Source organism: Streptomyces sp. AA1529 (assembly GCF_000280905.1).
In the GTDB taxonomy this organism is placed as follows: domain Bacteria; phylum Actinomycetota; class Actinomycetes; order Streptomycetales; family Streptomycetaceae; genus Streptomyces.
Genome location: NZ_ALAP01000078.1, coordinates 228,027 through 341,044, shown reverse-complemented (window position 1 = coordinate 341,044; position 113,018 = coordinate 228,027). Strand labels below are relative to the sequence as shown.

Genomic DNA, 113,018 nt, shown 5'->3' with positions numbered 1-113,018 from the left:
TAGCCGTCGGCCAGGCCCTGCATCAGCGCGGAGGCGCCGAGCCGGTTGGCGCCGTGGTCGGAGAAGTTGGCCTCCCCGACGGCGAAGAGGCCCGGCACGGTGGTCATCAGGTCGTAGTCCACCCACAGCCCGCCCATCGTGTAGTGGATGGCCGGGTAGATGCGCATCGGGCGGGTGTAGGGGTCCTCGGCGGTGATCCGCGCGTACATCTCGAAGAGGTTGCCGTACTTCTCCTCGACGGCCTTCCGGCCCATTCTGGCGAGGGCGTCGGCGAAGTCGAGGTAGACGCCCTCCCGTCGCCCGCCACCGCCCTCGACCGAGGAGCCTTCGGCTCCGCCTCCGTGGCCGACGGGGCCCACGCCGCGGCCCTCGTCGCAGACGTTCTTCGCGGCGCGGGAGGCGATGTCGCGGGGGACGAGGTTGCCGAAGGAGGGGTAGAGCCGCTCCAGGTAGTAGTCCCGCTCGTCCTCGGGGATGTCCTGCGGGGCGCGGTCGTCGCCGGGTTCGGCGGGCACCCAGACGCGGCCGTCGTTGCGCAGCGACTCGCTCATCAGGGTGAGTTTGGACTGGTGGTCGCCGGAACGCGGGATGCAGGTGGGGTGGATCTGGGTGAAGCAGGGGTTGGCGAAGTGGGCGCCCCTGCGGTGCGCGCGCCACACGGCGGTCGCGTTGGAGTTCTTGGCGTTGGTGGACAGGTGGAAGACGTTGCCGTAGCCGCCGGTGGCCAGCACCACCGCGTCGGCGAAGTGGCTCTCGATCCGCCCGGTCAGCAGGTCGCGGGCGACGATGCCGCGGGCCCGGCCGTCGATGACGATCAGGTCCAGCATCTCGGTGCGCGGGTGCATCTCCACGGCGCCGGTGGCGATCTGCCGGGAGAGCGCCTGGTAGGCGCCGAGCAGCAGTTGCTGCCCGGTCTGGCCGCGGGCGTAGAAGGTGCGGGAGACCTGGACGCCGCCGAAGGAGCGGGTGTCCAGCAGCCCGCCGTACTCGCGTGCGAACGGCACGCCCTGGGCGACGCACTGGTCGATGATCTCGGTGGAGATCTCCGCCAGCCGGTGGACGTTCGACTCGCGGGAGCGGAAGTCGCCGCCCTTGACGGTGTCGTAGAAGAGCCGCTGCACCGAGTCGCCGTCGTTGCGGTAGTTCTTCGCCGCGTTGATGCCGCCCTGCGCGGCGACGGAGTGGGCGCGGCGCGGGGAGTCCTGGTAGCAGAACTGCACGACGCGGTAGCCCGCCTCGGCCAGGGTCGCTCCGGCCGAGCCGCCCGCCAGGCCGGTGCCGACGACGATGACGGTGTGCTTGCGGCGGTTGGCCGGGTTGACGAGCTTCGCCTCGAAGCGCCGCCGGTTCCACCGCTCGGCCACCGGTCCGTCGGGTGCCTTGGTGTCGACGGCCGGTTCGCCGGTCCGGTAGTCCTGGTAGGAGGTGCTGGGGCTGCTGGGGCTGCTCATGTCAGTTCACCACTCCGGTCATGACGCCGATGGGTACGGAGACGAATCCGGCGGTGATGGCCGCCGCGAGCACGGTCGCCCCGGCTCTGAGCAGGCGCCCGGTGCCGGGCCGGGTCACCCCGAGGGTCTGCGCCGCGCTCCAGAAGCCGTGCCGGATGTGCAGCCCGACGGCGAGCATGGCGACGAGGTAGATGACGTTCGCGTACCAGGTGCGGAACGCGGCCACGATGTTCTCGTACGGGTGGCCTTCCTGGCCGCGCGGGTTGACGGTGCCGGTCGTCAGGTCGAGCACGTGCCAGACGAGGAACAGGGCCAGGATGATCCCGCCCCAGCGCATGGTGCGGGTCGCGTAGCTGCTGCCGCGCCTGCGGTGCCGGTATCCGACCGGCCGGGCGGCGAGGTCGCGCCGGCTGAGCTGGTAGGCGCTCACGCCGTGCAGGACGACGGCCGCGAGCAGGACGGCCCGTGCGATCCACAGGAACCAGCCGTACCGCAGCAGCGGCTCACCCAGGGTGCGCAGCCAGTGTGCGTAGCCGTTCATGTCCTCGGGGCCGAAGAAGACCTTCAGGTTCGCGAACATGTGGACGAGCAGATAGGCCAGCATCAGCAGTCCGGTGACCGCCATGACCGCCTTCTTGCCGATCGTCGAGCCCCACAGGGTGCGCAGCCGGCCCCGCCGGGGGCCCGGCCCCGGCGGGGCGGCCGAGCCGGTCCGGGGCCGCTGCGGAGTGGGGGTGCGGATATCCGTCGCCATGACCATGCACGGTAGGGACGGCCTTCGCTATCAGTCCAAGACATAGAACAGCTGCGAACGATAGGTGTGGCCTATCGACGCGTCGTATGCTTGCCGTATGCAGCTCCAGCAGCTCCGCTACTTCACCGCCGTCGCCGACACCCGCCACTTCACCCGGGCCGCGCAGCAGGAGCACGTCGCCCAGCCCTCCCTCTCCCAGCAGATCCGCTCCCTGGAGCGGGAGCTGGGCGCCGAGCTCTTCCACCGGGCGCGCGGGCACATCTCGCTCACCGACGCGGGCGAGGCCCTGCTGCCGCTGGCCCGGCGGATCCTGGCCGACACCGAGACGGCCCGCCGCGAGGTGCAGGAAGTCGCGCAGCTCCGCCGCGGGCGGGTCCGGCTCGGGGCGCCGCCGAGCCTGTGCGCCGGACTCGTGCCGGACGTGCTGCGCGCCTTCCACGACCGCTACCCCGGTGTGGAGCTGATGGTCCACGAGGACGGCTCCCAGGACCTGGTGCGGGCACTGGCGGCGGGGGAGCTGGACCTGGCGCTGATCATCACCCCGCTGCCGGGCCAGGGGCCGGTGCTGGCCACGGCCGAGCTGCTGAGCGAGGAACTGGTCGTCGTCGCGGCCCCGGACGCGCCCCCGCTCCCGCGCCGTGACCGCATCCGCGTCGAGGACCTGCGCGGCCGTCCGCTGGCGATGTTCCGGCGCGGCTACGACCTGCGGGAGCTGACCGTGGCCGCCTGCCGGGACGCGGGCTTCGAACCCGTCTTCGGCGTGGAGGGCGGCGAGATGGACGCCGTGCTCGGCTTCGTCCGCGCGGGCCTCGGACTGGCCGTCGTCCCCCGGATGGTCGCGGCCCGCTCCGGCCTGCGGATCACCCGCTTCGCACCACCCGGGCTGCACCGCACCGTCGCGGTCGCGCACCGCGGCGACGTCTCCCCGACCCGCGCGGCCCGGGAGCTCCAGCGGATCCTGACCGAGCGGGTCGCCCTCGAAGACGGCGGCCCCGGTCCCGACAGCCGGTCCTCGACAGCCTCGCCGGGCAGGGCGCAGGAGGCGACGGCGGCGCCGGGGAAGCCGTCGCCGCCACGCTCGTCGCGCTCAGAGTGAGCGCCGGCGCCTCCAGGTCACCAGAGCCGCGACGAGGACGAACAGCCCGAGGGTAATCCCGGCAGTCGCGAGGAGGCCGGGCGTGGCCCAAGCCGGACCCGGCCACACGGACACCGTGACCTCGGCGCTGTCGTCGGCGGTCTCCGGGTCGTTGCTCGGGTGGTGGCTGTCGCCATCGGCGACGGTGACCCGCCCGCCACGCTGCGCCGACTCCTCGTCGATGCGGAGGGTGAAGGGGAAGGTCGTGGTGGCTCCCGCCTTCCCCGCGTCCGTTCTGCACACGTACCGGCGGGCGCTCGGCTGCCTCACGGACGCTTCGGCAAGGGGCGAGCCGTCGGCGGCGAGAGCCCGGCAGTCCTGGTCGATCACCTCCTCGTCCAGCTCGGGATCGTAGGGCGACGACACGACGGTGGTGCCCGCCGGAACCACGAACTCGACCTCGACCTCGGCCGGAAGCGACCCCGGGCCGTCGTTGCGTACGCCGACCCGCACCTCCGCCCGGCTGCCGACGGGCCCCCTCGCGGTGTCGGCGAGCGCGACCAGGTCGCTGGTGTTGCGCACGGCGAGCTGGAGGCGTGCCGCGCTCTCGCCCGTCGCGTGCGGTGCCCCCGCGTCCTCGCGGTCCTCCGGGCCGGCCCCGGGCAGGTAGCGGAGCGCCGGTCCCTGTCCGGACTCGTACTGCCCGGCGGTGTCCTCCGGCGAGACCTGGTCCGTGAGGGGAGCGGCCTCGAAGACGACGGTCGGGTAGGTGGCGTCGGCGGCGAGTGTGAAAGCCTCGGGAGCGGCGAGGCGGTAGGTCCCGCCGGGCGGGATGACGACATCGTCGGCGGGCAGCCGGCACCAGGCCGATGTGGTGCCGCGATAGAGGCAGTTGCGGTGCTCGCCCGCCATCCGGAGACCGTCGCGGGTGCCGATGTGGAGCGAGACCCCGCGAGCGGGGACGTCCCCGGTGTTGCGCAGGTTCAGCGCGACGGCGACCCGTCCGCCCGGCTGCACGTCGTCCCGGTCCGCCCGGGTCTCGACGGTCAGCACCGGCTCACCGACGACGATGCGGGTGCTCGCCGTGACGCTCGGCAGGCCCGGCGAGGTCAGCCGGTACCGCAGCACCGCCGAGTCGCCCGCCTCGGCCCCGTCCGCGGGACTCACACGGAAGGACTGCCCGCTCCCGCCGTGCCGCCGGTCGACCGGTTCGCCATCGCAGTGGAACGTGGGCAGCCGGACCGGGCAGTTGTCCTGACCCGTCTTCAGGACGGCGACGCCCCTCAGATCCGCCGCGTCGACGGCCACTGTGTAGTGGCCCGTTCCGCGCTCCCCGAACAGCTCCCTGATGCCGAACCTCGACTCCGGGGTGCCCGCGGGATCGCGCGGGACGTAGAAGACGGAGGGCACATCGAACTCGGGACGGGGCCGGTCCGACGAGGCGGAGCAGCCGAGGAGCCCCGCCGACACGCCCAGAACGAGGACCACCGCCGTCACCGCCGCCCGGAAGGACCGGATCGGGCGCGAGGTGCCGCTGCCCGGTATTCGCTGCCACGTGGTGGTGACGCGCTTCGACGTGTGCACGGCGGTCACTCTGCCATGGCGCCGGAGCGAGCGGACGCTTGCTGCCGGAGGGTGGCACGGCCCGGCTCACGCCGGCGTCCGGGACGGCAGGCCGGGGGATACCCGGATCGTCCGACGGAGCCCGGGAACCCGTCCCGGGGCCGGCCGGACCGCCCTCGCGGATGTCTCCCCCCGGGTCCCGGACGATCCGGACGCAGGGGCTCAGCTCCCGGCCGTGGCCGCCTCGGCGATCCGCCGGCTCATCGGCGAGGGGTCCGCGCCCGGCTCGACCGGGGTGAACGTCCACACCAGCCGCCGCTGCTGGTCGCGGGTGGCGAACATCCCGGTCGCATAGCCGTGCTGCTCGCCGGTCTTGCCCCACAGCTCCACCCCCTCGACGGTGACCGTCTGCAGCCCGGTGCTGTAGCGCGCCGGACTCCCGTCGAGCATCCGCACCTGCTTCGGCGGCAGCGTGAACATCCTGCGCAACTGCCGCTGCGGCAGCAGCGCCCCGGAGAACAGCGCGGACAGGAAGCGGTGCAGATCGCCGGTGCTGGTCACGATCTCGCCGTCCGCGTGCGAGGCGGACATGTCGAACTCGGTGACGTCCGCGAGCGTGCCGTCCTCCCTCTCCAGGCCGCCGTGCATGTGCGGGCCGCGGATCCGCCGCGGGTACCCCTCCGCCGACGGGAAGGAGGTGTGTCCCAGCCGCAGCGGGCGCAGCAGCCGGTCGCGCAGCTCGATCCCGTACGGACGTCCCGTCACCTGCTCGATGACCAGCGCCGCCAGCACGTAGTTGACGCCGCGGTACTCCTGCCGGGTGCCCGGCCGGAACTTCAGCTCGCCGCCGGTGGCGCTCGCCACGATCCGCTGCGGGGTCCACCGGTCGAAGCGGTGCCGCAGCACGGCCTCCGCCGTGCTCATGTCGGGCAGTCCGACGTGGTCGGGCAGCCCGCTGGTGTGGTCGAGGAGCTGCGCCACCGTGACGGCCCCGAAGCGCTCCGGCAGCAGGTCGGGCAGGTGGTGCCGGACGGGCGCCGCCAGGCGCAGCCGCCCCTCGTCGGCGAGTTGCAGCGCCGCGGTCGCCACGAACGCCTTGGTGACGCTGCCCGCGCGCACCTTGTCGTTGAGCCCGACCGGTCGCCCGGTCGACGGGTCCGAGACCCCCGAGGTGCCGTACCACCGTCCGGCCGACCCGCTGACCCGCAACTGTGCCCCGGAGGCGCGCGGGTGCGCCAGATCGTCCAGGGCGGCCCGCAGCGCGCGGGCGTCGGGCGGCGGGAGCCTCCGGCCCCCGCCCGCGTCCGGGCGGCCGGCCTCGGGGGTGTCCGCGGCGGCCACCGGCACCGGGGTACCGACGGCGGCCAGCGCCGTACCGGAGGCCACCCCGGCGAGCAGATTCCGGCGGGCGGGGCGGCCGGCGGGCCGGCGGAGGGGGCGGACGGCGGGGTGGGTGCGGCTGCGGGAGAGCGGCGAGAAGGTCATGACTCCACCCTCGCGGCGCCGGCCACGCGCTCCATCCGGGAACACCCTGAGCCGTCCCGGTACCCGCCCCCGCCCCGCCTTGGGGGCGGCGCCCGGCGCGGACCGGGGGCGCACACCGGTGCGCTGCCGGTTCCGGCTCCGGGATCGCGCCCCACGCGGGCGGAGGCGCGGCGGGCCGGCCGGAGCATGTCCCGGTGCCGGGTCCCCGGCGCGGGCACCCGCTACGTGCCGAGGCCGGCCTCGGCGAGGCGGGCGAGCGCCTCCTTGTCGCCGTCCAGTTCCACGTCCGCCTGCTCGGTGCGGCCGGAGACGAACAGCAGCAGCTCCGAGGGGGCGCCGACGGCGGTCACGACCGGGGTGCCGCGCCGGGCGACCGCCGTCTGGCCGTCGGGGCGGCGCAGCACCAGGCCGACCGGAGCCTTGCGCCCGTACATCCGGGCGGCCGTCTCCAGCCGGCGCCACAGCGCGTCCTCGAGGACGGGGTCCAGCTCGCGCCGCGCCCAGTCGGGCTGTGCACGGCGTACGTCCTCCCCGTGGATGAAGAACTCGACCGTGTTGGCCGCCTCGTCCACCTGCTTCAGCGCGAAGGGCGACATCCGGGGCGGCCCGGTGCGGATGAGGTGGATCAGCTCGTCGTACGGTTTGGCGGTGAACTCGGCCTGCACCCGCTCCAGTCGGGGCGCGAGCTGTTTGATCAGCAGGCCGCCGGCCGCGTCTCCGCGGCGTTCGCGCACGACGACGTGCGCGGCCAGGTCCCGGGTGCGCCACCCTTCGCACAGAGTGGGCGCGTCGGGTCCGTTGGCCTCCAAGAGGTCGGCGAGCAGCAGACGTTCACGCTTGGCATGGGTCGACATACCGCAAGCGTACGGCGCGCGGGGCGCGGACGGGGGAGCTGTCGGTGCCCGGGCGTGTGCGCGGCGTGTCCGACACCGTGCCGCGTGCCGCCGCACCGGATGCGCGGCGGCGGCCCCGCGCAGCGCGGTACGCGGAGGGCGGGACGGGTGCGGGACAATGGAGCCATGTCCCAGGAGAGCTCCCTCGACCCCGCCGTCGCCGCCAGGCTCAAGCGCAACCCGGACGGGCTGCTGCCCGCCGTCGCCCAGCAGTACGACACCGGGGAGGTGCTGATGCTGGGATGGATGGACGACGAGGCCCTGCACCGCACCCTCACCACCGGACGCGCCACCTACTGGAGCCGCAGCCGCGGCGAGTACTGGGTGAAGGGCGACACCTCCGGGCATGTGCAGCGGGTCAAGTCCGTGGCGCTGGACTGCGACGCGGACACCGTGCTCGTGCGGGTCGACCAGACCGGGGCCGCCTGCCACACCGGCAGCCGCACCTGCTTCGACGCGGACGTGCTGCTGGCCCGGGAGCCGTGACGCCGACGGCCCGCCGTCGCACGACGGGTGGCGCCGGCGCCGGGCCGTCCCACGTCCGGTGACCTGGACGCCGTGCCGCCGCCGGACCAGTAGGGTGAGGCGCCATGACGGCGCCTGACCTCGCAACCTTCCGGACGCTCGCCGAGAACCGGCGGGTCATCCCGGTGACCCGCCGCCTGCTGGCGGACGGCGACACCCCCATCGCCCTGTACCGCAAGCTCGCCGCGGAACGCCCCGGCACCTTCCTGCTGGAGTCCGCGGAGAACGGCCGCACCTGGTCGCGGTACTCCTTCGTCGGGGTGCGCAGCCACGCGGCGCTGACCGTGCGCGACGGCGAGGCGCACTGGCAGGGCACCCCACCGGTCGGCGTCCCCACCGACGGCGACCCGCTCGTCGCCCTCCGCGAGACCGTCGAGGCCCTGCACACCCCGCGCGACCTGCACCGGGGCGGCGAGCTGCCGCCGTTCACCGGCGGCATGGTCGGCTACCTCGGCTACGACATCGTCCAGCGGCTGGAGAAGGTCGGCCACCACCCCGGCACCGCGGACGACCTCGGGCTGCCGGAGCTGACGATGCTGCTCACCTCCGACCTGGCCGTCCTCGACCACCGCGACGGCACGGTGCTGCTGATCGCCAACGCGATCAACCACAACGACCTGGACACCGGTGTCGACGAGGCGCACGCGGACGCCGTGCGGCGGCTGGACGCGATGGCCGCCGATCTCGCGCGCCCCGCCCCCGTCGACCCGGTGGCGCTGCCCGCCTCCGAACTCCCGCCCGTCGAGGCCCGGTCGGGCGGGGCGACCTACCGGGGCTGGGTCGAGGACATCAAGGAGCGGATCCGCGGCGGGGAGGCGTTCCAGGTGGTGCCCTCGCAGCGGTTCGAGGCCCGCTGCGAGGCGAGCGCCCTGGACGTCTACCGGGCGCTGCGGGCCACCAACCCGAGCCCGTACATGTACCTGCTGCGCTTCGAGGGCTTCGACGTCGTCGGCTCCAGCCCCGAGGCGCTGGTCAAGGTCGAGGACGGCCGCGCGATGATGCACCCCATCGCCGGGACCCGGCCGCGGGGCGCCACCCCCGGCGAGGACACCGCGCTGGCCGAGGAACTGCTGGCCGACCCCAAGGAGCGGGCCGAGCACCTGATGCTGGTGGACCTGGGCCGCAACGACCTGGGGCGGGTCTGCGAACCGGGCAGCGTCGAGGTGGTCGACTTCATGTCGATCGAGCGCTACAGCCACGTGATGCACATCGTCTCGACCGTCACCGGGCAACTGGCCCGGGACCGTACCGCGTTCGACGCGCTCACCTCCTGCTTCCCGGCCGGGACGCTGTCCGGGGCGCCCAAGCCGCGCGCCCTGCAGATCATCGAGGAGCTGGAGCCCACCAGGCGCGGTGTCTACGGCGGATGTGTCGGATATCTCGACTTCGCGGGCGACTCCGACACCGCCATCGCCATCCGCACCGCACTGCTGCGGGACGGGACCGCGTATGTCCAGGCGGGCGCCGGAGTCGTCGCCGACTCCGACCCCGAGGCCGAGGACACCGAGTGCGCCAACAAGGCCGCGGCCGTGCTGAGGGCGGTCCGGACGGCCGAACGCCTCGGGGGTAGCGTGGAGGCGTGACTTCTTCGACCCCCGCGCCGGACCCGGACGGCACCGAGGGGGGCCCGCACCCCGGCCGGCCGGAAGCGGAGCCCGCCCCGGACGCCGGGCGCCCGGGCACGTCGCGCTCCCGTGCGGCCCGCACCGCGCTGGCGGTGGCCCTGCTGTGCGGCGCGGTGGGCGCGGCCCTCGCGCTGATCTCCGCAGGCCAGACCTGGAGCACGTCCACGGCCGAGTTCGCCCGGGGCCAGGTGCCGGTCAGCGCCGAGGGCGGCGACGTCACCGGCCTGCCCAGCGCGCTGGCGCTGGTCGGCCTCGCCGCGCTCGTCGCCGTCTTCGCCGTACGCCGGACCAGCCGCCGGATCGTCTCCGGGCTGCTGGCGCTGTGCGGCGCCGCCGTGCTGGCCTCGGCGCTGCTGGGAGCCGACGACACCGGCGCGCTCTCCGCCGAGGCCGCCAAGACCAGCGGCCTGACCGACAGCGGCATCGGCGCCGTCGATGTCAGCGCCTGGCCGTATGTGTCGGCGGTGGGCGGCGCGCTGCTGCTGGTCGCCGGGCTGCTGGCGCTGCGGTACGGCGCGGGCTGGCCCTCGATGTCCGGCAGCGCCCGCTACGAGCGCACGCCGCTGCGGCAGCGCGCCGCGCGCAGTACCCGGCGCGTCGATCCCGACCGGCCCGAGGACCTGTGGAAGGCCCTGGACCGCGGCGAGGACCCCACGCACGGCACCGCCTGAGCCGCGGCCCCGCGGCGTCCGCGCCCGTGCCCGGCACCTCCGCGCGGCCCGCCGCGGCCCGTACGGGCGACCCCCGTGCCCCCGCGCGGGCGCGGAAGGGGGAGAATGGGCGGTGAACGGGCCGGGTGGCCCCACCTCATGTTGTGACTCAAGGAGCATTCATGGCGCACAGCCACGGACACACCCCGGCCGCCTGGACCGGCTCGATCACCGCCTTCGTCGGCTTCTGCGTCGCCTCCGTCTTCACGGTGCTGGCGCAGCCCGTCGGTGTGATCGCAGGGCTGGTCGTCATCGGGGCGGGTGCTGTGATCGGCGGCATCATGCGGGCGGCGGGGATGGGGCAGTCGAAGTCCCCCGGTCTGACGGCCGAGCAGGCGCGGGCCCACAAGCTGGCGCACGACCGGGCGCACCGGCCGGTCGCCGACAAGGCGCACTCCTGAACGACCGGCAGGACGCCGCGACCGCGCGGCACCGCCTCACCGCAGCGGTGCCGCGACTGGCCGTGCCCCTCGGCAGTCTCGCCGCGGTGGGCGCGGCCTTCGCCGTTGTGGCCGTCGTCGACCCCAACGAGCCCGGCCACTATCCGGCCTGCCCCTTCCTGACCGTCGCCGGCCTGTACTGCCCCGGCTGCGGCGGGCTGCGCAGCGCGCACGCCGTCACCCAGGGGGACCTGGGCACCGCGCTGGGCTCCAACGTCCTCGCCGTGCTGCTCTTCGCGGCCTTCGCGCTGGGCTGGCTGCACTGGGCCGCCGGCGCGGTCCGGGGCCGCCGCTACTCCTTCCCGGTGCGGCTGCGGGCCTGGCACTGGTGGGCCCTCGGGGCGCTGGCGGTCGCCTTCACGGTTGTCCGGAATACGCCCCTCGGAGTCGGCCTGGCTCCCTGAGCAGCCGCGTCCGCACGGCCACCGGGGCGGTGATTTGTCCGCTATATGGGACTGTGATCAACCGGATGCGGGACCTCCGTGCCGGGGCGGATACCATCACAGTGGCCCACCCGACCATCCCCTGCCCCGCCTCCGAGGAGCGCCCCGGAAGCAGTTTCCGCCGCCGGCCCGGTGCCGACCCGTATCCAGCCCGAACCCAGCCAGCAAGGAGGCCGCTCGGTGAGTGTGCTCGACGAGATCATCGAAGGCGTGCGGGAAGACCTCGCCGAGCGGCAGGCGCGCGTCAGCCTCGAGGAGCTCAAGGAGCGCGTCGCCCGGGCACCCCAGGCCAGGGACGGGCTCGCGGCACTCAAGGGCGACAGCACCGCCGGGGTGCGGGTGATCTGCGAGGTGAAGCGCTCCAGCCCGTCCAAGGGCGCGCTGGCGGCCATCGCCGACCCGGCCGGGCTCGCCGCCGACTACGAGGCGGGCGGCGCCGCCGTCATCTCCGTCCTCACCGAGCGCCGCCGGTTCGGCGGCTCGCTCGCCGACCTGGAGGCCGTCCGGGCCCGCGTCGACATCCCCGTCCTGCGCAAGGACTTCGTCTTCTCCTCCTACCAGCTGTGGGAGGCCCGTGCGCACGGCGCCGACCTGGTGCTGCTGATCGTCGCCGCGCTGGAGCAGGAGGCCCTGGTCTCGCTGATCGAGCGCGCCGAGTCCATCGGTCTCACCCCGCTGGTCGAGGTGCACGACGAGGACGAGGCGGAGCGGGCGCTGGCTGCCGGGGCGAAGATCGTCGGCGTCAACGCGCGGAACCTGAAGACCCTCGAGGTGGACCGCGGCAACTTCACCCGGATCGCCCCCGAGATCCCCGACCACGTCGTCAGGATCGCCGAGTCCGGTGTCCGCGGACCGCACGATCTGATCGCCTACGCGAACGAGGGCGCCGACGCCGTTCTGGTGGGGGAGTCGCTGGTGACGGGCAAGGATCCGCGCACCGCGGTCTCCGACCTCGTGGCCGCGGGCGCGCACCCCGCGCTCCGCCACGGCGGGAGGGACTGACACGCGATGACGGCTGTGGTCTCCCTGTGCTCCCTCGCGCTGGCGCGCGGGTGCCGTCCGCGCGGGTGCCGGGCGCCCGCGCGCCGGGTGCGCGGCCGGTCCGTCCGGTACCACATCGGATGCGAGCCGGGCGTGATCCGCGGCCGCCGATGGCGCTGACCCGCCCCTGCCCGTACGCACCCCGCTGAGGGGAGCGCCCCTGCCCGCCCGCCGCCGCGCGGGCGCACCTCCGGCTGCCGGCCGGAGCCCGGGCGAGGGGCCGGGGCCCGGAGCCGTCACATCAGCCCACTCGCAAGGAGCAGCGTTCGGTATGCCGTCCGACTACTTCATTCCCGATCCCGAGGGTCAGAGCCCCAGCGCCGCCGGTTACTTCGGCGCGTTCGGCGGCAAGTTCATCCCCGAGGCCCTGGTCGCCGCCGTCGACGAGGTGGCCGCGGAGTACGAGAAGGCGAAGGCGGACCCCGCCTTCGCCGCCGAACTCGACGGCCTGCTGGTCGACTACACCGGCCGGCCCAGCGCGCTGACCGAGGTCAAGCGGTTCGCCGAGCACGCGGGCGGTGCCCGGGTCCTCCTCAAGCGCGAGGACCTCAACCACACCGGCTCGCACAAGATCAACAACGTGCTGGGGCAGGCCCTGCTCACCAAGCGGATGGGCAAACCCCGGGTCATCGCCGAGACCGGCGCGGGCCAGCACGGCGTGGCCACGGCCACCGCATGCGCCCTCTTCGGGCTCGAATGCACCATCTACATGGGCGAGATCGACACCGAGCGGCAGGCCCTGAACGTCGCCCGGATGCGGATGCTCGGGGCCGAGGTCGTCCCCGTCACCTCGGGCAGCCGCACCCTCAAGGACGCCATCAACGAGGCGTTCCGCGACTGGGTCGCCAACGTCGAGAGGACCCACTACCTCTTCGGCACGGTCGCCGGACCGCACCCCTTCCCGCAGATCGTGCGCGACTTCCACCGCGTGATCGGCGTCGAGGCGCGGCGGCAGGTGCTGGAGCGCACCGGACGGCTGCCGGACGCCGTCGCCGCCTGCGTGGGCGGCGGCTCCAACGCGATCGGGCTCTTCCACGCCTTCCTGCCGGACACCGGTGTGCGGCTGGTCGGCTTCGAGGCGGCGGGGCACGGTGTCGAGTCCGGCGAGCACGCGGCCACGCTGACCGCGGGCGAGCCCGGCATCCTGCACGGCTCGCGCTCCTACGTCCTGCAGGACGACGAGGGGCAGATCACCGAGCCCTACTCGATCTCGGCCGGGCTCGACTACCCGGGAATCGGCCCCGAGCACGCCCACCTCAAGGACAGTGGCCGGGGCGAGTACCGGCCGGTCACCGACGACCAGGCGATGCGGGCGCTGCGGCTGCTCTCCGAGACCGAGGGCATCATCCCGGCCATCGAGAGCGCGCACGCGCTGGCGGGCGCCCTGGACCTGGGCAGGGAGCTGGGCCCCGAGGGGATCGTTCTGGTGAACCTCTCGGGCCGCGGCGACAAGGACATGGACACGGCCGCGCGGTACTTCGGCCTGCTGGACGGCGCGGAAGGGGAGCGGGCATGAGCGGGCACACCGAGGAGACGGGAACCACCGCGAACTCCGGCGGCGCGGGCGGCAACGTCCGGCTGCTGGACGAGACGCTCGCACGGGCCCGGGCCGAGAACCGGGCCGCGCTCGTCGGCTACCTGCCGGCCGGCTTCCCCACCGTCGACGGCGGCATCGCCGCCTGCACGGCGCTGCTGGAGAGCGGCTGCGACGTGGTCGAGGTGGGGCTGCCGCACAGCGATCCGGTGATGGACGGGCCCGTCATCCAGACCGCGGACACCATCGCGCTGGAGGGCGGGCTGCGGATCGCGGACGTGCTGCGCACGGTCCACGAGGCGCACGCGGCGACCGGGAAGCCGGTGCTGGTCATGACGTACTGGAACCCCGTCGACCGGTACGGCGCCGAGCGTTTCGCCGAGGAGCTGGCGGCGGCGGGCGGGGCCGGCTGCATCCTGCCCGACCTGCCGGTAGAGGAGTCCGAGGGCTGGCGGAAGGCGGCCGAGCACGCCGGGCTCGGCACGGTCTTCGTCGTCGCGCCCAGCAGCCAGGACGCGCGCCTCGCCCGGATCACCGCGGCGGGCAGCGGCTTCGTCTACGCCGCCTCGCTGATGGGAGTCACCGGGACGCGGGAATCGGTGGGCGAGGAGGCCCGCGAACTGGTCGAGCGGGTCCGCTCCACCACCGACCTGCCCGTCTGTGTCGGCCTCGGGGTGTCCAACCCCGCGCAGGCGGCCGAGGTCGCCGAGTTCGCCGACGGGGTCATCGTGGGCTCCGCATTCGTCAAGCGGCTGCTGGAGGCCGACACCCCGGAGGCCGGGCTGGACGAGGTGCGGCAGCTCGCCGCGGCCCTCGCGGAGGGCGTCCGGCGCTGAGGCGCGGGCCCGGGCGCGGGCCGCCTCCGGCGGCGGTGCCGGAGGCCACGCCTCCCGGGGCTTCCGGCTCCGGGAGGCGGCTCCCGGCAGGCTCCCGGTCACCGGCCCCGGTCCCGGCCCGGCGGTCCGCCCGCCTCCCGGAGGCGGGCGGAGCCGGGGAACCGCCGGGGGCATGCCGGCATGCTGTCCCCGCGCCGCCGAACGGCTCTTTCGGGTGAAAAAGGGCGCAGCGCGTCCGTCGGTGAGCGGCCCCTCTCGTTGGGTCGGGCGTGATGAGCCAGAACAGCAATGACGGCGGCAAGCGCTCGGCCCGCGAACGCCTGCGGGCCGAGCGGGAGCGGGACAGGGCAGCCGAGCGCCGGTGGCGCTCGCTCAAGGTGGGTGCGGTGGTCGCCGGGGTGCTGGCCGTCGCCGCCGGGGTCGGGATCACCGTCGCGGCCCGGGGCGGCGACGACCAGGGCTCGCAGTCGGCGAAGCCCGTCACCGTGGGGCAGCGCAGCGCACCGGCCCGGCTCACGGTCTACGAGGACTTCCGCTGTCCGGCGTGCGCCCAGTTCGAGAACTCCTTCCGGGACACGATCAAGAGCCTGGAGCGGGCGGGCAGGCTCCGGACCGAGTACCACCTGGTGACCCTCATCGACGGCAACATGGGCGGCCGGGGCTCGCACGAGGCGGCCAACGCGGTGGCCTGCGCCCGCGACAAGGGGAAGTTCGGCCCGTACCACGATGTGCTCTACCGCAATCAGCCCCGCGAGCAGGAGGACGCCTTCGCCAGCACCGAACGGCTGATCCGGCTGGCCGGCAAGGTGGAGGGGCTGGTCGACCCCGAGTTCCGCTCGTGTGTGACCGACGGCCGGCACGACGACTGGGTGAAGCGCTCCGACGAGGACTTCCGCAAGTCCGGTCACCAGGGCACCCCCACCGTCCTGCTGAACGGCAAGGACGTCTTCAGCGACCAGTCCGACCCACTGACCCCGGACGGGCTGCGGAAACTGGTGGAGCGGAAGAGCTAGCCCCCGTCCCTCGGCGGCCGGTGGCGGCCGCGGGTGCGGCCCTCGCCGTGCCCGCGGGGTCCGGCAGGGCCCCGCGGTGTTATCCAGCCGTTGTGCCGGCTGATTGTCCGGCGTGCGGCCGGGCACGGTACCGTCAGGGGCGCCATGGAGACCCTTGCCTTTATCCCCAGTCCGTCGGCCGGTGAGATTCACCTCGGGCCGCTCCCGCTGCGCGGCTACGCGCTCTGCATCATCCTCGGCGTCTTCGCCGCGGTCTGGCTCGGCGGGCGCCGGTGGGTCGCTCGGGGCGGGCAGCCGGGCACGGTCGCCGACATCGCCGTCTGGGCGGTTCCCTTCGGCCTCCTCGGCGGCCGGCTGTACCACGTCATCACCGACTACCAGCTCTACTTCGGCGAGGGCCGCAACCCCGTCGACGCCTTCCGCATCTGGGACGGCGGGCTGGGCATCTGGGGCGCCATCGCGCTGGGTGCGCTCGGCGCCTGGATCGGCTGCCGCCGCCGCGGCATCCCGCTGCCCGCGTACGCGGACGCCGTGGCGCCGGGGATCGTGCTGGCGCAGGCGCTGGGCCGCTGGGGCAACTGGTTCAACCAGGAGCTGTACGGCCGGCCGACCGATCTGCCGTGGGCCCTGGAGATCGACCCGGCGCACCGGCCGGTCGACACGCCCGATCTGGCGACCTATCACCCCACCTTCCTGTACGAGTCGCTGTGGTGCATCGGGGTCGCCCTGCTGGTGATCTGGGCGGACCGCCGCTTCAAGCTGGGGCACGGCCGGGCGTTCGCGGTCTACGTGGCCGGCTACACGGCGGGGCGCTTCTGGACCGAGTACCTGCGGATCGACGACGCGCACCACGTGTTCGGGATGCGGCTGAACAACTGGACGGCGATCCTCGTCTTCCTGCTGGCCGTCCTCTACATCGTCGTCTCCGCGAAGAAGCGGCCCGGCCGCGAGGAGGTCGTCGAGCCGCAGCCGGACGAGCCGGACGGGGGCGCGGACCCGGAGGCGGAGTCGTCCGACGAGCACCCGGCGGACGAGGAGCCGGCCCGGAAGCGGGGACCGGCCTCGTAGCCGAAGGCGGAGGCCGCGGCGGAACCGGACGCGAGGACGGCCGCGGACGGCGGCGGCCGGGACGCGGCGGCCGGTGCGGCGCCGGAGGGCGAGCCTGCCGAGGACGGGCCGTCCGAGGAGTCCTCGGAGTCCGAGAAGGGGGCCGGGGAGGCGCGGTCGGCGGCGGAGACCTCGCGGTCGTCCCGGAAGACGGCCGACGGACCGGCTTTCTGACCCACCCGCTCGCCGGGGCCTTGACGAGGCAGGGGGCGAGCCGCCTGTCCGAATTGGGCGACTATGTATGCAATTCTCGGTGAGTGCTGTGGTTGATCGTCGTCCACGTCGTGGCCGCGTGCTGTGCCGCGCCGCTGGTGCGGCGGCTCGGCCCGCGCGCGTTCCTGCTGCTCGCGGCGGCACCCGCCGCCGCGGCCGGGTGGGCGGCGGCCCACTGGGACCAGGTGGCGGACGGCGGCGCGCTCAGCGAGCACACCTCGTGGATCCCGGCGCTCGGGGTCGACCTCGCACTGCGGTGTGACGCGCTCGCCCTGGTGATGGTGCTGATCGCCGGGGGCATCGGCGCCCTGGTGATGCTCTACTGCGCGGCCTACTTCGCGCCCGGCACCCCGCAGCTGGGCTCCTTCGCCGGAGCACTCACCGCCTTCGCCGGGGCCATGCTCGGCCTGGTGCTGGCCGACGACCTGATCGTGCTGTACGTGCTGTGGGAACTCACCACGGTCTTCTCCTTCCTGCTCATCGGACACAGCTCCCAGTACCGCACCAACCGCCGCGCCGCCCTCCAGGCCCTGCTGGTCACCACGCTGGGCGGACTGGTGATGCTGGTCGGCTTCCTGATGCTGGGGCACGCCGCGCACACCTACCGGATCTCCCGCATGCTCGCCGACCCGCCCGCGGGCGGAGCACTGGTCGCGGGCGGCCTGGTGCTGGTGCTGGTGGGAGCGCTGTCCAAGTCCGCCGTCTGGCCGTTCAGCTTCTGGCTGCCCGGAGCGATGGCCGCGGCCACCCCCGTCTCCGCGTATCTGCACGCCGCCGCCATGGTCAAGGCCGGTGTCTATCTCATCGCGCGGCTCGCCCCCGGGTTCGCCGACGTGCCGCCCTGGCGGCCCATGGTGCTCGTGCTCGGCAGTGCGACCATGCTGCTCGGCGGCTGGCGGGCGCTGCGGGAGACGGACCTGAAGCTGCTGCTGGCCTTCGGCACCGTCAGCCAGCTCGGCTTCCTCACCGTCCTGGTCGGCGACGGCACCCGGGACGCCGCGCTGGCGGGCGCCGACGTGATCCTGGCGCACGCCCTGTTCAAGGCACCGCTCTTCCTCACCGTCGGCGCCATCGACCACCTCACCGGCACCCGCGACCTCACCAGGCTCTCCGGGGTCGGCCGCGCGCTGCCCGCACTGGCCGCCGTCGCGGCGCTCGCCGGGCTCTCGATGGCGGGGCTGCCGCCGCTCCTCGGGTTCGTCGGCAAGGAAGCGGCCGTCTCGGCACTGCTGGCGGCCGGGCCCGGCGAGGCATGGGCCCTGGCGGCCGTCCTCCTGGGCTCCGCACTCACCACCGCCTACACGCTGCGCTTCCTGTGGGGCGCCTTCGCGCGCAAGAGCGGCGCCCCGCCGCTGGCACCCGTCACCGTGGCGCCCGGCACCCGCGTGGCGCCGCTGCTGCTGGGCCCGCCCCTGCTGTGCGCGCTGGCCGGGCTCCTGCTCGGCCCCGGCTCCCAGTGGCTCGACCCGCTGCTGGCCCGGTACGCCGACACCTTCCCCAGCGGCGCCGCCCCCTACCACCTCGCCCTCTGGCACGGCTGGGGCCCCGCGCTGGGCCTCTCGGCGGTCTCCTGGGTGCTGGGTGCGGCGCTCTTCCTGGCCGGCCGGCCGCTGGCCGCACTGGGCGGCCGGCTCTCGCTGGTCGACGGCGACCAGGTGTTCGCCCGTTCCCTGTGGGGCCTGGAACGGCTCTCCCTCCAGGTCACCGGAGCCGTGCAGCGCGGCTCGCTGCCCGTCTACCTCGGCACCGCCCTGGTCGTCCTGTTCGGCTTCCAGACCGCGCGGCTGGTGGCGGGCGCGCCCTGGCCCGACGCGGACACGCTGCGCTGGTACGACTCGGTCCCGCAGCTCGTCGTCGCGATCGGCGTCGCCGGGGTCGCGGTGCTGTGCGTCCTGGCCCGGCAGCGGATGAAGGCGGCCGTCCTGGCCGGGGTCACCGGCTACGGCGCCGGACTCCTCTACGTGCTGCACGGCGCGCCCGACCTGGCGCTGACCCAGTTCGCCGTCGAGACGGTCTCGCTGACCGTCTTCGTCCTCGTCCTGCGCAGACTGCCCGCCCGCTTCCCCGACGGCAGCCGCAGATGGCGCACCCGCCGGGGCGTGCAACTCGTCCTCTCCGTCGCCGCCGGGGGACTCCTCGCCGCACTGCTGCACCTCTGCCTCGCGGCACGCACCGGCCCGCCCTCCGGACCCGGACTGTTCTCGGCGACGGCCCACGAAGGCGTCCGCAACGTGGTGGCCACCACCCTGGTGGACCTGCGTGCCTGGGACACCATGGGCGAGTCGGCCGTACTGGCCGCCGCCGCCGTCGGCGTCACCAGCCTCGTCTATCTGCGCCGCCGCGTCCGGGTGCCCGTCGCACAGCCCGTACCGGGCACCGAGGAGACCGGCGGCCCGCCGCCGACCGCGCCCGTCGCCGGACCCGGAGCGCCCACCGGGGCCGTCCCCGGCTCCGCGAGCATCGCCCTGGACCGCTCGGCGGAGGCGCCCGGCACCGGCGGGGAGACCGGAGCGCGCGCCGGGCGCCGGGACGCCTGGAAGCTGCCCGGCCGCCCCGGTGCCCGGCCGCACCGCGGCTCGCCCGTCGCGCCCCGCCGCACCTGGCTGGCGGCCAGCTCCACGCTCGCGCCCGAAGGCCGCTCGGTGATGTTCGAGGTGATGGCCCGGCTGGTCTTCCACCCCATCGTGGTGCTCTCCCTCTACCTGCTCTTCTCCGCCGAGAACCAGCCCGGCGGCGGCTTCACCGCAGGGCTGGTGGCCGGTCTCGCGCTGGCCGTGCGCTACCTGGCCGGGGGCCGCCTGGAACTGGCCGCCGCCGCCCCCGTGGACGCGGGCTTCCTGCTCGGCCTCGGACTGCTGATCATCACCGGCACCGGCCTGGCGGGCCTGTGGCTGGGCGGCAGCGTGCTGGCCTCCGGCAAGGTGACCGGCGACTTCTGGCTGGTCGGCCCCTTCCATGCGGCGAGCCCGGTGCTCTTCGACACCGGGGTCTACGTGCTGGTCCTCGGCGTCGTCCTGGACGTGCTGCGCAGCCTGGGCTCGGAGATCGACCGCCGCCTGGAGCGCGAGCGCGCCACCGGCCCGGCCGGTGGCGGGGAGGGCCGCCCATGACGACCGGGTCGATCGCCCTGGTGGGCTGCGGCGGCGTGCTGTTCGCCTGCGGTACGGCCCTGCTGCTGGCCCGGCCGCTGACCCGCATCGTGCTGGGCGCGGTCCTCATCGGCAACGGCATCAACCTGCTGGTGCTGGCCACCTCCGGACCGGACGGCGACGCCGCGCTGCTCTACCCGGGCACCTCGCCGCGGACCATGTCCGACCCGCTGCCCCAGGCGTTCATCCTGACCGCCATCGTCATCACCCTCGCGCTGACCGCGTTCCTGGCGACGATGGCCTACCGCGCCTGGCAGCACTCCGGCAACGACGACGTCCCCGACGACACCGAGGACATCCGCATCGTGCGCCGCGCCACCTACGCGGAGGAACGCGAACGGCTGCGCGCCGCCTACCACAAGCGGCGCCTGGAGTACCGGGCGCTGGCCCGCAGCGAGGAGGAGCGCGAGGCGCGGGAGCACAGCGCCTACGAGCGGCTGGGCACCGCCCGCGACCGCTACCGGGAACTGCGCCGGCGCGCCCGCGCCGACGCGCGCGCCTTCCGCGTCCGGCAGGCGCGCGCGGAGGAGACGGCGGACGAGATCGTAGGGGAGGACGACCCGTGGCAGACCATCCTGGGAGCCGACCGGTGAGCGGCCCGCACCCGGTGGGGCGGCGCCCCGCTCCAGGACCGGGTCCCGCGTCCGGTCCGCGCCCCGCACCCGGCGGGGGCCGCGCCGGGAGCGGGGGCGCACGGTGAGCGGGGGAGCCGGACCGGTCGGCGGGGCGGCCGCCGCCGGACTGCTGGTGCCGCTGCCGGTCATCCTGCCGCTGTGCGCGGCCGGGCTGAAGCTGGCCATCGGAGCCCGGCTGGAGCGGGTGCAGCGGTTCATCAGCGCCGCCGTGCTGCTCGCCGTCCTCGTCGTCGCACTGCTGCTGCTGGTGGCCGCCGACCGGCACGGTCCGCAGGTGATGTTCGCGGGCGGCTGGGCGCCGCCGGTCGGGATCGTGCTGGTCGCCGACCGGCTCGCGGCGCTGATGCTGGTGATCTCCTCGTCGGTGACGCTGGCCGTCCTGGTCTACTCCGTGGGCCAGGGCCTGGCCGACAACGACGAGGCGACCCCGCTGTCCGTCTTCCACCCCTCCTACCTGGTGCTGGTGGCCGGGGTCTCGGACACCTTCCTGGCCGGGGACCTGTTCAACCTCTACGTCGGCTTCGAGCTGATGCTGACGGCCAGCTATGTGCTGATGACGATCGGCGGCACCCTGGCGCGCATCCGCGCCGGCGCCACGTACGCGATCGTCTCGCTGCTGTCCTCCATGCTGTTCCTGGCCGCCGTCGCCATGGTGTACGCGGCGGCGGGCACCGTCACCATGGCCCAACTGCCCTCCCGGCTGGACGCCCTGCCCGAGAGCGTGGCCATGATCCTGCAGATCGCGCTGCTGGTCGTGTTCGCCATCAAGGCGGCCGTCTTCCCGCTGGCCGCGTGGCTGCCCGACTCCTATCCCACCGCCCCGGCGCCGGTCACCGCCGTGTTCGCGGGACTGCTCACCAAGGTCGGCATCTACGCCATACTGCGCACCCGCACGCTGCTCTTCCCCGGCGACGGCATCGGCGACGCCCTGATGGTCCTGGCCCTGCTCTCGCTGCTCGTCGGCATCCTGGGCGCGGTCGCGCAGACCGACCTCAAACGGCTGCTCTCCTTCACCCTGGTCAGCCACATGGGATACATGGTCTTCGGGATCGGGCTGGGCAGCCCCGCCGGGATCTCCGGCGCGGTGTTCTACGTCGCCCACCACATCACCGTCCAGACCACCCTCTTCCTCGTCGCCGGACTGATCGAGCGCCGCACCGGCACCACGGACCTGCAGAGCCTCGGCGGTCTCGCCCGCCTCTCCCCGCTGCTGGCCGTGCTGTTCTTCGTCCCCGCGCTGAACCTCGCCGGGATCCCGCCGCTCTCCGGGTTCCTCGGCAAGCTCGGCCTGCTGCGGGCCGGGGTGGACGACGGCGGGGCGCTGGCCTATCTGCTGGTGGCGGGCGGAACGGTCACCAGCCTCCTCACGCTGTACGCGCTGACCAAGGCGTGGAACGTGGCCTTCTGGCGCGCCGCGACACCGGAGATGTGCGCGGCCGGCACCGTGCTGGAGTCCCGGGAGGAGGACACCCCCGAAGAGGGCGCCGGGGACGCCGCCGGCTCCGGCGCGCCGACCGGTGGTGCGGGATCCGGCGCCGGACCGCCGCGGCGGCAGCCCGGTGCCGCCGGAGGGTGGCCGACCGGCGGCCTCTCGGTGCTGATGCGGCGCCGGGTGACCACCACCTTCGGCGGCCAGGAGATCACCACCACCAGCTCGCTCCCCGCCAGCATGGCCGGAGCCACCGCGGCCCTCGTCCTGTTCGGGCTCGCCTTCACCGTGCTCGCGGGTCCCCTGTTCGGACTCACCGGCCGCGCGGCGGACGAAATGCTCGCCCGCAGTCCCTACGTCGAGGCGGTGATGCGGGAATGACGGCCCCTCAGCGGCTGCCGGAAGCCAGCCGGATGCGCGCCACCCAGTGGCCCATGGTGTGCGGCCTCACCCTGCTGTGGCTGCTGCTGTGGGGCACCCCCACCCCGGCCAACATCGTGACCGGAGTGCTCGTCGCGCTCCTGGTGGTGCTCGTCTTCCCGCTGCCTCCGGTGGAGAAGCAGGCCCGCGCCCACCCGCTCGGCATCCTGCGCTTCGCCGTCCGGTTCGTGCTGGACATGGTCGTCTCCAGCTGGCGGATCAACCGCTACATGCTCGCCTTCGGCCGTCCGCGCTGCGCCGTGCTGGCGGTGAAGATGCGCTGCCCCGGCGACCTGATGCTGACCGTCACGGCCGTCGCGGTCACGGCCGTGCCCGGCAGCACCGTCCTGGAGGTCGACCGCCGCTCGGGAACCCTCTACCTGCACGTGCTCGGCGGCGAGAGCGAGGAGGAGCAGGCCCGGGCCCGGCGGGACGCGCTCCGCCTGGAGACCCGGGTCGTGGAGGCGTTCGGCACCCACGCCGACGTCGCCGCGATCCGCGCCTCCGAGGCCGCCGAGGAGGTGTTCGGCCGGTGGCGGTGACGGTGCGGCAGCTGTGCGCGGCGCTCCCGGCGGAACCGGCCCGGGTGCTGACCGCCGCCGTGCACGACGCCCCGGTCTTCGAGATCACCGCCTCGGTGATCGCCGGGCTGCTGTTGGCCGCCGGACTGCTGGTCACCTTGCGGCTGGTGCGGGGGCCCTCGACGCTGGACCGCGCCGTCGCGCTCGATGTGCTGGTGGCCGTCGTGATGGCCGGGATCGGCCTGCAGTCGGCGATCCGCGGCAACGCCTTCTACCTGCCCGTCCTGCTGGTTCTCTCCTTCCTCGGCTTCACCGGCTCGGTCGGGGTCGCACGCTTCATGGCGCTGCGGGACGAGGCCGGAACCGAGGACGTGGACGAGAGCGAGGGCACCGGTGAACCCCCGGCCGGCCCATCGGCCCCCGCACCCGGCGGCGGCCCCGAGGAGCCCGGCCCGCACCGGGGGACGCCGTGAGCGGCCGGACCCGGAAGGAGCGCCGATGAGCTGGACGGCCGTGGCGGACGTGGCGGGCGCCGTGTGCATGCTGGCGGGCGGGCTGCTCTGCCTGCTGGCCGGGATCGGCATGGTGCGGCTGCCGGACGTGCTGGCCCGGATGCACGCCGCGACCAAGCCGCAGTCCTTCGGCCTGCTGCTGGTCCTGCTCGGTGCCGGACTGTGGCTGCGCAGCCTCATCGACCTGTGCACCCTGCTGCTCGTCGGCCTCTTCCAGCTGCTGACCTCCCCGGTGGCCGCGCACATGGTGGGCCGGGCCGCCTACCGGACCGGGCGGCTGGACCGCGAGGACCTGGTCCGCGACGAGCTGGCGGCGGCACTGCGGGCGGCAGCCGACCAGGGCCCGGAGGAAAACCCCAGGTCAACGGGGTAAGTACGGCCTTCCTTGCTGGCAGCGGACGGCGCTTCGTGCCTACGCTTCGAACAGGAGGGCGCGCCGTGCGCCCGCTGTTCGAAGTGAAGGAGCCGTACCGGCCATGTCCCTCGCCGGAGTCACCGACCCGACCCACGTCGCGCACCGCGACAACCACACGCACCGCGATGTCAACGGCGGCTGGCTGCGGCCCGCCGTGTTCGGAGCGATGGACGGGCTGGTCTCCAACCTCGGTCTGATGGCCGGCGTCGCGGGCAGCGCCGCCTCCTCCCAGACCATCGTCATCGCGGGCCTCGCCGGACTGGCGGCCGGTGCCTTCTCCATGGCCGCCGGCGAGTACACCTCCGTCGCCTCGCAGCGCGAACTCGTCCAGGCCGAACTGGAGATCGAGCGGCGCGAGCTGCGGCGCAGTCCGCGCGCGGAGATCAAGGAACTGGCCGCGCTGTACGAGTCCCGCGGAGTCGACCCCGAGCTGGCCGGGAAGGTCGCCGAGCAACTGCACCGCGACCCGGAGCAGGCGCTGGAGATCCACGCCCGGGAGGAGCTGGGCGTCGACCCGGGCGACCTGCCCTCCCCGACCGTCGCCGCCGTCTCCTCCTTCTTCTCCTTCGCGGTGGGCGCCGTGCTTCCGGTGCTGCCCTACCTCTTCGGGATCACCATGCTGTGGCCCGCGGTGCTGTGCGCCCTGCTGGGGCTGTTCGTCTGCGGTGCGGTCGTCTCCCGGGTCACCGCCCGGAGCTGGTGGTTCAGCGGCCTGCGCCAGCTCGCCCTCGGCGCCGCGGCCGCGGCCGTCACCTACGGCCTGGGCGCCCTGTTCGGAGTCGCGGTCGGCTGACCCCGCGGGGCGCCGCGGGCGGGCGGGGCCCGAGCCCGGCGCCGTCCCCGCCGCCCCGGCGCACCGCGCGCCGTCTCCTGCCGCCCCGGCGCACCTGCGCCGGGGCGTAGCTGGGTCGGAACGCATCAGTGCGTCGAACGGTCACCGATCGTCGGGAACGGTCCCCACTGATCGGGAAACTGCCTAGGCTGTGCACGAAGTGACACCTGAGACCACCAAGTGCCACCGCCCGCAGGGGAGTTGCGACCTTGACCAGTCAGCCCCAGTACTACGACCCCGCACACGGCCCACCGGCCTCCGGCGCCCCTCCCGCAGAGCCCCGCGGCTGCCCCGCCGCCGCGGGCGGCCGGGCAGCACCCGGCGCCGTACCGCTCATGGGCCCCCGCTTCCACACCGACCTGGAAGCCGTCTACCGGGACATGCGCCGCGACCACGGGCCCGTCGTCCCCGTCACCCTCCCCGGCGACGTACCCGCCTGGCTCGTCATCGGCTACCGCGAACTCCACCACGTCACCGGCGACCCCGTGCTCTTCCCCCGGGACCAGGGTCTGTGGAACCAGTGGAAGAACCTCCCCGAGGACTGGCCGCTGCGCCCGATGATCGGCACCCCGCAGCCCTCGGTCTACTTCACCGTCGGCCAGGAACACCGCCGCCACCTGGCCATGGTCCAGCAGGCGCTGGAAGGCGTGAACCACGTCGAACTCCGCGGCACCACCGAGGAGATCGCCGACCGGCTCATCGACAGCTTCTGCGGCGTCGGCGAGTCCGAGATCGTCTCCGCCTACGCCAAACCGCTGCCCCTCCTCACCCTGGCCCGCATCCTGGGCTTCCCCGACTCCGACGGCCCGGAACTGATCCGCTCCCTCACCGACATGGCCGACGGCGGCCCCCACGCACTCGCCGGGTTCGAACACGCGCTCTCCCTCATGCGGCGGCTCGTCGCCCGCAAGCACGCGGCGCCCGGAGCCGACGTGCTCTCCGCCATGCTGGCCCACCCCGCGGAGTTCACCGACGAGGCATACGTCCTCAACCTCATGGCCGTCACCTCCGCCGGGTTCCTGCCCACCGCCGACTGGATCGGCAACTCGGTGCGCCTCATGCTCACCGACGACCGCTTCGCCGCCTCGCTCTCCGGAGGGCGCCACACCGTCCCCGAGGCCATGAACGAAGTCCTCTGGGAGGACACCCCCACCCAGATCCTCGCCGGCCGCTGGGCCGCGCGCGACACTCGGCTGGCGGGCCGCGCCGTCGCCCGCGGCGACCTGCTCCTGCTGGGACTCGCCGGCGCCAACCGCGACCCGGCGGCACACGCGCCGCACGGCGCGGACCGTCCACGCGAGCGCAACTTCGCCCACTTCGCCTTCAGCCACGGCGAATACCAGTGCCCCTTCCCGGCACAGGAGATCGCCGAAGTCATCGCCCGCACCGGCATCGAGGTGCTGCTCGACCGGCTGCCCGACCTCGACCTGGCGGTCGCGCCCCGCACCCTCGCCCGCCGCCCCTCGCCCTTCCTGCGCGGCATGACGGTGCTGCCCGTCCGCTTCGCGCCCACACCCCCGTACGGAGGACGCTGATGAACGGCGACGCACAGTCCCCGGCGAGCGAACCCCGGACCGCCGGTGCCGCCCCCGCGGGCTGCCCGGCGGCCGACGGGGGAGACGCCCCCGGCACCGCGGGGTGCCCGCTCACCATCGACCCGCTGGTCGGCAGCCTCGCCGCCGAGACCGAGGCGCTGCGGACCGCCGGACCACTCGCCCGGATCGACCTGATGGGCGCCGAGGTGTGGACGGTCACCACCCACGCCGAGGCCCGCCGGCTCCTCACCGACACCCGGCTGGTCAAGGACATCACCCGCTGGAACCTGTGGCGCGACGGCGAGATCGACGAGAACTGGCCGCTGATCGGCATGGTCGACGCGGGCCGCTCCATGTTCACCGTCGACGGGGCCGAACACCGGCGGCTGCGCGTCAAGACGGCGCAGGCCCTCACCCCGCGCCGGCTGGAGGAACTCCGCCCCGTCGTCGAACGCGTCACCGCCCGGCTGCTGGACGCGATGGCCTCCGACGCCGCCGAGGCGCCGGACGAGCCGATCGACCTGAAGTCCGCATTCGCACAGCCGCTGCCCATGTCGGTGGTCTGCTCGCTGATGGGCGTCGACCCCGCGCTGGAGCCGCGGCTGCACCACCTGTACGAGGCGTTCTTCTCCACCCTGACCCCGCAGCAGGAGCGGCTCGCCGTCCTGCGCGAGCTCGACGAGCTCTACCACGACATGGTCCGGCACAAGACCGCGTCCCCCGGCGACGACCTCACCAGCGCCCTCATCCTCGCCGACGAGGGCGGCGAGCCGCTCACCGCCGAAGAGGTACGGGGCAACCTGGAAGCCATGGTCGCCGCCGGGCACGAGACCACGGTGACCCTGATCCTGTGCGCCGTGCGGGCCCTGCTCACCCATCCGGACCAGCTGCGGCTGGTCCTCGACGGCCAGGTCGGCTGGGACGCCGTCATCGAGGAGACGCTGCGCTGGGAATCGCCCTCCACCCACCTGCTGCTGCGGTTCGCGACCTCGGACATCGAGGTCGGCACCGGCGGCGCCGTCATCCGGGAAGGCGAAGGCGTCGCCATGTCCTACCGGGCCATCGGCCGCGACCGGGCGCAGCACGGCCAGGACGCCGACCGCTTCGACGTGCGGCGTCCCGCACCCATCCGGCACCTCGCCTTCGGGCACGGGCCGCACATCTGCCCCGGCGCGGGGCTGTCGCGACTGGAGGCGTCCGTCGCGCTGCCCGCCCTCTTCGAGCGGTTCCCCGCGTTGTCCGCGGTCGCTGCCGCGGAGACGCGTCATCGGCCGGTGCTCACCCAGAATGAGCTGGAGTGTCTTCCGGTGCGGCTGGGTGTGGGCTGACGGTGCGTCCTTGCGGGGGCGCCGCCTCTTTTTTCTGCGGGCGGGGTGCGGTTCCCCCCGTCGGTTGTTCGCCGGGTGCGGCGCCGTTGTCGGGGGCTTCGCCCCCGAACCCCCTTGTCCTCGCCGGACGGGCGTCGGGGCGGCGCTTCCCCCAGACTTCGTCCGGGGGGACCCCCACCCGACGGCCCCCCGCCAGTGGGCTCTGCCCCCTGGGACCCCCGGCCGCAGTGGTGTGAGCCCTTGCGGACCTTGCTCCGGGTCTTTTCTCGGGCCCGTCGGGTGCGGGAGGAGTCCTGATGCCGTCCGTCACAGCCCAAGAGCGCTCCCGCAGTCACACGACCCGCTCGGCGGCAGCCGATGTGCTTCTGCGGAGCCAGGCCATCCGCGGAGGGGGAAACCCACCCGGCGATACGGCCCCAGCGAAGGGAGTCGTGTTACTCGGCGGTTTCATCTTGCGTGAGGCGGGGCAGTAGTCCGTAACGCCGCCGGCAATGACGCCTGCGTGCGAGAGAGAGCCGCTTGTCACTCGGGGTCACCTACCCCGAACCCCCTGTGCAGGTCTTTTCCGGCCCCATAAGGGCCATCCGCGTCGGCGCGCTGACACGGTCGCGCCCGGTGTTCGTATGGTGAGATGCGTCTTCCGCTTTCCGGGAAGTGCGCCACCATGTAACCTGCACGAAAATTTTTGCCACATGAGGGCCAACGTCGTCCCTCGGTACGTACCACATGCCACGAGACGACGGGAGTGCCGATGCGTGCTGTGCCGACAGCGGATTGGGCCGCCCACCACCCTGCCAAGCAGGGGATGTACGACCCCCGATACGAGCACGACGCCTGCGGCGTCGGCTTCGTGGCGACCCTGACCGGTGAGCCCAGCCACGAGCTGGTCGAACAGGCGCTGACCGTGCTCCGCAATCTCGAGCACCGGGGTGCCACCGGCTCGGACCCGGACACCGGTGACGGCGCCGGCATCCTGCTGCAGATCCCCGACGCCTTCCTCCGCGAGAGCGTCCCCTTCGCACTGCCCGAGCAGGGCTCCTACGCCGTGGGCATCGCCTTCCTGCCCGGTGCGGAGGAGGATGGCGAGGCGCAGGCCACCTCGGCGGCCGTCTCGCAGATCGAGACGCTCGCGGCCGAGGAGGGGCTGACCGTCCTCGGCTGGCGCGAGGTGCCGGTCGCACCCGAGCTGCTCGGCCCGGGCGCACGTGCCACCATGCCCACCTTCCGCCAGCTCTTCGTCGCCGCGCAGGGCGGGGCCGAAGGCGTCGCCCTGGACCGGCTCGCGTTCGTGCTGCGCAAGCGTGCCGAGCGCGAGGCGGGGGTCTACTTCCCCTCGCTCTCTGCGCGCACCCTGGTCTACAAGGGCATGCTGACCACCGGGCAGCTCGAACCCTTCTTCCCCGACCTGTCGGACCGCCGGTTCGGCACCGCCATCGCGCTGGTGCACTCCCGCTTCTCCACCAACACCTTCCCGAGCTGGCCGCTGGCCCACCCCTACCGGTTCGTCGCGCACAACGGCGAGATCAACACCGTGCAGGGCAACCGCAACTGGATGCGGGCCCGCGAGTCCCAGCTCCGTTCCGAGCTGTTCGGCTCCGTCCGCCGCGAGGACGGCGGGGACCAGGGGAGCCTGGAGCGGATCTTCCCCATCAACACCCCGGGCGCCTCCGACTCGGCCACCTTCGACGAGGTGCTGGAGCTGCTGCATCTGGGCGGCCGCTCGCTGCCGCACTCGGTGCTGATGATGGTCCCCGAGGCGTGGGAGAGTGCCGAGTCGCAGGACTCGATGGACCCCGCGCGGCGCGCCTTCTACCAGTACCACTCCGCCATGATGGAGCCCTGGGACGGCCCGGCCTGCGTCACCTTCACCGACGGCACCCAGGTCGGCGCCGTGCTGGACCGCAACGGGCTGCGTCCGGGCCGGTACTGGGTCACCGACGACGGCCTCGTCGTCCTCGCCTCCGAGGTCGGCGTCCTGGACATCGACCCGGGCAAGGTCGTGCGCAAGGGCCGCCTCCAGCCCGGCCGGATGTTCCTGGTCGACACCGCCGAGCGCCGCATCATCGAGGACGACGAGATCAAGGCCCAGCTCGCCGCCGAGCACCCCTACCAGGAGTGGCTGGACGCCGGGCTCATCGAACTCGCCGACCTGCCCGAGCGCGAGCACATCGTGCACACTCACGCCTCGGTCACCCGCCGCCAGCAGACCTTCGGCTACACCGAGGAGGAGCTGCGCGTCCTGCTCGCCCCGATGGCCCGCAGCGGCGCCGAGCCCATCGGTTCCATGGGCACCGACTCGCCGATCGCGGCGCTCTCGGACCGGCCCCGGCTGATCTTCGACTACTTCACCCAGCTGTTCGCGCAGGTCACCAACCCGCCGCTGGACGCCATCCGTGAGGAACTGGTCACCTCGCTGCACTCGCCGCTGGGCCCGCAGGGCAACCTGCTGGAGCCGTCGGCCGCCTCCTGCCGCAGTGTCACCCTGCCGTTCCCCGTCATCGACAACGACGAGCTGGCCAAGCTCATCCACATCAACGCCGACGGCGACCTGCCGGGCTTCAAGTCCGCCACGCTCTCCGGGCTCTACCGCGTCGCCGAAGGAGGGGACGGCCTCGCGGCCCGCATCGAGCAGATCTGCGCGGAGGCCGACACGGCGATCGAGTCCGGGGCCCGGCTCATCGTGCTGTCCGACCGGCACTCGGACGCCGAGCACGCGCCGATCCCGTCGCTGCTGCTCACCTCGGCGGTGCACCACCACCTCATCCGCACCAAGCAGCGCACCCAGGTGGGGCTGCTGGTCGAGGCCGGGGACGTCCGCGAGGTGCACCACGTCGCGCTGCTCATCGGGTACGGCGCCGCCGCGGTCAACCCGTACCTGGCCATGGAGACCGTCGAGGACCTGGTCCGGGCCGGCACCTTCCTGCCCGGCGCCGCGGAGCTGCCGCCCGAGGAGGCCATCCGCAACCTGATCTACGCCCTGGGCAAGGGCGTGCTGAAGGTGATGTCCAAGATGGGCATCTCCACCGTCGCCTCCTACCGCGGCGCGCAGGTCTTCGAGGCCGTCGGCCTGGACGCCTCGTTCGTCGACGCGTACTTCCACGGCACCACCACCAAGATCGGCGGCGCCGGCATCGACGTCGTCGCCAAGGAGGTGGCCGCCCGGCACGCCAAGGCGTACCCCTCCTCCGGCATCGCCCCCGCGCACCGGCTGCTGGACATCGGCGGCGAGTACCAGTGGCGCCGCGAGGGCGAACCGCACCTGTTCGACCCGGAGACCGTCTTCCGCCTCCAGCACTCCACCAGCCGGCGCCGCTACGACATCTTCAAGCAGTACACCCAGCGGGTCGACGAGCAGTCCGAGCGGCTGATGACCCTGCGCGGCCTGTTCGGCTTCAAGAGCGACCGCCCCTCGATCCCCGTCGAGGAGGTCGAGTCGGCGAGCGAGATCGTCAAGCGGTTCTCCACCGGCGCCATGTCCTACGGCTCCATCTCGCAGGAGGCGCACGAGACACTGGCCATCGCCATGAACCAGCTCGGCGGCAAGTCCAACACCGGTGAGGGCGGCGAGGACCCCGAGCGGCTCTACGACCCGGCCCGGCGCTCCGCGATCAAGCAGGTCGCCTCCGGCCGGTTCGGCGTCACCTCCGAGTACCTCGTCAACTCCGACGACATCCAGATCAAGATGGCCCAGGGCGCCAAGCCCGGCGAGGGCGGCCAGCTCCCCGGCCACAAGGTCTACCCGTGGGTGGCCAGGACCCGGCACTCCACCCCGGGCGTCGGCCTCATCTCGCCGCCGCCGCACCACGACATCTACTCGATCGAGGACCTCGCCCAGCTCATCCACGACCTCAAGAACGCCAACCCGCGGGCCCGCGTGCACGTGAAGCTGGTCTCCGAGGTCGGCGTCGGCACGGTCGCGGCGGGCGTCTCCAAGGCCCACGCCGACGTCGTCCTCATCTCCGGCCACGACGGCGGCACCGGTGCCTCCCCGCTGACCTCCCTCAAGCACGCGGGCGGCCCCTGGGAGCTGGGCCTGGCCGAGACGCAGCAGACGCTGCTGCTCAACGGGCTGCGCGACCGGATCGTCGTGCAGACCGACGGCCAGCTCAAGACCGGCCGCGACGTCGTCATCGCCGCACTGCTGGGCGCCGAGGAGTTCGGGTTCGCCACCGCACCGCTGGTGGTCTCCGGCTGCGTGATGATGCGCGTCTGCCACCTGGACACCTGCCCGGTCGGCATCGCCACCCAGAACCCGGTGCTGCGCGACCGCTACCGCGGCAAGGCCGAGTACGTCGTCAACTTCTTCGAGTTCATCGCCGAAGAGGTCCGCGAACTCCTCGCCGAGCTGGGCTTCCGCACCCTGGACGAGGCCATCGGGCACGCGGAGCTGCTCGACACCTCGCGCGCCGTGACCCACTGGAAGGCCCAGGGCTTCGACCTGGCGCCGCTGCTGCACGTCCCCGAGCTCCCCGAGGGCGCCGTGCTGCACCAGGCCACCGCACAGGACCACGGTCTGGAGAAGGCGCTCGACAACCAGCTCGTCAAGCTGGCGGCCGACGCGCTGCAGGCCGACACCGCCGAGCAGGCCCAGCCGGTCCGCGCCCAGGTCGCGATCCGCAACGTCAACCGCACCGTGGGCACCATGCTCGGCCACGAGGTCACCAAGAAGTTCGGCGGTGCCGGGCTGCCCGACGACACCGTCGACCTCACCTTCACCGGCTCCGCCGGCCAGTCCTTCGGCGCCTTCGTCCCACGCGGCATCACGCTGCGGCTGGAGGGCGACGCCAACGACTACGTCGGCAAGGGCCTCTCCGGCGGCCGGCTGATCGTCCGCCCCGACCGGGGCGCCGACCACCTCGCCGAGTACTCCACCATCGCCGGCAACACCCTCGCCTACGGCGCCACCGGCGGCGAGATCTTCCTGCGCGGCCGCGTCGGCGAACGCTTCTGCGTCCGCAACTCCGGTGCCCTGGTGGTCTCCGAAGGTGTGGGCGACCACGGCTGCGAGTACATGACCGGCGGCGCGGCCGTCGTGCTCGGCGGCACCGGCCGCAACTTCGGCGCCGGGATGTCCGGCGGCACCGCCTACGTCATCGACCTGGACCTGGCGAACGTGAACGCCGGACTGCGCGGTGCCGTGGAGGAACTGACCGACGAGGACAGGACGTGGCTGCACGAGGTCGTGCGACGCCACCAGGAGGAGACCGGCTCCACCGTGGCCGCCAAGCTCCTCGCCGACTGGGACGGCCCCGACGGAGCGCTCAGCCGCTTCAGCCGGGTGCTGCCCGCCACGTACAAGGCTGTGCTCACCGCCAAGGACGCCGCCGAGCGCGCGGGACTCAGCGAGTCCGAGACCCACGAGAAGATGATGGAGGCGGCGACCAATGGCTGACCCCAAGGGCTTCCTGCACACCGACCGCGAGGTCGCCGAGACCCGTCCCGTCGAGGAGCGGGTCAAGGACTGGAACGAGGTCTACGTCCCCGGCTCCCTGCTGCCCATCGTCAGCAAGCAGGCCGGGCGCTGCATGGACTGCGGCATCCCCTTCTGCCACAACGGCTGTCCGCTGGGAAACCTCATCCCCGAGTGGAACGACTACGCCTACCGCGGGGACTGGGAGGCCGCCTCCGAGCGGCTGCACGCGACCAACAACTTCCCCGAGTTCACCGGGCGGCTCTGCCCCGCCCCGTGCGAGTCGGCGTGCGTGCTGGGCATCAACCAGCCGGCCGTCACCATCAAGAACGTCGAGGTCTCCATCATCGACAAGGCGTGGGACAACGGGGACGTGACCCCCCAGCCGCCCGAGCGCCTCTCCGGCAAGACCGTCGCCGTCATCGGCTCCGGCCCCTCGGGCCTGGCCGCCGCCCAGCAGCTCACCCGGGCCGGGCACACCGTCGTGGTCTACGAGCGGGCCGACCGCATCGGCGGACTGCTGCGCTACGGCATCCCCGAGTTCAAGATGGAGAAGCGGCACATCAACCGTCGTATCGAGCAGATGCGTGCGGAAGGCACCAAGTTCCGGACCGAGACGGAGATCGGCCGCGACATCGACGCGAAGACGATCCGCAAGCGGTACGACGCGGTCGTCGTGTCGGCGGGCGCCACCACCGCCCGCGACCTGCCCGTCCCCGGCCGCGAGCTGAACGGTATCCACCAGGCGATGGAGTACCTGCCGCTGGCCAACAAGGTGCAGGAGGGCGACCTGACCGTCTCCCCGATCAGCGCCGAGGGCAAGCACGTCGTCGTCATCGGCGGCGGCGACACCGGAGCCGACTGCGTGGGAACCGCGCACCGTCAGGGCGCCGCCTCCGTCACCCAGCTGGAGATCATGCCCAAGCCGGGCGAGGACCGGGACCCGGGCCGTCAGCCGTGGCCGACGTTCCCGCTGCTCTACAAGGTCACCAGCGCCCATGAGGAGGGCGGCGAGCGGGTCTACTCCGTCAACACCACCCACTTCGAGGGCGATGAGGACGGCAACGTCCAGTGGCTCCACTTGGTGGAGGTCGAGATGGTGGACGGCAAGCTGGAGCCCAAGCCCGGCACCGAGCGCCGGATCCCCGCCCAGTTGGTCACCCTCGCCATGGGCTTCACCGGCGTCGACCGCGAGAACGGGCTGGTCGAGCAGTTCGGTGTCGAACTCGACGCCCGCGGCAACATCGCACGGGACGGCGACTACGCCACCAATGTTCCCGGTGTCTATGTCGCCGGGGACGCCGGCCGGGGCCAGTCCCTGATCGTCTGGGCCATCGCCGAGGGCCGCTCGGCCGCCAAGGCCGTCGACCGTCACCTCACCGGCGAGCACAGCACCCTGCACGCCCCCGTCCGCCCCACGGACCGCGCCCTGGCGGTCTGAGGGCGGGGAGCCCCCCGAACTTCCGTACAAGGGCGTACGGACGAAGCGGCGCCTGCCAGTCCCCGACCGGGTTTGTGGCAGGCGCCGCACTGTGTCTGCGCTGACCGCTCAGTCACGCACGATGGACTGGATCTCCTTCACGGTGAGGTTCTTCGTGGTGCTGAAGGTGCCCGACGGGAACGTGCCCCCCGGGTCCTCGGTGCTCTTCCACTCCACCTTCCAGGTGAGCGTGGCCTTCAGCGTGTAGGAGCCGTTCTCGCCGGTGGCCCTCAGATACCGGATGCCGCACGGCGGGGTCCGGTTCTTCTTCCCGGCGGAGTACTTCTCACCCAGTGCGCCGTTCTCGAACTCGCACTTTCCCGAAGCGGGGTAGGTCTTCGCGTCGCCGGTGCCGGGCTCGAGCGTCAGCGACTCGGGCGTGGCGGTGGTGGTCGCGGAGAGCCTGGTCCCGTCGATGAGGTCGAGTTCGGCGATCGCCTTCACCGGCTTGAACCTGCTCCGGTCCAGCCAGACCCAGGTGTCGAGGTTGACGGTCTGCTTGCCGTCGGGGTTCAACGACAGTTCCGTTTCCGGGATGGGGAGCTGCTCGTAGGCGTACTGCGCGAGGATCTTCGGACTGACGGCCAGCGGCATGTCCTCGGGCGGGTCCCCCTTCGGCACCCAGATGGCGTGTTCGCTGCACGCGTCCGCCTCGGGATCGTCCGCCCGGTCGGGGTTGCGCACGCCTTCCCAGAAGTAGCCTTTGCCCTGCTGGTCCATGTTGTAGTCGTCGTACTTGTCTGTCTGGTAGTAGTTCTCGTAGAGGTGGACGACCTGCTCCGAGAGCGCGTCCGCCGCCTTCTGGTTGCTCTTCTCGAGATCGTCGAAGATCGTGCCGGAGTCCTTCTCGTCCTTCTCGTCCTCGTCCCGCTTCTCCGGCTTGGCGTCCTCGATCTTCTTCTTGAGCTGCTTGGGCGTCGTCTTCGGCTCGTACCAGCACGCCGGGGCTTCCCAGTCGGGATCCTTCGGGTCCAGCTTGACCGTCTTCCCGCCACCCGTGCTGTCGCCCTGGACGATCCGGATGTGCGAGACCTCGGCAGTGATGTCGGCGCCGTCGGTTCCGCCCGAAGCTCTGCTCGCGCCGGAGCCCTTCGGGTCCGCGTGCGCGGTGGCGGAGGCCGCCAGGAGAAGTCCCGTCGTCAGCACGATGATCGAGTTCTTCCGACTCACTCCATGCATTTCTTGGCCTTCGCAGTCTCGTGACCTGAGGTCGCCTGCCACACTCCGTCCTTGTTCCGCTCCATCCGGAGTCGGGTGAAGATGTAGTTCAAGTCGCCCCCGTTGTTCGGTTCGAGTTTCCCCGTCTTGAGAAGCTTGTTCTTGGCCTTGCTTTCGTCGATGCAGAAGTAGATCTGCGCTACAGTGTCGCTCTCCAGTTCGACCCTCTGGTCGTAGTAGCGGGTTACACCGGCCCAGCTCTGCTGGTCCTTCTTCGCTTCGAGGATGTACTTGTTCGAGGCGAGCAGTGACTGCCCCTTGGCGTAGACCTTCACCAGGTTCGGATCTTTCCCCGTGGTGATGACCCGGTCGATCGCGTTGATCCGTGCCTGGTTGTCGGCCAGGACCGCGTCCTTCTCTGGGCTGCCCGTCTGGGTGTCCTCGAAGACGTTCTTGGCGTCCTTCGCCAGTTTGATGTCCTCCGGTGCCTTGTGGCCGGGGGTATCCGAACTCTGAGACGGGGAGGGGGACTTGCTCGTCTTCTTGGTGCCGTCGTCGGCGCCGTCGATCTTGCCGTCCGATCCGCCGTCACTCCCGCACGCGCCCAGGAGGAGGGACGCGGCGAGGGCCGCTGCGGTCCACATCGCCGTGCTGGCCTGCTTGTTCATGCGCACGTTCTCTCAGCTCTCTGTCCGTGGGCGACGGCGGTTCGAATCACCCGCAGTTTTGATCACTTAAAGTTACTACAGTGAATGGAGTGCCGACAGTCTCTGTTGGTCACCGCGGTTCTCTCGGTTCTCTCGCCGGTGTCAATCGGTGATCATTCAACCGGTGTGGTGTGTCATGCAGGAGAACACGCAGCACGTCACTCGACGGGTTCCCGCTCCGGGCCGATAGGTGGGCGGGGATCCGGCAACCGGTCCGACCTGCGGGCCGATCGGGCGGTCTGCCAGGCCCAGGGCAGAGGCTCGGGTGGGGCCTCGGGGGCGTCGTCAGGGGCATACGACGCAGTGTGGCTGCCGATCGTGGCAGTGCGGTGGACCGACGACCTCACGCGACACCCGACTGACAAGATGATCAGCGAAGCGGCACTCTGTGGTATTGAACGTGCTGTTCGAAGAAGGACCTGAGCACTTCTGTGCTACCCCTGCTTCCTCGATCTCCGAGGAGCCGGCCTGGTGACAGCTGTGGCCGGATCCGCCATGGGACAGCGGTTCTGCGGTGGGTCAGAGGGCGGGGAAGAGCCTGAGACGGGGGCGGTGCGGCCGTGAGTGGTTCGGAGCCGAAGGGCGACAGCGAGCTCCCGGAGACGGCGTTGGGCCCGCCGGTTCCGCCGGGTGAGCAGGGCATGCTCGAACCGCCGCGTGAAGAAGGCGCTCTCCTTCCCCTGCAGCCGGAGGGTGGCTCGATCCTCAAGCCGCGGTTGAACGTTTCCCACAGCGTGCTGGCCAAGGGCGCCACCAGCGCTGGGGAGATCCACACGGCCTTCTACGAGGCTGCGGCTTCGCTGGAGACGCCGACGGGCACGGCGGCGACTGAGTTCGAGGGCTGGACGGCCGCCCAGGGGCTGCGAAAGTCACACGAGCAGTGGGAGATCCAGGCCGGGAATGTGGCTGCGTGGCTGGCAGGTATCGAGCAGAGCCTGCGGGACGCCAAGAGGGCGTACAGGACTCAGGACCACGGTGCCAAGACCGACCTGGAGAAGCTGTTGAAGCAGCAGGGGCAGCAAGACGTCCCCTCATGTGGCCCTGCCGACCCGGCTCCGCCGCCTGTGGCCCCGCGTCGTTCGGCGATTGACGAGTACGACCGATGAGGGGCGAAAAGTTCTATCACGAATTGATGACCACTGACTTCTCGGTTCTTACGGACCTGGCGGAGAAGTGGAAAGAGGTCATCACCGCCATCGACGGTCTGTCCGGCCGGATCCACAAGGAGCTGATGAAGCCCTTGCGGGACGAGGGTTACTGGGAGGGGGCGGCCGCGCCCTACGCATGGCAGATGATCGACGACATGGCACGCCAGGTCAGCCGGGCGACCGAGGTGGCCCGCACAATGAAGAAGGTCCTTGAGGACGGCGAGTTGGACCTGACCACGCTGCGCGGTGAGGTGAAAGAGATCGTCCGACGGATCGAGGAGGACAGCAAGGGGGCAGTGGAGGTGACCTCCAACGGGGTGGTGCGCGCCACCACGAGCGGCGAGGTGGACACGGAGACCGCCAAAATGGTCAGGGACGGGCAGCGTGACGTAACGGCTGCCTTGCGTGGCGGGCTGTTCATCGACAACAAACTCGCCTATGCACTGCTGGCCGATGTCGGCCTCGGTCAGTGGTTCAACGCCAGGCCCCAGCACACCGATCTCGACAGCACGGGCAGCATCAGCCCCGACGAATTCGACGCCTACACGCGTGTCCTGGGTGGCGAGAGTCCGCACGCGGACCCGAACAACGCGACACCGCGATCCACAGGTTGGGGCTGGCTCCTCGGCAAGGGGACATTCGAGCCGAACCGGCAGTTCCACCAGGGCGACCCGTTCGTCAAGCAGCTGCAAAGGAGCGACAGCATGGCGTCGATCCGCGACCAGACGTTGCAGAAATGGCGTGCGGGAGAGCTGTCCGGACGGGTGAAGCACAAGATTTCCGGAGAGGGGCGCGGCGACCAGATCAAGATGTTCGCCAAGGACATGGCGGGCCTGAGCGGACTCGACAACCTTTGGGACGGAGACACCAACGAGGCCCAGTCCCTCCTCGGCTCCTACGACGTCGACTACACGGTCGAATCCGAGGAACCGGACGGCTCCATCGTGGTGCAGTACACGCTCAACAACGACACGGACGTCGAATCCTTCCTCCCCGGCTACCCGAAGTGGCAGGAGAAGCTCAACCGCTCTGCGGGCCCCGGCACGGGCATCCACGAAAAGATGACATGGACGGAGCGGATACACCCGCCCCGCTTCGAAGCTCCGGATGAGCACTGAAACGATGGCTTCCATGACGACGCACGGCTCGGCTGTCCCCACACGAAGGCCGAGCGGCACGGTGTCACGCAAGGCGGCAGGAGTGGCCGCCTGCGCTCTGGCCACTCTTGCCTCGTGCACTGTCCTGGACGACGCTTCGAGCCCGTGTCCGAGGTCGAGCACCACGGTGCGCGCGAGTGACCTGAACGGCGACTACCAGGGCCCGCACGGCATGCGCGTCAGTCTCGGGCACACCTCCACCCGGTATCCCGAAGGGCGTACGGCTCAGGTCGGCACAGTACGGGTGAGGAATTGGGCGATCTCGCTGGAGGAGCTGGGCGGGAACGGCCCTGCCGGCAGCGGGTTCCAGGGTGCGGGGACCTGGGAGTTCCGCCAAGAGGAAACCACCGGTGGTGAGGGGTTCCGCCAGATCAAGCTCGACTTCCTCCGCGGTACCCCCGAGCGACGAATGCCCGCCGACCCGCAGTATCTGGAGATCGGCGGCACCCGGAGCGAACCCGAATTGTTCGTGGAAACGGACCCCGACACCTGCCCGAGCATCGTCTTCCACCGATAGCCGCCCCGCCGCGCCGCACGTTGCCTCGAGCCCGTCTTCGCCCCGGCGATGCGGTGACGGCCGGCGGGCAGCCCCCGTGAGTCCGGCCGGATCGATCCGGCGGTGTGGCCGTCCGCGTCGCTGCGGCCCGCGGCGCTGTCGCGACGGAGCGTCCGGCTCACGCCTCCGCGTGCCGGTGCTGGGGCCGGTGCCGGTGCCGGTGCCGGTGCCGGTGCCGGGGCAGCGTCAGGGTCGCGCCGGTGGTCAGGACGAGTCCGGCTGCCGCTGTCAGCATGCTCCAGCGCATGCCGGTCAGGAACGTGTCCGCCCCTGCCAGCAGCGCGCCGAAGGCCGCCACCGCGAGAGCCCCGCCGACCTGGCGGCCGGTGTTGAGCACGGCGGACGCGGAGCCGGCCCGGTCTCCCGGCACCGCGTCGAGCAGCATCGCGGTCAGCGCCGGTACGGTCAGCGCCCCGCCGAGGCCGACCGGCACCATCAGCGCCGCCACTGCCCACGGGTCGGTGTGCGGGCCGACGGTGAGCAGGGCCAGCAGTCCCACGGCCCCGGTCAGTTGTCCTGCCACCATCGGCACGCGCGGGCCGAACAGTGCGGCGAGTTTCGCCGAGGCCAGGTTCATCGCGGCGACGAGTGCCGTCATCGGAATGAACAGCACACCGGCACGTAGGGCCGATTGGCCGCGCTGCTGCTGCAGATACAGGCTGAAGACGAACACTCCGCCGTAGTAGGCGGCGTTGAGCATGAAGCCGACCACCAAGGACACCGCCACCACTCGGGAGCGGAACAGCGGCAGCGGGAGCATCGGATGCGAGCCCGTGGCCTGCGCGGCGAGGAAGACGGCGGCCGCGACGGCGGCCACCAGCAGCGACATCACCACGGGCGGCCGGCCGAAGCCCTGGTCGCCGCCCTCGATCACGCCGTACGTCAGCGCACCCATCGCGACCACCGCGGTCACCTGGCCGACCACGTCCAGTCGCGCGGGCAGCCGCGGCGACGCCGGTACGCGGGTGAGCAGGGCGAGCGCCAGCACCCCTGCGGGCAGATTGACGAAGAAGATCCACCGCCACCCCGCGGAAGCGGTGAGCGCCCCGCCCAGCACCGGTCCGGCGGCCACCGCGACGGCCCCGCCCACGGTCCAGACGGCGATGGCGCGCGCCCGCTCGGCCTGGTCGGGGAAGCCCTGCCGGACCAGCGCGAGCGAGGCGGGCATCATGACCGCCGCCGCTGCTCCCTGTATCAACCGCGCCGCCACCAGCACCCCGAGGCCGGGGGCGAACCCGCACGCGGCCGAGGCCAGCCCGAAGAGTACGAGGCCGCCGCCGTACGCCTGCCGGGCCCCGATGCGGTCGGAGACGGCGCCCGCGGAGAGCATCAGGGCGGCGAAGGTCAGGGTGTACCCGTCCACCACCCATTGCAGGCCGGACATGCCACCGCCGAGGCTGCGGCCGATGTCGGGCAGTGCGACGGTGACGATCAACGCGTCCAGCGAGATGAGGAAGAAGCCCAGCAGCGCCGCACCGAGCACCACGGGGGAACCGCCCCGGCCCGTTCCCGGCGCCGCGGCTGCGGCACCGGAGGTGGGAGAGGGCCTGAGCAGGGATTTCATCGCGACGCTCCTGGGACGTTCGGGAAGAGGCGTGGGCGGGACCGGGATGGCTGCCGCCGGGGCGGGCCGGTGGGTGCTGCCCCCGCACCGACCGCCCCCGTCTGTGCCGCGCTTGAGAGCCGGCACGCCGGGTGCGGGCCCGCCGCGACCGCGCGGGCGCGTCGGGCGGGACGGCCGCTGCGGGAGGGCGGGTTCGGCGGCCGGGCGGACCGGTGGCCGGAGGTGTCAGTCGTCGAAGTCGGTCGAGCGGATGAGCTTCTCCCAGGACCGGAGTTCGGCGCCGGCCCGGTCGAGATGGTCCGTGATCGCGTCGGCGGCGTCGTTGCCGAGCGGCAGCCGCAGCGGCGGTTCGTCGGCGTCCAGCGCGGTGAGGACGGCGGCTGCGGCCCTGGCCGGGTCCCCGGGTTCGCGGCCGCTTCCCTCCGGCAGTCCGGAACGGACGGGACCGACGGTGTCCTGGTAGGCGTCCAGGGCGGAGGAGGGATGCAGCGTCGCGGGGTCGGCGAAGCCGGTACGGAATGCGCCGGGTTCGACGATCAGTACCCGGATGCCGTGCGGGGCGACCTCGGCGGCCAACGCCTCGGAGAGCCCCTCCAGGGCGAACTTGGTGGCGCAGTAGGCGCCGACCCCGGCGAAGGCGAACCGTCCGCCCATGCTGGTCAACTGCACGATCGCGCCCGAGCCCTGGCGGCGCATGTGCGGCAGCGCGGCCCGGGTGAGTGCGGCCGGGCCGAAGAAGTGCAGGTCCATCAGGTCCCGCAGCTCCGTGTCGGTGCTCTCCTCCACCGCACCCACCATGCCCCGCCCGGCATTGTTGACCAGGACGTCCATCCGGCCGTGCCGCGCCACCACGCCGTCGACCGCGGCCTGACCGGCTGCGCTGTCGGTGACGTCCAGCGGCAGCGCCTCGACCTGGTCCGGGTGTGCGGCGACCAGGTCGTCGAGCAGCGCGGTGCGGCGGGCGGCGGCGACCACGATGTCGCCCGCGGCCACCGCCGCTTCGGTGATCGCCCGCCCGAACCCGCTGCTCGCTCCGGTGATCAGCCAAACCTTGTGCATGCCTGTCTCCTCTGTGCCAAACGGCCCGCCTGTGCGGAGCGGTCCGTGTAGGTCTGTGTGTGAACCACCGTGCAGGGCAATCCAGTTGTCGGTCCAAGATCTGCTGTGATAGCCGATGGTTATGGATGTTCACGGACGGGACCTGCGCTACTTCGCCGCAGTGGCCGAGGAACTGCACTTCACGCGCGCGGCAGAGCGCCTGTACGTCTCGCAGCCCGCGCTGAGCAAGCAGATCAGGATGCTGGAGAAGCAGGTGGGGGCCGCGTTGTTCGAGCGCGATCGGCGCGAGGTGCGCCTGAGCGCGGTCGGCGCCGCGCTGCTGCCGCATGCCCAGCGCATCCTCGCCGAGTGGGAGGAGGCGCAGACGGCGGTCGCCCGGGCCGTCGCCGGCCAGGCGGCCGGTCTCGTCGTGGGGATGAGCACCAGCCCGGGGCGCGGGGGCGTGCTCCCGGCGATCCGCTCCCGCTTCACCGCCGCGCGCCCCGACGCGCGGCTGCGGCTCCGCCAGGTCTCCTGGCACGACCCGAGTGCCGGGCTCGCCGACGGCACGTGCGACGTGGCGTTCGTCTGGCTGCCGCTGCCCGATCCGGACCGCTACCGGTGGGTGGTGGTCGCCGAGGAGCCCCGCCTGGTCGCCATGCCCGATACGCACCCGCTCGCCGAAGCGGAGAGCGTCGATTTCACCGACCTGCTGGACGAGCCGTTCCTCGCGCTGCCCGACAGCGCCGGGCCGCTGCGGGACTACTGGCTCGCCACCGAGGCGCGCGGCGGAAGACCGGCCCGCATCGGCGCCGAGGTGGCGAGCACCGAGGAGACGTACGAGGCCCTGGTCGCCGGTCTCGGGGTGGTGCTGTTGGCGGTCGGGAACAGTCCGCTGATCACCCTGGGCGGGGTCGTCACCCGTGCGGTCCGGGGCATCTCGCCCAGCCGCTTCGCGCTGGCCTGGCGCGCCGACGACCGCCGCCCGCTGGTGCGGGAGTACGCGCATGCCTGCGAGTTGGCGGCCGGGACGGCGGACTGAGCGTGCGACGCGGATGCGGGAGGTCCCGGGACCGCTCCCGGGACGCGGGAGGGACCGATGGTGCCCCGAGTCCGGTCCTCGGGCCGGGGCCGGGCCGGAGCCCGGCCGGTGAGAAGGCTAGTCCTGCCACCTCCCGTCGCGCATGATCACCCGGCCGCGCAGTTCCGGCTCGCCGCGCCACGCGCGCACGGTCCTCGGTGCCACGCGCAGGTAGACGAAGGGCTCCTCTTCCCTTCGCGGGTCCCAGCCGAACTCGGTGGCGAAGGCATCGGCCGCGTCGCCGGGGACGTCGTGGACCGGGAAGCACTCCGCCGCACCCTGGAGCAGCACCACGTCGAAGGTGTCGGGCAGCGCCAGGCGCACCCGCGGCTCGGCGCGGACGTTCCGCGCCGTCGCGGACGCGGCACCGGTGCACATCCACACCGCCTGCCCGTCCCACGAGAACCACAGCGGCACTTGGTGCGGGCCGTCATCGGGATGTGCTGTCGATACCCAGATGTCCCGTTCGGTGGCCAGCCGGTCCAGAGTGTCGCGCCTGCGCTCCGCCGTCTCCCGGCGAGCCGTTCCCGTGGTCTGCATGGGCGGCGACTCCAGCCAGCGGCAGCGAAGCGCACCTGAGGCGAGGGGCCTACGTCCGTGGACCGAGGTCCCTCCCTCTCGGTCACCGGCCCGGGCGTCCCCGGCGGGCCCCCGGCGCCCTCTGCCCGCGCCGACGGTCGCCCGGGACGTCCGCGGTCGGGCGCGTTGTGAGAGGGCGCTGAAAGGGCACTGGTGGGTGGGTGACCCCTGGTGGGTCAGTAGAGTCGCCAGCATGGCGCACCCAATGCTGCGGGCAATCGAAGACGACGGGCGTGCGGTGGACGATCCGAGCGAGGAAGTTCTGCACGATCTGCTGGCGGACATGAACCTGCGCCACCGGTTCGTGATCTTGGAAAGGCTCGACCTCGAGCCTGTGGACCAGCACTACATGCAGGTGTATCTGAACGACGACATGAGCTACCAGGTGGAGTACCGCGAAGGCAGCGCGGACAAGCACTTCCAGGCCCATGTCCCCAGGCCGCACGAGATGATCGGCCCGGCGCCGGTCGCCAAGGTGATGATCGACTGGGCGTACGACCGCGGGGGATGGCGTGAGGCGATGCCCTGGGTCCAGACAGCCGTCTGAGAGCGGCAGCGGACGGGGAGCCGAGTGATCCCGCCCCGCCCGTGAGGCGCTCCTTGCGGCCGGTCGGCCCTGTCGGACGCTGCCGACCTCTCTCCTCGCCGTGATCGGGCGGGCCTGACGTCAGTCCGCGCTCGTGGATCAGTACACCTGGTCGCGCGCGACATCACCGCGCAGGTGCTCAACGTCAACGGCGGGGAGCGAGGCACCCGCTGACCGCCCGAGCCCGGGTCCCGTCCTCGGTGCGGGTCCGGACGGACGCCCCGCCTCTGGCGGGCTCCGCCGCACCGTGAAGCGCTGCTGATCCCACGGGTTCACGGCAATTGAATGGTCCCGCGGGCGGCGCGGCCGCACACTCCTGGCATGCCGAACTCCACAGGCCCCTTCGGGCGCGTCGCAGCTGCCATGGTCACCCCCTTCGACGAGGCCGGGGAGCTGGATGTCGAGGGCGCGCGGCGGCTCGCAGTGCGGCTGGTCGACGAGGGGGGCTGCGACGCTCTGGTGCTCAGCGGGACGACGGGGGAGTCGCCTGTCACCTCGGACGGGGAGAAGAGCGCGCTGGTACGTGCCGTGGCGGCGGAGGTGGGGAACCGGGCCCGCATCGTGGCGGGGGTCGGTTCGAGCGACACCCGCCACACGGTCGCGCTCGCCCGGGACGCCGAAGCGTGCGGTGCGGACGGCCTCCTGGTGGTGACGCCGTACTACTCGCGGCCCACGCAGGAGGCCGTGGTCCACCATCTCCGTACTGTCGCCGACGCCACCGGGCTGCCCGTGATGCTGTACGACATCCCCGGCCGGACCGGGACCGCGCTCGCCACCGGGAGCCTGCTGCGGCTGGCGGCGCACCCGCGGATCCGGGGCGTGAAGGACTGCGCCTACGACCTGCTGAAGTCCTCCCGGGTGATGGCGGAGACGGGGCTGGCCTACTACGCCGGCTGCGACGAGTTCGCGCTGCCGCTGCGGGCGATCGGCGGCGCGGGGTGCGTGAGCACGGTCGCCAACATCGCGGCGCCGCTGGTGTGCGGGGTGCTCGACGCGTACGGCGCGGGGGACCGGGTCCTGGCGGCCCGCCGCCATCGCGCGCTCGCCCCGTTGACGGAGGCGGTGATGACCGGGCAGCCGGGTACGGTCGCGGTGAAGGCGCTGCTCAACGCGCGGGGTCTGCCCGCGGGGCCGGTGCGCGGCCCGCTGCTGGACGCGGATGCCGGGCTGACGGCGCGCCTGCTGGAGCTGCTCGCCTGCGCCGAGGCCGGAGCCGGGTCGCCGGGCCGTGCCGCTGCCGACGCACCCGCGGCCGTACCCGGACCCGCCGTCGGCGCCGGGGCGGCGGCCTCGCACGTGGCCGGCCCGTGACACGTCCTGCCGCGAACGTCGCTCGGCTCAGCCCAGCTCTCGTTCGGCGAAGGCGGTGAAGGTGCCTGCCGGGCGGCCGGTGAGGCGCTGCACGGTGTCCGTGGTGCGGTCCTCTGCGCCCTCGGCGATGGCCCGGTCCAGTTCGGCGAGCAGCGTGGCGAAGGCGGCGGGCAGCGACTGGGCGAGCCGGTCGCGCAGTTGGCCGCCGGTGAGCTTCCGGTGGGTGACGGTGCGGCCGGTGACGCGGCCGAGGACGGCGGCGACGTCGTCGTAGGAGAGCGCCTGCGGGCCGGTGAGGATCAGGTCGGTGTTCGGGGAGCGGGTGTCGGTCAGCGCGTGGACGGCGACCGCGGCGATGTCCTCGGCGTCCACGAAGCCGACCCGTCCGTCGCCGGTCGCGGTCAGGAGAGTGCCGTCCGCACGGAGGGACTGCGCGTGCGGGTGGTCGCCGGTGAAGTTCTGCATGAACCACGAGGGCCGCAGCACCGCCCACTCGGCGAACAGTTCGGGGAGTTCCCGGTGGATGCGGCCGGTGGCCGGTCCGCCGGCGGGGATGGCCGAGGAGCTGAGCAGCACCGCGCGACGCACCCCGGCGCCGCGGGCCCGGTCGAGGAAGGGCAGGACGACCTCGGCCGGCTCCGGATGGCCCGGCGGCGGGGTCACATGGACCCGGTCCGCGCCGCGCAGGGCTTCGTCGTGGGTGGCCGGGTCGTGCCAGTCGAAGCGGACGGCCGCGGCGCCGGGTACGGCACCGGCGCCGCGCGAGGCGGCCCTGACGTGGTGTCCGGCGGCTGCCAGCCGGGTGGTGACGCGGCGGCCGGTGGTGCCGGTGGCCCCGATGACGAGGGTGGTGGAGGGGCTGTTCATCGGGGGTTCCTTCCGGTGAAGTCGCTCGCCGGCTCCTGGAGCAGCACGAGCGGGTTCCAGTAGTCGCGGTAGTGGGTGAAGAGCCCGTTCCGCACGGTCACCACGGCGATGTAGGTCATGTCGAAGGGGGCGCCGCTGTGCACCAGTCGGCCCACCCCGCGCATCTCGACGACGACGGTTTCCGCGGCGGTGGTGCGGTGGATCTCCACGCGGGGGAAGTCGTGGAGGTCGATGTGGTCGGGGTATCCGCGCATGTAGGCGGCGACCGCGGCCTTGCCCTCCAGCCGTGCGGGCCAGCCGTCGGGGGCGAAGGGGAACTCGAACACCCCCTCGGGGTCCCACAGGTCGACCCAGGCCGGGATGTCCTTGTCGAGCAGCAGGCGCAGGCCGTGGCGGTACACGTCCTCGGGTGCCGTGAGGGTGGGCATGGGCGCTCCGTCCAGTAGGATGCGGACCCGTGGTCCGTTTCGATAGACGATACGGACCGCTGGTCCGTTTCGCAATCTGGAGTCACCGCATGCCCGAACGCAAGCCACGCAAGGACGCGGTCCGCAACCGGGCGGCCGTGCTCGCGGCGGCCGACGCCCTCTTCGCCGGCTGCGAGCGCCCCGAAGCCGTCACCATGGCCGACATCGCGGAAGCCGCCGGTGTCGGCAAGGCGACCCTGTTCCGGGCCTTCGGGGACCGCACCGGCCTGATCCGAGCGCTGTTCGAAACCCGCCTCGAACCGGTCAGGGCGGCAGTGGAGGAGGGGGAGCCGCCGCTCGGACCGGCGGCACCGCCGCTGGAGCGGGTGCCCGCGCTCCTGGACGCGGTCCTCTGCCTCAAGCTCGACAACCGGCACCTCGCCCTGGCGCTGGAGGGAACCGGGGGCGACAGCCCCTACCTGGCGCCGCACTACGCGAAGTGGCACCACACGCTCCGGGAACTGCTCGCCCAGGTGCCCGGACTCACCGACAGCGGATTCACCGCCCATGTGCTGCTCGCCGCCACCCGTGCCGACCTCGTCGAACATCTCGTCGGACAGGAGGGGACGGGGCGCGAGCGGGCGCGGGCCCAACTCGCCGCCTTCACCACCAGGTTCCTCGAACCGGGGAGCGCCGGCCGGTCGACCGGCCCTGCCGACGGTGGAACGCCCGCCTCCGGATGACCGGCGCCCCGACGGCCGCGCCGCCCGCCTCGCTTTGCCCCCATCGCGGCCCGTCCCGCACGGCACCGCCCGGAAAACCCGTGGAGCGCGGTGCCCCGCACGGGTACAGTGCCGGCATGTCCAGCCCCGAGGCGTCCAGAAGCTAGCCACCGGTTCTCCGGTGGCTGTCCGCGCCGTCCGCGTCCGCCGCACGCCACCGGATCGCCGTGTCCCGCGCTGTTCCGCGGCAGTGCCGCCATGCGCCCGGCCGGGCCGACTCCCCCCTGACCCGCGCACCTCCGCACGAGGTGCCGTGCAGCCTGCTCAGGCTGCCTCCGTCCTGCCCCGCCGCCGGTGCCGCGCGCCCTGCCGCCGTCCTTTCCGATCCGAGTGAAGGATTGCGGGTTCCATGCCTTTCGTGCTGTACGTACTTGCGCTGGCGGTATTCGCGCAGGGGATGTCGGAGTTCATGCTGTCCGGGCTCGTACCGGACATCGCCGCCGGAATGGGGGTGTCTGTCGCGGCGGCCGGGTCGCTGACCTCGGCGTTCGCCGTCGGAATGGTCGTGGGCGCGCCGCTGACGGCGGCCCTCGGCAGCCGCTGGGACAGACGCGGGGCACTGCTGTGCTTCCTGTGTGTGTTCCTGCTGGCCCATGTGGTGGGCGCGTCCACGACGAGCTTCGCCGTCCTGGTCGCCACCCGGGTGGTCGGGGCGCTGGCCAACGCCGGGTTCCTCGCCGTCGCGTTGGCCGCCGCGGCGGCGGCGGTGCCGCCCGACGCCAAGGGGCGGGCCGTCTCCGTGCTGCTCGGCGGGGTCACCCTCGCCTGCGTCGCCGGAGTGCCCGCCGGAGCCCTGCTGGGGCAGGCATGGGGGTGGCGCGCGGCGTTCTGGGCCGTGGCACTGCTCTCGGCACCGGCCCTCGCGGCCCTCGTCCGCTCGCTGCCCGGACCGCGCCCGGACGCACCGCGGCCCGCGCACCCGGCGGCCGCACCGACCACCGGCGTCCGCCGGGAACTGCGGGCCCTGCGCCGGCCACGGCTGCTGGTGACGCTGCTGCTGGGCGCCCTGGTCAACGGCGCCACCTTCTGCTCCTTCACCTACCTCGCTCCGCTGAGCACCGAAGTGGCCGGGTTCGCGGACGGCCGGGTGCCGGGGCTGCTGGCCCTCTTCGGCCTCGGCTCCTTCCTGGGCACCGCCGCCGCGGGCCGGCTCGCCGACCGGTACCCGCTGCGGCTGCTGGTCGCGGGCGGTGCCGTCCTTCCGCTCGGGTGGGCCCTGTTCGGGCTGACGGCCGGGCACCCGTACGCGGCCGTCGTCCTCGTGCCGGTCCAGGGCGCGCTGTCGTTCGCCGTCGGCTCCACACTGATCTCCCAGGCGCTGTACGCCGCCGCCGAGGCACCCTCCCTCGCGGGCGGTTTCGCGACGGCGGCGCTCAACGTCGGCGCTGCGCTGGGCCCCTGGGCCGGAGGCCTCGCGCTGAGCCACGGGTCCGGCTACCGCGCCCCGCTGTGGATCAGCGCCCTCCTGGTGCTGCTCGCATGGGCGCTGTGCGGGGCGGCGAAGGCCGTCGCCGCCCGGGGCACGACCCGGCGGAGGCGGGCAGCGGCAGCGGTCACGGCCGGAACACCTCCCGCCAGCGGTGCGCCACGGACACCTCACCGCTGAGGGTCAGCTCCGAGAGCGGGAGCCGGTTCCACAGGGCGAGGTAGAGGTCCTGGGCCGTTCCCTCGTACACGCAGTCCGGCGCGGCCGGCGGCGCGGTGGCGCGCTCCGCCCGCGCCGGGTCGCCCAGGACCGCGGTCCAGGCGGCGCCGGCGACGTCCGTCGCCCGGAGGTGCAGGGTGCGGGGATCGGCGGCGAAGCCCTCCGGCGTGCCGCGCCGCGGATAGAAGCCGCACAGCAGCTCGTCGACCCCGTCGGCGGCGAACCCGGCGGGCAGCGGGGAGAGGGGCGCCCCGAGCGCCGCCTCGGCGTCGACCCGGTGCACCGCCGTCTCGTGCGCCTGCCTGCGGGTCCAGAAGGCCGCGGCGGACCGGGAGGGCAGGAACGTCCAGCAGTCCAGGTCCTCCGGCGCCGCCTCCAGCACCTCGACCAGCAGTTCGGCGCCCTCCCGCAGCCAGGGCGCGAGCGCCTCGTCGGCCAGTCCGTCCGGCGGCGAGGGCCGTACGGGTTCCGTGCGGCCCTCGCGCACCATCCCGGCCGCCCAGCGGTGCACCGTACCCAGGTGCAGGGCCAGGTCCCGCACGGTCCACTCCGGGCAGGTCGGCACCGGCGTGCCGGGCTCGGCCCGGCCGACCGCGTCGGCGAACAACCGGGCCTCCGTGCTCAGGACTTCGATGAACTCAGGTCTCTCCATGGCCCGAGCCTGCCCGCGGGGCACCGCCTTTGTCACGGCGTTCCGCTGCGGGCGATTCCGCCGTCGGCGGACCGCCCTGTCGCAGTGCGAGAGGCCTGGCGGACCGACGTGGCCGAGCCACCAGGACCGATCCTGGTGGCCGCCCCAGCCATGCTTCGCGGCCGGAGCCATACGGCGCGAGTTGCCCCTGTCGGACTGCCGAGTCGGTCGATCTTCTCCTATCCTTCAGGCCAGTGCCCGGTGCCGGGCTCAGGGGGGGCGTATGTACTCATCCGACGCTGATCTGTCCGTCGAGGATTTCCTGTGCTTGCCCTTCCGCACTCTGAGCGGAGGCGGTTTCGCCGCAATGATGTTCCTGCTCGCCCGCTCCGCCGATGCCCCGGACCTGCAGAGAGGGTTCTTCCAGCACTGGAGCGACATCGATGATCTGACTGGCCGCTGCATCGCTGTCTTCTCGCCGTCGCCGAGGAAGCTCCAGCTCTCCGCGGAGCACCCCCGCCTCTTCTACAGCCCCGAGACCATCTGGGTGCGCGGCATGGCAGAAGCGGGCGGTGCCCGCAGCCGGCTGTACCTGTCGTCCCGCGAGTCATCGGCGGCCGTCCGGATGGGCAGGAGGCAGCCGGGCAGGGCGACATGGCAGGCGACCGGCACCGAGCCGTCGACAACGGGGCCTCCGCGGCTGGTCGCCGCGGCAGCCGCCGTCCGACCGCATGATCTGGAGGAGCACCAGCGCGCCCTCACGCTCACGGTCTCGGCCATGCAGCGCTTCTTCGGGATACCCGGATCCCTCGTGCCGTGTGCCGTGTTCGTCGATCTCGAGCAGAGGAGCGCATCTGCCGTCGCGCTGAAGGACGCCACCAGCGTGTACGACCTGTTGAAGCGGATCACGACGCGGATCGAGCACGTCCTCCCCCGCATCGATGAGGCGGAAGCGGAGCGCGTCGCGGCGCTCGAAGCCCGCCACCGCGATCGCGACCTTGTGGGCCGGTTGCGCTCGCCCGCGGGCAACGCGCGGGCGCACTGGACGGCACACAAGCGTCGCCTGATCGATGACCTGCAGGCTTTCTCCGCCCGTCTTGCGCCACCCGAGGCCGATTTGTGTTCCTGGATGGCTCGGCGGCTCGAACGCGATGCGCCGGTGGCGGACGATGAGTGGACCTCGGTACGGTCGCTGCTGCACGTCCTGGCTGCGACGGAGCCGCACGGCAGGCTGCCGAGAAGGCTGCGCCGGACGCTGGCCGGAATGAACAGCGGTCGGCCTGAGCAGGACGAGGCCCCGCGGAGGCTGGCGGTGGCCCGGGCCGAAGCGGAAGCCACCGAGCGGCGGATCGGCCGGGCGAAGGCCCGGCTCGACGCACTCGGCCGGGAACTGGGGCTCGACGCGGCGGTCGTCGGTGCCGCGGAGGATCTCGGCCTGGTCGTGCTGCAGGAACCTCGCCTCCACTACCCGCGGGGTCTGGACTGGCCGCTCAAGGTCCTGGACGAGCCAGCACCCCCCGCCCTGAACCATGGGTACGAGCGGGCATGACGGCCGCTTCTGCCGCCCGCCGTGCGTCCGCACGAGTACCCGAGGGCCCGGGGAAGACTCGGTCATGAGCCACGAAACGCGTATCCAGCACAAGTCCTCTTTCCTGACCGAGCAGCTGGTCGAGGAGCGGGCCAGGAAGACGTCGTTCGAAACGCGCGGCATGGCGGTCATCTCGGCCTCGGGCACGCTCGTCGGGATCACCACCGGTGCCGTCGCACTGGCCGCGAGCGGCCGGTCCGTGACGTTCCCGGAATCGGCTCGGCTTCTGCTGGTCGCGGCCATGGTCATGCTGGTCCTCGCTGCTGTTCTCGGACTGCTCATCAACGTGCCGGTACGGCTGCCACAGGCCGACACAGGGGACCTCACCCAGTTGCTGGAGCCCACGGCCCGTTTCGGCCCGGATGACTGGAACCGCGTGAAGAGGGACACGATCGTGGCCCTGCGACATGTCAACCGAAGGCGTGCCCGGTCCCTGTTGGCCGCCCTGCTGCTCGTGGTGGTTGCCCTGGTCCTGATGATGGCGAGTGCTGCGTTCGCCCTGCGGCTCTTCCCTGCATGACTCCAAAGCGGGGCGCGAAGCACCACGGCGTGGACCGCGAGTGACCGACCAGTGAGGCGGCGGACCATGTGGTCACAGCGCTAGAGGACGAAGCCGTGCGGGAAGGGGTCCCGCGGGTCGAGCAGATAGGTGGCCATACCGGTGATCCAGGCGCGACCGGAGAACTCCGGTACGACCGCGGGCACCCCGCCGACCTCGGTGGTCTCCAGCAGCTGTCCGGTGAACCGGGTGCCGATGAACGACTCGTTCACGAACTCGGTGCGCAGCGGCAGCGCGCCGCGTGCGTGCAGTTGCGCCGTCCGCGCCGAGGTGCCGGTGCCGCAGGGCGAGCGGTCGAACCAGCCGGGGTGGATGGCCATGGCGTTGCGCGAGTGCCGCCCGTCCGAGCCCGGCGCCAGGAACTGCACATGCTTGCAGCCGCTGATCGCGGGATCGGCCGGGTGCACCGGCCGGTTGTGCTCGTTGACGGCGTCCATCAGGGCGAGTCCTGCGGCGAGGATGTCGTCCTTCCGCGCCCGGTCGAACGGCAGGCCGAGCCGGTCGAGTTCGGTGATGGCGTAGAAGTTGCCGCCGTACGCCATGTCGTAGCCGACCTCGCCCAGCCCCGGCACCCGGACGACGGCGTCCAGCTCCAGCGCGAACGCGTCCACGTTCCGCAGCGTGACCCGCTCGGCCGCCCCGTCCCGCACGGTCACCCGCGCCTCCACCAGACCGGCCGGGGTGTCCAGCCGGACCGTGGTCTCGGGCTCGGTCACCTCCACCATGCCGGTCTCCACCAGCACCGTCGCCACTCCGACGGTGCCGTGGCCGCACATCGGCAGGAAGCCGCTCACCTCGACGTAGACCACACCCCAGTCGGCCTCCGGGCGGAGCGGCGGCTGCAGCAGCGCGCCGCTCATCGCCGGGTGTCCGCGCGGCTCGTCCACCAGGAATCTGCGCAGCTCGTCCAGGTGCGCGACGGCCCAGCGGCGGCGCTCGGCCATCGTGGCACCCGGGATCGGCGGCACCCCGCCGGTGACGACCCTGGTCGGCATGCCCTCGGTGTGCGAGTCGACGGCACTGAGCGAACGGACCGAGCGCATTCAGGCCTCCCGCCGTGCGAGTGCGGCGACCGCGCGCGCCATGTCGGCCTCGACCTGTTCCCGCTGCGCCGCGCTCAGCGGTCCGCGCGGCGGGCGGCACGGGCCGCCGAACCTGCCGACCTGCTCCATGCCGAGCTTGATCGCCTGGACGAACTCGGTGCGCGAGTCCCAGCGGAAGGCGGCCACCAGCGGCTCGTACAGGGCCCGCGCCTCCTCCAGCTTCCCCGCCGCGGCCAGCTCGAACAGCCGCGCCGACTCGGCCGGGAAGACATTGGGGAACCCGGCGAACCAGCCGGTCGCACCCATCAGCACACTCTCCAGCACCACGTCGTCGGCGCCGCCGACGACCTCCAGCCCCGTCCCCGCGGTCCGCTCCCGGATCTCCAGGACCCGCCGTACGTCCCCGGAGAACTCCTTGACGGCCACGACGTTGTCGATCTGCGCGATCTCCGCGACCAGTTCCGGGGTCAGATCCACCTTGGTGTCGATCGGGTTGTTGTAGACCATCACCGGGAGACCCACGGCGGCCACCTCGGCGAAGTGGGCCAGCACCTCGCCCCGGTTGGCGCGGTACATCGTGGGCGGCAGGCAGAGCACCCCGTCCGCGCCGTCCTCCGCGGCCGCCTCCGCCCAGCGGCGGGCCTGGTGCGAGCCGACGCCGTGCACCCCGACGACGACGCTGCCCCTACCGTCCACCGCCTCGATCGCGGTGCGGGCCACCTCCCGGCGCTCCCGGTCGGTGAGGGAGGAGTACTCGCCCAGCGAGCCGTTGGGCCCGACGCCGTCGCAGCCGCTCTCCACCAGCCACCGGCAGTGCGCGGCATAGCGGTCGTGGTCCACGGCCAGGCCCGCGGGAGCCGAGGCGTCCTCGCGGTAGGGCAGCGCGGTCGCCACCAGCACACCGCCGAGACCCTGCGGGGTCCGCTGCGGCCGCGGGGGGCGGGCGGCTCGGTTGTCGCCGGTCATGAGCGTCTCACCTCTGGTCGGTCGGGTCGGACGGGTCCTCCGGAACGGCGAACGGCTCCGACGGAGCGGCCAGTTCGCCGAGCCGGAGGGGCTGGGCCAGCGGTCTGCGGTGCAGGGCGTGCTCGGGCGGCTCCGCGGCCGTACCGCGGCCCGCGGACCCGGCGGCGCCGGAACGCGCGCGCAGTTCGGCGACGGTGGGGCCGCAGACCCGGGCCTGGCACGGGCCGAGCCCGGCCCGGGTGCTCAGCTTCGCGACCCGCGGCGCCGCCTGCGCCGCGTCGCCGAACGCCGCGCACAGCGTGCCGTAGTCGGTCTCCTCGCAGCGGCACACGACCGTGTCCTGGCGCAGCCAGCCGGGCCAGCCCGCACCGATCGGGTGCGCCCGGGCCAGCCTGCGGGCGAAGGCCCGCCCCTCGTCCCGGCTGCGCCGCAGCACCCGTAGTGCCGGTACCGCACGGTCGCCTCCGGCGGCCGCCCATCCCGCGACGGCGCCCTCGGCGCGGGCAGCCGGAGCCCCGGCGACACCGGTGATCTCCCCGGCGGCGAAGACGCCCGGCACGCTGGTGCGCTGCTCCCCGTCCACCACCACGAACGGCCCGGAGCCGCTCCCGGTACCGGCCGGGCCGTCCCGCAACGCGCAGCCGGCGGCCAGCGGAAGCTCCAGCCGCGGACTGAACCCGTGGCCGACGCAGAGCGCGTCCACCGGCACCGTGCGCTCCGTCCCGGCCACGACCGACCAGTCCGGGCGCAGCCGCGCCGTGACGACCTCCTCCACTCGGCCGTCGCCGCGCGCCTCCACGACCGCACGGCCGAGCCGGTAGGGCACCCGGTGGCGGACCAGCGCCGCCGCGCTGCGGGCGAGTTCGGCTGTCTTGCCGAGTTGCGCCGCCAATTCCCAGGGCCGGTCGAGCCAGTTGCGGCCCAGGGCGGGAGGAGTGCCGGCCTCCAGCACCTCCTGTACGCCCGCACCCGCCTCCAGCAGCGACGCGGCGACCGCGAGCAGGAAGGGTCCGCTGCCCGCGACGACGACGCGGTCGCCGATCACCAGGCGTTCCCCCTTCACCAGCGCCTGTGCGGCCCCGGCGGTGCAGACGCCCGGCAACTCCCAGCCGGGGAAGGGCAGCACCCGGTCATGTGCGCCGGTCGCCAGCACGAGCGCGTCCGCGTCCACCGTGCGCCGGGCGCGTCCGGCGCCGTCCGCGGGGCCGCCGCACAGCAGGTGCACCCGCGGCGGCGGTCCGAAGCCTCCCGTCGCGGGCGTCCCCGCAGCGGGGACGCCCGCGACGGGGCCGGTAGGCTCCAGCGCCCACACCGAGGTCTCCGGCAGCCAGCGGCAGCGCGGATGCGTCAGCACCCGGCGGCGCCGCCGCAGGAAGGCGGCCCGGCCGTGCCGGAGCGTGCCGGGGTGTTCGGTGTGCGCCTCGGGCGGCATCCGGTGGTACTGGCCACCGGGCTGTTCGGCGGTGTCGACCAGCGTCACCCGGGCGCCCGCCGCCAGCGCGGCGTACGCGGCGGCCAGCCCGGCCGGCCCGGCGCCGGTCACCACGACATGACGGCGGGTCATCCGGCCGCCTCGCCGTGCTCCGCGGAGCCGCCCGCTCCGGTGCCCGCCGACCGCGCCCCGCCGGTGCCGCGCCGGTCCCTGGACTGGGTGCGGACCGCATCGCCGTCCGCGGCGCGCCGCAGACAGGCACGTACGTCGCGGTCCCCGTTGACGGTCACCAGGCAGTCGAAGCAGACACCGATGCCGCAGAACACTCCGCGCCCGGCGCCGGAGGGCCCGCTGCGCCACGCGGTGCGGCCGGCGGCGAGCAGCACACCCGCCACCGTCTGCCCCGCGACGCCGTCGACGGGCCGGCCGTCGACGGTGATCCGCAGCGGGCGCTCCCCGCGGCCGTCGGCGGCACCGCGGGCCGGTACACGTCTCGGACTCATCTCTCCTCCTGTCCCTGCTGCTCCTGCTCCTCCTGCTGCCGGGAGGCCGGTGCCGCCAGTACGGCCGGGCGGTCCACCCGGAAGGCATGGCTCCCGATCCCGGCCGGCTCGCCCAGCACGAGCTGCCGCAGCAGCCGCCCGGTGCCCACCGACAGCCCGATCCCGGCCCCTTCGTGACCGGTCGCGTGCCAGAGCCCCGGCAGCCGGGGGTCGGCACCGATGACCGGCAGATGATCCGGCACGTACGGCCGGAATCCGCCGTACGCGCGCATCACCGGTACTCCCGCCAGGGAGGGGAAGAGCCGCAGTGCCGTGGCGGCGACCGCCGACAGCACCTCGGGCCGCAGCCGGTCGTCGAAGCCCGCCCGGCGCCGCGAGGAGCCGATCAGCACGCTGCCCGCCGCGGTGGACTCCACCACGGCGGCGGTCTGCAACTCCTCCTCGCTGCTGCCGACCGCGCCCACGTAGTCCGCGTCGTACACCTTGTGGAAGACGGTCGGCGGCAGCGGCGTCGTCACCAGCACCTCGCCCCGGCGCGGTGCCACGGCGACCGGCGCCCCGAGCCGGGCGGAGAGCACACCCGACCACGGTCCGGCCGCGTCGACGAACAGATCGGCCTCCAGCAGCCCGGTGCAGGTGCGGACCCCGGTCAGCCGGCCGCCGCGCACGACCCCGGCCAGCACCTCCTCGCCGGTGCGCAGTTCGGCGCCCGCCGCGCGCGCGTCCGTGAGCAGTGCCGCCGCCGCGCCCGCGGGCTGCACCTGGGCGTCCTCGGGATAGTGGACGGCCGCCGTGTGCGCGGAGGTGACGAAGGGTTCGGCCGCGCGGAGCGCGTCGGCGGTCAGCTCCTCGGCCCGCACCCCGGCGGTGCGCTGGGCCGCGGAGAACTCCGTCAGGCCGCGGGCCCCGGCGGCGGTGGTGGCGACGACGACACCGCCCTTCGGGTCCCATTCGGCGGTCTCGACCGCCCGCCGCCCGGCCCGGGAGCGCTCCGCGACGGCGGCCAGCACCTCGGGCCACAGCCGCCGGGAGAACTGGGCCAGCCGCAGCTCGGGGCCGGGGCCCTTGTCGGACACCAGGATGTTGCCCTCGCCGTGCGAGGTGGTGGCCGCGCCCGCGCCGCCGCGGTCGAGCAGCGTCACCTCCAGCCCGGCCAGGGCGAGTTCCCGCGCGCAGGCCACTCCGATGATGCCGGCGCCGAGCACCGCGACCCGCGTTCGGTCCATCGAACCTCCCTGTTCGGCAAAGCGAACGATACGGACGCTATGCCAGCGCCCGGGGCGTGTCAACGGATCTGCATCCGGGCGCCGGAGGGCGGAGCCGGGAGGCCGCGGTCCGGGCGGCGGGCCTGCCGCCCGGGCGGGGGCTCACGCGCCGTGCGGGGCGTCCGCTTCGGGCAGCGGGTGCGGGGCGCTCGGGTGCAACCGCTGGTCCGTCCGGTACTGGAGGAGCAGCACCGAGCGCACCGTGCCCTCCGCGGCGGCGTAGCTGTGCGGGAGTGCGGCGTCGAAGGCGACGTAGTCCCCGGCCGTCAGCTCCACCTCCTCGCCGTCGACCGCCACCTCCAGCCGCCCGGCCTGCACCACGGTGTGCTCGATGCCCACATGGCCCGGCGAGTCCCGCCGCTCACCGGCCCGGAACTGCTGGTCGTACACCTCGAAGACGGCCTCTCCGGACTCGATCCGCTGCAGCGGGCGCAGGTCGACCCCCTCGCCGCTGAGCACCTCGACGTCCTCGCCGCGGACCACGCGCAGCCCCGCCGGCCGCTGGGTGTCCAGCAGGTCGGAGATCGGCACCTCCAGGACCCGCGAGAGGCTGAAGACCGTCTCGATGGTGGGATTGCCGGTGCCCGACTCCAATTGGGACAGCGTCGCCTTGCCGATCCTCGACCGGCGGGAGAGCTCGGAGATCGACAGTCCGCGCCGGGCCCGCACCCGCTTCAGGTTGAGTGCCAGCATGCTCCGGATCGACCCCTGGGGACCGCTCACGGCCCCTCCTTCCTCGCGATGCTCTGTTCGGTATACGGAACGACCGCCGCGCGGCCCCGGTCATTATCCCGAACGGCGGCGCGGCCGAGGCCGGGGCCGTCGCCCCCACCGGATTGCAGCCGTCGGCCGCCCGTCGCCTGTTCGCCGCCTGTTCGCGTCGTCCGCTCCTGCCGGCCCGCGTACCCGCCGGGCCGCCGGTCAGCGCTCCACGAGGGTGATCTCCGTGGCCTTGACGCTGGTGAACACCTCGGCACCGTCCGCCAGCCCGAGTTCGGCCGCGGCCTCCGCGGTGATCTCGGCCACCAGATCCGGGCCGCCGGCCGGGCCGTCCGCCGGGCCGCCCTCGACCGCCGGGCCGCCCGGGCCGGGCTCCGCCGCCACCAGCACCCGCAGTCGGCTGCCGACCGCGGTGATCTCGCGTACCGTTCCGCGCCGTACGTTGCGGGGGCTGCCGTGCGGCCGCTCGCGGTGCAGGGCGACCGCCTCGGGGGCGATGACCGCCAGCACGGCAGCGCCCTCGGGCACCGGGTCCGCGGCCACCAGGGTGCCCCCGTCGTCCAGGTCCAGGGTGCTGCCGCCCGCTCCGGTGCCCGGCAGCGCGTTGCGGCCTAGCATCCGTGCCACCCACGGCGAACGCGGATGCCGGGTGACCTCCGCGGGCGGAGCGTCCTGGAGAGCCCGGCCGTCCTCCAGCACCAGGACCCGGTCGGCCAGCGACACGGCCTCCACCGGATCGTGTGTGACCAGCATGCACACCCCGCCGAAACCGGAGAGATGGCCGCGCAGCGTGTGCCGCACCCGGGCGCGCGTCGTCTGGTCGAGCGCGGCCAGCGGCTCGTCCAGCAGCAGCAGCCGGGGCCGGGCGGCCAGCGCGCGGGCCAGCGCCACCCGGCCCGCCTGCCCGCCGGAGAGCTGGCCCGGTCTGCGGTGCGCCAGATGCCCGACCCCCAGCCGCGACAGCCACTCCTGCGCCTGGTGGCGTGCCTCGGCGCGGCCCGCGCCCTGTGCGCGCAGCCCGTAGGCCGTGTTCGACAGCGCGGTCAGATGCGGGAAGAGCGCGCCGTCCTGCGGGACCCAGGCCACTCCGCGCCGGTGCGGGGGCAGTGAGCCGACCTCGCTGTCGCCGAGCGCCAGTTCGGCGCGGGCGCGCGGGGTCAGGCCGAGGAGGGCCCGCAGCAGTGTCGTCTTGCCCGCTCCGTTGGGGCCGACGACCGCCACCGTGGTGCCGGGCGCGGCCTCCAGGGTGAGCTCGGTGAATCCGGTGACCCGGGCGTGCAGCGGCCAGTTCCCGCCGCGGACGCCGGGGCCCGGGACGTCACCGGGCACGCGGGCCCCGGGGACCCCGGACCCGGGGGCGCCGGTGCCGGGTGGCGTCGTGCTGCCGGGGGCCGGTGCGACCGGTGGCGCATCCTGCGGCCCCTCCGGTGCCGGCTCGTTCCGCCGCCCCGGGAGGCGGCGCCGTACGTTCCCGCGGGAGGAGCCGCCGGTGCCGGTCCAGCGGCCACGCAACCCGACCAGCACCGCCATGGCGATGGCGAGCAGCAGCAGCGAGACCGAGGTCGCCGCCTCCGGCTCGTTCTGGAGCAGCAGGTACACCTGGAGCGGCAGGGTCTGCGTCGATTCCGGCAGATTCCCCGCGAAGGTGATCGTCGCCCCGAACTCGCCCAGCGCCCGGGCCCAGGTCAGTGCCGCCCCCGCGGCCAGCCCGGGGGCCACCAGCGGCAGCGTCACGGTGCCGAACACCCGCAGCGGCCCGGCCCCCAGCGAGGCGGCCGTCTCCTCGTAGGCGGGGCGCAGCCCCGCGAGGGTCCCCTCCAGGCTGATCACCAGGAACGGCATCGACACGAACGTCGCCGCGACCACGGCGCCCGAGGTGTGGAACGGCAGGACGACACCGAAGGAGTCCTCCAGCCAGGGGCCCAGCAGCCCCCGCCGGCCGAAGCCGAGCAGCAGTGCCACTCCGCCCACGGTCGGCGGCAGCACCATCGGCAGCAGCACCAACGACCGCACCAGGGCCTTGCCCGGGAAGTCCACCCGGGCCAGCAGCCAGGCCAGCGGCACACCCAGCAGCAGGGAGAGCGCGAGCGCGCCGAAGGAGACCAGCAGCGAGAGCCGCACCGCCTCGGTGACGCCCTCGCTGCCCAGATGGGAGCCGAGCGCTCCCCACTCCGTGCGCGCCAGGATGCCGAGCAGCGGCACCAGCAGGAACCCCGTCGCCAGCAGCGCCGGCACCGCCAGCGCGAGCGGTGCCCGGGTCCCGGTGCGGCGCCTGCCGCTGTGCGGACGCCGGTCCGGACGCGGGCCGGGCGCCGACGCGGGCGGGTGCGGGCCGGGCCGGGATCCGGGCGCGGCCGGGTGCGAGCCGGTCACGGGTGCTGGAAACCGGCCTTGCGCAGCAGCTTCTGCGCCGGAGGAGTGCTCAGCCAGTGGACGAATTCCGCCGCCTCCTCGCGGTGTCCGGAACTCTTCAGGGTGGCGGCGGGATAGGAGGCGATGGCGTTCTGCCGGTCGGGTATGTCGACGGCGTCGACCTTCCCGGGCACCGTGGCCGCGTCCGTCTTGTAGACCAGTCCGGCGTCCGCCTCGCCCAGTTCCACCTTGCTGAGCACGGCCCGCACGTCCGGCTCCTGCGAGACGGGCTCGACCTTCAGCTTCTGCGCCTCCAGCACCTGCTTGCCGTAGCGCCCGACGGGCACCTCGGGCGCGGCCAGCACCACCTTGAGCGAGCTGTCGGTCAGGTCCTCCAGGCTCTTCACCTTCTTCGGGTTGCCCTCGCCCGTCGCGATGACCAGTCGGTTCCTGGCGAAGACCGCGGGCTTGCCGGTCTCGCTGCGCACGCCGCGCATGGTGGTGGTGTCCGCGGTGGCCAGCACGTCCGCCGGCACGCCCTGCTCGACCTGCGCCGCCAGCGCCTGCGAACCGGCGAAGGAGAACTTCACCCGGGTGCCGGGGTGCTCCTTCTCGTACGCCTTGCCCGCCGCCTTGAAGACGTCGGTGAGGGACGCGGCGCCGAGCACCGTCAGTTCGGTCCTCCCGCCGCCGCTGCGCTCGTCGCTGTCGTCGCCGCACGCGGCGAGGGGGAGGAGCAGGGCGGCGGCGCCGAGCGCGGCGAGTGCCCGGCGGGGTGTCGGGAGGGGGAAGGCGGCTGAACGCATACGGCAACTCCTGATGCGGTGCGTGCGGCGGCGGGGTGCACGGGTGCGGCGGAACGGACGAGGACGGTGCGTGGGGGCGGCGGACGCGGAACGGACGGAGGCGCGGAACGGACGGGGACGGGGGAGGGGGAGGGGCTGCGGGCGCGGCCGGGACGGCGGCCTGCGCCCGCAGCGCTCAGGGGCGGTCGATGTGCACGTTCGTCGACTTCACCCGGGCGGTGGCCTGCATGCCGACCTCCAGTCCCAGCTCCTCCACCGCCTCCCGGGTCAGCAGCGAGACCAGCCGGTGCGGCCCCGCCTGGATCTCGACCTGGGCCGCGACGTCGCCCAGCTTGATGGCCGTGACGATGCCGGGGAACGCGTTGCGGGCCGAGGTGTAGGGGGCCTCCTCGTCCTCGCCGGTGTGCTGGCCGAGGGCGACGGAGAAGGCCGCCAGGTCGCGCCCCTGGATCACTCGGCGCCCGCTCTCGTCGCGGTGGGTGGCGACCCGCCCCGCGTCCGCCCAGCGTCGGGCCGTGTCCGGGCTGACGCCGAGCAGGCGCGCGGCCTGCCCGATGGTGTACGACTGCATGTGCGTCAACGTATGGGTTATGCGCTCGCATCTGCAATGCGTGAGTGCTGTTCCTATAGCATCTGCCAGGACCGGCTGGAGGAAGTGCCAACCCGTCGGCCTCTCCTGCCGAGGGCGTCAGCGGGGTCTTCCGCCGCGCTGCGCTGCCGCAGTACCGGCGGGGCGGCCTAGACTCGGTGACAGCTCCAGTGCAGCCGTCGAGTGGAGGGCGCCAACGTGAGCGAACGCAGCGACCCGCCGGGAGAGCCGCCCCCCGTCGCGCACGTCGCGCAGAACGCCAGGGTGTGGAACTACTGGCTGGGCGGCAAGGACTACTACGACGTCGACCAGCAGGTCGGCGACCACATCACCACCATGTACCCCAGCATCCGCGAGGTGGCCCGCGCGGACCGCGCCTTCCTCGGCCGCGCCGTGCGGTACCTGGCGGGCGACGCGGGCATCGGCCAGTTCCTCGACATCGGCACCGGCCTGCCCACGGCGGACAACACCCACCAGGTGGCGCAGCGGACGGCGCCCACCGCGCGGATCGTCTACGTCGACAACGACCCCACCGTCCTCACCCACGCCCGCGCCCTCCTCGTCGGCTCCCCGGAGGGGGTGACGGACTACATCGCGGCCGACGCCCACCAGCCCCGGGCGATCCTGGACGCCGCCGAGGACACCCTGGACTTCGACCGGCCGGTCGCCGTCATACTGCTGGGCGTCCTCAACTTCGTCGCCGACACGGACGAGGCCGTGCAGATCGTGCGGACCCTGATGTCGGCCGTGCCCTCCGGCAGCTATCTGGCCCTCACCCATCCCACGCTCGAACTGGGCGGTGAGGCCAACGTCGAGGCGATGGAGTTCTGGAACGAGAACGCCACGCCTCCCATCACCGCCCGCACCCGCGCCGAGGTCGCCCGCTTCTTCCAGGGGCTGGAACTGCTGGCGCCCGGAATCGTCTCGTGCGCGCGCTGGCGCCCCGGACACGCGGCGGAGGACGAGAAGAGCGTCGCCCAGTTCGGCGCCGTGGCCCGCAAGCCCTGACCGGTGCCCCGGCGCGGCGCCCGTTCCCGGCACGATCCGCTGCGTCCCTCCGGTCCTCGGCCCCCACGCCCCCTGGCGTGCTCGACCCCTCTCGGGAGGGTCTAGGTTGGGCGGATGGACGGGTCCGGAGGCCAGGGGAGCGGGCAGCGGCTGCGGGCCGACTGCGAACAATGTGCGGGGCTGTGCTGTGTGGCGCTGCCGTTCACCGCCTCGGCGGACTTCGCCGCCGACAAACCGGCCGGACAGCGGTGCACGCACCTGACCGCGGAGAACCGCTGCTCGATCCACGCGGGGCTGCGCGAGAGCGGCTTCACCGGCTGCGCCGTCTTCGACTGCTACGGGGCCGGGCAGCGGGTGACCGCGCGGCCCGGGCTGACCCCGGGGCCGGAAATGTTCGCCGTCTTCCGGGTGACGAGACCGCTGCACGAACTGCTGTGGCTGCTCACCGAGGCCGAAGCCACCGGGCACGGCGCCGCGGCACGTCCGCTGATCGCGGAGATCGAGGCGCTGGTCGACGGGGACACCGCGCGGCTGCGCGGCGTGGACGTGGCCGCCTGGCGGGCACGGGTGGGGCCGGTACTCGAACAGGTCAGCGAGCGGGTCCGGCACGGCCTCGGTGGCCGCGACCTGCGGCGCGCCGATCTGGCGGGCGCGCGGCTGCGGGACGGGCAACTGCGCGGAGCCACACTGCGCGGCGCACTCCTGATCGCCGCCGACCTGAGCGGAGCCGATCTGCACCGGGCCGACCTGCTGGGCGCCGATCTGCGCGACGCCGATCTGCGGGGCGCCGACCTGGCAGGCGCGCTCTTCCTGACCCAGCCGCAGCTGGACGCCGCCCACGGCGACGGGACCACCACCGTCCCCGGCGCACTGACCCGCCCCGTCCACTGGCCGTCCGGATCTTCACCCGCGCGGCACGAGGCACCGCGGCAGGCACGGGGTATGCCGCGGGGGAAGGCCGCCCCGGTCGGTGGGGGCGGCGGTCTCGGCGGGAGGAGCGGCAATGGGCGGCGTACCGGGCGCGGGGGACGCAGGAGACGCGGCGGGCGGCAGGACGGCACGGACGGCGGCCACGGCAGCGGAGGGCCCGGAGGCCGCACCGGCTGACGGGGCGTCGGCCGACGCCGTACGAGTCGGCGTGCTGCCGGCCGACGCCCTGCAGACCGGGGCGGTGCCGGCCGACGCCGTACGGCGCGAGGCGGTAGCGGCTGACGCACGCGCCTCGGTCTCCTCCCGCGCGCACGGAGCGAACGGAGCTGCCGCCGGGGGCCGCCCCTCCGGGCGGCGGGACCGGCACGGGCTGGAGATGAGCGGCCTCGGCAGCGGCGCCGCGGGTGACGCCGCGGCCACCTGGTACGAGAGCGCCGTCGACTCGCTGCTCTTCTTCCGCGGCGATGTCGCGGAGTCCGTCGCCGAGCTGCGCCGGCTGGCGCCCGGTGCACCGCTGGGCCAGGTCTTCGCCGCGTACCTCGGGCTGCTCGGCACCGAGCAGAGCCAGGCGGCCGCGGCCCGCCAGGAGTTCGCGCGCTTCCGGGCCGCGGCGGACGACGGGGCCCGCACCGCACGCGAACAGGCGCATCTGACCGCCGCTGCCGCCTGGCTGGACGGGAACATCGCGCGGGCCGGCGCCGTGCTGCGCGAGATCGCCGTCGCCTGGCCCCGGGACGCCCTGGCGCTGGTCGTCGGACACCAGATCGACTTCTTCACCGGGAACGCCGCCGCGCTGCGCGACCGGATCGCCGGCGCGCTGACGGCCTGGGACGAGGAGGATCCGCACCACGGCCCGCTGCTGGGCATGCTCGGCTTCGGGCTGGAGGAGTCCGGCCACTACGCCCGGGCCGAGGAGACCGCCCGGGCGGCAGTGGAGCGGCACCCGGGCGACGTATGGGGCATCCACGCCGTCGTGCACACCCTGGAGATGCAGGGCAGGTTCGCGGAAGGCATCCGGTTTCTCGACGCCCGCAGGCCGGAGTGGGGCGCCGGCAACATGATGGCGGTGCACAACTGGTGGCACTATGCCCTCTACGCGCTGGAGGCGGGCGACACGCGCCGGGTGCTGGAGGTCTACGACGCCGCGCTCGACCCTGCGGTCACCAGCGGCCTCGCCCTCGAACTGCTGGACGCCTCCTCGCTGTTGTGGCGGTTCCACCTGGGAGGCGACGACGACCGCGCGGCGGTCGGGGACCGGTGGGCCCCGCTGGCGGACGCCTGGGCCGCCCGCGGCGACGGACCGCACTACGCCTTCAACGACACCCACGCCGTCATGGCCTACCTCGGCGCGGGGCGGGTGCGCGAGGCCGAAGCGCTGCTGGCCGACCGGAAGGAGTGGGCGACGCATTCGCATCCGGGCGTCACCAACCACGCCATGACGGCCGAGATCGGGTTGCCGGTCTGCCGGGCGCTCCTCGCCTTCACCCAGGAGCGGTACGAGGACGCCGTCGACCTGCTCTTCCCGCTGCGCGGCCGGTTCGCGACGTTCGGCGGCAGCCATGCGCAGCGGGACGCGGTGCAGCGCACCCTCCTGGAGGCGGCGCTGCGCGCCCGGCGGCTGGACCTGGCCCGCGCCCTGCTGAGCGAACGCCTCGCCCTGCGCCCCACCAGCCCCTACAACTGGCTCGGCCAGGCCCGGCTCGCCGACGCGGTCGGCCGGTCGGCCCTGGCGGCCACCGCACGCGAACGGGCCGCCGCCCTGGCGGCACCCGGCAGGAGCAGCACACAGGACGTCGGGCCCGCGGCCGCCGAGGGCGCCGTTCCCGGAGGTGAGGTGGCGCGCTGAGGCGCTCTCTCCGGTGACGGGTGCTCTCGCCGGTGCCGGGTGGTCTGGTCTGCGCCGGGCGCTGCCGGTCCGGGTCGGGTGTGCGTCGGTGTGACGGGTGCTCTCGTTCCGGTGCAGGATGGCCGGTTCTGTTCTGTGTCGGGTGCTCTCGTCGGAGCCGGGTGCTCTTGCACACGTCGGGTGCGCTCGCCTGCCTCTTGCGTTCTCACCCGCGTCCGGTGCTCTCGCCTGCGTCCGCCGACCACGCCTCCGTGGGTGTGCCGGCAGCGGTGAGCGCACGCGCCCGCTTCGGGCGCCTTGCACCGGCCTCGGGCGCCGCCCGCGCCGCGGTCGGGTGCTGCAAACGCTCCGGCGCCCGCTGCCCCGCTGCTCTGCACCGGCGTACAACTGCCGGTCATATGAAGAATATGGGGCCGTCGTTGGATGCTCCCGAGGGCGGGCACCTCCTTTCCAGGACGTGATCGCGGGCGGCGCGGTCACCGGTGAAGGGGGCGGGAATTGCCCGAGGGTTGGTATCTGCTGCGTCCCGGGCGTGCCCGGCCCGCAGTCGTGGGGCGGCTGCGGGAGCTGCGGTCGCGGGGCCGGGCGGCGCTGTCGGCGGGGATCACCGCCGGGCTCGCCGCCGCCCGGGACGCCGGGGCCGGAGCGCCCTGGGCGCAGGTCAATCTGACCGTGGCACGGGACGCGCGGGCCCGGGCCGAGTTCTGCGCCGAACTCGGCGTGGTGGCACGGGAATTCCTGGGCGCGGAGCGGGCGCGGAACTTCTTCTTCACGCATCAGGATCCCGCGGTCCGGGTGCGCTTCCAGGCGTTCGGGCCGCAGGACGCCGCCGAGTTGCGTACCGCGCTGCTGCACCGGTTCGCACGGTGCCAGGGGGCGCGCACCCGGCCCGTGCCGGTGGTCTACGAGCACGAGCACTACCTGTTCGGCGGTCCGGCCTCGATGCCGTACGCGCACGATCTCTTCAGCATCGACTCCTTCGCCTGGCTGGATCACCACGCCCGGCATCCCGGCGGGGAGGACCGGTCCGCGGCCTGGCGGCACTCGCTGCTGATCCTGCGCGAGCTCTTCGCCGGACTGGGCATCACCGGCCGGGAGCACCGCGGGGTGTGGCACGCGTTGAGCCGCCAGACCGGCCACGGCCCCAGAGGCTTCGCGGCGGCCGGCGCCCGGGCGGCACGGGAGCAGGCCGCCGCCCGTATCGCCGCGTACTGGCGCATCCCGCGCGAAGAGGCGCTGCACGCCTTCCCCGAGGAGCACCGCGCCGCGCTGGCCCGGCACGCCGAGGCGGTGCGCAAGGTGGCGGCCCGCTGGCGGGACGGGTATTTCGAGGCGGGCCGGGCCACCGTCGGACCCCGGACGGCCGCGGCCTGCTTCACCGCCTCGCACTGGAACCGGGGCCGGCTCTCCCCGGCCCGCCAGCGGCTGCTCACCCATGTCCTGGCGGCCGAGGAGGGCGCCCCGCACGCGCCCCCGCCGCCCAGCCGCTGACCCGTGCCCGGCCCGGTGCCGGCCCCGGCACCGGGCACCGCACTTCCCACCGCAGCCGCGGACCGGCGCCCCCGGCCGGCCCGGGCGCCGCGGGCCGCACCGGTACCGCTGCGACCGCACCCCAGCGGTGCTCCACGGCGACGGTCTGTGCTGGTGGGGCCGTGGAGCCGCAGACGGTTTCGGGGAGCCCGGGTGGCGACACTGATCGAGGAGCATGCGCTCATCGGGGCATGCGGACCGCTGCGCCGGTGGCCCGAGACCGGGCTCGAAGGGCTGGCTGTGCCTGCCGTGGTCCGCCCCCGGCGGTCTCACCGGTCTCCTCGGCACCGGCGACAACGGGTCGGGGGCGCGCACGGTGGGGCGGCGCGGGTGCCGCGGATTTCTGGAGCCGTCGTCGAGCGGGCGCGCGCATCCTGGGCCCCCGTTTCGGAATCCCGGGAGGCCACGGTGTGGGTGCGCAAGGTGTTGGCGGCGGTGTGGCGGGCGCTGTCCACGTACGGACTGATCTGGGTGGTGCCGCACTTCGACGTGACGGAGCAGGAAGAGGAGGAACAGGCCCGGTCCACGCTGAATAAAGGGGGACTTGAGAGAACCACGTCAAGCTCTCGCCAGAGATGACACGTTCGCGGTCGTCTGCAAAGGCCCGCCCGTCGGGCGGGTCGCCAACGGGGCTATGGGGGCGATGATTGCTGTGCCCAGGAACTTCACGCAACTCGCACTGCGCAGGATCCACGAGCGGCCCGACGCGACCGCCTACCAGTTCGTCCGGGCCGGGCACGACGACCGGCTCGAGGCCGACTCCCTCAGCTACGGGGAGGTGGGTGCGCGCTCCCTGCGTCTGGCCGCCTGGCTCCAGGCGCGCGGCTGCCACGGCCAGCGGGTGCTGATCCTGCACACCGACGGCGCCCAGTTCGTCACCAGTTTCCTCGGCTGCCTGTTCGCCGGAGCGGTGGCCGTCCCGGCGCCGCCGCCCGGTGGCGCCCGGCAGAACGTGGAGCGGGTCGCCAACATCATCAAGGACGCCGCCGTCAGCTATCTGATGACGGACTCGGCCAACGCCTCCGCGGTCTCCCAGCTGCTGGCCTCCATCGGCCACCCCGAGGTCGTCTGCCTGGCCACCGACCGGGCGGTGGCCGGTGCGGCGGGCACCCAGGAGGCCGGTGGCGGCGAGCCGCAGTGGCACGAGCCCGGGCTGTTCCCCGACGACGTCGCCTACCTGCAGTACACCTCCGGGTCGGTCAGCGACCCCAAGGGGGTCATGGTGACCCACCGCAATCTGCTCGCCAACCAGGAGGCCATCCAGCAGGGGATGCGGACCACGGCGGACTCGGTGGTCGGCGGCTGGCTGCCGTTCCACCACGACATGGGCCTGGCGGGCCACCTGCTGCATCCGCTGTGGCTGGGCAGCAGAGGCGTGCTGCTGCCGCCGATCAGCTTCGTCAAACGCCCGGTCAACTGGCTGCGGATGATCGACACCTACGGCATCACCACCGGCGGGGGGCCGAACCTGGGCTACGACCTGTGCCTGCGCCGCGTCACCGACGAGCAGTCGGCGGGACTGGACCTCTCCCGCTGGACGACGGCCGTCAACGGCGCCGAGCCGGTGCGCGCCGAGACCATGGACGCGTTCGCCGAGCGGTTCGCGTCCACCGGCTTCCGCCGCGAGGCGTTCTACCCCTGCTACGGGCTGGCCGAGGCCACGCTGCTGGTCTCCGGCGGGTCGCCCGGAGCGCCGGCGCTGGAGCGCACCGTGGACAGCGCCGACCTGGAGCACCACACCGTGCGCGCGGCGCGGCCGGGCAGGCCGAGCCGCACCCTGGTCAGCTCGGGCATCCCGCGCGGCTGCGAGGTGCGGATCGTGGACCCGGAGAGCCACGCGCCACTGCCGGACCGCCGGGTCGGTGAGATCTGGGTGCGCGGGGAGAGCGTGGCGCACGGCTACTGGAACCGGCCGCTGGACAACGCGCACGCCTTCCGCGCCACCCTGGCGGACGGTACCGACGGCTTCCTGCGCACCGGGGACCTGGGAGTGCGCGAGGGCGGGGAGCTGTTCGTCACCGGGCGGCTCAAGGACATCATGATCGTCTCCGGGCGCAATCTGTACCCGCAGGACATCGAGCGCAGCGTGCAGCAGGTCAGCGCCCTCTTCGGGTCCAGCGCCGCGTTCTCGGTGGAGTCGGAGCGCGACCATGTGGTCGTCGTCCAGGAGGTGCGCACCAGCCGCAGCTACGACACCCGGCTGGCGTCGCTGGCGGCGGACGTGCAGCAGCGCGTGGCCAGCGAGTTCGAGGTCGCCGCCGAGAACGTGCTGCTGGTGCGCCCCGGCACGGTGCGCCGGACCACCAGCGGCAAGTTGCAGCGCCGCGCCATGCGGCAGATGTTCCTGGAGGGCCAGATCCATCCGCTGCACGAGGTGGTCGCGCCCGAGGTGCGCAAGCTCGTGGAGGCCGCGGCCGACGCGCGGGCCGACAGCCGCCGCGGCGCCGGGGAGCGAGGGTGACGGTGGTGCGCGGGCGGCGGACGCCGCAGCGTGGACCGTCCGCCGCGGGCTCCTCGCCCCCCGCACCCGCGGCGTCGTCCGGGGCCGCGGAGGAACCGGAGGAGCCGGAGGAATCGCCGGAGCCGGCACCCGCACCGGTGCACCCGGAACCGGCCGCGGGGCTGCCGCTGGCCGAACGGCTGGACGCCCTGCTCGGCGACCCCGAGGACGCTGCGGGCCCGCTCGGCTACGCGGCCGCCGCCCGCCAGGACGCCGCCGAGGAGTTCCCGGCGGCCGTCTGCGCCGCACTCGACCGCATCGGCGTGCCGCACTACTACGTGCCCGCGCGGTACGGCGGCGCGCTCACCGGGCTGCCGCAGCTCCTGGAAGTGGTCCGCGCCCTGGCCCGGCGGGATCTGACGAGTGCCGTGGCACACGGCAAGACCTTCCTGGGCGCCGTCTGCGTCTGGGTCGCCGAGGAGAGCGCCGGGACCGCGCGGCTGGCCGACCTGGTGCGCGCCGGGGAGCTGGTCTCGCTCGGGCTCACCGAACGCGCCCACGGCAGCGACCTGATGGCGGGCGAGGTCGTCGCCGAGGCGGCACCGGAGGGCTACCGCATCACCGGCGAGAAGTGGCTGATCAACAACGCCACCCGCGGCCGGCTGGTCTGCCTGCTGGCCCGCACCGCGCCGGAGGGCGGGCCGCGCGGCTTCAGTCTGCTGCTCGTGGACAAGACCCGGCTGCCGCACGGGACGTGGCGTCCGTTGCCCAAGGTGCCCACGCTGGGCATTCGCGGCGCCGACATCAGCGGCATCGCCTTCGACGCGGCGCCGGTCGGCCGGGACGGGCTGGTCGGCCGGGAGGGCGAGGGCCCCGAGACCGTGCTGAAGGCGCTGCAGATCACCCGCTCGCTGTGCACCGGGCTGTCGCTGGGCGCCGCCGACCACGGGCTGCGGCTGGCCTACGGTTTCGCCGCGGGGCGCGAACTGTACGGGCGGCGGATGCTGGACCTGCCCCTGGTACGGCGGACGCTGGCGGAGTGCTACGCCGACCTGCTGGCCGCCGAGGCGCTCAGCCTGGTCGCGGCCCGCAGCATCCACACACTGCCCGAGGAGCTGAGCGTCACCTCCGCGGTGGCCAAGTACCTGGTGCCCACGACGGTGGACCGGATCCTGCTGCGGCTGCGCGGTGTGCTGGGGGCGCGCGCGTTCCTCAGCGACCACCACGCGCACGGGCGCTTCCAGAAACTGGAGCGCGACCACCGGATCGTGGGGATCTTCGACGGCAACACGATGGTGAACCTGTACGCGCTCACCGCCCAGTTCCGCACGCTGGCCCGCGGGTTCGCGGCACCGGCCGGAAGCGGCGCGGTCCGGCACCGGGACTGGGAGGCCGCCACCTTCTCCGCGGACCGGCCGCTGCCCCGGCTGCGGCCGGAGGCGCTGAGTCTGCTGGCCCGGCACGGCAGCACGCTGGCCGCCTCGCTTCCCGGCAGTACCGCGGTGCTCGTCCGCGCCGCCGCGGACGACGTCCGGCTGGTCCCGGCGGCGCGTGCGGCCCGTACCCTCACCGCCGCCTGCCGCGGGCTGCACACCCGGATGGGCGCGGCCCGGCTGCTGCCCGGCGGGGCGCCCGTGGAGAGCTTCGACCTGGCCCGCGGCTACAGCGGCTGCCTGGCCGCCGCCTGTGCGCTGGGGCTGTGGCGGTACGGCGGGGACGGCGGGAGCGCCGGAGACGCCGGAGACGCCGGAGACGGCGGGGGCGGCGGGGGCGGCGCAGGGAGGGCCGCTCCGTCGCCGCTGTGGCTCCATGCGGTGCTGGACCGGCTCTCGAGCGGGCTGGAGGAAGCTGTACCCGGCAGTACGGGGCCGTTGCCGCGGCCCCGGGGGGTGGAGGAGGAGGCGCGGGAGCCGCTGTACGAGCGGCTGCTGGAACGGATGGCCGCACAGTACGCGGCGGGGGAGCTGTTCTCGCTGTTCCCCTGCCGCACAGCGGAGGGACCGCCATGCTGACGCCGACCGAGCGCAAGGCCGAGGGCGAGGCCACCGGGGCCGACGAGGAGCTCCGGATCCAGCACCGGATCGCCGATCTGGAACGCCGCTTCGGCGCTCCGGACGATCCGGGCAATCCGCTGGGCACCGCAGCCCTGCTGGCCGCCGACGAGCGCGGTGAACTGCTCGCCGAGGCGGAGGACGTGCTCACCGACTTCCGGCTGAACGCCGAGTTCGTGCCCCGGGAGCGGGGCGGGCGGCTCGACCGGGTCGACACCCTGGGACGGGTGCTGCGCACCGTCTTCCGCCGGGACGCCAGCCTGGGCCTCGGCTACGGCGCCACCACGTTCCTGGCCGCCGTGGCGGTCTGGGCGGCCGGGACCGAGGAGCAGCGCCGCCGGGTCGCCGAACTGCTGCTGAACGGCGGCCGGCTGGCCATCGCCTACCACGAGCTGGCGCACGGCAACGACTTCGTACGCAACGAGTTCCGGGCCACCCCCACCGCCGACGGCGGGTTCCGGCTCGACGGCGTCAAGCAGGTCATCAACAACGTCGTACGGGCCGAGGCGCTCGTCCTCTTCAGCCGGACCGACGAGGCGGCGGGCAGCCGCAGCCATTCCGTGCTGCTGGTCGAGAAGGACCGCCTCCCCGCCGGACGGCTGCGCTATCTGCCGCGCTACCACACCGTCGGGGTGCGCGGCTGCCAGAACGCGGGCATCGAGTTCACCGACTGCCCCGTCGACGGGGACGCGCTCGTCGGAGAGGTGGGCGACGGCGTCGAACTGGCCCTCAGATCCTTCCAGATCACCCGCAGCGTCGTTCCCTCGATGATCCTGGGCGGGGGCGACACGGCCCTGCGCACCGCGGTGGGCTTCGCCCTCGACCGGCAGCTCTACAACCGCTCGGTGCTGGAGATCCCGCACGCCCGCGCCACCCTCGTCGGCGCCTTCACCGACCTGCTGATCTGCGACTGCCTGGCGCTGGCCGCCACCCGCGCCGTCCATCTGCTGCCCGCCGAGACCAGCGTGTACGCGGCAGCCGTCAAGTATCTGCTGCCCAAGCTGCTGACGGAGACCACCTACGACCTGTCCGTCGTGCTGGGCGCCAACTTCTATGTGCGCGGCGGCGAGTACGGGGCCTTCCAGAAGCATGTACGGGACCTGCCGATGATCAGCCTGGGCCATGCGGGCACCGCCGCCTGCCAGGCGACGATCATCCCGCAGCTGCCTCGGCTGGCCCGCACCGCGTGGTGCGGCGGCACACCCGCGCCCGACGGGCTGTTCCGGATCCGGGACCCGCTGCCCCCGCTGGACCCGGCGCGGCTCGCCCTCGTGGCGACCTCCGACTCGCTGGCCTGCTCCCTGGTGGGAGCCGCCGGGGAACTGGCGGCCGACGGTGCCCGCACCGGCGTCCACCGCCCGGCGCTGACCGCGCTGGCGGGCGAGCTGGAGGCGGAGCTGCGCGCCCTCCAGGAGGAGTGCGCGGCCATGCCCGCCAGGGACCGCACGGTACTGGCCAGCCCGCGCGCCTACGCGGGCGCGGACCGCTATGCGCTGCTGCTGGCGGCCGCCGCCTGCCTGGGAGTGTGGCGCCGGCAGAGCCGGGACCCGGACGGGGGCCGGCCCCCGGGTTCCGCCGGGAGCGCCGGGCCGCAGCCGGCCGGTGCCGGTTTCCTCGCCGGCCCCGGGTGGCTGACCGCCGCCCTCGCCCGGCTCGTCAGGCGGCTCGGCCGCCCGCTGCCCGAGCTGCCCTCCGAGGTGGAAGGGCACCTGCTGGACGAGGTACTCGCGCGCTACCACGAGGGACGCAGCTACGACCTGTACGACACCCCGCTCGCCGGCTGAGGAGCATGCCATGATGCCGCAACCGACCGGGGCCCGGGTCCCGGATCCGCCGGGGAGCCGTCCGCCGGGCCCGACCCGGGCGGCGCTCCCCGCGGCGCTGGGGGAGCGCGAGTTCGCGCGGTGGCTGACCGACCGCCTCGCGGAGTTCCTGGGCCGACCGGCCGAGGACATCGATCCGCGCACGCCCTTCGCGGAGTACGGGCTGGACTCCGTGGCCGCGCTGAGCCTCTACGGCGACATCGAGGACGAGTTCGCGCTCTTCATGGAGCCCACCGTCGCCTGGGACCACCCGACGGTCGAGGCGCTGGCCCGCTGCCTGGCCGACGAGTACGCGCGCGGCGGACCCGCCCGCACCGACGGACCGGCGGAGGTGTGACGATGCCGCACCAGGAAGCCGCGCCGCACCAGGAAGCCGTCCTGCCCGAGGAAACCGTCCCGCTCCGGGGCGCCGCGCCGCAGCCGGACGCCGCGACCGGTGCCCCGGCGCCCGGGACGAACCCGCCGGCCGTCGCCGTGGTCGGTCTGGACTGCGCCTTTCCCGGGGCGCCCGACCCGCCCGGGTACTGGCGGCTGCTGAACGGCACCGCGCACGCCGTCGGCGCCCCGCCGCCCTCCCGTTTCCGGGGCGCGGCGCCGGGCGCTTTCCTGGCCGACGCCGACGCCTTCGACCCCGGATTCCTCGGCATCCCCATCGCCGAGGCGACCGCCATGGACCCGCAGCAGCGGCTGCTGCTGCAGTGCGCGTGGCGGGCGGTCGAGGACAGCGGGCTGCCGCCCTCCCGGCTGGCGGGCAGCCGCACCGGCAGCTACGTGGGGGCGATGTCCGACGACTGGGCCCGGCTGGCGCTGGCCGACCCGGACGGGATCACCCCGCGCACCGGAACCGGCAGCGGGCGCTCCATGCTGGCCAACCGGCTCGCCTACCAGTTCGATCTGCGCGGCCCCAGCCTCACCGTGGACACCGCCTGTTCCTCGTCGCTGGTGGCCGTGCACCTGGCGTGCACCGCGCTGCGGGCCGACGAGTGCGACCTGGCGCTGGCCTGCGGCGTCAACATCGTCATCGGCACCGCGCTGGACCGGATCTACCGGCAGGCCGGACTCGCCGCGGCCGATGGCCGGTGCAAACCGTTCACGGCCGCGGCCGACGGCATCGGCCGCGGCGAGGGCGTGGGCGTACTGGTGCTGCGCAGGCTGGACGACGCGGTGCGGCGCGGCGACCCGGTGTACGCCGTGCTGCACGGCAGCGCCGTCAACCAGGACGGCCGCAGCAACGGCATCATGGCGCCGCACCGCGCCGCGCAGCGGGACGTGGTCACCGCCGCGCGGCTGCGCGCGGGCGCCGAGCCCGGGCAGATCCGGTACGTCGAGGCGCACGGCACCGGCACCGCGCTCGGCGACCTCATCGAAGTGCTCGCGCTCGACGACGCGCTGGGCGCCCGGCAGGGCCCCCGCACGGCGCCCCTCGCGGTCGGCTCCGCGAAGAGCGCCGTCGGCCACACCGAGGGCGCCGCGGGGATGGCGGGACTGGTGAAGGCGGTGCTGGCGGTGCACCACGGCATCGTGCCGCCGGGACCGGCCGCGGGCGCCGAGAACGAGCGACTGGGCCTGGCTCGGCGGCGGATGGAGCTGCTGACCGAGCCGCTGGAGCTGGCCGCCCACGGGCCCGGTCTCCGCGTCGGCGTCTCCAGCTTCGGCATGGGCGGCACCAACGCACACCTCGTCCTGGGGCCGCCGCCGCACCCGCCGCACCCGCCGCACCCGCGACCGGCGGCCGGAGAGCCGTCCGCCGTGGGGGTGTTCACCCTCTCCGCCGACACCCCGGACGCGCTGCGCGACAACCTCCGCGTCCAGGCGGCCGCGGCCGCGGACCTGCCGGAGCGGGACGTGACGGCGCTGTGCCGGACGAGCAACCGGGTGCGGGCCGCACGGCCGGTCCGGTGCGCTGCGGTGGCCGGCACCCCGCGGGAACTGGCCGGGCAACTGCGGGCCGCCGCGGAGGCCGCACCGGGCCGGACCGCCCCGTCCGAAGAGCCCGCGGTGGCCTTCGTCTTCTCCGGTCACGGCTCCCAGCACCCCGGTATGACGGCCGCGCTGTACGCGGGCTCGCCCCTCTACCGCGGCTTCCTGCGGGAGGCGTCGGCCGCGCTGCGCCCCTGGACGGGTGAGCCGGTGCACGAGCTGCTGCTGTCCCGCGGCGCCCGCGTGCACCGCACCGGCCTCGCCCAGCCCGCGCTGTTCGCCGTCGAGTACGCGCTCGCCGCCGCCCTGCGGGAGCTGGGGGTCCGGCCCTGCGCGGTGCTCGGGTACGGCATCGGCGAGTTCGCGGCCGCGGTGGTCGCCGGAGGGCTGGAACTGGCCGACGCCGCCCGCCTGGTGGCCCGGCGGGCCGCGCTGCTGGAGGCGCTGCCCGAAGGTGGCGGGATGCTCGCCACCCGGGCCTCGGCCGCCGAGGCGCAGGCAGCCGTGGAGGCCGAGCCGCGGTGCGCGGTCGCCGCCGTCGAGGCTCCCGGCGCCACCGTGCTCTCCGGCACCCTGGCGGGCCTGGCCCGGGTCAGGGAGCGGCTGGGGCGGCGCGGCCTCGGCTGCACCACGCTGCCGGTCGTGCACGCCTTCCATTCGCCGCTGATGCAGCCGATGCTGGCCGCTTTCGCGGACGCCGCCGAGGGGGTGCCCGCCGCGGCGCCGCGCATCCCGTTCCACTCCACGGTGCACGGCGCACCGCTGCCTGCGGGGGCCGCGCCGGACGCTGCGTACTGGACGGCGCAGATCACGGCGACCGTCCGGTTCGCCGACGCCGTCGGCTCGCTGTGCGCCGACCCGCCCACGCACCTGGTCGAGATCGGCCCCGGCCCCGTACTGGCCCCCGTGCTGGGCCGGATCGGTGCCGCACGCGGTCTCCCGGTGCTCACCCCCTGCCGCGGCGCCGACTCCGGCCCGCGGGACCTCGCCGAGCTGGTGGCCCGGCTCTACGAGGACGGCCTCGACCCGCGCTGGGAGCGGCTGTACGCGGCCGCCGACCGGCGCACCGTACGGATGGCACCGCACGTCTTCGCCACCCGGTGGCGCTCCTGGCGGCAGCCGCCCCCGGCCCCTGCGCCGGTACCGCACCCCGACCACGCCGACCACCCCGACCACGCCGAGCCCGCCGAGCCCGCCGACCACGCCGACCACGCCGGGCCCGGCCCGGGTCCGTACCCGGACGACGGCACCGGCCCGCGCACCGCCACCGGGACGAGCACCGGCACCGCCACCGGCCCGGGCCCGCACGGCACGCCCGGGCAGCCGTCCGGCCCGGAGCCGTCCGGTGCGGCGGCGCCGCCGGACTTCGGGGCCGGGGTCCGCGCCGTGGTGGCCGAGATCACCGGCAGCGCGCCGGAGGAACTCGGCGAGGACGTGCGCTTCCACGACGACCTGGGCTTCGACTCGGTGATGCTGATGGAGCTCAAGTACCGGCTGGAGATGCGCTTTCCCGAACTGGGCGAGCTGTCGCTGCCCGAGATGATCGCCGGTCTGGTGAGCATCGGTTCCCTCGCCGCGTATCTGCGCGGCCTGCCGGCACCGGCGGCCGTGTGAGGGCCCCGGGGGCGGGAGAGCCGCCCGTGCATCTGCTGGGCACCGGAACGGCGCTGCCCGGTGAACCGGTCGGCAACGACCGGCTCGCCGAGCGCCTGGGCATCCCGTCCGCCTGGGTGGAGACGTTCATCGGCACCCGGACCCGGCACTTCGCCGTCGACCTGGACACCGGCCGGGCGCGCTGGACACTGGAGGACCTGTGCACCGACGCGGCGGACCGGGCCCTGGCCAACGCCGGTGCCGACCCGTCCGAGGTGGGGTTCATCGTGCTGGCCACCGCCACCCCGGACGCGCTGATGCCCAGCACCGCGGCCCTGCTGGCCGACCGGCTCGGCATCCGTGGAGCCGCCGCCTACCAGCTCCAGTCCGGGTGCGGCGGTGCGGTCCAGGCGTTCGCCGTGGCCCGCGCCCTGCTGTCGCTCGGCCCGGCCGGGCTGGGCCTGGTGGTCGGCGGCGACGTGTGCAGCAAACACCTGGACCTGGGCCAGGACTTCCGGGACCTGCCGCCGGCCGCGCTGGTCAACTACGTACTGTTCGGCGACGGCGCGGGCGCGGCCGTCGTCAGCGGCAGGCCGCGGCCCGGCGCCCGGGCAGCGCTCACCCACCTCGAACACCGGCTGGCCGGGCTCGGACTCCCCCCGGGGCAGCGCGTCGAGTGGTTCGGCGCCGCGGATCTGCGGTCCGGCACGGCCCCCCGCACTCCGGTGAGCGAGGACTACAAAGCTGTCGAGCAGCGGGTGCCGGAACTGGCCCGCGAGTTGCGGGACGCGCTGCTGACCGCGGCGGACTGGCCTCCCGAGAGCGTCGACTATCTGCTGCCGCCCCAGCTGGGCGGCCGGATGACCGAGCGGATCACGAGTGAGCTGGGGCGCGGGCTCGAGTGGGAGCCGGTCTCCTGTGTCGCGGAGACCGGCAACACCGGCAACGCGCTGGTCCTCCACCAACTCGACCGCCTGCTCCCGCTGCTCACCCCCGCTCAGCGCGCCCTGGTCCTCTCCGTGGAGTCCAGCAAGTGGATCCGGGCCGGCTTCACCGTGGAGGCGTCCGATGCCTGACCGAGACCCCGCACCGGCCCCGGGCGCCGCGCTGCGCACCCTGCACGCCCGGGGCAGGCTCGCGGCCGAGTACCCGGCCGTCCGGGAACTGCTGGCCGGCGCGGACCGGGACGCGCTCGACTTCGCCGGCCGGGTGCTCGCCCCCCTCGACCCCGAGGAGGTGCTCGCCCACCACCCGGACACCCCCGTCGTCCGCGTCGCCGTCACCGGACGGGGCACGGTCGGGGAGGTGGTGCCCGCACTGACCGCGCAGCTCGCCCGGCACGGCATCCTGGCCCGCACCCGGGTGTGCGGCAGCGGCGGCTACCTGGGCGACCTGGCCGACCCGAATTCCCCGCTGTACGCGCACGCGCCCGAGGTCACCCTGTGCGTGCTGGACCCGCTCACCGTCTGGGACAAGGTCGAGGTGCCGTGGCAGCCGCTCGAGGTGAGCGTCGCCGCGGAGCGCCGGCGCAGGGTGCTCGGCGAGCTGGCCCAGGCGCACGCGGCCTCCGCGCCGAGGGGAGCGACCCTGGTGCTGAACACCGTGCCGCTGCTGCGCCGCTTCACCCACCAGCTCACCTCCCTCACCCAGCGCGCCGAACTGAGCGGCCTGTGGAAGCAGTTCAACGCCGACCTGCTGCACATGGCCCGGCCGTCCGCCGGGCTCGCCGTCCTGGATCTGGAGCCGGTCACCAGCGCGGGCGTCCGCGCCGACGAGCCGCGCCTGGGCGCCTACGCCGACGCGCACTGCACCGCCGAACTGCTGGCCCACTACGCCCGCGAGGCCGCCCATCTGATCCGCGCGCTGCGCGGCGAGGCCAAGAAGTGTCTGGTGCTCGATCTGGACGGCACCCTGTGGGACGGCGTGCTGGCCGAGGACGGGCCCGAGGGCGTCACGGCGGCCGGTACGCTGCGCGGCGCGGCCTTCGGCGCCTTCCAGCGGACCGTCAGACAGCTCGCCTCGCAGGGTGTGCTGCTCGCCGTCTGCAGCCGCAACGACGCAGGGGCCGTCCGCCGCGCCCTGGCCGAGCACCCCGAGTTCCCGCTGCGCCCGGACGACTTCGCGACCGTGGTCGCGGACTGGGGCTCCAAGGCCGAGGGCGTGCGCACCGTCGCCGAGCGGCTGGGTCTCGCCCCGGAGGCGGTGGTCTTCGCCGACGACACGCCCTTCGAGCGGGCGAGCGTGCGCGCGGGAGTGCCCGGCGCCGCCGTGGTCGAGCTGGACGCGGAGCCCGCGCTGCACACCGAACATCTGCTCGCGGACGGCTGGTTCGACACCCCGGCGCTCACCGACGAGGACCGGCTGCGGCCGGTGCGCTACGCCCGGCGCGCGGCGCGGGTCGGCTCCGAGGCCGCCTCCGCCGACCACCGCGCCTTTCTCGCCACCCTGGAGCTGCGGGTGGACGTCTCACCCGCCCGGGAGCACGAACTGGCCCGGCTGGCCCAGCTCACCCTGCGCACCAACCGGTTCAACCTGACCGGGGAGCGGCTGGGCACCGAGCAGGTGCGGCAGTGCGCCGCCGCGCCCGGCGCCGCGGTGCTGGCGGTGCGGGCCGCCGACCGGTTCGGGGACGAGGGCGTGGTCGGTGCCGTCTTCGCGCGGATCGACGGCGACCGGCTGCGGGTGGAGAACCTGCTGCTGAGCTGCCGGGTGCTGGGCCGCGGTATCGAGGAGGCCCTGCTCGGCGGGCTGCTGGCGGCGGCGCGGGAGGCCGGGCTGACCGCCGTGCACGCCGTCTGGCGCCCCACCCGGGCCAACGCTGCCGTGCGGACGCTCTGTCCCCGGCACGGCTTCCGCGTGGTCGGCGGCCCCGGTGCCCGGCCGGGCGGCGACCGCGCCACCGGCCCGGCCCCCGCCCCCGCGGCGGAAGCCGGTCCTGAGAACGGTGCGGAGTCCCGCGCGGGCGAGGTGCGGTTCGCACATCCGCTCCGGACGCTCCCGCCGGTCCCCGGGCACGTCACGCTGCGGCTGCAACTGACCGACGAGCCTGTACAGCCGACCGAGCCGACCGAGCCGACCGAGCCGACCGAGCCGACCGCTGACGGGGCGGAGGTGGCGACATGCACACCGTCGAGGAGCTGATCCAGCTCGCCAACACCCACCTGGGCACGGCACTGGCACCCGCCGACGCCGAGCGGGAGCTGACCGAACTGGCCGGGTGGGACTCCGTGCACCTGCTGCGGCTGATCGGGCTGCTGGAGCGGACACTCGACCGCCCGGTGCCGGTGGACGCCGTACTCCAGGCGCGCAGCCTGCGCGACATCTGGTCCGCGGCGGTGGCCGCGTGAGCACCCCGACCGCCCGGCAGGCGCCGCCGGGCATCCGTGCGGCGGGCCCGGCGGGCCACCGCGCGGTGGACGCGACCGACGGCGCGGCGACGCGTCTGGAGGGCTGGCATGGCGATCACCCTGGGCCCCGCGCCGGACGGCAGGACGGCGGAGCCGTTCGCCCGGCCGGTGCGGATGGACGGACCGCACGGACCCTGGGAACGGGTCCGTGACGCCGTCGCACGGCACGGCAGCGTCGTCGTGTACGGGCGGCTGCCGGAGTGGCTGCCCGCCGACCTCGACCACCCGCGGCTGCGCCCGCTGCTGGGCCGGGACCACGCCCGCTTCCGCGCGATGGGCCACCCGCAGGTCCGGGCCCGCTTCGTGGCCTCCCGGCTGCTGCTCAAACACGTCGCCTGCGCGGTGATCGAGGCCGCACCCGAGGCCGTCGAGCTGGCCTACAAGCCCGGTGGCCGCCCCTATCTGCGCGGCCTGGACCAGGTCGACATCAGCCTCAGCCACACCGAGAACCTGCTGCTCGTCGGCCTCACCCGGCGCGGCTGGATCGGGGTGGACGCCGAGGCCAAGGACCGCCCCATGCTGGGACTGGGCACCGAGAAGCAGGTCTGCACCCCCCACGAGCGCAGCGCCCTCGCGCAGATCGCCGAGGAGCGGCGCAACGCGGCGCTGGTGCGGCTGTGGACCCTGAAGGAGGCGTACAGCAAGGCCATCGGGCAGGGCATGCGGTTCCGCTTCACCGAGTTCGGCTTCAGCCCGCAGGACCGCAACGTGCAGGTGCTGCGGCCCGACGGGGAGCCCGGCACCGGCTCCGAATGGGCCTTCCACACCTGTCTGGTGGACCGCGCCTACACCGTCAGCGTCGCCCACTTCGACGCCGGCTTCGGCGACACCAGCGACACCGCGGCGGCCACCATGCTGGACGACGGGCTCATCGCGGCGCTGGTCGACGGGACGGGGGAGGGGCACCGTGCCCGGTGACGGGACAGCCGCCGGGAGCGCGCTGAGCGCCGACGTGTGCGTGGTCGGCGGCGGCCCCGGCGGCCGGGCCCTGGCCCTGGCCCTGACCCGGCTGGGCCTGGACGTCGTGCTGCTGGAGAGGCGCGACCCGGCCCGCGGCGCGGGCCCGGCCTTCCGCGGCGAGTCCGTCTCGCCGGACGGCGTGCGGCTGCTGGCCGGACTCGGCGTCTGGGAGCGGGTCCGCGGGGCAGCGCACCGGGTGGACCGGCTGGAGATCCAGGACGCGGGCCGCCGCGTACTCGACCTGCGGTTCGCCGACTTCCCCTACCGCTACCGGCACCCCGCCGAACTGCCGCAGGACGCGCTGCTGGCGGCGCTCGCCGAGCGGACCGCCCGACAGCCGGGCGCCTGCACGGTGCTGGAGCCCGCCACCGCGGTCGGACTGCTGGCCGAGGGCCCGGCCGTGACCGGCGTACGGGCGCGCACCCCCGCCGGCACCGTGCGGGTCGAGGCGCCGCTCACCGTCGGCGCCGACGGCCGCCACAGCGCCGTGCGCCGGCTGTCCGGACTCCAGGAGCGGGTGCGGCACCGGCCGCTGGAGCGCGACGTGGTGTGGCTGAAGCTGCCCTTCCCCGCCGGCTGGGACCGCCGCGTCTACCGGGTGCGGATCGCCGGGGACAGCCACGGCCTGTTCCTGCCCTGCGCCGACGGCACCGTCCGGGTCGGCCTCAACATCCCCAAGGGCGGGCTGCGGACGCTGCGCGCCGGCGGCCTCGACCGGCTCTGCGCCCGCATCGGCCGGCTGGCCCCGGAGGCCGGGGAAGCGGCCCGCGGCAGCCTGCGCGCGTGGTCGGACACGGCGCTGCTGGACATCTTCACCGCCGAGGTCCCGCACTGGTCGGCGCCCGGCGTCGTCCTGGTGGGCGACGCCGCGCACACCCTCTCGCCCGTCCTCGGCCAGGGGGTCAACCACGCGCTGGCGGACGCGGTCGCGCTCGCGCCGCTGGCCGCCGAGGCGCTGGGCCGCGACCGGCGGGCCCGCGGCAGCGCGCTGCGCACCGCGCTGGACCTCTTCCAGCAGCAACGGGAGCCGGACGTGCGCCGCTCGCGCGCGCTCCAACTGCGACAGGAGCGGATGTTCGCGCTCACGGCACCCGCCGCGACAGCGCTGCGCCGGACCGTCTACCGCGCGCTCGACGCGAGCCCCGTGCTGCGCCGCCGGGTACTGGCCCCCGCCTACTTCCCCGGCCGGCGCCCCGCCGCCCGGCGGGAACAGCCGCCCACGCCCAGCGAGGTGACCCCCGTATGAGCGACACCGCCGCACTCACCGGCCCGCCCGGTCTGGCCGAACTCCGGGCGCTCGCACCACTGCACGCCCGCGCGCAGGGCATCCCGGCCGACCGCTGCCGCGCGGTCCTCACCCGCGTCCGCAGCGCCCACGGCGAGGGCCCCGACGCCTGGCCCGCCGTCTGGAGCCGCGCGGGCGACGCGCTCGCCGCGCGCGGCAGACACCTGGACGCGGTCCGCCACTACGCGCTCGCCCGCTTCCCCCACCCGGACGGTCCGGCGCGGGAACGGGCCCAGCGGCTGTGCGTGAGCTCCTTCGACCGCTGGCGGTCCACCCGCCCGGACATCGGCCGTGCGCAGATCGAACCGCCCGGCGGCACGGGCCGGTTCACCGCCTGGACGGCCGGGCTCTCCCGCAGCGACCCGCGTCCCCTGATCCTGGTGTGCGGCGGCATCGTCTCGGTCAAGGAGCAGTGGGCCCCGCTGCTGGCCCGGGCCGCCGCGCTGGGCACCGCCGTGGCCGTCACCGAACTGCCCGGCGTGGGGGAGAACACCCTGCCCTACGACACCGCGGCCCCCGCCATGTTCGGTGCCCTGCTCGACCATCTCGCCGACCGCGCGGACGTCGGCCGTACGCACGCCGTGGCGCTCAGTTTCGGCGGCCATCTGGCGCTGCGGGCCGCGCTGAGCGACCCCCGGATCACCGGCGTCTCCACCGTGGGCGCGCCGGTACGGCACTTCTTCCGGGACGCCGGCCGGCACGCCCGCATCCCGGCCACGACGGTGCACACCCTCGCGCGGCTGACCGGGCACCCGCCCGCCGATGTGCTGTGCGCACTGCGGGACTGGGCGCTCGCACCGCCGGAGCTGGCCCGCCTCGCGCACCTCCCGCTGACCTACGTCGCCGCGCTGCGGGACGAGATCGTGCCGCTGACCGACGCGGCCGCGCTGCTGCGGGACCCCGCGGCGCGCCGCAGGCTGCTCGTGGTCGACGACGCGCACGGGGCCCCGGCCCATCTGGGCCGCGTCCGCCCGCTGCTGCTCGGCTCCGCGCTCCGCGGCCTGGGCGTCCATCCGGTGCGGCGGGCGGTACTGGAGGCGGTCGCGGGAGTGCGCCGGGGCGGCCGGGGCCGGGTGCGGACATGAGGGGCTGGACGTGGTGCACCCCGCGGGGGCGGATGCTGAGCGGCACGGTCGGGGCCGCGGCGCTGTACGCGGGCGCCCGGCTGGGCGGGCCCCGCAGCCGCGTGCTGTGGACCTCCGCCGTGCTGCCCGACCTCGCGCTGCTGCACGGCATCGCCGCGGCCCCCGCGTTCGATCCGCTGCCCCGGTACGCGGTGCGCTCCTACAACGTGCTGCACTCACCGGGCGTGCCGCTCCTGCTCCTCGGCACGGCGCGTGCCCTGGACAGCCGTCCGCTGCGCGTCGCGGCCTGCGGATGGCTCGCCCACATCGCCGTCGACCGCGCCTTCGGATACGGTCCGCGGGCCCGCGACGGCTCCCGCATCCGGGGCCCGGCTCCCGCCGGACCCCGCGGCGCCGCGCTCAGTCCCACCGGACGGGCAGCTCCGTCAGCCGGTTGACCAGCAGCCCCCGGTGCATGGTGACCGACTCGACGGGCACCGCCGGCCGCAGCGCGGGGAACCGGCCGGCCAGCACCCGCAGCGCGACGGCCAGTTCGGCGCGCGCCAGCGGCGCGCCCAGGCAGTAGTGCGGACCGTGCCCGAAGGCCAGGTGCGGCGGCTGGGCCGGATCACCGGTGCGGTCCGGGTCGAGGCGGTCCGGATCGGTGTACCGGCTGCCGTCCCGGTTGGCGGAGCAGACGGACGCGATCACGGCGCTGTTCGGCGGCAGCACCCGGCCGGCCACCTCCACCGGCTCCGTGGTGACCCGCAGCGGCCCGCCGTCCCCGACCGGGTTGAGCCGCAGCAGCTCCTCCACCAGGGCGGCCGTCGCCTCCTCCCCGTCCGGCACCAGGCCGAGCCGCTCCGGCTGCCGCAGCAGGGTCAGCACGGAGGTGCCCAGCACCCCGGCCGTCGTCTCGTGCCCGGCGACCAGCAACGTCATCGCCAGCACCAGCAGTTCCCGCTCGTCCGGCCGGCCCTCCTCGTCCCGGACGCCGACCAGCGCGCTCAGCAGGTCGGTGCCGGGAGCGCGCCGCTTGTCGGCCACCAGGTCCGCCAGATAGGCCAGCAGCGCCTGCTTGTGCCGCAGCATCTCCTCCGGCGGATGCGCCGTCAGCGACAGCACGGCGTCGGACCAGGTGCGGAAGCGCTCCCGGTCCGCGAAGGGCACCCCCAGCAGCTCGCAGATGACGGCCATCGGGAACGGGAAGGCGAAGGCCGTGTTCAGATCGGTGGGGCCGCCCCCGGCACCGTTCCCGGCGGCCATGGCGTCGGCCAGCTCCCCGGCCAGTTCTTCCAGCCGGGGCCGCATCCGCTCCACCCGGCGCGGGGTGAAGGCGCGGGCGACCAGCCCGCGCAGCCGGGTGTGTTCGGGCGGATCCATGGTGAACAGGCCGCCCGCGTCGAACGGGACGGCCGTGAGTTTCGGCGCCTCGGGCGCCACCGTCGCGGCCCGCGAGCAGCGGGGGTCGGCGAGCAGGGCCCGCACGTCGTCGTAGCGGCTGACCAGGTGGCCCGGATCGCCGCTGGGGAGCGTGACGGCGGCGACGGGTTCCTCCGCGCGCAGCAGCGCGTAGTCCTCGGGGACCTCGGTCGCCGAGCGGCGCGGCGGGGGGTAGGGACGGACGGGCGTGGGTGTGGCGGAATCCTGAGCCATGTAACGGACTGTTGAACTATGGACTCGAATCGTGGTCGAGTCGGTGTTGCATGTGACGGGGCACGGTATTCTCGCCTCGCTAACGCCAGTCCGGCCGGCCGAGTCCGCGGGGGAACTCGACGATGATCTCAGTGGTGCTCGCCGAGGACATGCACATGGTGCGCGGTGCTCTGGTGGCGCTGCTCGACATCGAGAAGGACATCGAGATCGTCGCCGAGATCGACTCCGGCAGCGCCATCCTGCCGGCCGTCCTCGCGCACCGCCCCGACGTCGCCGTCATCGACATCGACCTGCCGGGCGTGGACGGACTGACCGCGGCCGCCGAGGTGCACGAGAAGCTGCCGGCCTGCCGCACCCTGATCCTCACCAGCCTGGGCCAGCCCGGCAACCTGCGCCGCGCCCTGGAGGCCCATGTCTCGGGCTTCCTGCTCAAGGACGCGCCGCCGAGCAAACTGGCCGACGCCATCCGCCGGATACGCGCCGGGGAGCGGGTCATCGACCCCGAACTGGCCCTGGACGCCTGGTCGGCCCGGGAGAACCCGCTCACCTCGCGGGAGACCGAGGTGCTGCGGCTGGCGGCCGAGGGAGCCGAGGCCGCCGACATCGCCGGGCGGCTCTTCCTCTCCGTGGGCACCGTGCGCAACTACCTGACGGCCATCGTCATCAAGCTCGGGGCCCGAAACCGGGTGGACGCCCTGCGGATCGCCCGGGAGCAGGGCTGGCTGTAGCCGCACCGGAGGCCGCCGCCCGGGCCGGGCCGTGCGGTCCGCCCGGCCCGCGGTCCGCGCACCTCCCGGGCCCGTCCCGGCCCGCCGGACGCCCGGGGGCCGGGGGCGGGATGCGCGCCTCCAGCCGGAAGCAGCCGTCCTCGCGCAGACCCGCCCGCAGGGTGCCGCCGATCGCGTCCACCCGCGCGGCCAGATTGCCCAGCCCGCTGCCTCCTTCTTCGTCCGGGTGCGGCGTCGTGGGGTCCCGCGGATCGGGCAGCGGCTGCACGCCGTCGTTGACCAGCCGCAGCACGGCGCAGTCCGCGTCGCCGCACACCGTGATCTGGCAGCGGCGCACCTTGCTGTGCCGCAGGATGTTGGTGACGCCCTCCCGCAGCACCGTGGCCAGCACGGTGCCCACCGTCTCCGGGACGCTCTCCAGCGTCGAGTCGACCTCCGCGTCGATCCCGGCGGCCTCGAAGACGGACACGGCCGAGGAGATCTCGGCGGGCAGCGAGATGTTCCGGTAGCTGCGCGCCACCGAGCGGACGTCGGCCAGCGCCTGCCGGGAGATCTCCAGCACATGCGCCACCTCGCCCTGGGCGCGCGGCGGATCGGCGTCCACCAGCCGGTGTGCCAGCTCGCTGCGCAGGGTGATCGCCGACAGGCTGTAGCCCAGCAGGTCGTGCAGGTCCCGGGCGAAGCGCAGCCGCTCCTCCTCCACCGCCAGCCGGGCGATCTCCTGTTGCGCCGCGCGCAGTTGGAGGACGATCTCGGACAGCTTGGTCAGCCCGTAGACGACGGCGCACGTCGTCAGCGCCGACACCCCGTTGTAGGCCACCCGCAGCGGTGCCCAGCCCGAGAACCAGGTGACGGCCAGGACGCTGGCCACGCACCCGGCGACCCCCAGCCAGGACCAGGGGGGCCGCAGGGTGAGCAGCAGCGAGCCGGCCAGCAGCCCCGGCAGCCCGACCCAGGCCGTGCCCATCAGCAGCATCGGCAGGAAGGTGCAGACGATCTGCACGCCCAGCACCCAGAACTGGTAGGTGCGGTGCAGCCGCATGCCCCGCTGGGTGGTGCGGGCCACCTGGGTGCAGAACATCACCGCGATCGCCGCCGCGCCGACCAGGATCTGCATCGGCGAACCGCCGACGGTCAGCAGGTGCAGCACCGCGGCACCCAGGATGCCGGCCATGGCGACGACGAAGACCACCAGCACGATCCGGGGCGCCATGGCGGCGTCGACCCCGTAGGCGAGTGGCTGCCGTGTCCCGTTTCGTCGCCGGTGTAAAGAGATTCGGTTGCCCCCTGAGCTCACTCGCGCTCTCCCCTCGCCCCGCCGAAGGTGTGCACAGCATAGGCGAGGGGATCGGGTGCCACCATCGGCTAGACGAACACCGGGATGGGGTTCAGCCCGTCGTAGTCGACCGGCTCGGCGCGGCGTCCGAGCCGGACCGGTACGTCGTAGAGCCTCCCCGGTGCGAACCGCGCCCAGAAGTGCCGCAGTCCGGGCACCAGCACCTTGACCACCGGGATGCCCAGGTCGGGCCGCGTCTGGTCCAGCACCAGCAGTTCCATCCCGTGCCGGCGCAGCAGCCCGACCGCGTCCTCCACGTCCTCGCGCAGATCGGCGCGGGGCGTGTGGCCGAAGTCGGCGGCCCCCAGGGTGCGGGCCTCCGGGTCCGGTGCCAGATAGGGCTGGTCGGCGAGGGTGCGCCGGGTGCACCAGTCGCGGAAGACCGGGTCCTCGAAGCTGTTGCGGGTGTCCAGCACCGCGGGCAGCATCTGTGTCATCTCGGTCAGCGCCCGGCGCAGCGCCAGGGCCGGGTCCGGATGGCAGCCGAAGCCGAACACGATGTCTTCGCGGTTTTCGCGGTCTTCGCCGTCCTCGCACCCCGCCCCGCCCCGGCGGGTGCGCCGGGAGACCGCGCACATCACCGGGATGCCCAGGTCCGACGTCACATCCAGCACCCAGAACTCCCGGCCGAGCGCGGCGTAGGAGGCACGCATCCGGCTGATCCACTCCTCGCCGAAGGACTCCGGGTCCACCTGCGGCTGGAGGGTGCGGTTGTACCACCACAGGGCAACCGCGTCGCGCTCCACCAGCTCGTAGAAGCCCTGCAGGACGGCGTCCTCCAGACTGCTGCCCGCCGCGTTGCCGTTGGAGTCGGCCCGCACCGGCACCGGGTCACCGGCCCGCCGCGGAGTGGCGAAGTAGAGCATCCCGGTGGGCAGCAGCCGGTGCCGCCGCTCGGTCAGCGACCACACCGGCGTCCAGTCGACCACCGCGTCCTCGTCGAACGGGTCGCAGACGAACTGGAACGGCGAGTGCAGCGCGTTCCACTCCTGCCGCCGGGCGAACTGCCGCTCGTCGTACAGCTGGAGGGCGTTGGGATGCACCGCGGCGCCACCCAGCTCCGCGTACCGTCCCGGGACCCGCTCCTCGTCACCCTGGAAGGTGCCGGAGTACCGCTCCACCGCCTCGCACAGCGCCCCGACCTTCGCGTCCAGCTCGGTGACGCCCTTGCCGGCGCTGTGGCTGCGCAGCGCCGAGCGCAGCGTGTGCACCCCGTCGCCGAGCAGCGCCGGGTTGCTGCCGGACACGAAGGCGTTGAGGTCCTCCGGGCAGCGCGGGTCCCGGTTGAGCAGCCGCACCACCCCCGTGACCTCGCTCACCAGGTGCTCGTGCCGCCGCAGCATCTCCCGCGCCGGAACCGACCGGTGTCCGCCCCCGGTGGGCACCTTGGGGCGGGAGCGGAGCTCCACGGGCTGCCGCGCCCGGGCCGCGACCAGCGTCGGATCGCCGCAGACCGGACACTGCGGGCGGCGCTCCACCGGATGGTGCCGGCCCTCGCCGCGCAGGCTGTCCAGGGTCCACACCGACGACTGCCGGCCGTCCCGGAAGCCGCCCAGCCAGGTCGCCGCCTGCAGGGCCAGCAGGTGGAGCGCGCTGGCCCGGCTGGCGGCGATGTGTGCGCGCGGCGGGGTGACCGGCGCCGCGAGACCCAGTGCGCGGCCCACATAGCTGTGCGCGGAGCGGTGGTGGCGCAGCCGGTGGTGCAGGCAGTGCCAGCAGGCGCCGGTGCCGGGCTGGAAGATCGGGCCGAGCCACGGCTGGACGCCGGAGGGCTTGGCCAGCAGCCAGGGCCGGCCCGTGCGGCGCTGGGCCGCGTCGATGTCGGCCAGCGCGGGGGAGAGGTAGTCCTCGCACAGCACCACGGTGAGGGTGTGCGCATCGCTCTCGCCCGGCCGGGCCGGTGCGATCCCGGCCGCCCGGAAGGCGTCCCGGGCGGCCCGCCGGTCCTCGTCGGCGCCGACGGTCAGCAGCCGGACCCGGCCGGCGGACAGTTCGGCGTCGGCGCGCGTCCCGTCGAGTCCGGCGGACTCCCAGAACGCGGAGGTGGCGTCGGAGTGCCCGGGGCAGTCGGCGGCCGGGCCGTCCGCCGGGGCGAAGTCGGCGACCAGGTCGGCCCGGGCCAACTGCCCCAGAATGCTGCCGAGCTGGCCGGGCGAGAGCACTCCGCGGGTCTCCCGGGCCAGCTGCGCCAGGTCCCGGCTGCCGTCGAGCAGCGGTGCCAGGGCGGCCATCGCCGCGCCCTCCACGGCGGTGACCCCCTGTTCGGAGACGAGGTAGGTGGCGTCGCCCGGTACGACGGCGGGCCGCAGGTGCTTGCGGAACCCCGGTCTCGATGGTGTGGTGCCGGTCTCCATTCCGTCTCCCCCGTTCGGTCGGCTCGGGCGCGGCTCAGCGTGTCGATGCCGCGGGGGAGACCGGAACGGCGGCCGGTGCCGGCTCGTTCGGCGGTGCGTAGGTCCAACTGGAGCAGTCGGTGGTGTGCCCGACGGTGTCGCGCGGGTTGAGGCTGGTGATGGTCACCTCGCTGCCCAGCCCGGCGGGCAGGGCGGGGACGGGGGTCGCCGCGTCGGTGGCGATCCCGAACTCGGCGAGCACGCCGCGCGGTTCCACCGCATAGCGCAGCGCGAGGGCGGGGTCGAGGCAGCATTGCGCGGTCAGTTCGGCGAAGCGCCAGTCCTGGTCGAGCGAGTGCGCGGCCCCCGGGGTGCGGGGGGTGGTGACCTTGGCGAGCGCGTGACCTGACATCGTGGTCTCCCGTCTGGAGAGAGAGGAACCCATGGCCCCCGTGGACTCATGGGGCGACGCGGTGCTGTGGGGAGTGGCCCGATCGTGAGGGTCCGATGCGCAGGACAGCAGTGTGAGCGGCCCGTGGGGCTCGGGCCAGTGGAGGCTTCACGACCCTCCATGTGAAAATCTCATGCCCCGGTTCCGCCGGATATCCGCGCCAAGATCGTGAGTTACTCACTGTCGCACGGCGCGTACGGATGCGATTCTCCCAACCGTACGCAGTGACCGAAGCAGCGACACCCACCAGCGGGAACCGCCAACGGGGAGGCCCGGATGCGCATCAGGGTACTGGGAACTCTGCACGCCGAGACGGCGGGCGCCTCGATCGCGCCGAGCGCGGCCAAGCCGCGGCAGATCCTGGCCCTGCTCGCGCTCCGCAGCCGGCACATCGTGCCGGTGTCCGACCTCATGGAGGAGGTCTGGGGCGCCGGGCCCCCGCGCAGCGCCCCCACCACGCTCCAGACCTACATCCTGCAACTGCGCCGCAGGCTCCGTGCCGCCCTCGGCGACCAGGGCACCCTGCCCGCGGCCGGTGCCGCGCCGCGCGACCCGCTCCGGCCCGGGGACAAGCACATCCTCGCCACCCGGCACGCCGGCTACCAGCTGGAGATCGCCGACGCCGACGTCGACGCGCTGCAGTTCGCGCAGCTCACCCGCAACGGGCACGCGGCCTACGAGGCCGGGGACATGGCCAAGGCCGCGCGGCTGCTGGACGAGGCACTCGCACTGTGGCGCGGTCCCGCGCTCGCCGACCTGCCGCACGGCAAGCACCTCGCCATCGAGGCCACCCGGCTGGAGGAGAGCAGGCTGGGCGCGCTGGAGCGGCGGATCGACGCGGATCTGCGGCTGGGCCGGCACCGCGAGGTGCTGGGCGAGCTGTGCGCCCTGCGCGGCCGCTACCCGCTCTACGAGAACCTGCACGCGCTGCTCATGGTCGCGTTCCATCAGGACGGCCGCTCCTCCGATGCGCTGGTCGCCTTCCGGCGGCTGCGCGCCACCCTCGTGGAGGAGCTGGGCCTGGAGCCCTCGCCCCGGATCGACCGCCTGCACCAGGCCATTCTCCGGGGCGAGGACGCACTGGCCGCCTGGCGCGGCGCCGAGGCCGGCGCGGCAGCGGGCCTCGCGGGGTAGCGGCCCTCCCCGGCCGGTTCCACCCCGCTTCAAGCTGTCGTCCAGCGCCAGTCGTGAACATCTGGCCCTCGACGACCGGCCCCGTCACCGGGACGGGGGAAGGGGGGAGGGATGAACGCGTATCTCGCGGCACCTCCCGAACCACGCACGACGGACGGCTCACCCGCCACCGGGCGGGAGCCCGCCGACGGCGGACTGCGGCTGTTCTGCTTCCACCATGCGGGCGCCGGCGCGCTCACCTTCGCGCGCTGGCGCCGCGGGTTCGACCCGGGCGTGTGCGTGCTGCCCGTCCGGCTCCCCGGCCGGGAGACCCGGCTGCGTGAGCCGCGCATCACCGAGGCGCCCGTGCTGCTGGACGAACTCGACGCGCAGCTCGGCCCGCTGCTGGACCAGCCCTACGCGCTCTACGGGCACAGCCTCGGCGCGCTGGTGGCCTACCGCTTCGCGCAGCGGATACGCCGCGCGGGCCGGGCGGCGCCGGTGCTGGTCGGGCTGGGAGCCTGCCCGCCGCCGCACCTGCCGACCCCGCTGACCGACCAGCACGACCTGCCCGACACGGCGCTGCTGGCCGCGCTCAACCGGTACGGCACGCTGCCCCCGTACATGTTCGAGCGTCCGGAGTGGCTGCGCACCCTGCTCTCCACGATGCGCGACGACCTGCGGCTCGCCGCCAGTCTGCGCGCGCTCGGCGGCGCGGCGGACCCCGCCTGGGACACCCCGCTCGACTGCCCCGTGCACGTGTTCGCCGGCACCCGGGACGAGGCGGCCCCGGCCGCCGCCGTCGCCGAGTGGCGCCGCTGGGCGAGCGGGCCGTTCGCGCAGCACCCGGTCCCCGGAGGCCACTTCTTCGTACGCGACACCGCGCTGCCCGGCCTGCTGGCGGCACAACTGCGCCGCAGCGGCCCGAAGCAGGGCGCCGCACCACTGTCCGAGCCGTCCACCTAGCCCGAAACAGTCCGAGAACGCACCCGAAGGGAGCGAGAGATGGACATCAGTGTGCTGGGACCCTGCCGGGTCGTCCAGTCGGGGGTCTCCGTCGTCCCGACCGCGGTCAAACCGAGAAAGGTGCTGGCCCTGCTGGCGCTCTACCCGGACCAAGTGGTCTCCGTCGCCTCCCTGGTGGAGGAACTGTGGGGGGAGGCCCCGCCGCGCAGCGTGCAGACCACGCTCCAGACGTACGTGCTCCAGCTGCGCAACCTCATAGCGGCCGCCCTGGGCGACCGGCACCACCCCGATCTGCCGCACGGCGCCAAGAGCGTGCTGATCACCGAGTCCGGCGGCTATCTGCTCGACACCCAGGGCGGGATGGTCGACGTCTGCGAGTTCGAGCGGCTCTCCGGCGCCGGACACCGGGCGCTGGAGGCCGGCGACTGCGTCGGCGCCTCCGCCTCCTTCCGCCGGGCCCTGGAACTGTGGCGCGGGCCCGCACTGGTGGACGTGCAGTGCGGTCCGCTGCTGGAGATCGAGGCGACCCGGCTGGAGGAATCCCGGCTGGGCATCCTCAACCAGCGCATCGAGGTCGACCTCAGCCTGGGCCGGCACCACGAGCTGGTGGGCGAACTCTCCGGGCTCGCCGCCCAGCATCCGCTGCACGAGGGCATCCAGGCGCAGCTCATGCTCGCGCTCTACCGCTCGGGCAGACGCGGCAACGCACTGGAGGTCTACCAGCGGCTGCGCGGCGTCCTCTCCCGCGAGCTGGGCCTGGACCCCTCACCCGACCTGCAGCGCCTCCAGTGCGCCGTGCTCGACTCCTCGGTCGAACTGGAGCTGACCGGCGCCGCACGCGACGCGGCCTTCAGCGGCAGCGGGGGGCCGCTGAGGGCGCTGCGCGGCGGCTGACGGTCTCAGCCGGACGTCTCCCGGCCCGCCAGCACGGCGTCGGCCGGGAGACGGGAGGGGCCGGCGCCGGACGCCGGGACGCCGGATGCCGGGAAGCTGACCCGGCACCCGCCCGGCCGCCCGGCGAACAGCAGCGGGCTGAGCACGGCAGCGGCGCCGTGCACGGTCCGCACGGCAGCGCCGTCGCTCAGCTCCACCGGGTGGGGCGCCGGTCGCACGTACTCCTGCACCACGCTGTCGCCGAGGCCGAAGGCGCGCCGCACCGCCGCCGCCCAGACCTCCGGCTCCGTCGCGTGACCGGCCACGACCGGCCCGGTTCCCGCGACCGCCCGCTTGAGCACGAACCGTTCGGGCTCGGCGAGCACCAGGCCCGGCAGATCCCGCTCGGTGCCGTGCCAGGTGGTGCGCCCGGCCAGCGTGATCCGGGTCCACGGCAGCCGGCGCTCCACCAGCCGCCGCTCGCCCCGGGTCATCCAGGGCAGTCCTTCGGAGACCAGCGCGAGGGCCCGCTTGTCGGCCAGCAGCCCGCTGCTCGGCTGCGGCAGCAGCAGGCCCGCCCGGTGGGTCCGGGGCAGGCCGGAGGCCCCGCCGCCCGCCGGGTGCGCGCCGCCGAGCAGCCCCAGCGCGTAACTCTGCCGGCCCGGTCCGTCCCGGGGGCCGGCGCAGGACAGCAGGTCGGCGGCGAAGCCGTGCGCCCGCAGCTCGCGCTGTTCGTCGGGGTGGAAGCCGGGACCGATGAGGGCCACCGTGCGCGGCAGTCCCCGCCGGGCGCAGAAATCGGCGAGCGCGGCGGCACGCACCGTCAGCGGATCGTGCCCGAACAGCGGCGCCTCCGGCAGCCCGGCCGCGGCGCGCTGCCACGCGCGGGTGAGCACCCCGGTCTCCCGCGGGCTGCCGGGCGTCCCGCCGGTGTCCAGGCCCAGCAGCTGCGGCCCGCCCGCACCGACCAGGAAGTCGGCACCGGCCAGCAGGGCACAGCAGTCGGTCTCCACCCTCTCCAGCCCCGAGTACGGGGGATGGTCGGCGGGGTCGGCGCCGAGCGCGACGAGCCGTTCGGGCCAGGTGGGTCCGAGCGCCAGCACCGCCCGGCGCACCAGCGCCAGCAGCGCCGCCGCGGTCCGGAAGAGCTCGTCGTAGCGGCCGCGCGGCAGCACGAACGGCCGTGCGGGCAGCGGTCCCTGCGCGGGGAGGCCGGCGGCGGCCCGCCGGGCGCGCACCGCCTCGCCCGGCACCGGGGCGGTGGGCCGCCGGCCCGGCCCGCCGGTGGCGGGCCGGCTTCCGGCGCCCGTCACCGCGACCGCCCGCGGTCGTCCAGCGCCCCGGTCAGTACGGCGTGCAGTTCGTCCGCGGAGTCCGCGTACCGGGCCAGCGCGCCGGGTACCGGGGCGCGGTCCGCCGCGCCGTGCGCGGCGGTGCGGTGCACCACCACCTCCGGACCGGCCGGCAGGCCGCGCTCCGCCGCGTTCAGGGCTCCGGTCAGCGCCATCACCAGCGACCAGTCGGCCAACCGGGCCGGGTCGGCGGGCAGGGCGACACCGGCCGGGGCCAGCAGGGCGCGCAGGGACGGATAGCGGGCCAGGCACTCGTAGCGGGAGACGACGATCCCGGTGCCCCCGTGGGCGCGCAGCAGCGCGCTCACCTCCGGCGCCGTGCCGGGTGCGCGGGTGAAGAAGGCGGGCTCGACGACCTCTTCGGGGTGGTGCGCCGTGCGGGGGAAGTGCGGGTCGGGGCTGCCGGCCGCCTGGTGGTGCAGGCGGCGCGCCGCGTCGTACCGGTACCGGGGTGCGCCCTCCCGGGAGCACGATCCGGTCAGCAGATGCAGCGCCAGGCCGCAGGTGCGCGGCTGCTGCACCAGCAGCGGGCGCGGCCCGGCCGCGTCGGCGGCGCCGTCCGCCGCCAGGGCGCTGCCCGCGCGGTGCCCCAGCGCCGCGGATCCGGTGTCGGCGGTCTGCGCGTGCACCCGGCCGGCCGCGGGCGCCGCGCCCAGCGCGTCCCGCTCCACGAACGCGCGCAGCGCGGCCGCGGCCCGGTGCTCGACGGGGTCGCGGACATACCACAGCGCGGTTCCCGTCCCGGTGCGCAGCGCCCGGGCGTGCGCCCGGCAGTAGGCGGCGGCCAGTTCGTGCACCGCACCCGGCTCCGCACCGTGGTGGACGACCAGGGGGTTGCGCCGCCGCAGCTCCGGGTGGCGGGCCAGCGGCGAGTCGGCCACTTTGTGCCGGGCGGCGGCGGGCACCAGCGCGATCACCCGCACCTGGTCCGGGTGGGCCAGTCCGTACCGGTGGGCGCGCAGCAGCGCGTCCCGCAGCGTGCTCGCCAGGTTGCCGGACGAGGGCGCCAGCAGTGCGATCCGCCGGCCGGTGCGCCGCGTGTGCTGCACGGCCCGCGCGACGAGCAGCAGTGCCGTGTCCGGTTGCGCGGTGCGGCTCCCGGCGGCGGCGCAGTGGTCGAACAGCTGCCAGCGGACGCCGCGGTGGTCGGGCAGCCGGGTGACCCGCGTCCCGGCCGCCGCCAGGTAGCCGCGCAGCGGGCCGTCGAGGGCGGGGAGTTCGCCGTCCGGTGCGAAGCCGGCCGGATCCGCGCCGGCCGGATCCCCGTCGCCGGGGGCCGGTCCGGCTTGACGCGGGTGCGCGTCGCGCACCAGGGCGCGGACGGTGTCCCAGTGGTCGGTCAGCGGCCGCCCCTCCCAGGGCGCGGTCTCCCCGGATGGTTCCGCGGTTCCGGTGCGGTCGGCGGGTCCGGTGCGGGTGGTCAGCGTCATGGACGGGTCCCCTCCTGGTCCGGCCGCCCGGTCCGAGGCGGCCCTCTCGACACCCCGCCTCCGTCCCCCCTACGCTGAAATCACCGTCACAGAGCTGACATACACGAAATCGGTGATTCCTCGGAAATGCGGCGGTGAGCCGCAGGGAAAGGTAACCCGGCGGGGTCGAGCGCCGGTTGAAGCAGCCGGTGGGAGCGGACCCGCCCGTGCCCGAGGAGTCCTCCATGACCCAGCCCTCCATGCCCGTGCTGGAATCCGTCACCCGCCCGTGGCCCGATCTCGAGGCGGCGCACGAGAGGGCCACCGGCGCGGCGGCCGCGCTGCTGGACGGCCGCGCCGAGCTGCTGGCCGCCCTGACCCGGCTCGCCACCTGCGCCAGTGCCCGCGACGAACTGCTGCGCTCGCTGCGTGCGGTGGCCGGGGCGCCGTGGGAGCTGGCCCGTACCGGAGTGCCGCAGCTGGCCCGGGTCTCGGTCGTGCTTCCGCAGGACACCGCGCTCTACTCCTACGTCCGCCACTGCCTGGTGCCCGCGCTCTACTGCGACGAGGTCGTCGTCCGGCCCACGCCCCGGATCCGGGAGACGGCCCTGGAGGTGCACCGCACCGTCAGCCGCGGCCTCGACCCCGCGCTGGCCGCCCGGATCCGCTTCACCGACGCCGCGCAGCACGACTTCACGCCGGTCTGCGCGGAGTCCGACGCCGTCGTCTTCACCGGCTCCGCCACGGCGGCCGGCAAGCTGATGACCGAGATCGGCGACGGCCCGCTCTTCCTGCTGTCCGGGCCCGCGCCCAATCCGCTGGTCGTCGGCCCCCGGGCCGAACCGGACGCCGCCTGCCGGGCGGTGCTGCGCGCCCGGCTCTACAACTCCGGTCAGCACCGGCTCTGCCCCGACGTGCTGTTCGTCCACCGGCTGCGGCTGGACGCGCTGGTCGAGCGGTTGCGTGCCGAACTGTCCGTGCTGACGGTGGGCGCCCGCAGCTGGCCCGACGCCGTGCTCACCGCCCTCACCTACGGCGAGGCCGTGGAGGGCGCGGCCCGCTTCCTGACCGAGCACGCCGACCGGGTGGTGGCCGGGGGCGGGGCGGACCCGGAGCGGATGCAGGTCGAGCCCTCCCTGCTGGTCTTCGACGAGGACCCCGGCTTCCATCCGCCCGCCCTCTCCGGGCCGCTGTTCTGCGTCGTCCCCTACGAGGACCCGGAGATGCTGCGCTGCTGGGCCCGGCACCCCCTGGAGCTGGAGCGCGGGATGTACGCGGCGGTCCTCGGCGAGCCGCGGCTGACCGGGCGGACGCTGGGCACGGCCGTCGTGCTGCGCGACGCCACCCCTTTCGACACCGAGGACGGCAATCTGCCCTGCGGCGGATACGGCGCGCACGCCAGCGGTGTCCGCCGGGCGGGCCGGATGGTCGGCAGGCCGCTGCTGCTCTCGCAGGAGGCGGCGCTGCGGAACACGGTGGCCACCGGCCCGCTGCGCTGACCGCGCCGGACCGGGCGGCCCGGCCCCGGCCCCGCGGGAGGCGGACGGCGCGGGGCGGCGGGGCGCGCACCGGGGTCGCGGCGGGATTGAGCGGGGCTCCAGAGGCCGCTGGCACGCTGCCCGCCAGGCCCGCCGACCGACCGGGACGGGCTGCTCCACACCTTCCCCAAGGAGGCCGACGGTGGCACACCGGACGCTCATAGTGGCGCGGATGGAGCCGGGCAGGGCCGACTCCATCGCCAGCATCTTCGAGGAGTCGGACGGGACCGAGCTGCCCCACATGGTGGGGGTCGCGCGGCGGACGCTCTTCAGCTTCCACGACCTGTACTTCCACCTCGTGGAGGCGGACGAGGACATCACCCCCAACCTCTACCGCGCCCGCAGTCACCCTCTCTACGACGACATCAACACCCGCCTCGCGCAGTGCGTGTCGCCCTACGACCCGAACTGGAAGGAACCCAAGGACGCGATGGCGAACCCGTTCTACGTGTGGACGAAAGACGGAGGGAGGATCCAGTGAGCGAGTTCACCCAGCGTGAGCTGGCCGAGAAGCTGCTGGAGTGCGCGGGCGAGGCCGAGGACGCGGACGTCTCCGACGAGGCGGTCCTGGACACCCCGTTCCTCGAACTGGGCTACGACTCGCTCGCGCTGCTCCAGGTGACCGGCGTCATCAAGCGCGAGTACGGCGTCGAACTGTCCGACGACGCCGTGGTGGAGGCCGAGACGCCGCGGCTGCTGCTGAAGATGATCAATGCCAACCTGCCCGATGCGGTATGAGCGCCGCCGGTACGGCCACCGGTGTGCTGCCGGGGCCGGGGCTGGCCGGCAAGCGGGTCCTGGTCACCGGCGGCACCCGGGGCATCGGCCGGACCACGGCCCTGGCGTTCGCCGAGGCGGGCGCCCGGACCGTCGTCGCCCACCGCACCACCGGTGACGACGCGCGCAGCCTGGCGGCCGCGCTGGCGGCCCGGGGCGCCGGACACCACCTGGTGGCCGCCGACGTCACCGACGGGCAGGACGCCGCCCGGCTCGCCGAGGAGTGCCACACGCACCTGGGCGGCCTGGACGTGCTCGTCAACAACGTCGGCGTCGACGGCCACAGCAAGTTCGCCGACCTGGACGAGGCCGAGTGGCACCGGCTGATGGACTCCAACGTCACCTCCGCCTATCTGGTCACCAGGGCGGTGCACGACCTGCTGGCCGACGGCGCCTCGATCGTCAACGTCGGTGCCTCGGTGGCGCTGCGCGGGCGCCCGCTGGGCACCCACTACTCCGCCTCCAAGGCGGCGCTGGTGGGTTTCGGCCGGGCGCTGAGCAAGGAGGTCGGCGACCGGGGGATCCGGGTCAACACCGTCGCGCCCGGCGTCACCGCGACCGAGGACGAGCCGGGCGCGGGGCTGCCCCCGCAGCTCGTCGAGCGCCTCGCCGGAATGACGGCACTGGGCCGGCTGGGCACCGCGGCGGACGTGGCCGGCGCGGTCCTCTACCTCGCGGGGGACACCGCCCGCTATGTCACCGGTGCCACGCTCACAGTCGATGGAGGAATCTGATGCCCTACGCGGCGATCACCTACCGGGTCAAGCCCGGGTACGAGGACGAGATCGCGGAGATCTTCGCCCACTTCAAGCGCGTCGACACACCCGACCTGGCCGGCGACGACGGCGAGGCGGCCGGACGGCTGCTGGGCACCGGCGTCTTCATCAAGGACGACGTGATGGTGCGCGTCATCCACTACGAGGGCGACTTCGCCGCCGTCGGTGCCCACATGGCCCGGCAGAAGGGCGTCCACGTCCTGGAGGAGAAGCTCCAGCCCTACCTCGCCGAGCGGCGCGACACGGCCTCTCCCGAGGCGTTCGCGGCCTACTTCCGCGACGCCACGATGCGGTCCGTCGCGCAGTTGACGGTGGACACGCACCCCGCCGGGAGCTGACCCGATGAGGGTGGACGCTGTCCTCGGAGTGGCCGTCCTCCTCGGCAGCGGCGTCACGGCGGGGGTCCTCTTCGCCGTGGCGCTCAGCGTCCTTCCGGCGCTGTTCGCCATGGAGACCGGCACCTATGTGCACGCCCACAAGCTGCTGGGCCGCAACTGGGACCCGACGATGCCGGTCGTCGTCCTCTCCTCCACGGGGCTCGCCGTCGCGCTGGCCCTGATCGCCGACGACGGTGCGGCCCGGGGGCTGTTCGCCGCCGCCGCGGTCCTGCTGCTGGGCGTCTCCGCCGTCTCCCACCTGTGCAACGTCCCCATCAACCGCCGGGTCAAGGCAGTCGACGACCCGCGGGTGCTGCCCGCGGACTGGGAGGACCCGCGGCCGCTGTGGCGCCGCTGGCATCTGCTGCGCACCGCGCTGGCGGTGGCGGCGCTGCTGCTGAACGCGGTGGCGGTGACGGCGCTGTGACCTTCGGCCGCGGCCCGGACCCCCGGGTCGCGGCCTCCCGCCTCCCCGGCCGCGGCCCGCCCGGCGGCCCCGCGCCGGGCCGGCGTCCGTCCGGAACCGGAATCCCGCAGCGCCCCGGACCTCGGTCCGGGGCGCTGCGGGCGTATCGCGGGTGCCGGGGCCGGGAGGATCCCCGGAGGGCACCGTCAGCGGACGATCTCCATCTGGCCCATCATGCCCATCTGCGCGTGGCTGAGCATGTGGCAGTGGTACATGTACAGCCCCGTGTGCTCGGTGAAGCGCACCTGGATCCGCACCGACTCGCCCGCGGGCACCGCGACCACGTCCTTCAGTCCGGCCTCGCCGGCCGCGGGCGGCTTCCCGTTCCGGTCCAGGATCCGGAACCCGTCCAGGTGGGGATGCATCGAGTGCGGAATGCCCAGTTCGCCGTCGCCGTTGACGATCTTCCAGGTCTCGGCGACACCCAGCCGGGGCCGGATGTCCACCCGGTGCATGTCGAACGGCTTGCCGTTGATCAGGTGTTGGCCGGTCGTCGGATCGAAGGCCATGACGAACTCCCGCTCGACGGCGGAGGTCCCCAGGTCCGGTACCGGCCGCAGCGTCTCGGGCACCTCGCTGGGGTCGCCGGCCCGGCGGACCACGTCGAACCGCATCACCTCCGGCGCCTCGCCCTCGTAGGGGTGGGCGTTGCCGAGCACCAGCCGGCGGCCCACCCCGTAGCGGGCGAAGTCGACGACGATCTCCTGCCGTTCGCCGGGCCACAGCTGCAGCATCCGGGTGGGGACGGGCGCGGGGAGCAGCCCCCCGTCGGTCCCGATGTGGGTGAACTCCTCGTCCTCGCCCAGCCGGAGGCTGAAGACCCGCTCGTTGGAGGTGTTGACCAGCCGCAGCCGGTACTTGCGTGCCGCCACCTCGAAGTAGGGCCGGGGCCGCCCGTTGACCAGCACCGTGTGCCGTTCCCGGAAGCCGTGCAGATCCCACACCAGCGCACCGTCGTCCGCGAACTGCGCGTCGCGCAGCTGCAGCGCCACGTCGTAGCGCCCCTTGGGCAGCGGGAGGCGCCGCTCGAACTCGTCGGTGAGCAGGTAGGTCGCCGCCAGCCCGCGGTAGATGTTCTCCGCGTGCTGCTCGTGCGAGTGGTCGTGCAGCCACAGCGTCGCCGCGTCCTGCTCGTTCGGGTAGCGGAAGATCCGCCGCTCACCGGGTTCGAGCTGGTACATGGGGTGCCCGTCGTGGCGCTGCGGGGTGTGCCCGCCGTGCAGGTGCATCGAGAAGGGCACGTCCATCCGGTTGACCTGCTCGACGAGCACGGGCCTGCCCCGTTCGGCCATGATCAGCGGGCTGATCCGGCCGTTGAAGGAGCGGATCCGGGTCGCGGTGCCCGGCAGCAGACCGACGTCCGCCTCCCGGGTCGTGAGCCGGTAGAAGTCGTGGCCCGCCAGCCGCAACGGCCGGATGGGCCGCTGCACTTCCAGCGGCACGGTGAACGGCGCCCCGGCCGACGGGGCCTTCCCGGCCGTCCGGCCGCGCAGGCGCGGGGCCGCGGCCTGCGCCCCGGTGGCGGGACCGCCCGGTGCGGCCGCCAGCACCCCGGCCGCGGTGGCGGCCCGGAGCAGGTTTCTGCGTGTGGGCACGGAGAGTTCCTCCCGTTGTACGTCTCGTACGTCGTGTGGGTCGCATGCGGGTCGAAGCAGGTCCCGGGCGGCCGGATCAGGAAGCGGGGAGGTCCCGGACCGACATCTGCGCCATGCAGGTCAGCAGGGAGCGGCGGAACGTGGCGACGAAGCCCTCGACGGTGTCGGTCGTACGGGGCCGGGACAGGTACGGGGCCAGCTTCTCCTCCACTTCCCGCACCCCGGGCTGGGTGGCCATGTGGCGGGCGACGGCGTCCAGGTCGCCCTCGTACTCGATGACCCGCACCATCGTGGCGTCCCGGATGAAGACCGCGGTGGACAGGATGCGCGCGGTCTCGCCGCCCGCACCGTCCCGCACCACGGGTGAGCTCACCCGCCGGAAGTTGCCGAAGATCTCCGAGATCTCCTTCTCGTGGCCCGCCTTGATGTCGTAGGTGATGGCGGCGAACGGCATGGGCTGCTCCTCGCAGGTCGCGGACGCGGGGAGTCCCCCGCGGGCGCCATCTCGCCGCACCGCGCTCGCCGGTGGCTCGAGGGCTCCTCGCACCCGCCGGCACCCCCGCGCGGCTCCACCGCTCTCACCCCCGTGCGGCTCCGCCGCGTCGACGCCGGTTCGAGCAGCCGTCTAGGCCCGGCTGCGACGGTGCACCGCGCTGCGGACCCGCGGGACGCCGGGGGCGAGACACCGGCCGCCAGGCGGAACGCCAGCCCATGACAGCCGATGAGGAGGCGGGGTCAGTGACCACCGAGATCACGCGCACCGTCCGGGTGCACGCCGACGACGTCGAGGCCAACACCCGGCGCGGCGGCGACATCAGGACCACGCTCAGCCCGAAGACCACGGGATGCACCAGCGGATTCGGCGGGGTGCTGAACCTGGCGCCGGGCGAGCACGTCACCGAGCACTACCACCCCTACTCCGAGGAGTTCCTGCACGTCGTCACCGGGCGGCTGGAGATGACGATGGACGGGCAGGTCGTGCAGCTCGGGCCGGGCGACTCGCTGCTGGTGCCCATCGGGGTGCGCCACCGGCTGGTGAACACCGGCACCGAGAGCGCGCACGCCGCCTTCCACCTCTCGCCGCTGGCGCCCCGCCCCGACCTGGGACATGTGGACACCGAGCAGGTGGCCCGGCCCCAGCAGCCCAACCCGCCGGTCGGCGGTGCCTCGTGACCACCGGGACAGCCGCCGGCCGCCGCGCGGTGGTCACCGGGGTCGGCGTGGTCGCGCCCGGCGGAGTGGGCCGGGAGGCGTTCTGGAAGCTGCTGTCCGACGGCCGCACCGCCACCCGCCGGATCTCTCTGTTCGACCCCGCCGGCTTCCGCTCCCGGATGGCGGCCGAGGCCGACTTCGACCCGGTGGCCGCCGGGCTGGACGCGCGGCAGATCCGGCGGATGGACCGGGCCGCCCAGTTCGCCGTCGTCAGCGCCCGGGAGGCCGTCGAGGACAGCGGATACGACTTCGCCGCCGCCGACCCGGCCCGCACCGGGGTGAGCATCGGCAGCGCCGTGGGCTGCACCATGGGCCTGGAGGAGGAGTACGTCCTGCTCAGCGACGCCGGGAAGCACTGGCTGGTCGACCACACCTACGGGATGCCGCACCTGTACGGCTACATGGTGCCCTCCACCCTCGCCGTGGAGGTGGCCTGGGAGGTCGCCGCCGAGGGGCCGGTCGCGCTGATCTCGACCGGCTGCACCTCGGGTCTGGACTCCATCGGGCACGGCGTGCAGCTCATCGAGGAGGGCAGCTCCGACGTGGTGCTGGCCGGGGCGACGGACGCGCCGCTCTCCCCGATCACCTCCGCCTGCTTCGACGCCATCAAGGCCACCTCGCCCAACAACGACGATCCCGAGCACGCCTCCCGCCCCTTCGACGCCCAGCGGGACGGCTTCGTCCTGGGCGAGGGCGCCGCCGTGCTCGTCCTGGAGGAGAAGTCGGCGGCCGAGGCGCGCGGGGCGCGCGTCTACGGGGAGATCGTCGGCTACGCGGGCCGCAGCAACGCCTTCCACATGACCGGGCTGAAGGCCAACGGACGCGAGATGGCCGAGGCCATCCGGGTCTGCCTGGACCGGGCCCGGCTCGATCCGACCGCCGTCGACTACATCAACGCGCACGGCTCCGGCACCAAGCAGAACGACCGGCACGAGACGGCCGCCTTCAAACGCAGCCTCGGGGAGCACGCCTACCGGATCCCGGTCAGCTCCATCAAGTCCATGGTGGGCCACTCGCTGGGCGCCATCGGCTCGATCGAGGTGGCGGCCTGCGCGCTGGCGCTCGACCGGCAGGTCGTGCCGCCCACCGCCAACCTGCACCACCCCGACCCCGAGTGCGACCTGGACTACGTCCCGCGGACCGCACGCGAACACCCCATGGACGTGGTGCTCAGCGTCGGCAGCGGGTTCGGCGGCTTCCAGAGCGCCACCGTGCTGGCCCGTCCCGGAGTCGTCGACCACCAGGGGGAGGGGAGAGCGGCATGACCCCTCCGACCGCCACCAGCCAGGCGCCGGTCTCCGCGACCGGCGTCACCACCCCGGTCCGCGCCCCCGTGGTCACCGGGCTCGGCATCCTGGCGCCCACCGGCATCGGCACCGAGGAGCACTGGAGCGCGGTGCTGGCAGGCCGCTCCGCCATCGACCGGATCACCCTGTTCGACCCGGCGCCCTATCCGGTGAAGCATGCCGGCCAGGTGCCCGGGTTCGTGGCCAAGGAGCGGGTCCCCAGCAGGCTCATCTCGCAGACCGACCGCTGGACGCACCTGGGACTGGCCGCCGCCGAGGCCGCCATCGCCGATGCCGGGGTCGTCCCCGCCGAACTGCCCGAGTACGAGATGGCCGTGGTCACCTCCAGTTCCTCCGGCGGCACCGAGTTCGGCCAGCACGAGATGGAGAACCTCTACCAGCACGCCCCCGACTGGGTGGGCGCCTACCAGTCCATCGCCTGGTTCTACGCGGCCACCACCGGCCAGATCTCCATCCGGCACGGGCTGCGCGGACCCTGCGGGGTGCTGTGCTGCGAACAGGCCGGCGGGCTGGACGCGATCGGGCAGGCCCGGCGGCTGATCCGCACCGGCGCCAAGCTGGTGATGACGGGCGGCACCGACGCCTCGCTCTGCCCCTACGGGCTGACCGCGCAGCTGACCACCGGCCGGCTGTCCACCGTGCAGGATCCGGCGCGCGCCTATCTGCCCTTCGACGCGGAAGCGTCGGGATATCTGCCCGGCGAGGGCGGAGCGCTGCTGGTCGTCGAGGACGCCGACGCGGCCGAGGCCCGCGGCGCCGGACCCGGCTACGGCCGGGTGCTGGGCTACGCCGCCGCGTTCGACCCGCCGCCGGGCTCCGACCGCGGACCCGTACTGGCCCGCACCGTGCGCTCCGCGCTCGCGGACGCCGGGCTGGACGCGGCCGCGGTGGACGTGGTCTTCGCCGACGCGCTGGGCGTCCCGGACGCCGACCGTGCCGAAGCCGCGGCGCTGGCCGAGGTGTTCGGGCCGCGCGGGGTGCCGGTGACCGCGCCCAAGACGCTGACCGGACGGCTCTACGGCGGCGGTGCGGCACTGGACGCCGCCACCGCGCTGCTGGCGCTGCGCGACCAGGTCGTCCCGCACACCGTGGGCCCCGCGGCACCCGCGTCCGGATACGAGATCGACCTGGTGCTCGGCGAGCCCCGCCGGGCCGGACTGCGCACCGCGCTGGTCGTCGCGCGCGGTCACGGCGGCTTCAACGCGGCGCTCGTGCTGGGCCACCCGCAGCAGGACGTGCCGGGAGACAACGAGAAGTGAGGAGGGACCGCCATGGCGGGCCACACCGACAACAGCATCGTCATCGACGCGCCCATGGACCTGGTCTGGGAGATGACGAACGACCTCAGGTCCTGGACGCAGCTCTACAGCGAGTACGCGGCTGTCGAGGTGCTGGAGGAGAAGGACGTGGACGGGGGCCGGGAGTTCCTCTTCCGGCTCACCATGCACCCCGACGAGAACGGCAACGTCTGGAGCTGGGTCTCCAAGCGGGTCGTCGACCCCGCGGCGCGCCAGGTGCGGGCCCACCGGGTGGAGACCGGGCCCTTCGAGTACATGAACATCTACTGGGAGTACCTGCCCGAGGGCGACGCCGTGCGGATGCGCTGGGTCCAGGACTTCCACATGAAGGACGCCGCTCCCGTCACCGACGAGGGCATGACCGAGCGCCTCAACCGCAACACCCCGGTGCAGATGAACCTCATCAAGGGGAAAGTCGAGAAGGCGGCGGAAGCGGCGAAGGCGGCGAAGGCGCCCGGAGCGAAGGCAGCGGCGGAGCGGAAGTGATCGCCTACCTCGCACCGCTCGTCGTCCTGCTCAACGGGCTGGCCGCCGGCGTGCTGTTCGGTACCCAGCTCGGCGGCTGGCCGCTGCTGGCGGCGCTGCCCGCCGACCGGTACGTGCACGCGCACGCCTTCTTCGCCACCCGCTACGACCCGGCCATGCCGATCTGCCTGCTCGGCACCCTCGCCGGGGACGGATGGCTGCTGGCGGCCAGTCCGCACGCGGCGGCCCGCGGCCTGTTCGCCGCGGCCGCCGTACTGGCGGCCATCACCGTCGTCATCTCGCTCACCAAGAACGTCCCCGTCAACCGATGGGTGCGCACGCTCGACCCGGACAACCTGCCCGCCGACTTCGCCGAGCGGGATCCGCGGTGGCGCTGGGGCGCCTGGAACCAGCGCCGCAGCGCGCTGACCGTCCTCGCCCTGGTCGCCAACTGCGCCGCCCTCACGCTGCTGCTGTGACATCCCACCGTCCGACCCGTTCAAGGAGGAACCCATGGATCTCGGCCTCAAGGGCAAGAAGGCCCTGGTCACCGGAGGTACCAGGGGAGTGGGGCGGGGCGTCGCGCTCGCCCTGGCCGAGGCCGGCGCCGACGTGCTGACCTGCTACCGGAACGAGAGCGAGGCCGTGGCCTCGCTGGAGGCCGCGCTCAAGGAGACCGACGGCGACCACCACGTGGTCTGCGCCGACGTCTCCGACCCCGACAGCGTCGGCGCGCTGATCGACGAGGCCCGCACCCGCTGGGGCCGCCTCGACCTGGTGGTCAACAACGCGGGCGCCATCAGCCACATCCCCTACACCGAACTGCCGCTGGAGGAGTGGCGGCGCATCGTCGACACCAACCTCACCGGCGTCCACCTGGTCATCCAGGCGGCGCTGCCGCTGCTGGACGAGGGCGCTTCGGTGGTCAGCATCGGCTCCAAGGCCGTCGAGGCGGGCATCCCGCTGCGCTCCCACTACACCGCGACCAAGGCCGCCCTGGTCGGCCTGAACCGCTCGCTGGCCAAGGAGTTCGGCAGCAAGGGCATCCGCTTCAACGTGGTCGCGCTCGGCGTCATCGAGACCGAGAACCTGCACAAGATGCCCGAGGAACAGCAGAAACTCATGATCGAGCGGTACAGCGCCAAGACCGCGCTGGGCCGGCTCGGCACCCCCGACGAGGTCGCCGGCGCGATCCTGTGGCTGGCCAGCGACCTCTCCCGCTACGTGACCGGCGCCACCATCGGCGTGGACGGAGGGATTTCCTGATGAGCACGGAAGCCAGGACCGAGGGCCAGTTCCGGGTGCTGCTGCGGATGCAGATCAACCCCGGTATGGAGGCCGACTTCGAGAAGACGTGGCGGGGCAGCACCGAGGCCGTCACCGGCCACCCCGCCTGCCTGGGCCAGTGGCTGTCCAAGTCGGCAGACGAGGAGTCCACCTACTACATCGTCAGCGACTGGGTGGACGAGCCCGGGTTCCGGGAGTTCGAGACCAGCGACGCGCATCTCGCCCACCGCGAGCGGCTGCACCCCTTCCGCTCCCAGGGCTCCTTCAACACGATGACCGTCGTCGCCCACGTACCGGGCAAGGCGGGCACGGATGCCCACTGAGGTCCGTGTACTGGTGTACCAGGCGGCCTACGACGACGAGCAGCTGGCCGCGGTGCGTGCCGCGTACCACCGGGTCAGCAAGCGGATGGCGGAGGTGCCCGGGATGCTCGGCAACGAGCTGCTGCGCTCCCCCGCCGACCCCACCGCGCTCGTCGTCGTCAGCCGTTGGTCGGACACGGCGGCCTTCCGGGCCTGGGAGGAGGGCGCCGGGCACAAGGACGACACGGCGCCGCTGCGCCCCTACCGGGACACCCGCCTGCAGGTCCCGTTCGGCATCTACGAGGTAGAGGCCACCTACTGACCGCCGCGCGCCGCCGCGAACGCAAGGGACACCCATGACAACTTCCACCGCGCCAACCGGCGCGCCGCCGACGGAACGGCCTTCCTGGGTCTCGTGCACCAACTGCCGCTCCCTCGTCTACGGAAAGCGGTACACGCGGCTGCTGCACGTGTGCCCCGAGTGCGGAGCGCATGCCCGCCTGGACGCGCCCGCGCGGATAGCGCAGCTCTTCGACGAGGGCAGCGTCCAGCATCTCGACGTCCCCGCGACCCAGCACAATCCCCTCGACTTCGTGGATCAGCGCCCCTACGCCGAACGTCTCCAGCAGGCCCGCCACCGCACGGGCCAGCAGGACGCGGTCCTGGCGGTGCGGGGCAGGATCGAGGGGCGTCCGCTGACCGCCGCCGTCATGGACTTCCGCTTCTTCGGCGGCAGCCTGGGCGTCGCGGCGGGCGAGGCGGTCACCACCGCCGCCGAGCACGCGCTGCGGGACCGCACCCCGCTGCTGCTGGTCACCGCCTCCGGCGGGGCCCGGATGCAGGAGGGGGCGCTGTCCCTGATGCAGATGGCCAAGACCAGCAACGCACTGGCCCAGTTGGACGAGGCCGGGCTGCTGACCGTCACCCTGGTCACCGACCCGACCTACGGCGGGGTCGCCGCGTCCTTCGCCACGCTCTCGGACGTGGTGGTCGCCGAGCCCGGCGCCCGGATGGGGTTCGCCGGGCCGCGCGTCATCGAGCAGACCATCCGCCAGCAGCTGCCCGACGGGTTCCAGACCGCCGAGTTCCTGCGCGAGCACGGGCTGGTGGACGACGTGTGGGAGCGGGGCGAGCTGCGCGCCCGGCTCGCCCGGCTGCTGACCGTCACCGACCGCCCGGCGGCGGCGTGGGGGAGCGGCGAGGAGGATCCGGTGGTCCGCGACAGCCAGTTGCTGGACCAGCTGCCCGCCTGGGACTGCGTCCAGCTCGCCCGGGAGTCCGGGCGGCCCACCGCGCTGGAGCACATCGGCTTCTGGCTGGACGGCTTCGTCGAACTGCACGGCGACCGGGCGGGCGAGGAGTGCCCGGCGATCGTCGGCGGGATCGGCTGCCTGGACGGCCTGCCGGTGATGGTCGTGGCGCACCAGAAGGGCCACACCACCGCCGAGCTGGTCGGCCGCAACTTCGGCATGCCCTCGCCCGCCGGTTACCGCAAGGCGGGCCGGCTGATGCGGCTGGCGGCCAAGCTGGACCTGCCCGTCGTCACCCTGATCGACACCCCCGGCGCCTACCCGGGGCTGACCGCCGAGGAGACCGGACAGTCCGGCGCCATCGCCGAGAACCTGCGGCTGATGGGATCGCTGCCGGTGCCCGTCGTCGCCGTCGTCACCGGGGAGGGCGGCAGCGGCGGGGCGCTCGCGCTGGGCGTCGCCGACCGGGTGCTGATCTGCGCCAACGCGACCTACTCGGTGATCAGCCCGGAAGGCTGCGCGGCCATCCTCTGGAAGAACGCCGCGGAGGCCGCCGTCGCCGCCGACGAGTTGGCGCTGGACGCGGCCTCGCTGCTGCGGCTCGGCGTGGTGGACGGGGTGATACCCGAACCCGAGGGCGGCGGCCACACGGACACCGCGGCGCTGAGCGACTCGGTGCGGCGGGCCGTCGTCGCGGCACTGCGCGAGCTGCGGACCGCGCCGGACGCGGCCGGGACGGCCGACCCGGTGCCCGCGCGGCGGCGCCGCTTCCGCTCCTTCGGCCTCGCGGACGGCTAGCGGTGTCCGGCGGGCCACTCGAACGCGCCGGGCACGACGGCCGGGACGGCTCCCTCGGGCCCTGGCCGGGCGGCGCCCTCCACCCGCCGCCGCCGTGGCCCGGCCCCATCGCGGCGCACACAGGTCGCAAGGCAACGTACTACCGAGAGGCACTCATGAGTGAACTCACCCAGGACAGTCCGCGCGCCCAGACCGACGATGCGCTCGCCGGCCTGGACTACGACAACAGCGGCCTGGCCCTGACCGACATCTGCCGGAGCCTCGCCGAAGTGGTCCGCGTAGGGCCCGACAAACCCCGCCGGGTGCGGATCGCGCTCGGTGCCGCCAGCGTCGAGGTCGAGTGGGACAACGAACGGGCCCCCGCGGCGGCCCAGGCCGTGCTCGGTCCGCACGGCGACCCCGGCGCCGCGGGGGGCGCCGGGGAGGAGGTCCTGGAGGGGCACCGGGAGTGCGCGCCGCTCGTCGGCACCTTCTACGCCGCTCCCTCGCCCGGCGCACCCGCCTTCGTCCAGCCGGGCGACCATGTGGAGGAGGGCCAGCAGCTCGGCATCATCGAGGCGATGAAGCTGATGAACCCGCTGGCGGCCACCCGGCGCGGCCGGGTGGTGGAGGTGCTGGTCGGGGACGGCGAGCCCGTCGAGTACGGCGAGCCGCTGGTACTGATCGACCCCGACGACACCGCCGCCGACGGCTCGGACGAGGGGGTGTGACGGTGGGATTCGGCACCGTCCTGGTGGCCAACCGGGGCGAGATCGCGATCCGTGTCATGCGGACCTGCCGCGAGCTGGGTATCCGCACCGTGGCCGTGCACTCGACGGCCGACCGGGACAGCAGCCATGTGCACGCGGCGGACGCCGCCGTGCAGATCGGGCCCGGGGCGCCGCGCAAGTCGTACCTCTCGGCGCCCGCCGTGGTCGAGGCGGCGCTGCGCACCGGCGCCGACGCGGTGCACCCGGGGTACGGCTTCCTCTCCGAGGACCCGGACTTCGCGGAGATCTGCGCGGAGAACGGGCTGACCTTCATCGGGCCGCGTCCCGAGGTGCTGGCCAGGCTGGGCGACAAGGCCGTCGCGCGGTCTCTGATGACGGACGCGGGGCTGCCGGTGCTGCCCGGCAGCCCCGGCACCGTCGACAGCGCCGCCGAGGCGTCCGACCTGGCGTCCCGGATCGGCTACCCGCTCATCATCAAGGCCGCGGCCGGGGGCGGCGGGCGCGGGATGACCGTGGTGCGCGGCGCCTCCGACCTGCTGCCCGCCTACCGGCAGACGCGGGCGACCGCGCAGGCCGTCTTCGGCGACAACCGCGTCTACATGGAGCGGTACTGCGACAGTGCCCGCCATATCGAGGTGCAGGTGCTGGCCGACGGGCACGGCACGGTGCTGCACCTGGGCGAGCGGGACTGCTCGGTGCAGCGGCGGCACCAGAAGCTGGTCGAGGAGAGCCCCGGGCCGGGGCTGCATCCGCAGTTGCGCTCGGCCATGGCGCGTGCCGCGGTGCGCGGGGCCCGGGCCATCGGCTACACGGGTGCGGGGACCTTCGAGTTCCTGGTGCACGACGAGGGCTTCTCGTTCATGGAGATGAACTGCCGCATCCAGGTGGAGCATCCGGTCACCGAGGCGGTGTACGGGGTCGACCTGGTCGCCGAGCAGATCCGGGTCGCCTCCGGGGAGGCGCTGCGGATGTCCCAGGAGGATCTGGTGCCGCGCGGCGTCGCGGTCGAGTGCCGGGTCAACGCGGAGGATCCGGCGCGGGACTTCGCGCCGGCGCCCGGCACCCTGGCGGAGTTCGTCCCGCCGGGCGGCCCGTTCGTGCGGGTGGACACCCACGGCCGGGCCGGTTGGAAGGTGCCGCCGCAGTACGACTCGCTGCTGGCGAAGGTCGTCTGCTGGGCACCCGAGCGCGACGAGGCGCTGGATCGGATGGACCGGGCGCTGGCCGAGTTCCGGATCGCCGGACCGGGGGTGCACACGACCATCCCGCTGCTGCGCGAGATCGTCGCCGACCCGGTCTTCCGGGCGGGCCGGCACATCACCTCCTTCCTGGACACCCGCGCATGAGGCGCCGCGCCGCGCGCGGCTGACCGCGTATGCCGGGAGCCCCGGCCCCCGATCCGCCGATCGGGGGCCGGGGCTCCCGCATGTTCCGGCCGCGGGAGCCGTGCCGCGGAGTGCGGCGTACGGTCCGGTGTTCCGGTCCGGCGGTGCGGCTCCGTGGCCGGGTGCGGCGGTCGCCGGGTGCGGCCGCCGCCTTCCGCGTGCGGGCTCAGGCCGTGACGTGGAAGATCAGATGCTGGCCGTGCGCGGCCATCGGCCGGCCGTCCTCCAGGCTGCTGACCCAGGAGGCGGCCACATAGCGGCCGGGCTCGGTCGGCATGGTGACCCAGAGGTCTCCGCCGGGGGAGATCGGCGGTGTGCCCAGGGGGGCGTCGATGCCGAACGGAGGTGTCATGCTCATGTCACTATTGAAGAACGCGTGTACGTCCTCCTCGGTGACCGAGTCGTCCCGGACGCGGTAGATGATCGCCTCGTCGGGCTGTGTCACCTGGTTGACGCACCGGACCGTGGATCCGGCCCTGGGCTGTCCGTGCAGTTCGAACCGCGGCCCCTCCGCGGTCTCCCGGGTGGTCAGCGTGGCCGCGCTCCCCGCCGCCGCGGCGGCGTCCGTGGCGGTGACCGGCTCCGTGACGGTCAGCGTCCGCACGTGCTCCCGCCCCCGCTCCGGCTGGCGGCCCAGCGGCCCCTGGAAGTCCCGGTACTCCAGCACCAGATAGCTGCCCGGCTCCAGCACCGGGGTGATGTAGGAGACCGCACCCGGATGGACGGCGGCCCCGCCGTACAGCTCGGCGGTGTCCATCAGGCCACGGGTGGCCTCGATGCTCTCCTGCGGGGTCCGCGCCGAGAAGAGCGCGTACAGCAGTTCGCGGAAGGCGCTCTCCTCGTGCCCGTCACGCAGCCGGACCAGTCCGAGGAACCCGGTCCGGTAGCTGGTGGCGGTCACCTGGAAGACGGTCGCCCCCGGGGGAGCCGTGCTCGGGCAGACGAAGTCCTCCTCGCCGGTCACGATGCGGAGCGGTTCGGCCGAGTCGGCCTGCTGGGCCGGAGCGGCGGCGGCCGGTGCGGCCCCGGCGAGCAGAGCCGCACCGGCCGCCCCGCCTGCCGTGCTGATGAACCGACGCCTGTTCCAGTTGCGCATACGGACACTTCCTCGTGTCGAACGGGCAATTCCGGTCCCCAGCGAACAAGTGACCGCCCGCGACGGGCTCAAGGATGTGTCAAATGTGATGGCAGAGGTGGCATCGGCCCCCGGATGGGCAGCGCAACCGGCACCGAAACGGGCAGGAAACGGGCAGCGCTACCAGCCGATGACGGCGTCCCGGCGGAAGAACACCCCCGAGGGCCCGCCGTCCGGCAGCGTCGCGGCGCGCAGCACGTCCCGCGCCGCCTGCTGCGGACTCTGCTCGGCCGTCGGCCGCATCCGGGTGCGCACCAGCCCCGGGTTGATCGCGTTGACCAGCACCCCCGTGTCCCGGGTCTCCTCGGCGAGCATCACGGTCAGCGCGTTCAGGGATGTCTTGGAGACCGAGTAGGCCGGGCACATCGCGGCGATCCCGTTGCTGAACGAGCCGGTACCGCTGGAGATGTTGACCACCCGCCCCCAGCCCCGTGCCACCATGCCCGGGACGAAGGACTGGCAGACCCGCCAGGTGCCCAGCAGGTTCACCTCCAGGGTGCGCTCGACCAGCGACAGGTCCAGCGCGGAGGGCCGCTCCCCCCAGTCCAGCTGCACGCCCGCGTTGTTGACCAGGATGTCGACCGGGCCCAGCCGCGCGGCGGCCCGCTCGGCCGCCCCGGCATCCGTCACGTCCAGCACCGCGGACCGTACCCCCTCGCCCAGTTCGGCGGCCGCCTTCGCGGCGGCCTCCGCGTCCCGGGCGGCGACCACCACGCGATGCCCGGCCTCGTGCAGCGCGGCGGCCACCGCCTGCCCGAGTCCGCGGTTGGCCCCGGTCACCAGCGCGGTGCGCGGTCCGGGCGGGGGAGTGCTGCTGCTGTTCATCTCGGCCTCCGGGATCTCGACGGATGC

Annotated in this window: 102 protein-coding genes (1 of these 102 only partly in view); 70 read left to right on the top strand and 32 right to left on the bottom strand. The window is 74.0% G+C overall.

What is annotated here, in order from left to right:
* Both A949_RS0123750 and A949_RS0123745 read right to left on the bottom strand, forming a co-directional pair.
* Positions 1-1,451, bottom strand: partial view of a fumarate reductase/succinate dehydrogenase flavoprotein subunit gene (locus A949_RS0123750; protein ID WP_019358541.1) — the 5' portion only. Its footprint begins 568 nt before the window's first position; 1,451 of the gene's 2,019 nt are visible here — the first part of the coding sequence; its start codon is at positions 1,449-1,451; its stop codon lies off the left edge, out of view.
* A 1-nt stretch (position 1,452) separates the two neighbouring features.
* Positions 1,453-2,211, bottom strand: a complete 759-nt coding sequence (locus A949_RS0123745; protein ID WP_019358540.1) for a succinate dehydrogenase cytochrome b subunit — start codon at positions 2,209-2,211, stop codon at positions 1,453-1,455.
* A 91-nt stretch (positions 2,212-2,302) separates the two neighbouring features.
* Here A949_RS0123745 and A949_RS0123740 point away from each other — a divergent pair, with 91 nt between their 5' ends.
* Complete coding sequence (locus A949_RS0123740) at positions 2,303-3,301, top strand: LysR family transcriptional regulator (RefSeq protein ID WP_019358539.1); 999 nt, start codon at positions 2,303-2,305, stop codon at positions 3,299-3,301.
* Here the strand turns inward: A949_RS0123740 and A949_RS0123735 are convergent.
* From A949_RS0123735 to A949_RS0123725, 3 genes are all read right to left on the bottom strand, one after another.
* Positions 3,293-4,864: a hypothetical protein gene (locus A949_RS0123735; protein ID WP_158687626.1), complete on the bottom strand. Its 1,572-nt coding sequence runs from the start codon at positions 4,862-4,864 to the stop codon at positions 3,293-3,295. The two genes, A949_RS0123740 and A949_RS0123735, sit on opposite strands and share 9 nt — an antisense overlap.
* Positions 4,865-5,065: 201 nt before the next feature.
* Positions 5,066-6,328, bottom strand: a complete 1,263-nt coding sequence (locus tag A949_RS0123730; protein ID WP_019358537.1) for a serine hydrolase domain-containing protein — start codon at positions 6,326-6,328, stop codon at positions 5,066-5,068.
* 221 nt (positions 6,329-6,549) lie between these two features.
* Positions 6,550-7,182 (bottom strand): TIGR03085 family metal-binding protein, encoded by a 633-nt coding sequence (locus A949_RS0123725; protein ID WP_019358536.1) that lies wholly within the window; start codon positions 7,180-7,182, stop codon positions 6,550-6,552.
* 165 nt (positions 7,183-7,347) lie between these two features.
* On the opposite strand from A949_RS0123725, the gene hisI reads away from it, so the two are divergent.
* The 22 genes from hisI (at position 7,348) to A949_RS0123620 (ending at position 34,335) form a co-directional block, all read left to right on the top strand.
* A complete protein-coding gene (hisI, locus tag A949_RS0123720) occupies positions 7,348-7,707 on the top strand; it encodes a phosphoribosyl-AMP cyclohydrolase (protein ID WP_019358535.1) in 360 nt (119 codons plus the stop codon).
* A gap of 104 nt (positions 7,708-7,811) precedes the next feature.
* On the top strand, positions 7,812-9,329 hold the full coding sequence (locus tag A949_RS0123715; RefSeq protein ID WP_019358534.1) for an anthranilate synthase component I: 1,518 nt from the start codon (positions 7,812-7,814) through the stop codon (positions 9,327-9,329).
* Complete coding sequence (locus A949_RS0123710; RefSeq protein ID WP_019358533.1) at positions 9,326-10,042, top strand: TIGR02234 family membrane protein; 717 nt, start codon at positions 9,326-9,328, stop codon at positions 10,040-10,042. The genes A949_RS0123715 and A949_RS0123710 overlap by 4 nt, the downstream gene beginning before the upstream one ends.
* A 161-nt stretch (positions 10,043-10,203) precedes the next feature.
* Positions 10,204-10,482: an HGxxPAAW family protein gene (locus tag A949_RS34310; protein ID WP_019358532.1), complete on the top strand. Its 279-nt coding sequence runs from the start codon at positions 10,204-10,206 to the stop codon at positions 10,480-10,482.
* A gap of 62 nt (positions 10,483-10,544) precedes the next feature.
* Positions 10,545-10,925 carry a DUF2752 domain-containing protein gene (locus tag A949_RS0123700; protein WP_337463564.1) on the top strand — a complete coding sequence of 127 codons (381 nt, stop codon included), beginning with the start codon at positions 10,545-10,547 and terminating at the stop codon, positions 10,923-10,925.
* Positions 10,926-11,144: 219 nt separating this feature from the next.
* Positions 11,145-11,966 carry an indole-3-glycerol phosphate synthase TrpC gene (gene trpC, locus A949_RS0123695; RefSeq protein WP_019358530.1) on the top strand — a complete coding sequence of 274 codons (822 nt, stop codon included), beginning with the start codon at positions 11,145-11,147 and terminating at the stop codon, positions 11,964-11,966.
* 6 nt (positions 11,967-11,972) lie between these two features.
* Complete coding sequence (gene trpM / locus A949_RS39780) at positions 11,973-12,125, top strand: tryptophan biosynthesis modulator TrpM (protein ID WP_372446494.1); 153 nt, start codon at positions 11,973-11,975, stop codon at positions 12,123-12,125.
* A gap of 151 nt (positions 12,126-12,276) precedes the next feature.
* Positions 12,277-13,521: a tryptophan synthase subunit beta gene (gene trpB, locus A949_RS0123690; protein WP_019358529.1), complete on the top strand. Its 1,245-nt coding sequence runs from the start codon at positions 12,277-12,279 to the stop codon at positions 13,519-13,521.
* A complete protein-coding gene (gene trpA / locus A949_RS0123685) occupies positions 13,518-14,375 on the top strand; it encodes a tryptophan synthase subunit alpha (protein ID WP_019358528.1) in 858 nt (285 codons plus the stop codon). The genes trpB and trpA overlap by 4 nt, the downstream gene beginning before the upstream one ends.
* 272 nt (positions 14,376-14,647) lie before the next feature.
* Positions 14,648-15,388: a DsbA family protein gene (locus A949_RS0123680; RefSeq protein WP_019358527.1), complete on the top strand. Its 741-nt coding sequence runs from the start codon at positions 14,648-14,650 to the stop codon at positions 15,386-15,388.
* 144 nt (positions 15,389-15,532) lie between these two features.
* Positions 15,533-16,456 carry a prolipoprotein diacylglyceryl transferase gene (lgt, locus tag A949_RS0123675; protein WP_019358526.1) on the top strand — a complete coding sequence of 308 codons (924 nt, stop codon included), beginning with the start codon at positions 15,533-15,535 and terminating at the stop codon, positions 16,454-16,456.
* Between the two features lie 296 nt (positions 16,457-16,752).
* Positions 16,753-19,818, top strand: coding sequence for a Na+/H+ antiporter subunit A (locus tag A949_RS0123670; protein WP_051019595.1), 3,066 nt, complete (start codon positions 16,753-16,755; stop codon positions 19,816-19,818).
* On the top strand, positions 19,815-20,450 hold the full coding sequence (locus A949_RS0123665) for a Na(+)/H(+) antiporter subunit C (protein WP_019358524.1): 636 nt from the start codon (positions 19,815-19,817) through the stop codon (positions 20,448-20,450). The genes A949_RS0123670 and A949_RS0123665 overlap by 4 nt, the downstream gene beginning before the upstream one ends.
* 103 nt (positions 20,451-20,553) lie before the next feature.
* Complete coding sequence (locus tag A949_RS0123660; protein WP_019358523.1) at positions 20,554-22,302, top strand: Na+/H+ antiporter subunit D; 1,749 nt, start codon at positions 20,554-20,556, stop codon at positions 22,300-22,302.
* Positions 22,299-22,883, top strand: coding sequence for a Na+/H+ antiporter subunit E (locus A949_RS0123655; RefSeq protein ID WP_037707294.1), 585 nt, complete (start codon positions 22,299-22,301; stop codon positions 22,881-22,883). The genes A949_RS0123660 and A949_RS0123655 overlap by 4 nt, the downstream gene beginning before the upstream one ends.
* Positions 22,874-23,335 carry a monovalent cation/H+ antiporter complex subunit F gene (locus A949_RS35685; protein ID WP_019358521.1) on the top strand — a complete coding sequence of 154 codons (462 nt, stop codon included), beginning with the start codon at positions 22,874-22,876 and terminating at the stop codon, positions 23,333-23,335. Before A949_RS0123655 ends, A949_RS35685 begins: the two co-directional genes overlap by 10 nt.
* Before the next feature lie 25 nt (positions 23,336-23,360).
* Complete coding sequence (gene mnhG, locus A949_RS0123645; protein ID WP_019358520.1) at positions 23,361-23,747, top strand: monovalent cation/H(+) antiporter subunit G; 387 nt, start codon at positions 23,361-23,363, stop codon at positions 23,745-23,747.
* Between the two features lie 103 nt (positions 23,748-23,850).
* Positions 23,851-24,582 carry a VIT1/CCC1 transporter family protein gene (locus A949_RS0123640; protein WP_019358519.1) on the top strand — a complete coding sequence of 244 codons (732 nt, stop codon included), beginning with the start codon at positions 23,851-23,853 and terminating at the stop codon, positions 24,580-24,582.
* Between the two features lie 374 nt (positions 24,583-24,956).
* Positions 24,957-26,156, top strand: coding sequence for a cytochrome P450 (locus tag A949_RS0123635; protein WP_019358518.1), 1,200 nt, complete (start codon positions 24,957-24,959; stop codon positions 26,154-26,156).
* The gene (locus A949_RS0123630; RefSeq protein ID WP_019358517.1) at positions 26,156-27,484 is read left to right on the top strand and encodes a cytochrome P450 family protein; all 1,329 of its coding nucleotides are present in this window, start codon (positions 26,156-26,158) and stop codon (positions 27,482-27,484) included. Before A949_RS0123635 ends, A949_RS0123630 begins: the two co-directional genes overlap by 1 nt.
* A 751-nt stretch (positions 27,485-28,235) precedes the next feature.
* Positions 28,236-32,876, top strand: a complete 4,641-nt coding sequence (gene gltB / locus A949_RS0123625) for a glutamate synthase large subunit (protein WP_051019594.1) — start codon at positions 28,236-28,238, stop codon at positions 32,874-32,876.
* Positions 32,869-34,335, top strand: a complete 1,467-nt coding sequence (locus A949_RS0123620) for a glutamate synthase subunit beta (protein WP_019358515.1) — start codon at positions 32,869-32,871, stop codon at positions 34,333-34,335. The genes gltB and A949_RS0123620 overlap by 8 nt, the downstream gene beginning before the upstream one ends.
* 108 nt (positions 34,336-34,443) lie before the next feature.
* Here A949_RS0123620 and A949_RS0123615 read toward each other — a convergent pair whose 3' ends face one another.
* The gene (locus A949_RS0123615) at positions 34,444-35,553 is read right to left on the bottom strand and encodes a hypothetical protein (RefSeq protein ID WP_026004958.1); all 1,110 of its coding nucleotides are present in this window, start codon (positions 35,551-35,553) and stop codon (positions 34,444-34,446) included.
* Entirely contained in the window at positions 35,541-36,200 is a 660-nt protein-coding gene (locus tag A949_RS0123610) for a hypothetical protein (RefSeq protein WP_019358513.1), read from the bottom strand. Before A949_RS0123610 ends, A949_RS0123615 begins: the two co-directional genes overlap by 13 nt.
* A 599-nt stretch (positions 36,201-36,799) precedes the next feature.
* Here A949_RS0123610 and A949_RS0123605 point away from each other — a divergent pair.
* From A949_RS0123605 to A949_RS0123595, 3 genes are all read left to right on the top strand, one after another.
* Positions 36,800-37,345, top strand: a complete 546-nt coding sequence (locus A949_RS0123605; protein ID WP_019358512.1) for a hypothetical protein — start codon at positions 36,800-36,802, stop codon at positions 37,343-37,345.
* A gap of 26 nt (positions 37,346-37,371) precedes the next feature.
* Positions 37,372-38,505: a hypothetical protein gene (locus A949_RS0123600; RefSeq protein ID WP_158687625.1), complete on the top strand. Its 1,134-nt coding sequence runs from the start codon at positions 37,372-37,374 to the stop codon at positions 38,503-38,505.
* A gap of 166 nt (positions 38,506-38,671) precedes the next feature.
* Complete coding sequence (locus A949_RS0123595) at positions 38,672-39,061, top strand: hypothetical protein (protein ID WP_158687624.1); 390 nt, start codon at positions 38,672-38,674, stop codon at positions 39,059-39,061.
* Between the two features lie 157 nt (positions 39,062-39,218).
* Here the strand turns inward: A949_RS0123595 and A949_RS0123590 are convergent, their stop codons facing one another.
* Together A949_RS0123590 and A949_RS0123585 are read right to left on the bottom strand one after the other, a co-directional pair.
* Complete coding sequence (locus A949_RS0123590) at positions 39,219-40,664, bottom strand: MFS transporter (RefSeq protein ID WP_019358509.1); 1,446 nt, start codon at positions 40,662-40,664, stop codon at positions 39,219-39,221.
* A 225-nt stretch (positions 40,665-40,889) separates the two neighbouring features.
* Complete coding sequence (locus tag A949_RS0123585) at positions 40,890-41,723, bottom strand: oxidoreductase (RefSeq protein ID WP_019358508.1); 834 nt, start codon at positions 41,721-41,723, stop codon at positions 40,890-40,892.
* A 115-nt stretch (positions 41,724-41,838) separates the two neighbouring features.
* On the opposite strand from A949_RS0123585, the gene A949_RS0123580 reads away from it, so the two are divergent.
* The gene (locus A949_RS0123580) at positions 41,839-42,744 is read left to right on the top strand and encodes a LysR family transcriptional regulator (RefSeq protein WP_026004957.1); all 906 of its coding nucleotides are present in this window, start codon (positions 41,839-41,841) and stop codon (positions 42,742-42,744) included.
* Between the two features lie 117 nt (positions 42,745-42,861).
* Here A949_RS0123580 and A949_RS0123575 read toward each other — a convergent pair whose 3' ends face one another.
* Positions 42,862-43,323, bottom strand: coding sequence for a pyridoxamine 5'-phosphate oxidase family protein (locus tag A949_RS0123575; RefSeq protein ID WP_019358506.1), 462 nt, complete (start codon positions 43,321-43,323; stop codon positions 42,862-42,864).
* A gap of 232 nt (positions 43,324-43,555) precedes the next feature.
* Between A949_RS0123575 and A949_RS0123570 the strand changes: the two genes are divergently transcribed.
* Positions 43,556-43,909 carry a hypothetical protein gene (locus tag A949_RS0123570; protein ID WP_026004956.1) on the top strand — a complete coding sequence of 118 codons (354 nt, stop codon included), beginning with the start codon at positions 43,556-43,558 and terminating at the stop codon, positions 43,907-43,909.
* A 360-nt stretch (positions 43,910-44,269) separates the two neighbouring features.
* On the top strand, positions 44,270-45,259 hold the full coding sequence (gene dapA, locus A949_RS0123565; protein ID WP_078565502.1) for a 4-hydroxy-tetrahydrodipicolinate synthase: 990 nt from the start codon (positions 44,270-44,272) through the stop codon (positions 45,257-45,259).
* A gap of 27 nt (positions 45,260-45,286) precedes the next feature.
* Here the strand turns inward: dapA and A949_RS0123560 are convergent, their stop codons facing one another.
* Together A949_RS0123560 and A949_RS0123555 are read right to left on the bottom strand one after the other, a co-directional pair.
* Positions 45,287-46,126: an NmrA family NAD(P)-binding protein gene (locus A949_RS0123560; RefSeq protein WP_019358503.1), complete on the bottom strand. Its 840-nt coding sequence runs from the start codon at positions 46,124-46,126 to the stop codon at positions 45,287-45,289.
* On the bottom strand, positions 46,123-46,554 hold the full coding sequence (locus tag A949_RS0123555; protein WP_019358502.1) for a nuclear transport factor 2 family protein: 432 nt from the start codon (positions 46,552-46,554) through the stop codon (positions 46,123-46,125). The genes A949_RS0123560 and A949_RS0123555 overlap by 4 nt, the downstream gene beginning before the upstream one ends.
* A gap of 89 nt (positions 46,555-46,643) precedes the next feature.
* Between A949_RS0123555 and A949_RS0123550 the strand changes: the two genes are divergently transcribed.
* Positions 46,644-47,276: a TetR/AcrR family transcriptional regulator gene (locus tag A949_RS0123550; RefSeq protein WP_019358501.1), complete on the top strand. Its 633-nt coding sequence runs from the start codon at positions 46,644-46,646 to the stop codon at positions 47,274-47,276.
* A gap of 388 nt (positions 47,277-47,664) precedes the next feature.
* Positions 47,665-48,921 (top strand): Cmx/CmrA family chloramphenicol efflux MFS transporter, encoded by a 1,257-nt coding sequence (locus tag A949_RS0123545; protein ID WP_019358500.1) that lies wholly within the window; start codon positions 47,665-47,667, stop codon positions 48,919-48,921.
* On the opposite strand, the gene A949_RS0123540 is transcribed toward A949_RS0123545, so the two are convergent.
* On the bottom strand, positions 48,869-49,612 hold the full coding sequence (locus A949_RS0123540) for a maleylpyruvate isomerase family mycothiol-dependent enzyme (protein ID WP_019358499.1): 744 nt from the start codon (positions 49,610-49,612) through the stop codon (positions 48,869-48,871). The genes A949_RS0123545 and A949_RS0123540 overlap by 53 nt on opposite strands.
* A 349-nt stretch (positions 49,613-49,961) precedes the next feature.
* Here A949_RS0123540 and A949_RS0123535 point away from each other — a divergent pair, with 349 nt between their 5' ends.
* Positions 49,962-51,140 (top strand): hypothetical protein, encoded by a 1,179-nt coding sequence (locus A949_RS0123535; RefSeq protein WP_158687623.1) that lies wholly within the window; start codon positions 49,962-49,964, stop codon positions 51,138-51,140.
* Positions 51,141-51,204: 64 nt separating this feature from the next.
* Positions 51,205-51,699, top strand: coding sequence for a hypothetical protein (locus A949_RS0123530; RefSeq protein ID WP_019358497.1), 495 nt, complete (start codon positions 51,205-51,207; stop codon positions 51,697-51,699).
* An 80-nt stretch (positions 51,700-51,779) separates the two neighbouring features.
* Here A949_RS0123530 and A949_RS0123525 read toward each other — a convergent pair whose 3' ends face one another.
* The 9 genes from A949_RS0123525 to A949_RS0123485 form a co-directional block, all read right to left on the bottom strand.
* Complete coding sequence (locus A949_RS0123525; protein ID WP_019358496.1) at positions 51,780-52,781, bottom strand: proline racemase family protein; 1,002 nt, start codon at positions 52,779-52,781, stop codon at positions 51,780-51,782.
* Positions 52,782-53,747 carry a dihydrodipicolinate synthase family protein gene (locus A949_RS0123520; protein WP_019358495.1) on the bottom strand — a complete coding sequence of 322 codons (966 nt, stop codon included), beginning with the start codon at positions 53,745-53,747 and terminating at the stop codon, positions 52,782-52,784.
* Between the two features lie 7 nt (positions 53,748-53,754).
* Positions 53,755-55,311, bottom strand: a complete 1,557-nt coding sequence (locus A949_RS0123515) for an NAD(P)/FAD-dependent oxidoreductase (RefSeq protein ID WP_019358494.1) — start codon at positions 55,309-55,311, stop codon at positions 53,755-53,757.
* A complete protein-coding gene (locus A949_RS34300) occupies positions 55,308-55,682 on the bottom strand; it encodes a (2Fe-2S)-binding protein (protein WP_019358493.1) in 375 nt (124 codons plus the stop codon). The genes A949_RS0123515 and A949_RS34300 overlap by 4 nt, the downstream gene beginning before the upstream one ends.
* A complete protein-coding gene (locus A949_RS34295) occupies positions 55,679-56,908 on the bottom strand; it encodes an NAD(P)/FAD-dependent oxidoreductase (protein ID WP_019358492.1) in 1,230 nt (409 codons plus the stop codon). Before A949_RS34295 ends, A949_RS34300 begins: the two co-directional genes overlap by 4 nt.
* A gap of 141 nt (positions 56,909-57,049) precedes the next feature.
* Positions 57,050-57,670 (bottom strand): helix-turn-helix domain-containing protein, encoded by a 621-nt coding sequence (locus A949_RS0123500; protein ID WP_019358491.1) that lies wholly within the window; start codon positions 57,668-57,670, stop codon positions 57,050-57,052.
* Between the two features lie 198 nt (positions 57,671-57,868).
* Entirely contained in the window at positions 57,869-59,902 is a 2,034-nt protein-coding gene (locus A949_RS34290) for an ABC transporter permease (RefSeq protein WP_237735887.1), read from the bottom strand.
* Between the two features lie 134 nt (positions 59,903-60,036).
* Entirely contained in the window at positions 60,037-60,825 is a 789-nt protein-coding gene (gene modA / locus A949_RS0123490) for a molybdate ABC transporter substrate-binding protein (protein ID WP_019358489.1), read from the bottom strand.
* A gap of 175 nt (positions 60,826-61,000) precedes the next feature.
* A complete protein-coding gene (locus tag A949_RS0123485; protein ID WP_074998215.1) occupies positions 61,001-61,405 on the bottom strand; it encodes a TOBE domain-containing protein in 405 nt (134 codons plus the stop codon).
* 207 nt (positions 61,406-61,612) lie between these two features.
* On the opposite strand from A949_RS0123485, the gene A949_RS0123480 reads away from it, so the two are divergent.
* The 16 genes from A949_RS0123480 to A949_RS34270 all read left to right on the top strand — a co-directional run bounded on the left by A949_RS0123480 (position 61,613) and on the right by A949_RS34270 (position 83,729).
* Entirely contained in the window at positions 61,613-62,422 is an 810-nt protein-coding gene (locus A949_RS0123480; RefSeq protein WP_019358487.1) for an SAM-dependent methyltransferase, read from the top strand.
* Between the two features lie 114 nt (positions 62,423-62,536).
* Positions 62,537-63,529: a pentapeptide repeat-containing protein gene (locus A949_RS34285; RefSeq protein ID WP_078534141.1), complete on the top strand. Its 993-nt coding sequence runs from the start codon at positions 62,537-62,539 to the stop codon at positions 63,527-63,529.
* A complete protein-coding gene (locus A949_RS34280) occupies positions 63,426-65,198 on the top strand; it encodes a tetratricopeptide repeat protein (protein ID WP_019358485.1) in 1,773 nt (590 codons plus the stop codon). The genes A949_RS34285 and A949_RS34280 overlap by 104 nt, the downstream gene beginning before the upstream one ends.
* A gap of 498 nt (positions 65,199-65,696) precedes the next feature.
* Entirely contained in the window at positions 65,697-66,689 is a 993-nt protein-coding gene (locus tag A949_RS0123465; protein WP_106428876.1) for a thiopeptide-type bacteriocin biosynthesis protein, read from the top strand.
* Positions 66,690-67,371: 682 nt separating this feature from the next.
* Positions 67,372-69,189, top strand: a complete 1,818-nt coding sequence (locus A949_RS0123455; protein WP_078534202.1) for a fatty acyl-AMP ligase — start codon at positions 67,372-67,374, stop codon at positions 69,187-69,189.
* Positions 69,186-71,180, top strand: coding sequence for an acyl-CoA dehydrogenase (locus tag A949_RS0123450; RefSeq protein WP_019358481.1), 1,995 nt, complete (start codon positions 69,186-69,188; stop codon positions 71,178-71,180). Before A949_RS0123455 ends, A949_RS0123450 begins: the two co-directional genes overlap by 4 nt.
* Positions 71,174-73,003: an acyl-CoA dehydrogenase family protein gene (locus tag A949_RS0123445; protein ID WP_019358480.1), complete on the top strand. Its 1,830-nt coding sequence runs from the start codon at positions 71,174-71,176 to the stop codon at positions 73,001-73,003. Before A949_RS0123450 ends, A949_RS0123445 begins: the two co-directional genes overlap by 7 nt.
* A gap of 10 nt (positions 73,004-73,013) precedes the next feature.
* Positions 73,014-73,379, top strand: coding sequence for an acyl carrier protein (locus A949_RS0123440; protein WP_019358479.1), 366 nt, complete (start codon positions 73,014-73,016; stop codon positions 73,377-73,379).
* A gap of 2 nt (positions 73,380-73,381) precedes the next feature.
* Positions 73,382-76,576 carry a type I polyketide synthase gene (locus A949_RS0123435; protein ID WP_019358478.1) on the top strand — a complete coding sequence of 1,065 codons (3,195 nt, stop codon included), beginning with the start codon at positions 73,382-73,384 and terminating at the stop codon, positions 76,574-76,576.
* 26 nt (positions 76,577-76,602) lie between these two features.
* Positions 76,603-77,631 (top strand): 3-oxoacyl-ACP synthase III family protein, encoded by a 1,029-nt coding sequence (locus A949_RS0123430; RefSeq protein ID WP_019358477.1) that lies wholly within the window; start codon positions 76,603-76,605, stop codon positions 77,629-77,631.
* Complete coding sequence (locus A949_RS34275) at positions 77,624-79,696, top strand: HAD-IIIC family phosphatase (RefSeq protein ID WP_019358476.1); 2,073 nt, start codon at positions 77,624-77,626, stop codon at positions 79,694-79,696. Before A949_RS0123430 ends, A949_RS34275 begins: the two co-directional genes overlap by 8 nt.
* On the top strand, positions 79,675-79,902 hold the full coding sequence (locus tag A949_RS0123420; RefSeq protein ID WP_019358475.1) for an acyl carrier protein: 228 nt from the start codon (positions 79,675-79,677) through the stop codon (positions 79,900-79,902). Before A949_RS34275 ends, A949_RS0123420 begins: the two co-directional genes overlap by 22 nt.
* Positions 79,903-80,010: 108 nt before the next feature.
* Positions 80,011-80,880: a 4'-phosphopantetheinyl transferase superfamily protein gene (locus tag A949_RS0123415; RefSeq protein WP_019358474.1), complete on the top strand. Its 870-nt coding sequence runs from the start codon at positions 80,011-80,013 to the stop codon at positions 80,878-80,880.
* Complete coding sequence (locus A949_RS0123410; RefSeq protein WP_019358473.1) at positions 80,870-82,168, top strand: FAD-dependent monooxygenase; 1,299 nt, start codon at positions 80,870-80,872, stop codon at positions 82,166-82,168. The genes A949_RS0123415 and A949_RS0123410 overlap by 11 nt, the downstream gene beginning before the upstream one ends.
* Entirely contained in the window at positions 82,165-83,292 is a 1,128-nt protein-coding gene (locus tag A949_RS0123405) for an alpha/beta hydrolase (protein WP_019358472.1), read from the top strand. Before A949_RS0123410 ends, A949_RS0123405 begins: the two co-directional genes overlap by 4 nt.
* Positions 83,289-83,729, top strand: coding sequence for a DUF4260 family protein (locus A949_RS34270; RefSeq protein WP_106428875.1), 441 nt, complete (start codon positions 83,289-83,291; stop codon positions 83,727-83,729). Before A949_RS0123405 ends, A949_RS34270 begins: the two co-directional genes overlap by 4 nt.
* Here the strand turns inward: A949_RS34270 and A949_RS0123395 are convergent.
* Positions 83,692-84,927, bottom strand: coding sequence for a cytochrome P450 (locus tag A949_RS0123395; RefSeq protein WP_019358470.1), 1,236 nt, complete (start codon positions 84,925-84,927; stop codon positions 83,692-83,694). The two genes, A949_RS34270 and A949_RS0123395, sit on opposite strands and share 38 nt — an antisense overlap.
* A gap of 122 nt (positions 84,928-85,049) precedes the next feature.
* On the opposite strand from A949_RS0123395, the gene A949_RS0123390 reads away from it, so the two are divergent.
* Positions 85,050-85,655 (top strand): response regulator transcription factor, encoded by a 606-nt coding sequence (locus A949_RS0123390; protein ID WP_019358469.1) that lies wholly within the window; start codon positions 85,050-85,052, stop codon positions 85,653-85,655.
* Here A949_RS0123390 and A949_RS34265 read toward each other — a convergent pair.
* From A949_RS34265 to A949_RS0123375, 3 genes are all read right to left on the bottom strand, one after another.
* A complete protein-coding gene (locus A949_RS34265) occupies positions 85,591-86,868 on the bottom strand; it encodes a sensor histidine kinase (RefSeq protein ID WP_019358468.1) in 1,278 nt (425 codons plus the stop codon). The genes A949_RS0123390 and A949_RS34265 overlap by 65 nt on opposite strands.
* A 152-nt stretch (positions 86,869-87,020) precedes the next feature.
* Positions 87,021-89,345 carry a TOMM precursor leader peptide-binding protein gene (locus A949_RS0123380; protein ID WP_019358467.1) on the bottom strand — a complete coding sequence of 775 codons (2,325 nt, stop codon included), beginning with the start codon at positions 89,343-89,345 and terminating at the stop codon, positions 87,021-87,023.
* 34 nt (positions 89,346-89,379) lie between these two features.
* Positions 89,380-89,736: a hypothetical protein gene (locus A949_RS0123375; RefSeq protein WP_019358466.1), complete on the bottom strand. Its 357-nt coding sequence runs from the start codon at positions 89,734-89,736 to the stop codon at positions 89,380-89,382.
* 315 nt (positions 89,737-90,051) lie between these two features.
* Here A949_RS0123375 and A949_RS0123370 point away from each other — a divergent pair, with 315 nt between their 5' ends.
* The 3 genes from A949_RS0123370 (at position 90,052) to A949_RS0123360 (ending at position 92,748) form a co-directional block, all read left to right on the top strand.
* Positions 90,052-90,909, top strand: a complete 858-nt coding sequence (locus A949_RS0123370; protein ID WP_019358465.1) for an AfsR/SARP family transcriptional regulator — start codon at positions 90,052-90,054, stop codon at positions 90,907-90,909.
* A 111-nt stretch (positions 90,910-91,020) separates the two neighbouring features.
* Complete coding sequence (locus A949_RS34260) at positions 91,021-91,854, top strand: thioesterase II family protein (protein ID WP_019358464.1); 834 nt, start codon at positions 91,021-91,023, stop codon at positions 91,852-91,854.
* A 39-nt stretch (positions 91,855-91,893) separates the two neighbouring features.
* Positions 91,894-92,748 (top strand): AfsR/SARP family transcriptional regulator, encoded by an 855-nt coding sequence (locus A949_RS0123360; protein WP_019358463.1) that lies wholly within the window; start codon positions 91,894-91,896, stop codon positions 92,746-92,748.
* A 5-nt stretch (positions 92,749-92,753) separates the two neighbouring features.
* Here A949_RS0123360 and A949_RS0123355 read toward each other — a convergent pair whose 3' ends face one another.
* Together A949_RS0123355 and A949_RS38255 are read right to left on the bottom strand one after the other, a co-directional pair.
* On the bottom strand, positions 92,754-94,040 hold the full coding sequence (locus tag A949_RS0123355; RefSeq protein WP_019358462.1) for a hypothetical protein: 1,287 nt from the start codon (positions 94,038-94,040) through the stop codon (positions 92,754-92,756).
* Complete coding sequence (locus A949_RS38255) at positions 94,037-95,509, bottom strand: DUF6002 family protein (RefSeq protein ID WP_019358461.1); 1,473 nt, start codon at positions 95,507-95,509, stop codon at positions 94,037-94,039. The genes A949_RS0123355 and A949_RS38255 overlap by 4 nt, the downstream gene beginning before the upstream one ends.
* A gap of 224 nt (positions 95,510-95,733) precedes the next feature.
* Here A949_RS38255 and A949_RS34250 point away from each other — a divergent pair, with 224 nt between their 5' ends.
* From A949_RS34250 to A949_RS0123320, 6 genes are all read left to right on the top strand, one after another.
* Positions 95,734-96,987: an aldehyde dehydrogenase family protein gene (locus A949_RS34250; RefSeq protein WP_019358460.1), complete on the top strand. Its 1,254-nt coding sequence runs from the start codon at positions 95,734-95,736 to the stop codon at positions 96,985-96,987.
* 181 nt (positions 96,988-97,168) lie between these two features.
* The gene (locus A949_RS0123340; RefSeq protein ID WP_019358459.1) at positions 97,169-97,507 is read left to right on the top strand and encodes a TcmI family type II polyketide cyclase; all 339 of its coding nucleotides are present in this window, start codon (positions 97,169-97,171) and stop codon (positions 97,505-97,507) included.
* Complete coding sequence (locus A949_RS0123335) at positions 97,504-97,764, top strand: acyl carrier protein (protein WP_019358458.1); 261 nt, start codon at positions 97,504-97,506, stop codon at positions 97,762-97,764. The genes A949_RS0123340 and A949_RS0123335 overlap by 4 nt, the downstream gene beginning before the upstream one ends.
* Positions 97,761-98,537: an SDR family NAD(P)-dependent oxidoreductase gene (locus A949_RS0123330; protein WP_019358457.1), complete on the top strand. Its 777-nt coding sequence runs from the start codon at positions 97,761-97,763 to the stop codon at positions 98,535-98,537. Before A949_RS0123335 ends, A949_RS0123330 begins: the two co-directional genes overlap by 4 nt.
* On the top strand, positions 98,537-98,917 hold the full coding sequence (locus A949_RS0123325) for a SchA/CurD-like domain-containing protein (RefSeq protein WP_019358456.1): 381 nt from the start codon (positions 98,537-98,539) through the stop codon (positions 98,915-98,917). Before A949_RS0123330 ends, A949_RS0123325 begins: the two co-directional genes overlap by 1 nt.
* A gap of 4 nt (positions 98,918-98,921) precedes the next feature.
* Positions 98,922-99,383 carry an anthrone oxygenase family protein gene (locus A949_RS0123320; RefSeq protein WP_019358455.1) on the top strand — a complete coding sequence of 154 codons (462 nt, stop codon included), beginning with the start codon at positions 98,922-98,924 and terminating at the stop codon, positions 99,381-99,383.
* Positions 99,384-99,568: 185 nt separating this feature from the next.
* On the opposite strand, the gene A949_RS0123315 is transcribed toward A949_RS0123320, so the two are convergent.
* The gene (locus A949_RS0123315; protein WP_019358454.1) at positions 99,569-101,017 is read right to left on the bottom strand and encodes a multicopper oxidase family protein; all 1,449 of its coding nucleotides are present in this window, start codon (positions 101,015-101,017) and stop codon (positions 99,569-99,571) included.
* A gap of 76 nt (positions 101,018-101,093) precedes the next feature.
* On the bottom strand, positions 101,094-101,471 hold the full coding sequence (locus A949_RS0123310) for a SchA/CurD-like domain-containing protein (RefSeq protein WP_019358453.1): 378 nt from the start codon (positions 101,469-101,471) through the stop codon (positions 101,094-101,096).
* Positions 101,472-101,755: 284 nt separating this feature from the next.
* Between A949_RS0123310 and A949_RS0123305 the strand changes: the two genes are divergently transcribed.
* The 11 genes from A949_RS0123305 to A949_RS0123255 all read left to right on the top strand — a co-directional run bounded on the left by A949_RS0123305 (position 101,756) and on the right by A949_RS0123255 (position 110,992).
* The gene (locus A949_RS0123305) at positions 101,756-102,190 is read left to right on the top strand and encodes a cupin domain-containing protein (protein WP_019358452.1); all 435 of its coding nucleotides are present in this window, start codon (positions 101,756-101,758) and stop codon (positions 102,188-102,190) included.
* Positions 102,187-103,494, top strand: coding sequence for a beta-ketoacyl-[acyl-carrier-protein] synthase family protein (locus tag A949_RS0123300; RefSeq protein WP_019358451.1), 1,308 nt, complete (start codon positions 102,187-102,189; stop codon positions 103,492-103,494). The genes A949_RS0123305 and A949_RS0123300 overlap by 4 nt, the downstream gene beginning before the upstream one ends.
* Positions 103,491-104,795 (top strand): ketosynthase chain-length factor, encoded by a 1,305-nt coding sequence (locus tag A949_RS0123295; RefSeq protein ID WP_019358450.1) that lies wholly within the window; start codon positions 103,491-103,493, stop codon positions 104,793-104,795. Before A949_RS0123300 ends, A949_RS0123295 begins: the two co-directional genes overlap by 4 nt.
* Positions 104,796-104,807: 12 nt before the next feature.
* Entirely contained in the window at positions 104,808-105,320 is a 513-nt protein-coding gene (locus tag A949_RS0123290) for an SRPBCC family protein (RefSeq protein ID WP_019358449.1), read from the top strand.
* A complete protein-coding gene (locus A949_RS0123285; protein WP_019358448.1) occupies positions 105,317-105,778 on the top strand; it encodes an anthrone oxygenase family protein in 462 nt (153 codons plus the stop codon). Before A949_RS0123290 ends, A949_RS0123285 begins: the two co-directional genes overlap by 4 nt.
* A gap of 34 nt (positions 105,779-105,812) precedes the next feature.
* Positions 105,813-106,565 carry an SDR family NAD(P)-dependent oxidoreductase gene (locus A949_RS0123280; protein WP_019358447.1) on the top strand — a complete coding sequence of 251 codons (753 nt, stop codon included), beginning with the start codon at positions 105,813-105,815 and terminating at the stop codon, positions 106,563-106,565.
* Positions 106,565-106,909 (top strand): antibiotic biosynthesis monooxygenase family protein, encoded by a 345-nt coding sequence (locus A949_RS0123275; RefSeq protein ID WP_019358446.1) that lies wholly within the window; start codon positions 106,565-106,567, stop codon positions 106,907-106,909. The genes A949_RS0123280 and A949_RS0123275 overlap by 1 nt, the downstream gene beginning before the upstream one ends.
* Complete coding sequence (locus A949_RS0123270) at positions 106,899-107,210, top strand: antibiotic biosynthesis monooxygenase family protein (protein WP_019358445.1); 312 nt, start codon at positions 106,899-106,901, stop codon at positions 107,208-107,210. Before A949_RS0123275 ends, A949_RS0123270 begins: the two co-directional genes overlap by 11 nt.
* 34 nt (positions 107,211-107,244) lie before the next feature.
* Entirely contained in the window at positions 107,245-108,936 is a 1,692-nt protein-coding gene (gene accD / locus A949_RS0123265; protein ID WP_026004949.1) for an acetyl-CoA carboxylase, carboxyltransferase subunit beta, read from the top strand.
* A gap of 155 nt (positions 108,937-109,091) precedes the next feature.
* Positions 109,092-109,646, top strand: coding sequence for an acetyl-CoA carboxylase biotin carboxyl carrier protein (locus A949_RS0123260; protein WP_019358443.1), 555 nt, complete (start codon positions 109,092-109,094; stop codon positions 109,644-109,646).
* A complete protein-coding gene (locus tag A949_RS0123255; RefSeq protein WP_019358442.1) occupies positions 109,643-110,992 on the top strand; it encodes an acetyl-CoA carboxylase biotin carboxylase subunit in 1,350 nt (449 codons plus the stop codon). The genes A949_RS0123260 and A949_RS0123255 overlap by 4 nt, the downstream gene beginning before the upstream one ends.
* Positions 110,993-111,197: 205 nt before the next feature.
* Here A949_RS0123255 and A949_RS0123250 read toward each other — a convergent pair whose 3' ends face one another.
* Complete coding sequence (locus A949_RS0123250) at positions 111,198-112,127, bottom strand: hypothetical protein (protein ID WP_019358441.1); 930 nt, start codon at positions 112,125-112,127, stop codon at positions 111,198-111,200.
* A 159-nt stretch (positions 112,128-112,286) separates the two neighbouring features.
* Complete coding sequence (locus A949_RS0123245; protein ID WP_019358440.1) at positions 112,287-112,991, bottom strand: SDR family NAD(P)-dependent oxidoreductase; 705 nt, start codon at positions 112,989-112,991, stop codon at positions 112,287-112,289.
* Positions 112,992-113,018: the final 27 nt, after the last annotated feature.

What these genes read in the sequence shown, in the direction of transcription:
- A949_RS34295 (WP_019358492.1), bottom strand. Translation starts at nt 56,908, where the DNA reads ATGGACCGAACGCGGGTCGCGGTGCTCGGCGCCGGCATCATCGGAGTG.
- A949_RS0123535 (WP_158687623.1), top strand. Translation starts at nt 49,962, where the DNA reads ATGTTCCTGCTCGCCCGCTCCGCCGATGCCCCGGACCTGCAGAGAGGG.
- A949_RS34275 (WP_019358476.1), top strand. Translation starts at nt 77,624, where the DNA reads ATGCCTGACCGAGACCCCGCACCGGCCCCGGGCGCCGCGCTGCGCACC.
- modA (WP_019358489.1), bottom strand. Translation starts at nt 60,825, where the DNA reads ATGCGTTCAGCCGCCTTCCCCCTCCCGACACCCCGCCGGGCACTCGCC.
- A949_RS38255 (WP_019358461.1), bottom strand. Translation starts at nt 95,509, where the DNA reads ATGACGCTGACCACCCGCACCGGACCCGCCGACCGCACCGGAACCGCG.
- A949_RS0123370 (WP_019358465.1), top strand. Translation starts at nt 90,052, where the DNA reads ATGCGCATCAGGGTACTGGGAACTCTGCACGCCGAGACGGCGGGCGCC.
- A949_RS0123620 (WP_019358515.1), top strand. Translation starts at nt 32,869, where the DNA reads ATGGCTGACCCCAAGGGCTTCCTGCACACCGACCGCGAGGTCGCCGAG.
- A949_RS0123725 (WP_019358536.1), bottom strand. Translation starts at nt 7,182, where the DNA reads ATGTCGACCCATGCCAAGCGTGAACGTCTGCTGCTCGCCGACCTCTTG.
- A949_RS0123380 (WP_019358467.1), bottom strand. Translation starts at nt 89,345, where the DNA reads ATGGAGACCGGCACCACACCATCGAGACCGGGGTTCCGCAAGCACCTG.
- A949_RS0123640 (WP_019358519.1), top strand. Translation starts at nt 23,851, where the DNA reads ATGTCCCTCGCCGGAGTCACCGACCCGACCCACGTCGCGCACCGCGAC.
- A949_RS0123635 (WP_019358518.1), top strand. Translation starts at nt 24,957, where the DNA reads ATGGGCCCCCGCTTCCACACCGACCTGGAAGCCGTCTACCGGGACATG.
- A949_RS0123360 (WP_019358463.1), top strand. Translation starts at nt 91,894, where the DNA reads ATGGACATCAGTGTGCTGGGACCCTGCCGGGTCGTCCAGTCGGGGGTC.
- A949_RS0123560 (WP_019358503.1), bottom strand. Translation starts at nt 46,126, where the DNA reads ATGAACAGCCCCTCCACCACCCTCGTCATCGGGGCCACCGGCACCACC.
- A949_RS0123295 (WP_019358450.1), top strand. Translation starts at nt 103,491, where the DNA reads ATGACCCCTCCGACCGCCACCAGCCAGGCGCCGGTCTCCGCGACCGGC.
- A949_RS0123585 (WP_019358508.1), bottom strand. Translation starts at nt 41,723, where the DNA reads ATGCACAAGGTTTGGCTGATCACCGGAGCGAGCAGCGGGTTCGGGCGG.
- A949_RS0123520 (WP_019358495.1), bottom strand. Translation starts at nt 53,747, where the DNA reads ATGACCGGCGACAACCGAGCCGCCCGCCCCCCGCGGCCGCAGCGGACC.
- A949_RS0123435 (WP_019358478.1), top strand. Translation starts at nt 73,382, where the DNA reads ATGCCGCACCAGGAAGCCGCGCCGCACCAGGAAGCCGTCCTGCCCGAG.
- A949_RS0123455 (WP_078534202.1), top strand. Translation starts at nt 67,372, where the DNA reads ATGATTGCTGTGCCCAGGAACTTCACGCAACTCGCACTGCGCAGGATC.
- A949_RS0123280 (WP_019358447.1), top strand. Translation starts at nt 105,813, where the DNA reads ATGGATCTCGGCCTCAAGGGCAAGAAGGCCCTGGTCACCGGAGGTACC.
- dapA (WP_078565502.1), top strand. Translation starts at nt 44,270, where the DNA reads ATGCCGAACTCCACAGGCCCCTTCGGGCGCGTCGCAGCTGCCATGGTC.
- A949_RS0123730 (WP_019358537.1), bottom strand. Translation starts at nt 6,328, where the DNA reads ATGACCTTCTCGCCGCTCTCCCGCAGCCGCACCCACCCCGCCGTCCGC.
- trpM (WP_372446494.1), top strand. Translation starts at nt 11,973, where the DNA reads ATGACGGCTGTGGTCTCCCTGTGCTCCCTCGCGCTGGCGCGCGGGTGC.
- A949_RS0123275 (WP_019358446.1), top strand. Translation starts at nt 106,565, where the DNA reads ATGAGCACGGAAGCCAGGACCGAGGGCCAGTTCCGGGTGCTGCTGCGG.
- A949_RS0123680 (WP_019358527.1), top strand. Translation starts at nt 14,648, where the DNA reads ATGAGCCAGAACAGCAATGACGGCGGCAAGCGCTCGGCCCGCGAACGC.
- A949_RS34260 (WP_019358464.1), top strand. Translation starts at nt 91,021, where the DNA reads ATGAACGCGTATCTCGCGGCACCTCCCGAACCACGCACGACGGACGGC.
- A949_RS0123655 (WP_037707294.1), top strand. Translation starts at nt 22,299, where the DNA reads ATGACGGCCCCTCAGCGGCTGCCGGAAGCCAGCCGGATGCGCGCCACC.
- A949_RS34250 (WP_019358460.1), top strand. Translation starts at nt 95,734, where the DNA reads ATGACCCAGCCCTCCATGCCCGTGCTGGAATCCGTCACCCGCCCGTGG.
- A949_RS0123615 (WP_026004958.1), bottom strand. Translation starts at nt 35,553, where the DNA reads ATGCATGGAGTGAGTCGGAAGAACTCGATCATCGTGCTGACGACGGGA.
- A949_RS0123445 (WP_019358480.1), top strand. Translation starts at nt 71,174, where the DNA reads ATGCTGACGCCGACCGAGCGCAAGGCCGAGGGCGAGGCCACCGGGGCC.
- A949_RS0123270 (WP_019358445.1), top strand. Translation starts at nt 106,899, where the DNA reads ATGCCCACTGAGGTCCGTGTACTGGTGTACCAGGCGGCCTACGACGAC.
- A949_RS34265 (WP_019358468.1), bottom strand. Translation starts at nt 86,868, where the DNA reads ATGGCGCCCCGGATCGTGCTGGTGGTCTTCGTCGTCGCCATGGCCGGC.
- A949_RS34280 (WP_019358485.1), top strand. Translation starts at nt 63,426, where the DNA reads ATGGGCGGCGTACCGGGCGCGGGGGACGCAGGAGACGCGGCGGGCGGC.
- A949_RS0123665 (WP_019358524.1), top strand. Translation starts at nt 19,815, where the DNA reads ATGACGACCGGGTCGATCGCCCTGGTGGGCTGCGGCGGCGTGCTGTTC.
- A949_RS0123570 (WP_026004956.1), top strand. Translation starts at nt 43,556, where the DNA reads ATGGCGCACCCAATGCTGCGGGCAATCGAAGACGACGGGCGTGCGGTG.
- A949_RS0123610 (WP_019358513.1), bottom strand. Translation starts at nt 36,200, where the DNA reads ATGAACAAGCAGGCCAGCACGGCGATGTGGACCGCAGCGGCCCTCGCC.
- A949_RS0123575 (WP_019358506.1), bottom strand. Translation starts at nt 43,323, where the DNA reads ATGCAGACCACGGGAACGGCTCGCCGGGAGACGGCGGAGCGCAGGCGC.
- A949_RS0123420 (WP_019358475.1), top strand. Translation starts at nt 79,675, where the DNA reads ATGCACACCGTCGAGGAGCTGATCCAGCTCGCCAACACCCACCTGGGC.
- lgt (WP_019358526.1), top strand. Translation starts at nt 15,533, where the DNA reads ATGGAGACCCTTGCCTTTATCCCCAGTCCGTCGGCCGGTGAGATTCAC.
- A949_RS0123630 (WP_019358517.1), top strand. Translation starts at nt 26,156, where the DNA reads ATGAACGGCGACGCACAGTCCCCGGCGAGCGAACCCCGGACCGCCGGT.
- A949_RS0123555 (WP_019358502.1), bottom strand. Translation starts at nt 46,554, where the DNA reads ATGCCCACCCTCACGGCACCCGAGGACGTGTACCGCCACGGCCTGCGC.
- A949_RS0123290 (WP_019358449.1), top strand. Translation starts at nt 104,808, where the DNA reads ATGGCGGGCCACACCGACAACAGCATCGTCATCGACGCGCCCATGGAC.
- A949_RS34270 (WP_106428875.1), top strand. Translation starts at nt 83,289, where the DNA reads ATGAGGGGCTGGACGTGGTGCACCCCGCGGGGGCGGATGCTGAGCGGC.
- accD (WP_026004949.1), top strand. Translation starts at nt 107,245, where the DNA reads ATGACAACTTCCACCGCGCCAACCGGCGCGCCGCCGACGGAACGGCCT.
- A949_RS0123310 (WP_019358453.1), bottom strand. Translation starts at nt 101,471, where the DNA reads ATGCCGTTCGCCGCCATCACCTACGACATCAAGGCGGGCCACGAGAAG.
- trpB (WP_019358529.1), top strand. Translation starts at nt 12,277, where the DNA reads ATGCCGTCCGACTACTTCATTCCCGATCCCGAGGGTCAGAGCCCCAGC.
- A949_RS0123545 (WP_019358500.1), top strand. Translation starts at nt 47,665, where the DNA reads ATGCCTTTCGTGCTGTACGTACTTGCGCTGGCGGTATTCGCGCAGGGG.
- A949_RS0123525 (WP_019358496.1), bottom strand. Translation starts at nt 52,781, where the DNA reads ATGCGCTCGGTCCGTTCGCTCAGTGCCGTCGACTCGCACACCGAGGGC.
- A949_RS0123550 (WP_019358501.1), top strand. Translation starts at nt 46,644, where the DNA reads ATGCCCGAACGCAAGCCACGCAAGGACGCGGTCCGCAACCGGGCGGCC.
- A949_RS0123740 (WP_019358539.1), top strand. Translation starts at nt 2,303, where the DNA reads ATGCAGCTCCAGCAGCTCCGCTACTTCACCGCCGTCGCCGACACCCGC.
- A949_RS0123330 (WP_019358457.1), top strand. Translation starts at nt 97,761, where the DNA reads ATGAGCGCCGCCGGTACGGCCACCGGTGTGCTGCCGGGGCCGGGGCTG.
- A949_RS0123250 (WP_019358441.1), bottom strand. Translation starts at nt 112,127, where the DNA reads ATGCGCAACTGGAACAGGCGTCGGTTCATCAGCACGGCAGGCGGGGCG.
- A949_RS0123405 (WP_019358472.1), top strand. Translation starts at nt 82,165, where the DNA reads ATGAGCGACACCGCCGCACTCACCGGCCCGCCCGGTCTGGCCGAACTC.
- A949_RS0123390 (WP_019358469.1), top strand. Translation starts at nt 85,050, where the DNA reads ATGATCTCAGTGGTGCTCGCCGAGGACATGCACATGGTGCGCGGTGCT.
- A949_RS0123375 (WP_019358466.1), bottom strand. Translation starts at nt 89,736, where the DNA reads ATGTCAGGTCACGCGCTCGCCAAGGTCACCACCCCCCGCACCCCGGGG.
- A949_RS0123745 (WP_019358540.1), bottom strand. Translation starts at nt 2,211, where the DNA reads ATGGTCATGGCGACGGATATCCGCACCCCCACTCCGCAGCGGCCCCGG.
- A949_RS0123395 (WP_019358470.1), bottom strand. Translation starts at nt 84,927, where the DNA reads ATGGCTCAGGATTCCGCCACACCCACGCCCGTCCGTCCCTACCCCCCG.
- mnhG (WP_019358520.1), top strand. Translation starts at nt 23,361, where the DNA reads ATGAGCTGGACGGCCGTGGCGGACGTGGCGGGCGCCGTGTGCATGCTG.
- A949_RS34310 (WP_019358532.1), top strand. Translation starts at nt 10,204, where the DNA reads ATGGCGCACAGCCACGGACACACCCCGGCCGCCTGGACCGGCTCGATC.
- A949_RS0123515 (WP_019358494.1), bottom strand. Translation starts at nt 55,311, where the DNA reads ATGACCCGCCGTCATGTCGTGGTGACCGGCGCCGGGCCGGCCGGGCTG.
- A949_RS0123540 (WP_019358499.1), bottom strand. Translation starts at nt 49,612, where the DNA reads ATGGAGAGACCTGAGTTCATCGAAGTCCTGAGCACGGAGGCCCGGTTG.
- A949_RS0123715 (WP_019358534.1), top strand. Translation starts at nt 7,812, where the DNA reads ATGACGGCGCCTGACCTCGCAACCTTCCGGACGCTCGCCGAGAACCGG.
- A949_RS0123580 (WP_026004957.1), top strand. Translation starts at nt 41,839, where the DNA reads ATGGTTATGGATGTTCACGGACGGGACCTGCGCTACTTCGCCGCAGTG.
- A949_RS0123600 (WP_158687625.1), top strand. Translation starts at nt 37,372, where the DNA reads ATGACCACTGACTTCTCGGTTCTTACGGACCTGGCGGAGAAGTGGAAA.
- A949_RS0123590 (WP_019358509.1), bottom strand. Translation starts at nt 40,664, where the DNA reads ATGAAATCCCTGCTCAGGCCCTCTCCCACCTCCGGTGCCGCAGCCGCG.
- A949_RS0123245 (WP_019358440.1), bottom strand. Translation starts at nt 112,991, where the DNA reads ATGAACAGCAGCAGCACTCCCCCGCCCGGACCGCGCACCGCGCTGGTG.
- A949_RS0123325 (WP_019358456.1), top strand. Translation starts at nt 98,537, where the DNA reads ATGCCCTACGCGGCGATCACCTACCGGGTCAAGCCCGGGTACGAGGAC.
- A949_RS34300 (WP_019358493.1), bottom strand. Translation starts at nt 55,682, where the DNA reads ATGAGTCCGAGACGTGTACCGGCCCGCGGTGCCGCCGACGGCCGCGGG.
- hisI (WP_019358535.1), top strand. Translation starts at nt 7,348, where the DNA reads ATGTCCCAGGAGAGCTCCCTCGACCCCGCCGTCGCCGCCAGGCTCAAG.
- A949_RS0123530 (WP_019358497.1), top strand. Translation starts at nt 51,205, where the DNA reads ATGAGCCACGAAACGCGTATCCAGCACAAGTCCTCTTTCCTGACCGAG.
- A949_RS34285 (WP_078534141.1), top strand. Translation starts at nt 62,537, where the DNA reads ATGGACGGGTCCGGAGGCCAGGGGAGCGGGCAGCGGCTGCGGGCCGAC.
- gltB (WP_051019594.1), top strand. Translation starts at nt 28,236, where the DNA reads ATGCGTGCTGTGCCGACAGCGGATTGGGCCGCCCACCACCCTGCCAAG.
- A949_RS0123320 (WP_019358455.1), top strand. Translation starts at nt 98,922, where the DNA reads ATGAGGGTGGACGCTGTCCTCGGAGTGGCCGTCCTCCTCGGCAGCGGC.
- A949_RS0123260 (WP_019358443.1), top strand. Translation starts at nt 109,092, where the DNA reads ATGAGTGAACTCACCCAGGACAGTCCGCGCGCCCAGACCGACGATGCG.
- trpA (WP_019358528.1), top strand. Translation starts at nt 13,518, where the DNA reads ATGAGCGGGCACACCGAGGAGACGGGAACCACCGCGAACTCCGGCGGC.
- A949_RS0123415 (WP_019358474.1), top strand. Translation starts at nt 80,011, where the DNA reads ATGGCGATCACCCTGGGCCCCGCGCCGGACGGCAGGACGGCGGAGCCG.
- A949_RS0123440 (WP_019358479.1), top strand. Translation starts at nt 73,014, where the DNA reads ATGATGCCGCAACCGACCGGGGCCCGGGTCCCGGATCCGCCGGGGAGC.